Here is a 108,392-nt window from a genome sequence, read left to right on the forward strand (position 1 = left end):
CGGCTTCTCGCCGACGCAATTCGTGATCCTCGTCATCCTGGGAGCGTTGGCTCTCTGGATGGCGGCACTCGCCTTCTCCGGCCGCAGCGTCCGCCTCGCCGCCGTGGCCGAGGGCTACGGCATCGTCGTTGCCTTCGCGCTTGTCGGCATTCTCCAGACCGATCCGGGGTCGGGCGAGCACGCGGCTGCCGGCGCCTCGGGGACAGTGTTCATCACCGCCGCCGTGGTGCTGCTGGCGGCGTTGGGCGGTCTCGCCGCCATGCGCGACGGGTTGCCGGCACGTCATCTCGCGGGCGTCGCAGCAATGGCCGCGCTGGCGATCGCCTATCCCTTCCTCTCGGTGACGAACGCCGCGCTGGTGCCATGGGCCTACGCCGCCGCCATTCTGGCGCTCGCCGCATGGCTCGTCTCCTATGGCGCAGCGCGCGGCAGCCGATTCGCAGTCAATTTCGGCTTTGTCGTCTTCGCGGCCGAAGTCCTCTGGCTCTATTTCGAAACGCTGGGCACGCTACTCGACACCGCGATCTTCTTCGCGCTCGGCGGCGTGCTCCTGATCGTCGGCAGCGTCGTCTTCGAGCGCATGCGGCGGCGCATCGTCCGCACCACGGCCGAAGGGGGTGAGGCATGAACCCTCGTTTCGGCATGGCACTGATCGTGCTGGCGCTCGGACAGACGCTGTTTCTCGGCGCCTTGATCTGGGACCGCGTGTCGCTGTTGCGCTCGCCCGATGTCGTGACGCTGAAGACCGCGCCCGTCGACCCGCGCGACATCTTCCGCGGCGACTATGTCATTCTGAGCTACGAGATTTCGCAATTGCCGCTCGACAAACTTTCGGGCGACGACGAATTCACCGATGGCGATGCCATCCATGTCGAATTGGCGCCGGGCGGCGGAACCTGGAACGCCGTTGCCGCCTGGCGCGACCGCCCGGAGCCGGCGGACGGCAACAAGATCATCCGCGGGCGTATCGCTTATGTCTTCGAGAATAGGACAGTCACCCGCGCCTTGGACGACGGCACGGAAATGGAAACGGCGCCCGAAGCGCCCTGCCCCGGTTGCCGGACGGCCAACATTACTTACGGCATCGAGAGCTATTTCGTCCCCGAAGGCGAAGGCCGCGTGCTTGAGGACGAACGCAACGCGGGAACCCTGACTGTCGACGTCGCGCTCGGCCGCAGCGGGACCGCCGCCATCAAGGGCTTGCGCCTCGACGGCGAACCGATCTACGAGGAGCCGCTGTTCTAGACGGCTCCTCGCCAATTGCCGTGAAAACCGAACGGCACGCGCGCCGGCAACTCAACCCGCGCCAGCGGCCCCTTCGAAATATCGTCCGTATCTAGAACGATGAAGTCGCTGATATTCCGCGCCGTGTCGTAAACCAGCGACACAACGAAACCGTCGCCTTCCGCCGCGTCTTCCTTGCGCGGCACGAACACCGGCTCGTGAACATATTGCCCCACACCCGGCTCCCATTCGCGCCGCTTGCCGGACGCCAGATCGATATGCACCAGCGTGTCGTAGGATGAACCCGGCGCTTCCTTCGGCCGGTTCATCGCCGCGTAATAACCATGCCTGTACCCGTGCCCAGCAAAGCGTTCGTCGAAACGCGGGAACTCGCCGCCGAGATCGGTCAGCACTTCCTCCGAATAGGAATCCGAGTTGCTGTCGAGATCGAACGTCCAGCGCACCAGCGTCCCCTGTTCGTCGGCAAGGTCCGGCGGCGCTTTCGTTCCGTCTGCGCTCGGGAAAAGCGGCACGCGCGTATATTTCATCATGTCGGCGATGACGCGCGTGCGCCCGCCTTCATGCGACGTCCAGGCGTTCATCGGGTGATAGACGTAGCAGGGATCGCCCTTGAACCAGCGGATCGTATCGACGCTGGCGTTGCGCGCCATGATGCCGACATGCGTGCCGGCATCCGGATCCCACGCAATCACAGGGCCACCCTTCATGATGCGGTCGATGTCGATCGTCGCCGGAAAGATCGGGAAAACCACGTGTTCATCGGTCACAATGAAGTCATGCACCATGCTGGCGTAAGGTGCCTTGAACATGTCGCTGCGCGTCAGCGCGCCGTTGCTGTCGACAACCTGATAGGAAATGTCGGGCGACCCGGGCCCGGCCGCCATGTAACCGAAGAAAAGCATCTCGCCGGTTTTCGGATCGAATTTCGGATGCGCCGTCATCGGGCCGGAATACTTGCCCTCGAAGGTCCACGGTCCGCTCGTCTCCAGCGTGTCGCCGTCCATCGCCACCGGTGAGCTGCCCTCGTCCAGCGCCAGAAGCTTGCCCGCATGCCAGACGATATTGGTGTTGGCGACATTGCGTTTGACGTTTTCCGTGCCCGGCAGCGGTGCTTCGCCGAATGCCACGGAAACCCGGCGCTCGCCCGCTTCGCGCTGAAGCGCGTATTGCTCGGTCCGCACCCAGCGATTGCGATAGCGCGCTTTGCCACCCTCCACATGGATCGCGTGGATCATCCCCTCGCCGAGGAACCAGTGATATTTCTCCGTCAACGGCGGAAACATCGGGTTCGGTCCGTTGCGATAGAGCGTGCCCGCCAGCGCCGCCGGCAATTCCCCATGCACGACCAGGTCGGGCGCGTCGCATTCGGCCTGCACAGGCGCAAAATTATTCCGGAGGAACGGATTGTTCGGATAGGGCTTGGACATGGCGCGCGCCTCCCGGATGGCGATAAAACCATAACATAACAGTGTTATATCTGTGTTATAGTTACCGCTGGACAGCAGGTCAAGCCTGATTGATAGAGAAACACATGAGTGCCGAAGGAAAAACCAGCCCCGCCGAAACTCGCCGCAACGCACAGCGTGAGGGCCTGCTGGATGCCGCCAGCGAAATGTTGATGCATGGCGGCCCGGATGCAATCTCGCTGCGAAAACTGGCAACGAAGGTCGGCACCTCCACCATGGCGGTCTACACGGCCTTTGGCGGCAAGGAGGGCCTGATCACGGCCCTTTTCGAAGAGGCCTTCGACCGGTTGGCCGCGGCGCAGAACGCCGCCGTCCGCGATCCCGAGCCGCTTCTCTGGCTTGCCAATCTCTCGCGCGCCTATCGCGACTTCGCACTGAAGAACCCGTCCTATTATGCGTTGATGATCAGCGCCACCTTGCCAGTTCCGGCTGCGCTGCGTCACAACGAACCGGCAACGAGCGAACCGGCGGCGCGCAGCATTGCGCGCCACCCCTCCTATCAAAATCTGCTGGATGCGATCGAGTCCTGCATCGCCGAGGGCAGCATGCCCGCCGACGCGGACCCCGCCATTCTCGCCGATGCCCTGTGGGCAACCGTACACGGATTATGCAGCCTCGAGCTTGCCGGTTTCCACCTGAGCGCTGAGGACGCGGAGAAACGCTTCAGCGTCACGGCGGGCGCTATCATGCGCGGCCTGCTGACGCAGAAGGGCCTTGAAAAATACGAGAGCTTCAGTCGTCGGCGGTAACCGACGGAAACTTGCCGAGCGGAAACGGCTTGTCCTCGCGCGCAAAAATCACGAAGGCCAGACACTCCCATACATATTGAACGAGGTTGCGGCTGAAGGCGCGCAACTCTTCGTTCTTGCCACCGGTGACGAGAATGACGACAAACTGCACCGCACCGAGAAAGATCGCCACCGAGAAGGCGACATTGCCGAGAAACCAGAAGACGATCATATAGACCAGCCGCATCCACAGGTCGCGGCGCCCCGACGTGCCCGTCCCGCTATCCGCTGGCGACGCGTCCGGGCCCGAATGGGCAGATGTATCGCTCATGAGTTGTCTCCTCCTGAAAATCCGCGCCCGTCAAAGGCCGCCCTGCTGATGTGGTTACTGACAGGCGAGAGTCAACCGCCACAGCTATTTCTCGCGGTCCTTGCCGAGCCACTCGCCATAATCGACATTGCCAGGTCCCCCGGACGGCGAATAGCGAATCGGATCGAACAGACCGAAAAGCAGCAAGCCGGCCAGAAAACCACCGAGATGCGCCTCCCATGCAACCTGCGCGGTAACGCCAAGTGCGCCGGAAAGCGCCGTGGCGCCGAACAGATAATTGAGCCCGATCCAGACGCCGACAAAGATCAGCGTCCGCCGATCGGTAAGCGAGGCGAGAATGCCGGCACTGCGCCGCGGCGCACCGCCGGACCCCTGCCCGCCGCCAAGCGCGCCGAGCGGCCCGTCGCCAAGAAACACGAAACGCGCCGCGCCGCCCATCAGCCCCGAAATCGCCGCCGATGCGCCCACCACCGGCATCGGCGAAGCGGGATAGATCGTCACATGAAGAAAGGCGCCCGCGGCACCGCAGAGAAAATAGAAGAGAAAGAAGCGCAACGCGCCGAAACGCCGGGCGATCGGCGAACCGAAAGCAAGCAGCCAGACCGAGTTGACGATCAGATGCGTCCAGCCGCCATGCAGGAATGTGTAGGTGATCGGCGTCCAGAGTGCCGCCCCAAGACCGCCCGGCAGACCCTCGACCACGCCTTCATAGCGCAAGGGAAAGAGGGCGAAGAAGAACAGGACGTCCCGCTGCGCGGCGGCGGGCAGCCATTCGATCAGCAGATGCAGCCCGACAATGGCGACGAGCAGCGCCAGCACGGCACCCGGCACATTGAACGCCGGCGGTTCCCTGAAGGGCTGAACCTCGCCCGGTCGCGGATCATCCATGCGCGAGTGCCGCCTCAACCAGCGGCAACCGGTCATTGCCGAAATACATGTCGGTCTTGTTGACGAACATCGTCGGCGAACCGAAGCCGCCGCGCGCGATCAGCTCTTCGGTGTTGGCGCGCAGCCGGTCTTTGACATCGTCGTCCTTGATCCGGTGGCTGACGGTCTCCCAGTCGAGGCCGACGCCGGCGCAGATCTCGGCCAGCACGTCCGGCTGGCTGATATCCTTGAGATCACCCCAATAGCTGCGAAAGGTTGCCCAGGAAAACGCCGGCAGCTTGCCCTCGTCCTGCGCGACGATCGCCGCGCGCATCGCGTCGACCGAGCGCACCGGAAAGACGGGTGGCCGTCCGATCTCGATGCCGCAATAGCGAGCCCAGTCCTGCAGATCCTTGACGTAGTAGCGGCCCTTGACCGGATGCGGATTGGCACGCGCTTCGTAGACGCTCTCGTTAACCGCGTTGAAGACGCCGCCGACCAGGATCGGCCGCCAGTCGATGGCGACGCCCGCCCGCTCGGCCAGCGCCTCGATGCGGCTGAATGCGAGATAGGTCCATGGACTCGAACAGTCGAAGAAGAATTCCAGCGTCGCCAAACCGTCGGCTCCTTTGGTGAACATGGTTTACAGAATTGCGCGGAGTTTCACCCGCATGGCCCGTTCCCGCAACCGGCTTTCGGGCACCTTGCGACTGTGCCAATGCCGGACGGCGTTAACGTCCCGTTTAGGTCTTCGGGCGGAACCGGCTGCCCCGCCCGGCTGCTGCGTTCGCAGCTCCCGCCCCTCCGGTCATGAGAATCGCCCGAAAACCGGGCGTTTCCCGAAAGCCTTAACGAAACGTAACGGCTGGCACAGCGGTTGCAATCCCCTTGGCAACCGAACGGTCGGCGGCGCGCCGGCAGAATCAAAAAACAATGATCGCCAGCGCCAACCGGACGACCGATGACCTTCAGGAGGCCAACGTGTTTACAACCGCTCTGTCGATCGCGACGAACAAGGGACTGCCCAAGCGGACGCTTGGCGCTCTTGCCATGGCATTCGCTCTTACCGGCTGCGTCAGCGCAAACGCCGGTTCGGATGGCCGCTACGCGACGCCGATCGGCAACGCACCGGTCATCACCAACGAAACACCCTATTCGAACGCGCTGCGTTGCCTGGCCGGCCATGTGCCCGGCAGTGCGGCGGCGACGCGCATCGCGGTTGGCAACATCCGCGATTATACCGGCAAGCAGGAAGCCGACGGCACCGGCATGAAGATCACGCAGGGCGCCTCGCTGATGGCGATGTCGGCGCTGGGCAAGGCCGGCGTGCCGCTGGTCGAGCGCTACGACACGGCGATCACCGAGCTTGAACTCAAATACACCAACAACAAGCTGATCGGCGACGCTGCCGAGGGCGACTACCGCAAAATCTATGCGGGCGAGATCCGTGGCTCCGACTACTACCTTGTCGGCGGCATCACCGAGCTGAACTTCAACATCCACTCGGGCGGCCTCAATGCCGGTTTCGCCGAAGGCGGCGACATGGGCGCGGGCGCCAGCGCCTCGGCTTCGTCCTATGTGATGAATATCGGCCTCGACCTGCGCCTGGTGAACAGCCGCACGCTCGAAGTCGTCGACTATGTGTCGTACCAGAAGCAGATCGTCGGCCGCGAGATCCGCGCCGGTGTGTTCGACTTCTTCGGTGGCAACCTGTTCTCGATCGGCGCCGGCACCGGCGGCCAGGAGCCCATCCAGCTCGCGGTCCGCTCGGTTATCGAACGCGCCGTGCTGAAGCTTCTCGTGCCGCTCTACGCCGTCAACCCGAGCGATTGCGTCCGCTTCCCCGGCAACAAGGATCCGATGGGCCAGATCGATTATCGCCAGGCCAATCCGCAAGCCGTGCAGCCCGTCGCCAACCGCCAGCGCGTCGCCGAAGCACCGGCCGAGGCCCGCCCGGCCCGCGCCGCCAAGGTCGAAAACGATCCGTATGCCTACTACAGCGAACCGACCTTCAACGACGGTCTTCGCGGCGGCGTCAACTGAACCACCAACCAGATCGCCGATGATGCAAAGCCGAAAATCCAGCGACGCATCATCGGCCCCACCCCTCACCTTGTCTGAACCTGGTCGGCCTCCGGTCAGACAATGAGAGCCCGCGCGGAGCTTGTCCGCCAAACCGAAGCGGAACGCAGAGTTTCCGTTCCGTCTACGGAAGACCACTCGGGGAGGGCTTGGCCCTCCCCCTTTTTTTGACAGCGTTGGCACAGCGAAAACGACAGCAGACCCCCCCTCTGTCACAAAACTGTCATAAAACTGTCACAAACGGACTTATCCCCGCCCGGAGCCCCGGGGATAAGTGTCCCTTATCCCCGCTTTCAGGTCAGCGGCACTGACCCGTCTGCCGCCGCCGGCAAAACCGGCTTGGCAAGGCCGCCGACATCGCATATATTGGCACTCTCAATGTCATATTAATGACGCCATGAGGAGGATGCGATGAACGGATTGAGCAACAGGGCACGAGGCAGCGCGGTGCTGGCGCTTGCCATCGGCTTCCTGATCTCGGCGGCAGGCGCGGCGGCCGCCGACACGGCCTCGCCGGTCGGTCAGTGGCGTACCTTTCACCCCGACACCGGCGCCGCCAACACCATCGTCGAGATCGCCGAAACGGGCGGCACGCTCGAAGGCACGATCGTCGAACTGCTGGCGGGCGCCACCGAAACGAATTGTGCGAAATGCGACGGTACACGGAAGAACCAGCCGCTTGTCGGCATGGTGATCCTGTGGGACCTGAAGCCCGAAAGCGGCGGCTGGGGCGGCGGCACGATCCTGAGGCCGGCGACCGGCGGCACGGCGAACGCCAGCATCAAACTGGCGGATGGCGGCCAGAAGCTCGACGTCAAGGGTTCGCGCGGCATGATGAGCCGCACCCAGACCTGGGAACGGATCGCCGAATAGCAGAAGCGGGCCCGGCCTCCCTCCACGTCGCCTTGCCACCCCCTCGCATGCGAGGCGCGCGCCGACAATCCCGCCGACAGGAACGGGGAGAGCTTTCGCTCTCCCCGTTCCGCTTTCGATTGTTGCCAGTCAGAACTTGAAGCTGATATTGGCGCCGATACCGAAGCCTTCGGTGTCGTCGCGGCCAAAATTGTAGCTGACATCGACGCCGCCCGAGATGGGGCCTTCGCTGAAGAAGCTCAGACCGGCATTGGCGATGAACTCGTCGCGATCATCCGACGGCAGCGGCGCCGCGATGATGCGTTCGCGTTCCACATCATGCACATAGGTCAGGCCGACATAAGGCATCATGGTCCCGGTGTAGTAGCTGACGCGACCCGCCACCTGCAGCTGGCCGAGATCGGATTCGGTCTTGGCGACCGGCGTGGCCGTGCTGTCGACATAAGCATCGTTCTGGCTGTGCGAGTAGCTGTAGCCGACGCGGCCGGTCAGGCCGACATTGTTGTCCAGCCATTTGGTTGCCGAGAGATTGACCGCGCCGAACCAGGTCGAGGCATCCTGCTCGCCGGTGATGGTGGCGCCCAGGAATTTGCGACGGTTGTCGATCTTGCTGAAGGTATAGCCGACCGTCGCATCGACCGAGAAAATGTCGCTCAGCGCGACCGAGACATAGGGCCCGACCGAATATGAATCGGTATCCGAACCGCCACCATTGAAGGGCGTCGTGGTGTCGATATTCGAATAGGAAAGGAAGGCGCCGACATTGACCGTGTCGCTCGCCTTGTAGTCGAGGCCAACCGAGACGCCATAGGTGTCGGCATCATAGGCGATGCCCGGAAAATCGTTTTCGGCATTGTTGTAGCTGACCGCAAGCCAAGCGCTCAGCGCTTCGGTGAGCGCCGCGTCGCCGGCCGAAAGGCCCGTCATACCGATATCGGATGTGCTCATGGCGCCGCGCCCGCTTCGACGCAAATTCAACCGATCAAAATAGGCACGCAGTGTCTGGTCGCGCTGCTGCTGTTGCACGTCCTGCAGCTTCGACCCGACAGCATCCTGGGTCGGCGTGAATTCGTCGACGCCATGAGGCGGCGGCGGCAACGCGACCGCCGCCGTCCCGGCCAACAGAGAAACCGACACGACACCGGCACCAATCTTCAGAATCGTCTTCAACATTTCAGCCACTCCCAGCTCCCATAAATCGACATTTTCATCTTCGGCAAGACCCGGACGCGTTGTTTTCCACGCGCCGGCATTGCCGCCATCCTAAAAACGAAATTCCCGCTCGGCACTGGCCCCCGAGGCCGGCGGCCGCGGGCCGTAGCGAATCTTCAGTACCGATTGACCTTTCGCCGCCGGACGCGCCTCGCCGAAGAGTACCGGCCAGCCGGCAAAATCCTTCGATACGAATGTCATGGCGCGCCCGTCAAGCGTCGCCTGCGCCTGCCCGCCCGGCGGCAGGCGGTCGAGCGCGAAGAGCACGACCCAGCAGTCTTCTTTCCGGGCCTGCGCCGGCGCCACCGACAGCGCGCGCATCGCTTCCATTGCCTCGCCCCAGGTCTGGAACTTCTGCCAGTCAGCCATCGAAGCGCGCGACTTCGGCACGAGATAGAGCAGCCAACGCGGATTTTCGGGCATCACGGTGAAGAGCGAAACGCGGCGCATGCTCAGCGCGTCGGCCGTGAAGCCATAATCGACCGAGAAACCGGTCAGCGCCGTGCGGCCGGCATCTTCGACGAAGCGCAGCGTACCGACAAGCTTGCGCCCCTGCTTGCCGTCCCCGGGCGCCAGGATCGCCGAAAGGCCCAGACGGTCGGAACGGAAATCGGACAGCGTCGTCACCGGCTTTTCGAGCGATGCCATGACGCCACGGGCGAAAGTCACCGGGCGCAGCGCCGCCTCGTCGCGAACGCCGCGCGCCAACACCGCGACGGTGCGCACCGCGATACGGATGTCCGCCGGCAACGCCGCCTCATCGAGAACGGCGTCCGTCTCGATGCGTGCATTGCCGCCGAGCGGATCGCTCGCCGGCTGCGCGGCGGCATGAGCGCTCCAGAGCGACAGGATCACGATCGAAGCAGCAAGAATACGGTTCATTCAGGTGACAATCCAAATGGTCATGATGCGGGCCCGTCCTACCTTTCGAGATTATATTGCTGGCCGGGCGGGAACGGGTCTTCGTAGCGCCAGGCATCGGGCCTGGGTTCGCCGCCAGCAATCTCGCCAAGCGCATAGATGGCGTTTTCGGCGAAGTTGCCGAGCAGGTTCGACGCCGCATCGACATTGAGTGCAACGAGATTCTTGACGCGCTGCGTCAACGGACCGAGCGATTGCGCCAGCAGCGGATTGTTCTTGATCGCATCGGCAAGCTTGCCGCCGGTCAGATTGATGCTGACGTTGAGACCCGCCGCGCCGAAGCCGCGCATCATTGCCTCCGTCTCGGAGGCTCCCTCCTCAAGCGCCTTCAGATAGGCATTGGTAAAACCTCTGCTCCCGCCAATGATCGCACCGGCGACGGGAAAAACGGTCGAGGCGACAAAGATGCCGGCCTCCAGACCGATCTCGGCAATTTGATGCGCCAGTTTCTGCGTCTCGGCCGCGCGCTCGGCGTCGCGCTGGGCAAGCCCGCGCGACAGCTCGACTGCTGCCGGGTCATAGGCCGGCAGATTGAGGCCGAGCCCCTCGCGCAGGTCGTGTGGAATTTCGTCCGCCGGAATATGCGAATAGTCTTCCTGTTTCCGCACCGGTTCGGCCGGTTTCGGCAAGGTGCTTTCAAGCTTCACGTCGCCCGGACCAACACCGCCATGGCCGTGATCGTCATAGGGCCATGGCTGCTTGCCGCCGGGATTGCTCCACGAAGCAGACCAGCCCTCAGCATCGGCCGGAAAGGCGATTCCGAGGTCCGATGCGGGAACCCAGCTCTCCCATATCCAGCGATCACCGAGCGCGCCGGTATAGGTCTTGGTCACAATGAAGCCACCATTCCTGGCTGTGACCGAAAATTCTTCGATGGGGCGCCCCCCGGTCGGTTCCTGCTTCATCAGTTCGGTCAGTGCGTGAACGGCTGTTCCGCGCGGATGATACTTGTCGGGCCAGAGCGGCGGCATCAGGCTGGTCTGCGTTCCCGATTTGTCGGGTATCGCCACCGTCGGACGCGCAAAGCCGTCCGGCAGGTTCCGCTCGATCTGCTTCTGCTGCAGTTGCTGCTGAACCGGCGCTGTCGGTTGTTTCGGAACCGGCGGCGGCGGCGTCGGCCCGTGATGCTGTGCCATGGCGGCGCCGGAAAAGCACACCGTCAAGATCAGAAGAACCGCACCAAGCCTCGCCCGCATCTTCGATGCACCGTGAAAAAAGACACATATGCCATTTCATATGTCATTTGATGTGATTCCCTTTCCCTCGATCCGTCAATGCGCGCCGATGCCGCAGATGAGCGCGCAGGTGTCGTGGGTAAAACGGCGAGTGCAGACGAAAACGGGGAGAGCTTTCGCCCTCCCCGCTCCGAATACGGATCAAACCTGACGTGGCGTCAGTAGCCGACGCCGCCGGTGAAGAAGCCGCCGCCGCCATCGCTCGACGAGACCTGTTCGTGGCGCTCGCTCTTGCGGATCAGCACCTCGGCATAGGCCATGCGCGTCTGTTGCGGAATGCGCGTCATCGACGGCGCGCGCTGCGGCACGCAAGCCAGCATGCCGTTGGAGCCGTGATGCAGCGCTTCACCCGGACGGCATTCGATCACATAGCCGCCGCGATAGTCGGGCGTGTCGCCGCCGGCGCCGGCCATGCGGCCGATCGTGGTCACCAGCATGTCGCCGGCAACGCAATGGAAGAGTTCGACATCCTGGCCGGGCGTCACTTCGGTGACGGCCGAGCTCAGACGCGCCGCCTCTTCGAGACCCTTGGCACTGACGCAGATGCCCTTGACCGGCTTTGCCACATACTTCTCGCGCACGATGACATTGAGCGATCCCATCGGCGCGACCGGCGCCGCCGCCGCGAAGAAGCCGCCACCACCGCCGCCGCCGAAGCCGCCGCCGCTGCCATTGCCGACCGCAACCGCGCTGCCGCGATCCATCGCCTGCGAAGCGCTGTCGGCCGCCGCATTGGCATTGGCAATCGCCGTTGCCGTCGCGGTCGCCTGCGCGGCCGCATTGACCTGGATGTTGATGTCGATGTTGTTGGTGTTGGTGTTCGTGTTGGTGTTCGTATTGGTATTGGTATTGGTATTCGTATTGGTGTTCTGGTTGTAGTTCTTGTTGTAGTTCGCGTTGTAGTTCGAATTGTAATTCTTGTTGTAGGTGGAGCCGTAGTCGGGCTTGGGCGGCTTATAGCCACCACCGCCACAACCACTGTCACAACTGCCGGCAAGCGCGGGCGCCGCGCCCATCGATGCGAAAAGGAGGACGGCGGCCAGCGCCATGCCGCTCAGGGCCAGCCCACGGCTGGAAAAGGTAAACTTCATCATCTGCTTCATCCTGACACTCCCGGCCCTCGGGGGGGCTCGTTGGCCTGCGTCTTAACGGGTACTCGGGACCGTCGATGCAGAAGCCATGCCGGATGCCTCGGGACCGCGGCTTTGCGTGCCAAACCGTCGATGCAAGCGCCCGGCCCGCCGCCACCGGCGCAAATCCGGACAGGGAGTTAACCTTTCCGGCCCGGCGGCGGCCGGCCGCCATCCCCCTATCCCATTGTACTTATTCATGAAATCAGTGATGTGCGGCCGCCAGTGCGGCGCTCGCGCCGCCGTCATTAACGTCTGGCACGGTTTCTGCTCCCTCACCTCCGTCCGCTCCAGATGGCGCATCTTCCCGTACCGGATCGGTACGAAAGGCCAAAAAGGAACCGGACAGGGACGGCAACACCCGAAACGGGACGCGCCGTTTTGAATGGGCTAACATCCGGCCGGGCAACGGGGCATCCCCCAGCCGGCGGACGTGGCGCCAAGGCGAGGGATGAGGGCGATGAAGCACAAAACCACACAAGCGCTGTTCGACTACTGGAACGCGATCCGCGCCGGCCGTCCGGCGCCGCGACGCAGCGAGATCGAGCCCGGCGACATGCGCGCCGTCCTGCCTTACGTGTTCATTCTCGAACGCAAGGACCGCGACACCTATCGCTTCCGCCTGGCCGGGACCGGGTTGTGCAGCGTCTACGGCATGGAATTTCGCGGCCACAACATGCTTTCAATGTGGGGCGAGGATTGCGCCGAAAACATCAAGAGCGCACTCGACGACGTCACCGCCAATGCCGGCGTCGCGGTTGTCGAATATACCGCCGCGACCACCGACGGCCGCGAGGCAACGTTCGAAATGGTGCTGCTGCCGCTCCTGCATGAAGACGGTTCGCTGACGCGCGTGCTCGGCGCCGCCGTGCCGGTCGACCGGCAAGCCTGGGTCGGCGACCGCCTTCTGGCCCGCCAGTGGATCGACCGCCTGCGCCGCCTCGACCCCGAACACATGCCCAAGCGCGAGCCCGCCGCCAAGACGGCCGCCCGCCGCCTTGCGGCCGAGAAACCGCCCGTCGCGGTCGCCCATATCGGCAAGCGCGCGCCGCAGGGCGCGCCGCTCAGGGGCGAGCGCTCCTATCTCAGGCTGGTGAAAGATGCGCTGAGCAACAGCAACGAGGAACGCGGCTGACGCTCAACGCGCCGGCAGCCAGGCCCGCCAGCCCTGTGTCAGCAGGTAGCAGAACAACGTCACCACCGAGAGCGTGCTGTCGACGAAGATGGTGGGTTCAGGGTCGGCGGCCTCGAAGACGAACACCAGCAGCACGACCTTGCCCGCCTTGTGAAAGAAGACCAGTTCCCACAGGCCCGGCAACCGGCGCGGAAAAATCCCCAGCAGAACGAAGAGCCCGGCAAAAACCAGATAGCCGAGCATCCGCCATATCTCGACGCCGACGCGATCCGGCGCGAAATCGCCGATCGTCACGGCCGCGCCCACGAAGGCGCCGACGGCGGAAAGGCCGAGCAGGATCATCAATATTCTTGCAAGGCGGTCGCGGGCCGGCGTCATGCTGTTTTCTCCCGAGGGCAAACGATGTGCGCATTCTCGGCGCGCGCGCCATGCTCCGGAAGCGCCATTGGCGTTTGATCGCTATGCGGGAATGTATGGGTAACGCCTTGGGCCGGCATTGTGACCGGTAATGACGGCCGCATTCGCCTGTGCCTCACAAGGAAGGTTTGGCACGCAGAGGCGCAGAGACGCAGAGAAGATTTTCTGGCGCTTCGCGCCGAAGGCGTAATCCGACCTGCTTCCTCCGTGGCTCCGCGTCTCCGCGTGAAAAATTTCCTTCTTCTCCTGCTCCTTCTCTGCGTCTCTGCGCCTCTGCGTGCACAAAAGGGGGGAAGCGTCCTGCACGACTTTCGCCGGGCGGTATTTTTATTTTCCCCACAACAATACACATCAAAAAAAGCCGGTGTCTTTCGACACCGGCTTTCCTTGTCCGTCGGCGGAAGATCAGGCGGCGTGGCCGACCCGGTCTTCAGCGATGGTCACATTTTCGGGCGCCAGCGGCGCCTTGCCCAGCATGTCGTCGGAGATTTTCTCGGCGATCATGATGGTCGGCGCATTGGTGTTGCCGCCGACAAGCGTCGGCATAACGGACGCATCGACGACGCGCAGGCCCTGCAGCCCATGGACGCGGCACTTTGTGTCCACCACCGCCATCGGATCCGAACCCATTTTCGCCGTGCCGACCGGATGATAGATCGTCTCGGCGGTTTCGCGGATCCATGCGTCGATATCGGCATCGGTCTGCGTGCCGGCGCCGGGCCAGAATTCCGGGCCGCGATAGGGGTCCATCGCCCGCTGGGCAATGATGTTGCGCACCATCCTGACGCCGTCGCGCATCACCCGGCGATCATATTCGGCTTCGAGATAGTTGGGCTGGATCAGCGCGTGATCGGCGGGGTTGGTCGACTTCAAGGCCACATAGCCGCGGCTTTCGGGGCGGAGCTGGCAGATGTGAACGGTGAAGCCATGCCGGTCGGACTTCACCCGCGCATGGTCGCGCATCATCGCGGCGACGAAATGAAGCTGGATGTCCGGAACCTCGAGTTCCGGCCGCGTCTTCAGGAAGGCGCCGGACTCAAGACCGTTCGATGTCGCCAGACCCGACTTGAAGAAGGTGTATTGCATGCCGGTCATGATCTGCTTCAGCGGATTGCTGACCTGGCTGTGCAGCGTGATCGGCTGCGTGCATTCGTTGAGCACGACGCTGTCGAGATGATCCTGCAGGTTCCGGCCGACGCCCGGCAGGTCGGCGACGACATCGATGCCGAACTTGCGCAGATAGTCGCCCTTGCCGATGCCGGACAGCATCAGCACCTGCGGCGAATTGACGGCGCCGCCCGAAAGCACGATTTCGCGGCTCGCGCGGGCGGTTTTCGTCTCGCCCTTCTGGGTGTATTCGACGCCGACGGCCTTCTTGCCCTCGAAGAGAATGCGCGAGGTCAGCGCCTCGACTTCGACGGTGAGGTTCGGACGGTCGAGGACCGGGGTCAGATAGCCCTTGGCGGCGCTGCAACGCTGGCCGTTCTTGATGGTGAGCTGGTAGGGGCCGACGCCCTCCTGCTGCGGACCGTTGAAATCGTCCGTATAGGGATGGCCGGCCTGCTTGCCGGCTTCGACGAAGGCCTCGAAGAGCACATTGGTCTTGCGCGGATTGGAGACGCCGAGCGGACCGTCGCCGCCATGGAAGGCGCTGTTGCCGTTCTCGTTGCCTTCGGCGCGGCGGAAATAGGGCAGCACATCGGCAAAGCCCCAGCCTTCGAGGCCGAGCTGGCGCCACATGTCGTAGTCGCGCGCATGGCCGCGAATATAGATCATGCCGTTGATCGAGGAGGAACCGCCCAGCACCTTGCCGCGCGGCCAGAAGAGCTTGCGGTTGTTCAGGAAAGGCTGGCCCTCGGTGTAGTAATACCAGTTGGCCATGTCCGTGCCGATCAGCTTGCCGACGCCGGCCGGCATGTGGATCATGAAATTCTTGTCCTTCGACCCCGCCTCCAGCAGCAGCACCTTGTTGGCCGGATTTTCGGACAACCGGTTGGCCAGCACGCAGCCCGCGCTGCCGGCGCCGATGATGATGAAATCGAAATTGCTCATGAAACTGTTCCTGCCCGTTGGATTTGTATTGCCATATGCGCCGCCGCGCGGGACCGCGAGGTCCGCATGCCCGGCTCCGGCCGCCTCTGGCCCCGATTCCCTGATTGATCGGAATTTGCCGGTGATTGTCGGGAATCGCCGAAGCTGACGCAAGCGTCAATTTGGACCGCCCGGTGGCAAAGCCTTGCCGGAACGGGAAAAATAATCGTTTTCGGAAGCCGCCGCGGTAGAATTTCATTAACCGTGTCGGAGCTATCCTTGGCGTGGAAAGACCGGTGCAGCCTGCGCTTCGCCGAATCCGGGACAATCTGGGCCGAACAGATGCAATCCGACGACGTCGAGCACGAAGAACGCCGCAAACACAAGCGGGTCGCCTTTGAAGCCAAAGGCCGCTTTCTGGCGCCCGACGGCTCGGAGCATGAATGCTCGATCCGCGACATGTCGCTGGGCGGCCTCGCGCTGACAACCGACATCCCGGTCGGCATGGGCGAACAGGTCATCGTCTATCTCGACGAATTTGGCCGTTTCGAAGGCAAGGTCGTGCGCTTCTATGAGGGCGGCTTTGCCATCGAAACCGCCATCAGCGGCCCGCGCCGCGAACGCCTGGCGCAGCGCCTCGAAGCGCTGGCGCGCGGCGAAAAGATCGAGGTTTCGGCACGGCGCGCCTTCGCGCGATATGCGCCGGGCGAAGCCGGACTTGAGGAAACCTCGGTGCTGACGATGGATGACGGCACCTCCATCCCCTGCCGCCTCATCGACATGTCGCTGGGCGGCGCCCAGGTGGCGGTCGACGAACGCCCGCCCATCGGCACCGGCGTTTCGATCGGCAAGATGACCGGCCGCGTGGTCCGCCACACCGAGGAAGGCGTCGGCATCCAGTTCACCAACGTGCCGGAACGCGCCACCGCCCTTTCCCGCCCCTTCGGCTGATCTGGCGGCTGATCTGGCGGCCGATCGCCACTCGGCATTTCCGCCGCCATCGCGCTAGACTGCCCCTCAAATCAACAAGGGGGCCGCCTGTGAGCACGTCAATTCTCAATTATTCCATCGAAAACGACATCGCCACCCTCGCCATGGATGACGGCAAGGCCAATGCACTCGGCCACGCCATGATCGGCGAGATCAATGCGGCCCTCGACCGGGCGCAGAACGAGGCAAAGGCGGTGCTGATCGCCGGCCGCGACAAGCGCTTCTGCGCCGGCTTCGACCTCGAGGTGATGGCGTCGGGCCCCGACAATGTCCGCAAGCTGGTCGGCGCCGGCGCTGAACTGCTGATGCGGCTCTATGAATACCGGCTGCCCGTGGTGATGGCCTGCACCGGCCATGCGCTGGCGGCCGGCGGCTTGCTGCTGCTGGCGGCCGACGCCCGCATCGGCGCCGCGGGCGCCTTCAAGATCGGCCTGCCGGAAGTCGCCATCGGCATGACCCTGCCGATCTTCGGCATCGAACTGGCGCGCGACCGGCTGGCGCGCAACCGCTTCAGCGAGGCGGTCACGCAGGCGCGCATCTACGGCCCGGACGAGGCGGTTGCCGTCGGCTATCTCGACGAGACGGCGGCACCCGAAGCGCTGATCGAAACCGCGAGCGCCCGCGCCGCGACGCTGGCCGCGCTGGCCCAACCCGCCTTCGCCAATACCAAGCGCAAGGAGCGCGCCGCGACGATCGCCCATATCCGGGAAACGCTCGAGGCCGATTCCGGCAGTTTCGACGGCGCGAAAAAGGGCTGAGCGGCACATCGCAGGCTGTGTCCGGCCGGTCGGTGCTCAGCGACCTCCGCACGGAAATCGCCGCCGATCAGACCGGCAGCATCGACGCTTCGATGAAAAAATCGGACATCTCCTGCCGCCACGGTTGACCGGCGATCCCACACCGGCGCCTGGTACCCCGAACGGCATTAACGAAGCCTCGTGCCGACGCCCCGCCGCGGTCGAATTCGGGACATGAGACCGCGCAAATGCCAACCAAAACCCTCATGCGACGATTCGCCGAATTTTTTTCAGGAGTCCCGTATGAAGAATCGCGGCCGCATAACGCCGGCTGAATTCCGGGCGCCGTCCGCGCGGACACAAAAAAACCCTTGTTACACAAGCATTTTCTGCGCGTTTCAATATGTTCAATTTTATACAAATTGAGGTCCCTAAAATTTTAGGCAAAGGCTTTTTGAATTTGAACCGCATTTAGCTCGAATGTGATTCATATGCTTAAACGGACGCAAATCCCTCCCTGTCATCCTGTCCTCATGAGCCCACCAATCCGGGCTTGTGGTGATCTGGGTGGCGAAAATGTTGTGGCGTAAAAACATCCTTCTGACGACAGGCCTCGCGCTGGCACTTGCCAGCTGCCAGGCACCGGATCGCGTGGGAAGCATCGGCTTCTTCGAAAATGATGGCGCGCGCGAATATCGCGTGGCCGCGGCGATGCCGGTCGGCCAGCAGGCGCCGCCGCCTTACGGCTATATCGGCTTCTGCATCCGCAACCCGGATGAATGCGCTGGCGGCACCGACGCGCCGGAAAAGATGGAATTGACGCCCGCGCGCTGGGCCGAGCTTGAGAAGGTCAACGACTGGGTCAACAAGTCGGTCCCGCAGGTCGACGACATGACCCTCTTTCAGCGCGCCGAGTGGTGGGCCATTGCCGACGAACGCGGCGGCGACTGCGAAGACCTGGCCCTGCTGAAGCGCAAGAAACTGATCGAGCGCGGCTGGTCGCCGGACCAGCTTCTGCTGGCGGTGGTCCGCGAGTGGAACGGCGACGGCCATGCCGTGCTGCTGGTGAAGACCGACCGTGGCGAATTCGTCCTCGACAACAAGACCTGGGAGATCGTCGCCTGGCACGACGCGCCCTATCAATGGATCAAGCGGCAATCGCGCGAGCGGCCGTTCATCTGGGTCAATCTCGACCAGAAGACGTTCCGCACCATCGCACAGACCGACTTTCCGCCGCTCGGCGAGCAGGCTCCCTTTCTCGCCGCAATCGAACGAAACATGCCCGCCGATCTGCGGCCGGGTATTGCCGAAGGCCAGACGGCGAGCCGTAACGCGTTGAAGGAGGAACCTACCGCAGCGCTCGCTTTCAACTGACCTGCCGACCGGTCCCATTTGCCCCCCATTCGGGACTGGTCCTGTCGAGGCCGGCTCTGTTGCTCCCCCCGCAGCAGAGCCGGTACTTTTTGGGACCGCCTATTTGCCCTTCCAGTTCGGCTTGCGTTTTTCGGCAAAGGCGCGCGGGCCCTCGATCAGATCCTCGCTCTTGAAGAGCGCGTTGACCGCCGGATACTTGCCCGTCACCGCCTCGTTGAGATTGGCGATGTCGAGGCCCTTGTAGACCGCCTCCTTCGAGGCGCGGATCGACATCGGCGAACATTCCATGATCAGGCCCGCCCAACGCTTCGCCGCCGCCATCAGCTCGGCCGCCGGCACCACCTCGTTGACGAAGCCGAGTTCACGGCCCTCCGCCGCCGGCACCTGGCGGCCGGTCAGGATCATGCCCATCGCCCGCTTGACGCCGATCTGGCGCGGCAACCGGTGCAACCCGCCCGCCAGCGCCGCGAGACCGACCTTCGGCTCCGGCAGGGCAAAGACCGCATTCTCCGAAGCGACGATCAGGTCGCAGGCCAGCGCGATCTCGAAGCCGCCGCCCATGGCGACGCCGTTGACGGCGGCGATGACCGGCTTGGTGAGATCGAAGCGCGCGGTGAGGCCGGCAAAGCCGGTCGCCGGGACTTCGAGCTTGTTGCCCTCCGCCTGCCACCTGAGATCGTTGCCGGCGCTGAAGGCGCGCTCGCCGGCGCCGGTGATGATGGCGACCCAGAGATCGGGATCGGCGGCAAAATCGTTAAAAATTCCTTCCAGCTCGAAATTGGCCGGCGGATGAAGCGCATTCATACGCTCCGGGCGGTTGATGGTGACGATCAGCAGATGGCCGTCGCGCGCGGCGGTACAAAATTCGGTCATGGACGTTTCCCGGTGATTGAGATGTGCGTTTTCCGCACGCTGCCGCGACTTTGCCCCGCCCGATGCGGTGCGGCAAGCGCAGCTTGTTGACGCAACGGTAACCAAACCGCACTAAACATAGCCAGTGAACCGCGTTCAAAGCGCCCCAGTATCTGTGTGAAACAAGAGATAATGGCTCAATCCAACGAAGTCCTCGCGACACGGCCGGACGGCCAAACGGACGAACCGGCCCTGCGCTGGGTCCTGAAACATGGCGACCGCGTCTATGGGCCCTACAGCTTTGCGGCGATGAAGGCCTATGCCGCCGAAGGCCGCGTCGCGCCGCACAGCCTTGTCGCCCCGGAAGGCACGCCGGCCGGCGCCGGTACATGGCGCGCGGCGGGCGACCTGCCGCAGCTCGCCGTGCTCTTCGGGCACACGCCCGAAATCGAGCCCGAGCCGCAACACGATCCCGTTTCCACACCCGCCGACGAGCCCGACCTTGCGCCGGCAGCGGACGCACAGGCCGAAACGATTGCCGAAGCCCGGGCACAGCCCGCGCTCGAGCCCGCCACGCAACCGGAGCCGGACACCACCCCTCGCGCCGGCGACCCGCGCCGCCAGCCCTACGGCTCGGGCAAGGGTCAGATCGACCGCCGCGCGCAGCCGGAATCGGCGAACTTCTTGATCGTGCTCGACATCAAGGCGCGTTTCGCCGGGCCGCTCGAACAGGCGATCATGTCGCTGGGACCGGCTTACAAGCTGGCCGCCAATGTCTGGTGCGTCAACGCCGACGCCACCGCGCCGGGCCTTCTCAACGATCTCAGCGTGCATATCGGCAAGACCGATTCGATGTTCATTGCCGACACAACGCGCGACCGCACGGCCTGGAGTTCGATGGGACCCGAAGTCGACGCGAAGATCCGCCGCGTCTGGCGCCGCACTTACTGACATCGTTCCGATATCGTTCAGCCGACGCCGCGAGGCAGCGCCGCAAGGTGGCCAAATTCAACCACCGATGATAATGTTTCCGCCGTTGGGGCTTTCAAGCCGTTCGCTTGAGAGCCCTTTTTTATTTTCACCCTTCCGGCTCATCGAATCGAAAAGGCAGAACCATGGCAGCAGAAAGCGGCAACACGGTGCGCGTGCATTACACAGGAACGCTGAGCGACGGCACCGTGTTCGACAGCAGCCGCGGCGGCGAACCGCTGCAATTCGCGATCGGCGGGCGCATGGTCATTGCAGGCTTCGAGGAAGCCGTTCTCGGCATGGCGCCGGGCGACAGCAAGAAGCTGACAATTCCGGCGGGCGAAGCCTATGGCGACCACGATCCGCGCCTGGTGCAGGATGTGCCGCGTTCGGAGTTGCCGCAGGGCCTCGAACCGGCGCCCGGCATGCAACTGACCGCCAGCGGCGGCGACGGCCGCGAAATCGCGCTGGTCGTCACCGAGGTGACGAGCGACAGCGTGCGGCTCGACGCCAATCATCCGCTGGCCGGCCAGGACCTGACCTTCGAGATCCAGCTCGTCGACATCGCCTGAACCGCGTGCGCCGTCAGGGCGCCGGCCGGGCAAGCGGCAACGGCACCCGCTTCACGGCCGGGATCCCGCGCGTCGAAACATCGGGCTCGAAATCCGGAATGCCGGCGGCATCCGGCCGCGCCAGCGGCAGCGGCAGCGGCAGCGGTGCGGACGCATCCGGCAGCACGGGTTCGGCCGGTTCCACGACCGGCACTGGCGCGGCGTCGTCTTCCACCGGCTCGATCCGCACACCGCCGGCGCGCGCCGTATCGGTCATGATCGAACCGGCGCTGCGCCAGCGCAGGATCAGCGGCGCCCCGAGCGCGCTGACATCGGCGCATTTGGCCGCCGGCGTCTCGCCGCGATCGCACAAGGCCGTGGCGCGGACGATCTCGAACTGAAATTGCGCGCGGCGCAGGAATTCCGGAAAGACGCTGCTTTTCTGTGCCGCCTCGACAAGCGGCAGATAGCGCGCGCAGTCGCTTTGCTGGCGCTCCATCATCTCGGCAAGTCGCGCCGCGACGGGCGATCCTTCCGCCGGCGCGGCCATGCAGAGCCGCCACATCAACTCGGCCGTCGCATGATCGTAAAGCAGGATCAGCGCGCGGCTGCGATCGTTGAGCCCGGCATAGAGCCGCGCCGTGTCGCGCGGGTCCCAGCGGCGAAACCCGTCGATGAAAGCGGTGATGTCGACGGCATCGGCCGGCGCCGGCAGAAAGCGGCTTTCGGCCTGCGCCGGCACAGCCGGACGCACGCCGCGCTTCAGAAATGAAAATTCGCGCGACGCCGCCATGTCCGGTCCGGAGGGGCCGCCGGAGGGTATGAAAAGAAACTGCAGACCGAGCGGGCGCTCCTCGATGTGAAAGATTGCTGCATCGGACGCGGCACCGGAGAGGCGCACCACGCCTTGCGCATCGCCCGTGTCAACGCCGGTCCGCTCACCATTGATCGTGTAGACACCGCCGCCGGGCGTCGTCAGCCGTCCGACGACGCGGGTGCCGACCTGCTGCAGCGTCAGCGCCATGCCCGCCGCCTCGCCGATGCCGTCATAGCCGCCGGTGAATTCGGCGGCCGGCGCGCGCAACGGCATCAGCAGCATGCAGAGCGCCACCGCCGCCAGTCTCGCCACCGATGCCGCCCGCCGGACGGCAAGCCTCCGCATCTTCTGTCCTTGTGCCCTTTCCGGGTGCCGTGCCTATCGCCCCTTGAAGCGCGGCTCCCGCTTTTCGATGAAGGCCGTCATGCCTTCCTTGAGATCTTCGGTCCGCATCAGCGGCAACAATTGCAGATAGACGTGATGCACATGTTCCGGGAACGGTTCGTTGAGCCCCATGCGCATCATCCGCTTGGCCGCGCGCACGGCCAGCGGCGCGTTGCCGGCGATCTCGGCGGCAAGGGCGCGGGCACGCGGCATCAGATCGGCATCGGCGACGACTTCGGAGGCAAGCCCCCATTCGACGCTCTGCTCGGCCGACAAGGTGCGGCCGGTAAATATCAGTTCAGCCGCCTTCGACCAGCCGATCAGCCGCGGCAGGATCCATGTACCGCCCGATTCCGGCAGCAGGCCGCGCTTGCAGAAGGCGGCAGCGAACTTCGCCGACGTCGCCATCAGCCGGATGTCGCAGCCAAGCGCCGTGTCCATGCCGTAGCCGGCCGCGCCGCCATTGACGGCGCAGATGGTGGGCGTTTCCATCGCGTGAAGCACGGTCGGCGGTGTGTGATTGAGATCGAGCGTTGTCGAGGTGACGCCGCCGCTCTGCCCGATCGAAAGATTGCCCGATGCCTGCGGCCTGAGATCGAGACCGGCGCAGAAGGCCCGGCCGGCACCGGTCAGGATCACGCAGCGCACCTCCGGATCCCGGTCGGCTTGCAGCAGCCGCTCGGTGAGCTGGTTCAGCATGACGCCCGAAATCGTGTTCATCCGCTCTGGCGCATTGAGCGTGATGGTCGCAACATGATCGGCAACCGCATAAAGAACTTCGTCCGCCGCTTCGGGCGCCTGTTTGGCCTGGCTCATCGGTTTCTCCCTGTCCGAAATATCGTTGCGGCGAGCTTAGCCCATAAGCTCAACCGCAAACAGCCGGCCCGCCCGCATCGAAAAACGGGTGGCGCACATAGTCGCCCGGCTCGATACCCAGCGACGCGGCCCGGCCACCGGCGATTTCCAGCACCCCGTTGACGGGAACGCCCGATGTGTGGATGTCGAGCGACAGCGGCTCCGTCATTGCGGCGATGCGGGCAATACGGCCATCGGCTTCGATGAAGATCATGTCGAGCGGGATCAGCGTGTTCTTCATCCAGAAGCTGGCGATCCGGCATTGCGCATAGAAAAACAGCATGCCGGCGTCTTCGTCGAGGCGCTCGCGGAACATCAGCCCCTCCCGGATTTCCTCCGGGCTGACGGCAAGTTCGACCGTGAAGCGATGCATCGCGCCCGACGCCGTTTCGACGGTAACGACATTCTCCGCCGCGGTCGGCGGCGCGCAGGCACCGGCGGCCAGACCGAACAGCAGGGCGGCGGCGAGAGCGGCAGCACGCATCAGTCGAGGCGCTTCAGGCCGGCCGCGTAGCGTTTCCAGTTCTGGACATAGTGATCGGCGGAAAGCTTCAACGCCTCGGCCATTTCCTTGTCGAGCGTGCGGATGACCTTGCCCGGCGCGCCCAGCACCATCGAATAGTCGGGAATATCCTTGCCCTCGGCGATCAGCGTGTTGGCGCCGATCAGGCAGCCCTTCCCGATCCGCGTGTTGTTGAGGATGATGCTGCCGATGCCGACCAGACTGCCGGCACCGATGGTGCAGCCATGCAGCATCACCAGATGGCCGATGGTCACGTCGCACTCGATGGTCAGCGGCGAACCGGGATCGGTATGCAGCACCGAACCGTCCTGCACGTTCGAGTTCTCACCGATGGTAATGAGCTCGTTGTCGCCGCGCAGCACGGCGCCGAACCAGACGCTGGCATTCTTCTCCAGTTTCACATTGCCCATCACCTGCGCATTGGGCGCGATCCAGTAGTCGCCCTCCGGCGGCAGGATCGGCTTCGCATCGCCGATCGCGTAAATGGCCATGAATGCTCTCCCCGTCACTCGTTTGTTGTGGCGCGGACTATGCCATGGCTGGCGGCCGGAAACGAGACTTGCGGAACGCGCATCAAATAGGGTGTCATTCGCACGTCAAGGGCAGCGCCTAGTGTCGGCCCGGCAAACCGGGGCGAGGGGGATCGAAAAATGGCACGGCGGAGAACATCGGAGACGGGCAGCATCGGCGAAGCGATGGAAGCGACCGACGACCGGCCCGTGGCCCGCGCCATGGCGCCGACGCTGGGTGAGCTCTGGAACCGCCGCCTCGCCCGCCGCGACGTGCTGAAAGGCATCGGCAAGGCGGCATTGCTGGCTTCGGTCAGCGCATTGCCGTTGGCCGCCTGCAGCGATGCACAGCAAGGCTTCGCGCCTGACGATATTTTCGGTTTCGAGGAAGTGCCGCACGGCATCGACGAAACGCATCATGTCGCAAGCGGCCATACGGCCGACATCCTGATCCGCTGGGGCGACCCCATATTGCCCGGCGCACCCGAATTCGACCCGCTGAACCAGAGCGCCGAGCGGCAGTTGCAGCAATTCGGCTACAACAACGACTATGTCGGCTTCGTGCCCCTGCCCTGGGGATCGGGCGCCAGCGATCGCGGCCTTCTGTGCATTCATCACGAATACACCAATGACGACCTGATGCATCCGGGGCTCACGCTGGTGCCGGGTCAGGATCCGCGCGATCTCTTCACCCGCGAAATCGTCGAAATCTCCATGGCCGCGCATGGCGGCACCATCGTCGAGGTCGCCCGCGGCAATGACGGCAAATGGAGTGTCGTGCGCGACAGCGCCTTTAACCGCCGCATCACCCCGCTGGCGACGGCGATGACGATTTCCGGCCCGGCCGCCGGCCATCCGCGCCTGCAAACTTCGGAAGACCCCGAGGGCCGCACGGTAATGGGCACGTTCAACAATTGCGCCGGCGGCATCACCCCCTGGGGCACATGGCTGATGTCGGAAGAGAATTTCAATTTCTATTTCAGCGGCATCCCCGCCGACGCGGCCGAAGCGGCAAATCATGCGCGCATCGGCATTCCGGCCGGCTTTGCCTATCCCTGGGGCCGCTACCACAAACGCTTCGATGTCGCGGCCGAACCGCGCGAGCCCAACCGCTTCGGCTGGATCGTCGAGGTCGACCCGCTCGATCCGTCATCGACGCCGGTGAAGCGCACGGCGCTTGGGCGCTTCAAGCATGAAGGCTGCGAGAGCGCGCGGACAAGGGACGGCCGCCTGGCTGTCTATTCAGGCGACGATCAGCAGTTCGAATACATCTACAAATTCGTCAGCCGCGACAAGGTGAACCTCGACGACCGCGCCGCCAATGCAACGCTGCTCGACGAGGGTACACTCTATGTGGCGCGCTTCGAGGACGACGGCACCGGCCGCTGGCTGCCGCTGGTTCATGGGGCGAACGGTCTCGACGAGGCAAACGGCTTTGCCTCCCAGGCCGATGTGCTGATCGAGGCCCGCCGCGCCGGCGACATTCTCGGCGCAACACCACTCGACCGGCCGGAAGATGTCGAACCGCATCCGGTCACCGGCAAGGTCTATGCGGCGCTTACCAATGCGAAAGAGCGCACGCCCGACAAGGTGGACGCCGTCAATCCGCGTGCGAACAATTTCTGGGGCCAGATTGTCGAACTGGCGCCCGGCGATGACGATCACGCCTCGGAAACATTTGCATGGACATTGCTCGTCAAATGCGGCGATCCGGCCAATCCGGCGATCGACGCGGCATGGAACCCCGAAACATCGGAAAGCGGCTGGTTCGCCTGCCCCGACAATGTCGCGATCGACGCGAAGGGCCGTCTCTGGGTCGCCACCGATCAGGGCTCGGGCTGGCACAAGGCGTCGGGCACGGCGGACGGACTTTATGCGCTGGCGACCGGCGGCGACAAGCGCGGCATCGCCCGGCAACTCTTCCGCGCGCCGGTCGGCGCCGAGGTCTGCGGCCCGATCTTCACACCCGACGGCGCGGCGCTCTTTCTCGCCGTCCAGCACCCGGCAGCGGACGGAACGACTGATTTCGCGGGCTTCGAACGCCGTTCAAGCTTCGCCGATCCGGCCACGCGCTGGCCTGACTTCAACACCGATATGCCGCCCCGTCCCTCGCTTCTGGTCATCACGGCCGACAAGGGCGGCCCGGTCGGCGGCTGAGGCATGCCTGCGCCGGGTTGCGTCGGCAGGCGCAATGCCCCAAGCTTGGCCTGCGGCGTCATCGGCGAGCGCGCGCCGGCGCGAACGGCGAATGCAGTGAGGGCGTATCGGCATGCGATTCCTGTTCAGTCTGGTTCTCTTCCTGCTTGCCGTGCCGGTTCTCCTGATGCTGGCTTACGAGCGCGGATTGCTTGATGACTATGTGCCGGAAGATGCCATCGACCCCGAGCCCTTCATCCAGGCAGAACTTTCCAGCGTCACCGATGGACCCGATCTGAGCCGCCGCATCGACAGGGCGCTCGACGAAAAGCTGTATGACGACGCCGTCATGTATGCCGAGATCGCCGACTACATGAATGTCGAACTCGAAGCACCGACACGCGCGCGCCTGCTCGATGAGGACGCACCGGCCCGTCGCGCGGCGCGCGGCGCCGGCAGTTTCCTCGAAGGTTTTGTCACCGGTCATGGCAGCGACACGGCCGGCTTCATGGGCGCGATCGCCTCCGACCTCACAGTCGTCGGCGATGTACGCGACATCGGCGCCGAAGGCTCAAAGCTGGCGCGCGGCGAAGATTATTCGAAACTGATCCTCGGCCTCTCGGTCGTCGGCCTTGCCGCCACAACGGCAACCATCGCAACCGGCGGCGGCGGGTTGCCGGTAAAGGTCGGCGTCTCGTTGCTGAAAGTCGCCGAAAAGGCCGGCACCATCACCGCGCGCTTCGCACGCGACGTATCGAATGTGCTGCAGGAAGCCGTCAATTTCGAAAAACTGCGCGGCTTGCTGCGCACCACCGATCTTGCCGACAGTGCCGCGACGCGCCGCGCAATTCTCGAATATGCCGATGGTGTGTCGCTGGCGCGCGTGACACCGATCCTCACCGACATGGCGGCCCTCGAGCGCGCCGTCGGACCGGCCGAGGCGGTGCGGTTGATGCGGCATGTGGACAGCACCGGCGACCTCGCCCGGGTCGGTCGCATGGGCGAAAAGCTCGGCACCAAGACGCGCGGCGTGGTTGAACTGACCGGAAAGACCAGCCTGCGCGCCTTCAAGACTGCATGGAACCTGATCTTGCTTGCCCTGCAATGGGTGTGGGCGATTGTGGCCGGTCTCGGCGCATTGTTGCTGGGATCGCTGAGCCGGCGCGCCATGCGTCGCCGGAAAAGACCGGCCTAGGCCGACAGCAACACGCCGATCAGGAAAACGCCGGAGAGGAAGCTCCACATCACGGCAATACAGCTTGAGAGCAGCATCCAGACCGGCGGACGGTTCTCGAACACCTGGGCCCGCAGCGCATTGCGCAGGATCACCGTTGGGCCGGCAAAAACAAGAGTCAAGACGCCAACCAACTGCAGGATCATCGGTTCCGATGTGAGCTGAAAGCTCGGTGGTTTGTTGGTAACCAGCCGATAGAAGCTGCTGGCCAGTCCGGCCGCGACAAATCCGGTCGCGATCGAAAAGAAAAAAGCCCCGAATACTGACATATGCCCCGCCACGCCCCTGTTATCGTCCGACCGGGCCGCGCGCGGCGCGGTCGGTTTCGATTCCATCGATGAAATGAGATGCCGCGGCGGCCAGACGCATTTGCGCAAAAGCCACGGCTGAGTCCGGAATGGCCTGCCGGTCGAGCAGGCTTGTAAACTGTGGATCGGTCAGCGCGGCCCGCAGATCGGCGGCCGGATTGCCGCGCGCTTTAAGCGCAATCTCGGTCAACAGCGGTGAACGCGCACCGAGTTCGAATTCGGATCCGCCCAGCCGGCAAACCCCGAGATCGGCCTCGCAAACCAGCGACGGCAATGCGAGCGTCCGGTCGTCGCCCGGCAATGGCATGTAGCCGCCAAAGAACAGGAAGGCCCCGAGCACGATCAGCGATTTGAATGCGAACTGGATCATGCCCCCTTGTCCGCAAGCGCCATACCAGCCCGGCCCGGCGGGGCAGAGTTTTGAAATGATCTTTTAATTTCAGTGGGTTATAAGGGTGGAGGTGGCCTGATCGAGCGGCCGCCCAAAAGGCGGAACAGCCGCCTTCCGTGCCGGATTGCGCCGTCGCTGTGCCAACCCGGCACAGCATTACGGGGCCGGTTCTCGGGCGACAGCAGGAGGTGAATTTGGCGCGCGGCAGTCAATCGGACGACGAATATGTCCGCGAGCGCCCGGCATGGATTATTCCGGCGCTGATCCTGATTGGCGTACTGACCTTTTCGGGCGCGTTTCTCTATTACTATTTCGGGCCGACGCCGAGCGAGATTCTGGGGCTCGACCCGCGTGCCAGTTCGGCCGACCGAAAGATCGACACCATTATTGCCGACCGGCGCTTCCTGATCCCGGAAAACTACACACGTTATCCAAGCCAGCGTGGCGGCGGCCGGCGCACAAATGTCGACATGCACGCATTGCTGCCGCGGCTGACACCCTACGAGGCCGATCTGCAGGAACGTTTCATCGACAACTCGGCCGACTCCGACGTGATCTATTTCACGCTGGCCGAAACCGCGACGCCGCTCAGCTCGGCGCGCCGCCTGAAGGAAATCTATTCGAAATACCTGGCAGCCCCCGAACCCGAACAGGACCGGGCAGGATTGCAGCGTTTCACCTTCCGCGACGATTCGGGCTATGCCAATCAGGATTTGCTGGTCGGCACCGACGATGAAGGGCGCATGGTATTGTTGCTTTGCGACCGGCCGAGCAGGCTCGTCGACAGCCCGAACTGCGCACGTTCGCTGCTGTGGGGTCCGCGCCTCGAACTAAGCTATCGCTACAAGCGAAGCCATCTGGGCGACTGGCGCGAGATCGACGGCACGGTCATGAAGCTCGTCGGCGAATTCGAAACCCGTGAACAGATTGACGGATTGCAGGGCCCGATCTTCGACTAGAGCGTTTCCAGGCGAAGTGCCTCCTTTAAACAAAAAGGGGGCGGTTCGCCGTCCGGAAACGCGACAAAACAATAACAGAGAGCCGTTCATCATTTCCGTGAAACGGCGAACGGCTCTAACGGTCACTCAGGCAGATCGATGTCGAGGATCGCCATATTGAAGGCGTAGGAAACCTCGCCCTCTTCTTCGTCCTTGAAAATAACACCGATGAATTCATCGCCGATATTCACCTCGGCCGAATCGTCTTTCTGCGGCCGCGCCCTGACAGTGATCGACGGCAGCTTGAACTTCTCCCGCAAATAGCTCTCGATGCGCTTGATTTCGATCTTGTCCAAGAAGCTCTCCCGTCGTCGGCATTGCTGAATGGCCCCGCAAGAGGGCGTGTCCGGTCGTTTTAACCATTTGCCACCTCTGGCGCAAACCGGACCTGCGCCCGCTTGCCGCTGCGGCGCTTCGTCCAATTGGCCGCTGCAACCGTCCATGAGAGCCTGCCCTGTCGGAAATCCGGCTCGGAACGGGAAGCATGTCGGTACGCACACGAAAATGGCTGGCGGTCTTTACCGTGGTGCTGACGCTGGCAGCGCTGGCGGCACTTGTCGGCCCGGCGCACGACGCGACACCGGAAAGCAACGTGCAGGCCTTCGCCGTGGCGCCCGACCGCTAGCGCGCCGTGTAGCCGCCATCGATCACCAGTTCGGTGCCGGTCATGAAGGCCGCCTCTTCCGAAGCCAGAAAGACGATCCCGTTGCCGATGTCTTCGGGTGCCCCGAGCCGTCCGATCGGATGCAGCATGGTCAACATCTCGACCATCTCGTTGGAGCCGATCTGCACACCGCCCATTTCGCCTCTGTCGATGACCGCCTGCACCATCGGCGTGCGGATATAGCCCGGATGCACTGAATTGACGCGGATACGATAGCCGGCCATCGCGCATTCGAGCGCCGCCGACTTGGTGAGCAGACGCACGCCACCCTTGGCCGCATTGTAGTCGGACGCCCCGGGCTGGCCGACCAGGCCGAGGATCGACGACACATTGATGATCGAACCGCTCGGCCCGCCCTTCGCCGTCGTCTTCTTGATGGTGCGGATACCGTGCTTGCAACCGAGAAACACGCTGTCGAGATCGACGGCGATGGTATGCCGCCAGTCTTCAAGCGGCTTGTCCTCGATGGCACTCGGCTCGGGCGCGATGCCAGCATTGTTGACGAGAATGTGCAAGCCGCCGAATTTCTGCTCGGCGAGCGCCACTGCCTGCTCCCACTGCGCCTCGTCGACCACGTCGTGGCGCATGAAGATCGCCTCGCCGCCGGCCTGCGAAATAGCATCGACAACTTTCAGTCCGGTCTCTTCGTCAAGATCGGTGCAGAGCACCTTCGCGCCCTCTTGCGCCATCAGCCTGGCGCTGACCGCACCGATACCCTTCGCCGCGCCGGTCACGATCGCGACCCTGCCTTCAAGACGTCCCATTCGCTTCTTCCCTGTTTTGCGCCGGATTCCGCCTCCGGCTTTGCGGGCCATTCTGCCGCGCTGGCGCAAATACGCAAAGGGCGAAAGCGCCGCATCTCTGTGCTATAGAGCGAGACGCATGCCCGAACGTACAAGACCCGAAACAACCCGGAAAGAAAAATGCCCGTCGCCCTCGAAATCACCTTCGCAACCAAACAGGCCGATCATATTCTAACCCAGCTCCGCGCCTACAAGGAGCGTGAGTTCGACCGCAACCCGCCCCGCGGCTTTCTCGGCGCCACGATCGCGGACCATCCGGACAAGGGCACCGTCGTTTTCCGCAGCGAATGGGAAGACGACGACGCACTCGAATATACGCGCGACAGCGCCCCGTTCGAGGCCTGCCTCGATCTCTGCGACATCCATGCCGATGGGCGTGACGACCGGAAAATGGAAATCGGCTGACCCACATGACCGCTTCCGTCTATCCGCCCTCCTGGTATGCCGCGACGGCCAATGCGCTGCCGGCGCAGCCGCCGCTCGCGGGCGACACGAAAGCCGACATCTGCATCGTCGGTGGCGGCTATACCGGCCTGTCGGCGGCGCTGCATCTGGCCGAGCGCGGTTTCTCCGTCATCGTGCTGGAAGCCGAACGCATCGGCTGGGGCGCTTCGGGCCGCAATGGCGGTCAGCTCGGCACTTCGCAGCGCAAGGATCAACGCAGCCTCGAAAAAATGCTGGGCCCGGAATGGGCCCGCCGCCTCTGGGAGCTCGGCATCGAGAGCAATGCGCTGGTCAAACAGCTGATCGCAACCCATGCCATCGACTGCGACCTGAAACCGGGCCTGCTGCATGCCGCATGGAAACGCGGCGATGCGGCATGGCTGGAGGAAGATGCCGACTATCTCCGCACCCATTACGGCTACGGCAAGGCACGTTACGTGTCGCGCGACGAAATGCGCGAGATGGTGGCATCCGACCGCTATTGGGGCGGCGTTCTCGACGAGGACGGCGCGCACCTGCACCCGTTGAACTATGCGCTCGGCCTCGCCCGTGCCTGTCTCGCCAAAGGCGTCAGAATTCACGAAAACACCCGCGCACTCGACATCTCGCCGGCCGGCGTGAAGACCGCGCAGGGATCGGTCGGCGCCGCCCATGTCGTGCTGGCCTGCAACGGCTATCTCGGCCGCCTGGAGCCGCGCATCGCGCCCGCCATCATGCCGATCAACAACTTCATCATCGCGACCGAACCGCTGGGAACCCGGGCGCGCGAATTGATCCGCGACGATGTCTGCATCCAGGACACCAAATTCGTGATCGACTATTACCGGCTGTCGCCCGACGGGCGCCTGCTCTTCGGCGGCGGCGAGAATTATTCGCCGCGCTTCCCCGCCGACATTGCCGCCTTTGTCAGAAAGCCGATGCTGCGCGTCTTTCCGCAACTGAAGGATGTGCGTATCGACCATGCCTGGGGCGGCACGCTGGCGATCACACTGAAGCGCCTGCCGCATTTCGGCCGTCTCGCACCGAATGTGATCTTCGCGCATGGCTATTCCGGCCAGGGCATCAACATCGCGACGCTGGCCGGCAAGCTGATTGCCGAGGCCGTTGCGGGACAAGCCGAGCGCTTCGACTGGATGGCAAAAATCCCGGCGCCCGATTTCCCGGGCGGCACATGGCTGCGCTATCCGGGGCTTGTTGCCGGCATGATTTTCTATGCGATGAAAGACCGGCTGCCCTAGAGCGTTTTCAGCAAAAGTGGCCGCCGGTTTTGCGGTTCGAAAACGCGACAAAACAAATAACATCGATCCGTTTGTCGTCTCTTGAAACGGCGAATGGATCGAAGCAGCTAGATGTCGTCGCCTTCGTCCTTGATCATCTGATCCATGGCATGGGCCGGCTTGTCGCAGCCCGCACAGCCGACGATCTTGGCCGGCACACCGACAGCCGTGCAATGCGCCGGCACGTTATGCAGCACCACGCTGCCCGCGCCGATGCGGCTGTACTCGCCGATCTCGATATTGCCGAGCACCTTGGAACCGACCGAAATCAGCACGCCGCGCCGGACCTTCGGATGACGGTCGCCCTGCTCCTTGCCGGTGCCGCCCAGCGTCACGCCATGCAGCATCGACACATCGTCTTCGACCACAGCCGTCTCGCCGATGACGATGCCGGTCGCGTGGTCGATGAAGATGCCGCGGCCGATCCGCGCCGCCGGATGAATGTCGACGGCGAAAAGATCGGAAATACGGTTCTGGATATAAAGCGCCATCGCCTTGCGGCCCTGTCCCCACAGCCAATGCGCCACGCGGTAGGCCTGCAGCGAATGGAAGCCTTTGAAATAGAGCAGCGGCTGGATGTAGGAGTGGCAGGCGGGATCGCGCTCGTAATAGGCGACGATGTCGGCGCGGTAGGCCTCGCCGATTTCCGGCGCCTCGCGCAACGCCTCGTCGAACAACTCGCGAAGCTGCATCGGATGCACTTCCGCATTGCCGAGCTTCTGCGCCAGGTGATAGGCGACCGCGTCGTTGAACGCGCGATGATTGAGAATGGTCGAATAAAGGAAGCTGGCGAGAATAGGCTCGCCCGCCGTCATGTCCTCGGCTTCGCCGCGCACGCGCTCCCAGACGGGATCGCAAACGGCAAGCGGCTGGTTCCTCTCGACGGACTTTGGCATGGGTCCACTCCTCGCCCGTTGGATGCGGGGCAGCACGTCCTCCCACGGGACAGGCCCTCACATGGCGAAATGCCGGCGGTTTCCGCGAGCCTAACACATGGGCGGCATCGGAGCGAGTTCAATAGGGGAACCTGCTTTTCCCGGACCCCGTGTTAAGCTTTTTCGAAAGCCGTTTCAGGGAGCCCGCCCATGCCTTTCGCCACCGTCGGCGACATCGAGATTTACCACGAACGGATCGGCGCCGGCCCGCGCCTGCTGTTCATTTCCGGCACCGGCGGCGACCTGCGCGTCCACCCCAATGTGCTCGACGGCCCCTTCCCCAGGCATTTCGACATGCTGGCCTATGACCAGCGCGGCCTCGGCCAGACCTCGAAGCCGGACACCCCCTACAGCATGGCCGAATATGCCGAGGATGCCGTCGGCCTGATGACCGCCATCGGCTGGGGCTCGGCGCTTGTCGTCGGCGTCTCCTTCGGCGGCATGGTGGCGCAGGAGCTGGCGATCCGCCATCCGCATGTCGTCGAGGGCCTGGTGCTGGCCTGCACCTCGCCGGGCGGCGAAGGTGGCGCCTCATACCCGCTCCACACGCTGCAACACCTGGACCGCGATACCCGCGCCCGCCACATGATCGGCATATCCGACACGCGCCACGACGCCGCCTGGGCCAAAGCTAACGAAAAAGCTTACGAACAGATGGTCGCCTTCGCCGCCAATGATCCATATACGGACGAACCGGGCCACGCCATGGGCCAGCGCCGCCAGCTTGAGGCCCGCGCCGCCCACGACACCTGGGATCGCCTCGGCGACATCCGCTGCCCGGTGCTGATCGCGGCCGGCAAATATGACGGCATCGCCCTGCCCGAAACGCAGCAGAAGATGGCCTCGCGCATCAAGGGCGCCGAACTGCGCTTCTACGACGGCGGCCACCTCTTCATGCTGCAGGACCGCGCCGCGCTTCCGGCGATGATCGCCTTTCTGAAGGGAGAAGACTTGCCTCCGGCCACCGCCTGACCTAAAAGTTAATGCAGGACATTAGATCTGGGGAGCGCGGCGCCATGGGCCGGAAAATCCTTTTCATCACCACCGACCAGATGCGCTTCGACGCCATCGGCGCCAACGGCCAGAAGGTCGCGCGCACACCGGCCATCGACGCGCTGGCCAGCGCCGGCATCAACTACACCCGCGCCCACAACCAGAACGTCGTCTGCATGCCGGCCCGCTCGACCATGATCACCGGGCAATACGTGTCCACGCATGGCGTCTGGATGAACGGCGTCCCGCTGCCGGTCGATGCGCCCTCGGTCGCGCAATATCTCAACGAAAAGGGCGGCTACAAGACGGCGCTGATCGGCAAGGCGCATTTCGAGCCCTTCCTCGATCTCCACCAGCAATTCTACGAAAGCCAGATGGCGCGGCTGGGCGAGAACGGCCCGCATCGCGGCTTCGACCATATGGAGCTCGCCACGCATTCGCCGCTGATCCTCCACTACAATGAATGGATGAAGAAGAACGACCCGGAAGCGCTGGACTTCTTCTACCAGAACCTCAACGACAAGTTTCAGGTCAACGCCGCCGGCGGCGGCGACACCGGCGCCTGCCAGGTGCATTTCAACAAAATCGCCCGCGCGCATTACCACACCGACTGGGTCGCCGACCGCACCATCGACTGGCTTGCCTCGATCGGCACGCAGGACGACTGGTTCTGCTGGATGAGCTTCCCCGATCCGCACCATCCCTGGGACCCGCCGCAATCGGAACTCCACCGCCACCCCTGGCGCGAAACGCCGCTGCCGGATTTCTATCCGGGCTCGAAGGAAAAGATCGAGGAAGTACTGGCCGGCAAGCCGCGTCACTGGATGGAGTGGTACAAGGGCGAGCGCGTCACCAATTACGAAGCGCCGCCCGAATTCCGCGCCTGCGACATGACCGCCGATCAGGTGCGCGAGATCAACGCCTTCACCCATGTCGAGAACGAGTTGATCGACGAGGGCGTCGCGAAAGTGATGGCCTATGTCGAAAAGCGCGGCTGGGGCGACGATGTCGATGTCGTCTTCACCACCGATCACGGCGAATTCCAGGGCGAGTTCGGCCTGCTTTTCAAAGGCCCCTATCATGTCGACGCGCTGATGCGCCTGCCGATGATCTGGCGCCCGGCGAAATCGGCGAAGGTTGCGCCCGCTTCGGTCGAGAAACCGGTCGGCCAGGTCGATCTCGCCCCGACCTTCTGCGAAATCGCCGGCCTGCCCGTGCCTGAATGGATGCAAGGCAAGCCGATGCCGAAGACCGATGCCGAAGGCGACAAGCAGGGCCGCGAGCGCGTCTTCACCGAATGGGACTGCAAACATGTCGACGGCACCACCGTCGGCCTGCGCACCATCTATCGCGACGGCTACACCATCACCGCCTATCTCCCCGGCACCATCTATGACGGAACGGAAGGCGAGCTCTACGACCACAGGAACGACCCGCGCCAGTTCCGCAACCTCTGGAACGATCCGGCCCATGCAGCCATCAAGTCCGACCTCCTCACCGATCTTCTGGACAGCCTGCCCCCCGTCCGCGACCCGCAACTGGAATATGTCGCGCCGGTGTAAAGGCGCGGCGGTTGCCAGAAACGCATGCGCCCTGTATCCCGGAAGGCATTGACGCCATTCCGCAAGGACGCCCCATGCCCTCCCCCACCCCGCGCATGCTCGCCGAGAAAACCGGCGCCATCGGCTGGATGATTTTCAACAATCCCGAACGCCTCAACGCCGTCAGCCTCGATATGTGGCAGGCGGTGCCGGAAATCGTCGCCGCTTTCGACGCCGATCCCGAAATCCGCGTCATCGTCCTGAAGGGCGCGGGCGACAAGGCCTTCGTCGCCGGCGCCGACATTTCGCAATTCGGCGAAAGCCGTTCCTCGGCCGAGGGCATCGAAGCCTATGAAAATGCCACCACCCGCGCCTTCGACGCCATCGCCGAGGCGCACAAGCCGACCATCGCGATGATCAACGGCTACTGCATCGGCGGCGGCCTCGGCATCGCGCTTTCCTGCGACCTGCGCTTTGCCGCCGACCACTCGAGCTTCGGCATCCCGGCGGCAAAACTCGGCCTCGCCTATGCCGCATCGGGCACCGGCCGCCTGGTCCATGTCGTCGGCCCGGCCTTCGCCAAGGAAATCTTCTTCACCGCCCGCCGCTTCACCACCGACGAAGCGCTGGCCATGGGCCTTGTCAACCGCGTCACCGCGCCCGACGCGCTCGAAGCCTTGACCCGCGACACCTGCGCCACCATCGCCGAAAACGCCCCGCTGACGGTCGCCACCGCCAAGCAGGTGGTCGACGAATTCGCCAAGGCGCCGGGCAATTTCGACCATGAAAAATGCGAGGCGCTGATCGCCCGCTGCTTTGCCAGCGACGATTACAAGGAAGGCCGCGCCGCCTTCATGGAAAAGCGAAAGCCTCTATTCAAAGGCAAATAAGAACAACGAACCGAAAACAGGGAGCAACAAAAATGGGACGTCTCGACGGCAAGGTCGCCATCATCACTGGCGGCACCAGCGGCATCGGCCGCGGCACGGTCGATCTTTTTCTGAAGGAAGGCGCGAAAGTCGTCGCCGCCGACCTGCAGGACCACAAGGGCGAGGCGATGGAACGCGAACTGGGCGCGAACTTCTCTTATTGCCGCGCCAATGTCGCCCATGAAGACGAGATGAAAAATCTCGTCGCCCACACGGTGAAGAAATTCGGCCGCCTCGATGTGCTCTTCAACAACGCCGGTTATGGCGGCGTCGGCGGCGAGCTGCACGAAATCGACATGGCCGGCTTCGACGAAACTGTCGGCGTGCTGCTGAAAGGCGTCGTGCTCGGCTACAAATATGCGGTGCCGCACATGACGGCGCAACAATCGGGCTCGATCATCTCGACGGCCTCGGTCGCCGGCCTGCAGGCAGGCTACGGCCCGCTGGTCTATTCGGCCTGCAAGGCCGCCGTGCATCATTTCTCGCGATGCGCGGCGCTGCAGCTCGCGCCGCATTTCGTCCGCTCCAACGCGATCTGCCCCGGCGGCATCGCCACCTCGATCTTCGGCGCCGGATTGGGCCTCGGCACCCAGGTCGCCGACCAGTTCGCCGAAGTGATGAAGACCCATCTGGCGAAAATCCAGCCGACCCCGCGCTCGGGTCTCCCGGAAGACATCGCCAATGCCGCGCTCTTCCTCGCCAGCGACGAGTCGAGCTTCGTCACCGGCCAGACCATCGCGGTCGATGGCGGCCTCACCGCCGGCCCGATGGCGACCCTCGGCAAGCGCATCGATTTCGAAAAAGTCATCGGCGACTTCCTCGCCGAACTGCCCGAGGATGCGAAGAAGCCGGCCTGACCGGTATCTCGATACGTACTATAAGTATGTACGTCTGCTTGACATACGTACAATATTTAAGTACGCTTGGCCATGATCAGGAGCTTTCGCGACAAGCGCACGGCGGCGCTCGCTGAGGGGAGGCCTGCAAAGGGCATTCCTGCCGACGTTCTCCGCCGCGCCGTCGCGAAACTCTTCATGCTCGACACGGTGACCCGCGTTGAAGACCTGCGCGTACCGCCCGGCAACGAGCTCGAAAAGCTCCGGGGCGACAGGGCGGGCCAGTATTCGATCCGCGTCAATCGCCAGTGGCGCATCTGTTTCGTCTGGCGCGACGGCGATGCCCACGATGTCGAGTTCGTCGACTATCACAATTGAATTCGAGGAAGACGTCATGTCCCGCAAAGTTCCGCTCCCCCATCCCGGTTCGATCCTGAGGACCGAGTTTCTGGAGCCGATGGAAATGTCGGTCTATGCCCTGTCGAAGGCCATCGGCGTTCCGCGCAGCCGCATGAACGAAATCTGCAACGGAAGGCAGGGCATTTCCGCAAGCATCGCCCTCCGTCTCGGGCGCTTCTTCGATGTAGACCCGCAATGGTTCATGAACATGCAGGCGAAATACGACCTGCATGTCGCCAACAGGAAGCTCTCGGCCACCTTGTCGAAGATCGCCCCACACCGTCACGCGGCCTGACTACTCGCCGAGGCTCCGGCCCGGCTTGCCCACGCGCAAAACCGCGTCGGTCGCACAGTTGAACGAGGCCGCATGTTTGTCCGCCGCCGCGCGCGCCAGCGCGTTGGCGTCGGCATTCGCCCGCGCATCGACATAGGCGACATGGCAGGCCTCGGCGCCGATCTTCGACACCACCAGCACCTGCCCGTCGCTGAACCTGCCGTCGCCGCCATCACATTGCGTCAGGTAGCGCACAATGGTGGCAAAGGCCTTGCCGTCCGTGCCGAGCCGCCATTCAAGCATCTTGCCGAGCCGGTTGAACGGCGCCAGCGTCTGCCCGGAAAGCATCTTCTCGCGGTCCTGATCGTCGATGATCAGGAAAAAGCGCAGATCGCCCTCCATCACCGTCACGGTGTGCTCGCCGAAGGCCGGACAGGTAAACCACGCCGCGCTGGTGATTTCGTCTTCCACCATGAACACACAATCATTGGTATCGATGCTGGAATATTGCGACGTCGCCGCGCCGGCAGCCGACGCCAGAAACACGCCCGCCAGCAGCGCAAGAACCGCCTGAATTCGCCGCATGTCTCCCTCCCCGCCCGTGAAATCTCCAGTGAATTCCCCAGTGAAACCCCGAATGTAGCAGCGCCCCCGGCGGCGGCAACGGTTTGGCAATCTTGCCCGCCTAGCCTCGCCCCATGAGCAGCCCCGCCGAAAACCCTCCCGCCGCCCCGGCAGGCGCCGAACGCCGCCTGTTCCGCCGCATCGGCGCGCGCCTCGAGGGCCGTCTGGTCTTTGCCGGCGTCGATGCCGAATGCCTGGTCCACGACATGTCGGTGACCGGCGCCGTGGTCGAGGTCGCGCCGCTGCCGGCGCTGGGCGCCGAACTGGCGCTCGAGGTCCCGGGCGTCGGCTTCGCCCGCGGCCGCGCCCTGCGCTATCCGGATGAGGGTCTGGTCGGCATCGAACTCGACATACCCCCGGCACGCCGCGATCGCATCGCCGACCGTCTGATCCTCGCCGCCTTCCGTTCGCCGCCGCGCCGCGAAGACGGCTGACCGGCAGTCGGATCGTGACATTTCGCGCAATCTTCGGTTGGGCCGGGCGGCGACGCTCGCTAAACTCCGCGGCAACGTGAAACCGGGGAGATAAAAATGCCGCTCAAGAACAAGGTCGCCATCGTCACCGGCTCGGCCACCGGCCTTGGCGCCGCCGTCGCGCTGCGCCTGGCCGACCAGGGCTGCAACGTCGTCATCAACTACACCAAGAGCGAAGCCGAAGCGAAGGAAACGCTGGCCGCCTGTCAGGCAAAGGGTGTCGAGGCGATCCTCGGTCAGGGCGATGTCGGCGAAGACGCCGATTGCCGCCGCATCGTGCAAACCGCCGTCGACAAATGGGGCCGCGTCGATGTGCTGGTCAACAATGCCGGCGGCACGAAGTTCGCCGACCACGCCAAGCTCGACGAATTGAACGCCGAGGATTTTCTCTGGATCTACAAGGTCAATGTCGTCGGCGCCTATCAGATGATCCGCGCCTGCGAGCCGCACATGAAAAAAGCCGGCAAGGGCTCGGTCGTCAACATCTCCTCGATCGCCGGCGTCACCGGCATCGGCTCCTCGGTCGCCTACGCGGCCTCGAAGGGCGCGCTCAACACCATGACGCTGTCGCTGGCCCGTTCGCTGGCGCCGATCATCCGCGTCAACGCGGTCTGCCCCGGCTTCATCGGCACCCGCTGGTTCTCCGACCGCTTCGGCACGCAAACTTTTGAAGGCATCAAGCGCCAGCAGGAAGAAACGACGCCCTTGCGCCGCGCCGGCACGCCCGAAGACATCGCCGCCGCCGTCGTCTTCTTCTGCGGCGAAGGCTCCGACCACATCACCGGCGAAACCCTGATCACCGATGCCGGCCTCCATCTCGGCTACGCCCCGCTGACGGCGCGGTAGCCGAAACTCACCCCTCGAGAAACTTCAGCACCGCTTGCTTGTAGGCCGGATCGCCGACCGTCTTCATATGATCGCGCTTCGGCACCGTGACGGCCCGCGCATCGGGGATCAGCGCCGCCAGCGGACCGGGCGCGCCGGCCTGTTCGTCCGTCTCGCCGGCCACCACCAGCACCGGCCGCACGATCCCGGCAAGACCCGCCACCGGAAAGGGCCGCCGGATCGCCTCGAAACAGGCCGCCAGCGCCAGCCGGTCCTGGCCCATGCGCTCGGCGAACAACCGGAAGCCCAGCGCGTCCTTGTCGGCAATCCCGGCCGGATCTTCGGCCAGCAGCGCCGCCACCACCGGCCCCGGATCGCGGTCGTCGTCCATCAGCCGCGCCCCGACACCGGCCGCGATCACCCGGTCGAAACGCGTCGGATGCGCCATCGCGGCGACCAGCGCCACCATCGCCCCCATCGAATAGCCCATGATGTCGGCGCCCGCCGCGCCCAGATGATCGAGCAGCCCCACCAGGTCGCCGGCCATCGCCGGCAGCGTGTAATCATCGACCGCATAACAGGCCTCGCTGGCCCCGTGTCCGCGCATGTCGGGCAGGATGACGCGGAAGCCGGCATCGATCAGCGCGCGGCTCCAGCCGGTCTCGATCCAGTTGGCCCGATGCGTCGAGGCGAAACCATGCACCAGCAAGATCGGATCGCCCTCGCCCTCGACGCGAAAACCAAGCTTCAACCCGTCCGACTTGAAATATTCCACCTTGACCTCCGCTGACCGCCGCCCGCTCACAATATCGACCCGACCCCGCCAGCGCGAGCCGCAAGAAAGGGTTTTTGCACGCAGAGGCGCAGAGACGCAGAGGTGCTGCGATGCGGAGCAAGCGCATCAGGCTTCCACCGGCGCTGTTTTCTTTCTTGCCGGGCTTTGCCCGGCAAAAGCAGTCGCGGGTGAATGAAAACGGCGGCCGGCCGCGCATACAGGCACCTCTGCGTCTCTGCGCCTCTGCGTGAATCCCTTCTTTCTTCCCTTCTTCGCGCCTTCGCGTGCAAAAACCTCTTCTTCTCCGCGACTCCGCGTCTCCGCGTGCAAACCCTTTCTTTCCTTCCCTTTCCCCCCGGTGGAAATCGCCCGCCAATGCGGCTAGGCTCAACCCCCAAACGGGGAGAGAAAAATGACCGACGCCGCCACGCTGAAACGCGAAACCTGCGCCATGATCGACGCGATGTCGGCCGAGCTTCTCGCCGTCAGCCATGAAATCCATTCGAAACCCGAACTGGCCTTCCACGAACACGAGGCCGCCCGCATCCTGACCGCCGCGCTCGACCGCGCCGACCTGCCCGTCACCCGCGGCGCCTTCGGCCTCCCCACCGCCTATGCCTCGAGCTTCGGCACAAGCGGCCCCGAAGTCGCGATCCTGTCCGAATATGACGCGCTCCCCGGCATCGGCCATGCCTGCGGCCACAACATCATCGCCACCACCGGCCTTGGCGCATCGCTGGCGCTGGCGAAACTGAACACCCGCCTCCCCGGCCGCGTCCGCTATCTCGGCACCCCGGCCGAAGAACAGGGCGGCGGCAAGGAACTGATGGCGCAGGACGGCGCCTTCGACGGCGTCGACGCGGCGATGATGGTCCATCCGGCCGGCGTCGATCTCGTCACCATGCCCTGCATCTGCGTCTCGGAAGTCGCCGTCACCTATCGCGGCCGCTCGGCCCATGCCTCCGCCATGCCGCATATGGGATTGAACGCGCTCGACGCGCTGATCACCGCCTATCAGGCGATCGCGCAACTGCGCCAGCACATCCGCCCGACCGAGCGCATCCACGGCATCATCAAGAAGGGCGGCATGGCGCCCAACATCGTGCCGGACGAAACAGCCGGCGTCTTTTATGTCCGCGCCGCTTCGGCCGAAGACCTGGCGCCGCTGAAAGCCCGCGTCCAGGCCTGTTTCGAGGCCGGCGCGTTGGCGACCGGCTGCACGGCCGAAATCAAATGGGCGAAAGCCGACTATCTCGACCTGAAGACCAGCATGCCCCTTGCCGACGCCTATGAGGCCAACGCCCGTTCGCTCGGCCGCGACTTCTTCCCGCTCTCGAAAATGCCCTCGGGCTCGGCCGGCAGCACCGACATGGGCAATATCAGCCACCGCGTGCCCTCGATCCACCCGATGATCGCCTGCGCCCCGCCCCATGTCGTGATCCACAATCCGGAATTCGCCAAATGGGCGGCCTCGGATTTGGGCGACAAGGCCTGCCTCGACGGCGCCAAAGCGCTCGCCATGACCGCCATCGACTACATGACCGACGCCGCGATGCGCGAAAAAGCCAGATCGGATTTCGCCGCCACCGCCGACAGCTCGGCCCGCTCCGTCGCCGCCGCCTACGACCCCAACGGCGCCACCAACATCGGCGGCTGCGGCTGCAGCTAGATCCGCCACGCCCGCGCCACACGCCTTTGCAAGAAAGATTTTTCACGCAGAGGCGCAGAGACGCAGAGGTGCTGCGGCGTGGCGCCAACGCATGAGGCTTTCACAGGCGCTGTTTTTTCTTGCCGGGCTTTGCCCGGCAAAAAATAGCCGGGCGACAGGAAACGGGAGCCGGCCGCGCATACAGGCACCTCTGCGTCTCTGCGCCTCTGCGTGAACCCTTCTCTTCTCCGCGCCTCCGCGTCTCCGCGTGAACCCCTTCTTCCCTTCGCCTCACGGCAGATTGGGCGGCCGCTCGGTTTTTTCAATTTCCTTGACGCGCCCCGCTCTCGCGCTCACGCTCACTCAACCGGGGCGGAGGGTGCAGAAAATGAAGATGGCTTTTGGAGCAATCGCGATCGCCCTCGCACTCATCGGCTCGCCCGCCACCGCGCAGGCGGAAGAACCGGACGACGAGTCGCTGCGAGCGTTCCTCCTCGAATGCGACAGCCACCTCGACGATTGCCGCGCCTATCTGGACGACGCCGTCATGCTGGACATATCGGTAGGCATGAGGCTCTCGAACAAACCGGAACCGGCCTGCGTTCCGTCCGAGCCCGGCAGAGCGGCTGACATGTTGCTCGCTCACATGCGCGACCTCGCCCGCGATCCCGCATGGGCCGAGGGTCCGTACGAGGACGCCATGATGCAGGCGATGGACGATGCCTTTCCCTGCCTGGCGGGTTATTTTCGTTGAAATCCTTTCCCTTATGACAAGTTGGGCGCGCGCCGGTTTGCGCCAACTCCCCGACGAAACGCACCGCCGCCGCTTGACGCGCCCCGGCGACAAGCCCACGCTCTCCCAACCGGTATGGGCCGGTATGGGGGCGAGGAAAATGAAGACGGCCTGTAGGTCAATCTCGGTTGCGCTCGCATTCTTCGGGTTGCTCGCCACCGCGCAGGCGGAGGAACCGGTCGACGATTCGCTGCGGACATTTCTGCCCGAATGCGACGACTATCTCGACGATTGCCGCGACTATATGAACGAGTTCATTGTGTCGGGCATGAAGCTCTCGAACAATCCGGAGCCAACCTGCATTCCGCTCGAACACAACAAGGCGGCCGACATGATGATCGCGCGCCTGAGTGAACTCGAGCGCGATCCCTGGTGGGCGGAGGAGCCGTACGGAAACGCCATGATGCAGGCAATGACCGACGCCTTCCCCTGCCTGACGGACTACTGACCGCGGGCGCATGAACCCTTCGCTGCGAAAAAGGGTTTTTGCACGCAGAGGCGCAGAGACGCAGAGGGGAATGCATATGTGGCAGGCTCCCGTTTCCAATCGCCCGCGACTGCTATTGCCGGGCAAAGCCCGGCAAGAAAGAAAGCAGCGCCTGTGAAAGCCTGATGCGCTTGCGCCGCATCGCAGCACCTCTGCGTCTCTGCGTCTCTGCGTGAACCCCTTCCCTTCTTCGTGTCTTCGCGCCTTCGCGTGAACCCCTTCTTGCTTCTCTTCTCCGCGCCTTCCCCCTGCGCTGCTTCGCAGCTTCGGAGGACAGGCCGCGTCTCCGCGTGAACCCTTCTTCCCTTACGGCAAATTCGGCGGCCGTTCGGTCTGCTCGATTTCCTCGGTGAAGCGTTCGTCAAGCCGCCGGCGCAGTTCCGACTGTTCCTTCAGTCCGATCGGATAGAACCAGATGATCGCCGCCACCAGCGCGTTGCAGAGAACCGGCGCGGCGACAAACACATAGGAAAGCCCGGAAACCGCGCCCGGCGCATTCTCGCCCTGCGGGTTGAAGCCGATCAGCGCCAGCGTCCAGAAGACGACGCCGACGGCCACCGCCCCGCCCGTCTTCTGCGTCAGCGTCAGCAGCGCATAGAACAGCCCGGTCCGCTTCTGCCCGGTATCGAGTTCGTCGATATCGGCGACATCGGCCATCATCGAGCGGTAAAGCGTCGTCGTCGTGCCGACATTGACGCCGAGAAACACCAGCACCGCCGCCGCCGCCCAGACATTGCCATAGGGAATAAGGAAGATCACCGGCGCGAAGAAAACGTTGAACAGCGCCGCCAGCACCACGGTGCGGTGCTTGCCGATCCGGTAGCTGATCTTGAGGATCACCGGAATGAAGCCGATACCGCCGAAGAAATAGAGCAGCAGCAACAGGCTCGCCCAGCTTCCGACGCCCCACACCAGCGTCGCCTCGTAAATATACATCGAGGCGAGTGCGGCGCCGGCAAAGCCCGACAGGAAATCGGCCGCCAGCAGCCGCCGAAGCGGCACGTTGCGGAAGAGCGGCAGCACCTGCGCGACGAAACTCGCATGGGCCTGCGGTTTGGCCTTGCGCTCCGGCACCAGCCACAGATTGAGCGCGACCGCGAAGGGCAGCACGATGATGATGAACCAGCCCATCGAGGCGACGCGCGCCGCATCGACATTCTCCGGCGCCATCCACTCGATCGCCGCCGGCAGCAGCAGCACCAGCGGCACGCCGAGCAGCTGGAAGGCCTCGCGAAATCCCTGAATGCGCGAACGCTCATTGTAGTCGTCGGAAAGTTCCGCCGCCCAGGCCATGTGTGACAGCGTCAGCAGCGTCCAGCCGATATAGAGAAAGAACATCCAGGCGAGCAGATAGACGGGCCCGATGGGCGCCGTCGGCGAAAACACCATGAAGGCCGACAGCATCAGGATCGGCACCGACAGCACCAGCCAGTGCCGCCGCCGTCCCCAGCGCGAGGGAAACTTGTCGGAGAGAACCCCCATCGCCGGATCGGTGAACACGTCCCAGAAGCGCGCCAGCATGAAGATCGTGCCGACCGCGGCGAGCCCGAGCCCCATCGGCCCGGCATAGAAATGCGGCAGATAGACACCAATCGGCAGCCCCAGCGCGCCGATCGGAATGGCGGGTCCGGAGAAAGCCGCAAGACGCCAGGAAGAAAGACGATGGCCGTTCATGAAAAAATGCCTCGTATAGGGTCAAGTGTCGGGCGGCGTTTCGGCGTCGGAAATGGTCTGGAAAAACATCTCATCCTGGGATTTATTCCGGGGACTCAATCCACGCTGCGGCAAGCGGAGAAGTGAAGATTTTGCACGCGGAGACGCGGAGCCGCGGAAAAGAGAAGATTTTTTGCACGCGAAGACGCGAAGGAAGAAGATGGATTGCGCCTTCGGCGCGAAGCGCCAAAAATCTTCTCTTTCTTCCCTTCTTCGCGCCTTCGCGTCTTCGCGTGAACCCTTCCCTTCCTTCCTCTCTTCTCCGCGCCTCCGCGTCTCCGCGTGAACCCCTTCTTCCTTCCCTTCTTCGCGTCTTCGCGTGAACCCTTCTCTTCCTTCCCTTCTCCCGAAGCTGCAAGGCGGCACAGGGAGAAAGCCGGGTTCCATGGGCGGCTGCGGCAAGCGGAGAAGTGAAGACTTTGCACGCGGAGACGCGGAGCCGCGGAGAAGAGAGATTTCATTGCGCCTTCGGCGCGAAGAATTCTTCGGCGCGAAGCGCCTGAAATCTTCTCTTCTTCTTTCCTTTTCCGCGCCTCCGCGTCTCCGCGTGAGTCCTACTTCCTTCCCTTCTTCGCGCCTTCGCGTCTTCGCGTGAACCCCTTCTTTCTTCTCTTCTCCGCGCCTCCGCGTCTCCGCGTGAACCCCTTCTTTCTTCCCTTCTTCGCGTCTTCCTCCTGCGCTGCTACGCAGCTTCGGAGGACAGGCCGCGTCTCCGCGTGAGTCCTTTTTTCCTTCGCTCAGCTGATCCCGGCCAGGAAATCCATCACCGCGCCCTTGAACATCGGATTGGCCAGCGCGAACATATGATCTGTACCCGGAATGATTTCGGCCCGCGCATCCTTCATCCGCGCCGCGAAGGGCCCCGGATCGCCGGCCAGATCGTCCCGCGCCCCGGCGATCACCAGAACCTCGTTGCGAATGAGCCCGAGATCGGCGCCCCGGTCGCTCCCGCGCGGCGCCCGCGCACAGGCTGCCAGCGCCTTGAGGTCCTGCCCCAGCCCCTCGGCATAAAGCCGGAAGCCGCGCGCCAGCGGCTCGGTGATGCCCTCGGCGCTGTCGGCATCGAGCGCCGCCGCCACATCGCCGATGCCGGAAGAACCCGTCAGCGACTTTTCGCCGACCCCGCCCAGAATGACGATGCCGAAGCGGTCGCCATGATGCGCGGCCAGATGCGCGGCGATCCCCGCCCCCATCGAATAGCCCATCAGGCTGGCCCGCTCGAGCCCCAGATGATCGAGCAGCGCCAGCGCGTCGCCGGCCATCTTCTCGACTGTGTAATCGGCGGGATCGTAAAGCTTCGAACTGGCCCCGTGCCCGCGCAGGTCGAAGGTAATCGCCTGCCGCCGCGCTCTTGTGATTGCCTGCACCCAGCCGGTGCGGATCCAGTTGTCCTCGGCCGTCGCCGCGAAGCCATGCACCAGCAGCATCGGCTTGCCCTCGCCGGCCACCTGATAGGCGATCGAAACGCCTTGGGAAGAAAATTCCGGCATCGCCTCAATCCGCCGGCACGCCGGAGCTCTGCGCGTCGGAAGGATGCCCCGTCCGCGCCGCGATGGCGGTCGCCGCCGCTTCGAGCCCGCGCTTCTCCAGCACCTCGCGGTTCTCGCGCTGCTTCTTCTCGTCGATCGGATAGAACCAGAGAATGCCGGCAACGGCGATGCTGATGATGCAGGCCGGCCAGACATAGACCCCGCGCAAGGCGTTGAGCACTTCCGGCGTATTCTCGCCGCGCGGCGTGAAGCCGATCATGTCGAGCATCGTGTAGCCGCCGAAAATCGCCACCGCGACGCCGATCTTGTTGGTCATGGTCAGCATCGAATAGAAAAGCCCCGTGCGCTGCTGCCCGGTGCGCACCGTGTCGTGATCGGCGACATCGGCCATGATCGAGCGGAACAGGAACGGCCCGGCCGCCATGTTGACGCCGCAGAGCACCCACACCGCCAGCGCCGCCGGCGCATTGCCCACCGGCACCAGCAGGATCAGCGGCACCGACGCGGCGTTGAACAGCGCCGAATAAGCGGCGGTGCGGTGCTTGCCGAGCTTGCGGCTGAGCCACAACATCACCGGAATGAACGACACGCCGGAAATGAAATAGCCAAGCAGCATCAGGCTCGAATATTTGCCGAGCTGCAGCGCGTCTTCGGCCAGAAACAGGAACATCGAGGCGACAAGCCCGCCCGAAATGCCGGAAATCAGATCGGCCGCCAGCACATTCTGCAACGGCCGGCTCTGCACCAGCGCGGCAATCGCCTCCTTCATCGGCACATGGCCCGGCCGCGGCGTCGGGCGCTCCGGCACGAAACGCACCGCCAGGAACACGGCAATCGGCAGCAGGATCAACACGAACCAGCCCATCGAGGCGACGCGCGCCGCGGCCACGTCTTCGGGCCCGGTCATCTCGATCAGCACCGGCAGCGTCAGCACGAACACCATGCCGAGGATCAGCGCGATTTCGCGCGCGCCCTGCACGCGCGAGCGCTCGTGATAATCGGGCGTCAGCTCGGCGCCCCACGACATGTGTGAAATCGTCAGCAGCGTCCAGCCGACATAAAGCACGAACAGCCAGCCGACCAGATAGAGCGGCGTCACCGCGACCGGCGGCATGAAGATCATGAAGACCGACAGCATCATGATCGGCACCGAGATCACGATCCAGTGCCGCCGCCGCCCCCAGCGCGTTTCGTATTTGTCCGAGACGATGCCGAGCACCGGATCGGTGAAGACGTCCCAGAAGCGCGCGAACATGAAGATCGTGCCGACAACGGTCAGCCCCAGCCCCAGCGAGCCCGCATAGAAGGGCGGCAGATGCACGGCCAGCGGCAGCCCCATGGCCGAAATCGGCGCCGCCGGCAGCGCAAAGGCAAACAATGTCCAGCGCGAAAGCGGCTTTCGGCCCGTCTGGGTCGTCATGATAGGGGGTTCCTCCTGTTTCGCCTCCGGCGCCCTCGGGTCTTGATCGCCCGGTGTCCGCCACACTCCGCATTATCGCCGATGCCGCGCCCGAACCAAGACCCTTTCGCAGTCAGGGCCTCACATTCGCGTTAGCTCCTCCCGGCCTATAGCCGGGAGGAGCTAATCGCGCCGGCTTGTCCGCCGTAGCCCCTTGGCGAAGGCGGATAGCACCCCCAACGCCCCACCCCGGCAATTCCGTCGCACCGCCCGGCCGAAATTAGTCGCACAAGCGTCGCTCTCGGCCGCCCCCCTTCTTCCCACCCTCCCCTCGGGGAGGGTCAAATCGCCGAAGGCGATTTGGGGCGGGGGACTGCGCTCCCGGCAAATGGCGCGCTGTGTGTCGTTCCTCGCCACCCCATCCCTCGCTCTCCAATTCGTCTTTGCCGGACCGGACCGAAGGTCCGCGGCCCGGCAATCCAGAAGCCGCAAAGCGGCGTCAGGAACACGACTCATTTCCACACCTCTCCGGCAGGGTCGAAAATTCTGTCAGACCCGCGCATAACGGTCACGGGGTCATCCGACAGCTTCTTGCAATACCCGATACATGCCAATGTGGCCAAAGGCGCGAAACCGATTGCCGGTTTCGCCGCTGCACACGTCAGAAAGAAAAACAATGCGGAAGACGAGAATGCTCGCTGTGGCGGCAACACTCTTCTCTGTGGCAGTCGCCATATCCATTGCCGTCTATTTCTACAGCACCGGCCCCGATGCGGCGAAACGGGCTGTGGCAGAAGCGGACGCAAGGTTCGAAGCAGATCGTCGGCGCGAGGAAATCGCGACGATAGAACCTCTCAAGGTCCAACTTGACGCCGCAGACCGGCACTATGAGTTTATAAAAAATTCCAGGGCATCAATTGAAAACGACATCGTTGATGTCGCCAACAATGCCAGTCATTTGAAATCCGACCAGAGAGAATTGAACAATGTCACCAGCCATCTGGCTTCCCGATACCGGGGCCTCGGCGTTGATCTTGGGCCCACGTCGGAAAGTGTAGAGGAGCTGATCGGCAAGCTCCACGCGCTGAGGCTCCGGCAGCTCGAAGCAGGCAGTGCAGCGTTGGAGCTTTCAATTGCGGTGCGTGGTGCACTGGCTCAGGCACAGCTGACTGCCGTTCGGAACGCCACAGGTTCTGCCGCATTGGCGAGGGTGTTGCGATCAACGGACGGCGCCGCAGAGCGGATTGGCATCGAGATCGCGTCGGACCCCGCTGCAGACGCCGCCATTCAGTCGATGCGAGACATTGCATTCAGGAGATTGGCTATCGCCATTACCGGCCTGACGATCATGTTTCTCGGATTCTTGTATGTCCTCAGGTTTCACTGGAATCCGAAAACAGCATAGCACTCCCGACAGTCCCTCGCCCCGCTTCTCCCACACCAGCCCAAAATAAACGGAATGATCCCCGCGACGCAGGTATCGAATCGCTGAGTTGTGGCTGTCGCTTACCGACTCGCCACCATTTCCGCCACATATTAAGCCCGCGTAGGTTGCATTAGGCCACGCGGCCTACTTAATAACCCGTTGTTTTATATAGATATTTTTAATTTCAAACCAAAGCGCACTTAACACAGCGAAAGTCTATTGCTTTCATTCCACCGCGCCTGTAGTCGTTGGACATGGACAAGCTCGATCAAGCGATAGTGGCCAAGCGCCGCGAGGTGGAAAAACTCAAGATGCAGCATCACACTGCGTCCCTTGAGCTGAAGGCGCTTGAGCGTGCCGCCGCCCTGCGACCGGGGGCAACCCCCGTCACTGACCGCGTAGAAGACAGACCTCAGAACGCAGTGACTGCCGCGAAAGCAAGACCGCGAACGCGAGAACGCATTCGCAAAGGCGGTCGCAAAGTCGGCTCAATATCAAAGGATTGGCGCGAAGTTCTTCACATGATTTTTGTGATGGAAAACAAGCGTCAAACGTACCCGGATATTCACAGCATAGCCCAAATGATGGGACTCAATGTGAGTGAAGCAAGCACTCGTGACCGGGTTCGCAACATGGTGAAAACAGGGCTCCTTAGTGGGACGCCCGAAAGAGGATTCGCGGTGACGGATGAGGCAATCGCCAAATTCGGATTCGCTCAAAGCAATGAAGCGCCCGCCGGAAAATCCGGGAGCGCTTCAGAAGCCGGTGAGGCTGCAACCTCGCCAAACGAGAGCCGACCAAACGCGTGATCGGCTGAACATTCCTGTGCCGAACAGGCCAGAGCCGGGGCTGGTAGTCCCCGGCAACTGAAAGGAGTCAAAATGCTGAAACTTGTAACCGCAGCGGGTTGCAGAGCCGGTAAAGTGGACGGCTATACACTTCCACTAAAGTTGTTAGCGTTCTGACCGTGGGCGGGCGGCGCAAGCCGCTCGCTTATGGTTTTGCTACCATTCAAGGTAGAATCTGTCAAGGAATCCAACATGTTGACGCTTGCGGAAGCTACAAAAACTGTGCGGTTGCACGATTTTGTCACGCAAGAAGAAGCGCGGCATCAAGGCTGCGGATGCCAACGCATATGATCGCGCCTTGGGGGCGACAATCAAAGCGCCCCAATCAGAAGATCAAACTCGGAAACAAAAATAAAGGTGGCACCGCGGCGAACTCCGGAGCCCATGGGCCTATCGCCAACTAGCGACCCTCGCCGCGCCGGCTTGTCCGCCGAAGCGCCTCGGGAGGGAAGGTGGAATCTCTGGCGAAAGCGGGGCTTAGGGGGAATAGCGGCTACCGCGCGTCTCGCGCCGCCTTCATCTCTTCCACGATGGCCTGCGTCTCGACGCTCACCCGCGTCACCCGCTTCAGAAGATCGACAACCGTCTCCTTGTAGTCGGCGAACCTGTAGGTGTTGAACTTCTCGCGGATCGTCAGATCTTTCGGCTTCTTTTCTTTGTACTGGTCGAGAATCCATTCCAGCGCCGAGCGGTTGCCGAGCTTGTAGTCCCACGCTTCCGGCGGAATACCAGTCAATTGCGTCTCGCTGTCGAGCTGGATGTTCCCCGCATCCTTGTCCGCCTTCAGCATCGCCTTGGGCGCCAGCCCCGCCTTGGCGGATTTCTCGTCGGCCACATCGATCCGCTCTAACGGCCAGGGCTCGACGGCCTCATAACCGATATGAAGCGCCATCAGCGCCTCGCCCCACGCCGACCATTTCCAGAAATCGGCATAGAAGGGAATGCGCGGAAACTCGCGTTTCAAATTCTGTGCATATTTCTCGCGATAGACGGGATCGTGCAGCACACCATAGACGTAATGGAAGATCGCATCCTTGGTGATCGGATGCTTCGGCTTCTTCTCGCCCTTCTCGTAATGCGCGCGAAACTGCTTCAGCGCCCAATCGGTGATGTTGTCGACCAAACTCCCATTAGCTTCTAATCGAGACCTTGCGAAAGTTTGACTGCCTCCAGACGCTGGACTGACAAAATTCAAGTCTGGAATTCTATCGATTGCGAGAGAGAAATAGGGTTTTCCCGATGAATCCCCCATTATTGTTATGGCCCTATTAGCGACCGACCCATCATGGAAAAACTTCGCCGTGAGATTACCCATTTCATTTAAGTGCTCATCTCGGTAAAGCCACTCAGAAATAAAAGGTCTGTAGTTCGCTCTCACAATTTTGCGCTCATCGAAGACGTAGGCAATTTTCCGCGCAAGGTCGCGTTTTACAGCCCGGGTCCATTTGATCGAATAATTTAAGCTGTCGGCTATTTCTTTAGCGGATTTCAGATGTTCAAGACTCTTCAAATCATCGTTATATGTTTGAACTAGATAGCGAACTTTGGATGAAAGATGCGATCGATCAAAATCATAGACCCAGTCGTCCCGATTAGTTGCGACACCAAGAGAGTACAATTTGAAGATTGCTTTCTCTTTGGATGGCACACGAGCAGACTTTGTTTCTTTCGTACCGATTGGAATTAGCGAACCAAAGTCGTTATCAGAAAGGTTAATCCAGTCGTTCTTTTCACTCGGTTCAACTTCGTCGAAACGCAAAGCCCCAACCGTTGTGGCATCAAGAAAGGCTAGCTTCTCCTCCGCCGTCTCCATCTGCGGCCTGCGCACATAGCGGATGCGGCACCCCTTCGCCTTGTGCCGCTTCACCATGAAGCTGATGGCAACGCCCGTCTGAATGCCGAACACGTTATGCTTCGTGCCTGACAGCCTCGGGTCGGCCCGCACATCGCCGCCGAGATCGACCACATAGATATCATTGAATTCCTCCGCCACCATCTTGCGGAAGCCGTCAAAGGTCCGGCTCTCTATGAAGCTGCGATTGCTGATGAAGGCAACGATGCCGTCATCCGCCACCCGGTCGGACGCCCAGCGGAAGAAGCGCGCATACATGTCGTAGAGCTTCGTCTTCTGCGCCGTCGAGGCTTTGATGTAGCTCTCCTTGATGCGCCGGTCGATGTCGGGATAGTCGCGGTTCTTGTTGTTCTCGTTCTCGTTGAGTTGGTTCGCGTTATAGGGTGGGTTACCGATCACGACGCTGATCTTGCGCCGGTTCTGCCGCTTGATGCGCTCGACATTCTCTTCGCTCATCGCACCGAAAAGGTCTCCTACATGTTGGCCCTTCCTGGTGCCGAGAGCGGCCACATTGTCCAGCGTGTCAACGAAACAAAGGTTCTGGAATTCCTCATACTCACCGGTAATCGCCGCATAGCTCGCCTCGATATTGAGGTTCGCCACGTAATAGGGAAGGATCGCGACCTCGTTCGCGTGCAGCTCCTCCATATATTTGTGTTTCAGCTTCGCCGGCTGGCCGCGAAAATGTTCGATCAGCTCGGTGATAAACGTGCCGGTGCCCGCAGCCGGGTCGAGAATCTCGACATGCTTGTCGATCAGCCGTTTGCCGAAATGCTGCTGGCAGAGCCAGTCCGCGCTTTCGATCATGAAGCGAACGATCTCGTTCGGCGTATAGACGACGCCCAGCCGGTCGGCGGCCTTCTTGTTATAGACCTTGTAGAAATTCTCGTAGATGACCTTGAGGAAGGTCTGCTTCTCGTGATGGTTCGAGATTTGCGCCGCCGCCGCGCGGATCGCCGCATAGTAGGATTCGAGTCCCTTCAGCGTCGTCTTCTTCAAACCGCCCGTGAAGAACGTGCCTTCCAGCGCGTAAAGCTCGCGCGCCACATTGTTGTGCTGGTGGAATTCGCTCTCGTCAAACACCTTGGAGAAGATTTCTTCCGTCAGGATGTGCTGGATCAGCATTTCCCGCACATCGGCGTCCGTCAGGCTCGGATTGATCGTCTCCTGCGCGTGTTTCAGAAATTTAGCGGCGGCCTTCTTGAACTTCGGCTCCTCGCGATGCGCCTTGTCGATCATCTCGCGCAGCGCATCCAGCACGGCCGGAAGGTCGGTCTTGAACTGCTCCACCGCCTTGCGGAAATTCGAAATCTCCTTCCGCTCGTACCCGAAAAAGAGATTGAGCAGCTTTTCCAGTGCTTCCGGGTCCGTCACGTCGCAGCGGACAATCTCGTTGCGGTTCTGGATCAGCACCGCCGTTCGCGAATCCTCGAAGATGATGTTGTCCTGCGGATAGCCGCGCCGGAACTTGGTGGCGATCTCATCGTCGAGATCGTCCTTCTCGTCCTTCGCCTCCCAATAGCCGAACGGCACGCGCAACTCGTGCAGCAGCGCGCCGTCCGCATAGCGGCGGTCCTTGGCGCTCGTCTCGAACTTGTATTCGGGAATAAAAATTAGGTCTTTCGAGCGGCCCCAGTCCTTCAGCAGCGTCTTGAACGCCTCGCGGACGACGGACTCGCGCACCTCGCCCGAGGCCCGCCTGAGGTCCGAAAGGTCGTTCAGATATTTCTGGATCAGAATCTGGCTCACTGCGGCCCGCCCCCCGATTCGGTCGATTCAATACCGTATGGCGCTTTGACCTGGCGAGAAAGCAACGGTTGACGCTTCATCAGCCTCAACCGCACCGTAGTCGAGAAGCCAATGGGTCCCGCCTGCGCGGCCAAAGCCGCAGAGCGGCGCAGGCTTGGGATCGCACCTGTGGGTATGTTGACGGCTGCCCTTCTTCCTCGCGTCTTCGCGCCTTCGCGTGAAAAAATCTTCTCCGCGCCTCCGCGTCTCCGCGTGCAAACCTTCTTCTTCCCGCAATCCCGAATATGACAGTTTCGTGACAGAAGCGACTTATCCCGCAAAACGGCACTTATCCCCGCCCCTGCATCGCACAGCAACAAAAAGTGATCGGCACGACCGGAAGACACCTCCGAGTGAAAAATAACTCCGTCTACGGATCAACTGCCCCGCCGCCATGCCGCACCGCCCGAAGTGACCGCCGGTTCAGTAGCGGCGGCAGGGCCGGATCCGTTCCGGCAAATTTCCGTCAAGGGGGGATATCTCGTCCCCTCAGGGAAAAACCCACTTATCCCTCAACTTGTCCCCGGCCCCGGTGAAATGCGGCGAACAACAATCTGCCGCCGTGAAAAGGGTCCGGAGCGCCCCCGAACCCCGTTTGTGACAGTTTTATGACAGTTCCGTGACAGAGGGGGGGGTCGGCGCCGCCATCGCTGCTGCCCTTTCAGCCGGAAAACCGTTTTGGATCAATCGCTTGAGCGGCATTTCGGCAGCCGCGACAGCGCCTGCCACAGCGGCAGCCGCCGCGGCCGCCCTTTTGCGGCCAGATCATCCGTACACGGATTTATCGCGCGGCCCTTGCCGGAAGGCGCCAACCGCTCTAGTTTCGGCGCCGGATTCCTCGAAAAATGGAGCAGAGGCAATGGCGGGCGGCGCAGTTCCGAAATTTTCCAACCAGGCCGGCGCGCGCGAAATCGCCATCGGCGTCAAGGAGTTCACCTGCATCGGCGCCAACCCGCCCTTCGACCATCCGCATATCTATCTCGACATGGGATCCGAAGCGGAAATCGTCTGCCCCTATTGCTCGACGCTTTACCGCTTCGATGCCGGCCTGAAGCCCGGCGAGAGCCGGCCGGCCTCGGCGCTCTGGCACGAAAAGCTGAGTGCCTGAAAGCACTTGCGCATGACAGCCGCCGCCTGACCGGGTCATGGAACCGGGCCTCACCCTTGCCGGCGCCGCCGCGCTTTTCGGCGCCATGGCGCTCCTGGCTGCCGTCCCCTCCGTCAGTGTACTGATCGTTTCGGCGCGGGCGGCCACAGGCGGCCTGGCGCATGGCGCGCTTGCCGCCGCCGGCATCGTCGTGGCCGATATCCTATTGATATTGCTGGCTCTTTTCGGTCTGGCGCTGGCCGCCGACGCGCTCGGGCCGGCCTTCCACTGGCTGCGCTATGCCGCCGCCCTCTGGCTCCTCTGGCTCGCCATCGGCCTTGCCCGCGCTGCCCGCCCGCCCGCCGCCGCCACCCCGGCGGCCCCGTCGCGGCGTTCGAGCTTCATGGCGGGCTTCCTGCTAACCCTCGGCGATCAAAAGGCAATTCTCTTCTATCTCGGCTTCTTTCCGGCCTTTCTCGACCTTGCCACGCTGACCGCGGCCGACGCCGTCGCCATCGTCCTGATCGCCATTGTCGCGGTCGGCGGCGTCAAACTCGCCTGGGCCTTCGTTGCCGCGCGCACCGGCGGCATCGTCGGCGCAGCGGCCGGCCGCGCCCTCAACCTCGCCGCCGCGCTGGCCCTTCTCGCCGTCGCCGCCTGGCTGGTGCTGACGGCGTAAACTCTTCTGTCGATTGAGATTTCAGGCCCGCGAAGGCTGGCCCGCCGAGCCGAAGCTCGCAGAGCGGAGGCTGGTGGCCCCTGCGGGACTCGAACCCGCACTCCCTTTCGAGAAGCAGATTTTAAGTCTGTTCGGCAGTGGTGCGGGCGGCGGGGGTCGAACCCGCAAGCCGTTGATCGGCAAGGAATTTTAAGTCCCTCGTGTTTGCCAGTTTCACCACGCCCGCCTGCCCGGTGCTGCCGATCGGCAACATATCAGCAACAGGCGCCGCAACAAGCTTCACTTTCGCCGGCGCTGGCGCCGCGCGAGCAGCGCGTTGATGGCGGCTTCGCCCGCGTCTGCAAGGCGCATGTGATGTGCGCCAGCGGCGACGTGTTCCTCTAGGGACAGTTCCCGGCCGAGGTAGTCGAGATTGAACCACGCGCCCCTGTCGGTCTGCTCGGTGTAACCGCCGACGCCACCGTAGCAGTAGCAGTTCTTCTCCGAGTGATACCAGAAGCGCTGGCGGTTCGGCTGGCCCTCGTCGGGACCGTCGTCAAGCTCGCAGAGCCGGTCGAGCATCCGGTTCACCAGTGCGCAGGCTTCCTCGGCCTGCTCCGGGCTGGTGATCTTGTCGAGTTCGATCCACACACGGTGGCCGGGACGCTTGCTCTTGGTCGTCTTCGTCATGGTGTTCGTCTCCGTTAAGCGCGGGCGGTGGCCGGCGCGGGTGTGTCCAGAAGGGCGACCGCTTCAGCGAGGTTCTGCGGCGCAAGGTGGGCGTAGCGCATCGTCTGCGTGATCGTCTTGTGACCCATCAGTTGTTGGACCACGCGGATCGGGACGCTGCGCTGTACGAGGCGCGAGGCAAACGTGTGCCTGAGCGCGTGAATGACGAACTGATCGTCGTCAGCATGGCCGAGGTGAGCGCGTGCGGTGTCCCATGCGTGGCGCATCTCGGTGTACTTCACAGGCCAGAGGGCGCCGCCGTCACCTGTGGCAGCCAGCCGCCCTGCGATGATCTTGGCGGCACGGGCGGTGAGCGGTACGGTGCGCGGCAGGTCCGCCTTGTTCACCCACACGGTCACGCTCAGGGCAGCCTTGCCGTCAGCGCTCAGGCCAACGTCTCTCGGAACCATAGCGAGCAGTTCGGAAACGCGGAGGCCGGTGTCGGCGAGCACTGCGAACGCCTCGGCGAGGAGGTGCTGGCCGATGAACCGCAAGCGCGCCTGCATGGCGGCCTCCTCGGTGTCGGTGAGCCATCGGATGCGGCCGGTGCGTTCCTTGCGACGCGGGAAGCGCGGCTTGGACGACAGGCCGCCACGCTCGACCGCGACTGACAGCGCCTTGCTCAGTGACGCGAGCTTGCGGTTGATGGTGCCGTCTGAGTTGCCCTTAGCGATGCAAGCCGCGACGAAAGCGTCAAGCGCGGTGGTGTTGATGGCAGACAGGCGCAAGCCGGCGCCGAAGTGTGCCTCGACCTGTGCGGCGTTGATACTGTGCGAGCGGAACGATCTGCTCCCCCGCCAGTCCGTCGCCTTGGTGACGCTGAACGCGTGGCCGAGCGTCCATGTCTGCTGCACGTCCTGCGCGCCCTCGGCGATGATGTCAGCGCGCAGTGCAGCCTGCGCAGTGACCGCTGCGGCTATCGTATCGCACGTCGCGGTGCGGCGGTGGCCGTTGACGGTGACATCGACAAAGAACTTGTCACCGCGAACACGCACGCCGCGTGGAAGCGTGATCTTTTTCGCCATGTCATTCTCCCATGATCTTTTCGAGCGTCTGAGCAAGGCGCTTACCGCGCGCCGTGAGGTGGAGCAGGACGCGCCTCACCTCACTCGGGTCAGGCTCGGCCGAAAGAAGCCCAAGACCGTCCCGGCCGAGGCGGTGGCGGTCAGCGAGCGCCCGCATGTTGCGGCTCACGGCAGCCTGTGACTGTCCCGTGTAGTCGCAATAGTAGCGCACCGTCCGGCCGGGAAAGGCGACGACCACCATGAACAGGTGGACCGTTGTGAGCGAGATGGTGGGGTCGAGCTTCTGAAACTCCTCAAGAACTTTCGCGATGCGTGCCGCGTGTTTCATCTTTCTTTTCCTTCCGCCAACGCGCCGCTGCGCGTGTAGTTATGGAGACGATGGCCTCAAGCCGTCCCGCCCCGATGACGTAGTCAAACGGGCTGGTCCGCTCGTAGGATAGGAGAGGGTTCTCACCCCTGCAACGGTATAAGTGAACGTGAACGTCCAGTGGGAGGTATAGTGGCCTCATTTTGTTGATGCTTTCCGGGTTCTGTTGCCTTGGGGGGGCAGCGCTTAATACGCGGGTGAGTACATCGGTGCAAGCGCATAATGCGTGCCATTACGAGACGGTGAGCGACGGTGGTGTGAGTGCTCCGGGAGGGCACCACAAGCCGGCACTGCACGCCTTCCAGACCGCGACGCGCACGGCATGGAAGTAGTGGAACGCCCAGTCATCATAGGTCATGCCCGGTTCCTCCGTGTACGGTACTTCAGGACGGTCTTAGCCGCGAGGTGCAGCGGGCCGTGGTCGATCTCACGTAGCTCCCACGTCGGCAACATCCCGACAAGGGCAAGGGCTTGTTCATAGGCCACAGCACACCTCAAATTCAGGGGAGAGGACACTGCGCCCGTCCCGGTAAAGAATGACAATGTTCGCGCGCGCGGTGGCAGGGACATCGTCCAACAGTTCGACGGCGCAGCCGAGCGGGTACTGACCGACGACGGCCACACAGGCGTGCAGGGACGCGCTCAGGTCGCGCGCGTCACGCAGTGCGGTGATCTCGCTCTTATACGCGGCGGACATCGTAGCCTCCTGTATCAAGGGCGAACGGCGGGCAGTCAGTGCGCGTGTCGGTCCAGCGTCCGCCTGTTGTCTGGAACAAGCCGCCGCGCCTGCGCTTCAAAGGCGTGAAGGCGGTGCCGTACCAGCGCGGAGGATAGGCAGCGACAAGATCGTTACGCGCCCGCTCGACCGCGTCCCGAGACATCGACGTGAGCGAGTAGAGCCGGGCCGGGCGCCCCTCGCGGGACACTGGTGCGCTCGCCTGTGTGAGGGTGCTACGCAGCATGGCGAGCGCCCTTCCCTGTCAGCGTCGGGAGCACGCGGCGGCCAGCCTCGAAGTCGCGGTGCGTCTCGGCGATGATGGCAGCCAGTTCGGCCAGCCGCGCCTCATAGGCGCGCGTGCGGGCGGTGTCATAGGCAGGGTGACGGCGGCGTTCGTGGTACGTCATGGTGTGTTCTCCGGTGTGTTGAGGGTCAATAGAGGATGGCGCGGGCGCGGCGTGCAGCGGCGTCGGCGTCGGTCGTGAGTTCCTTCCGCATTGCGTCAAGTGCTGCGCGAGACACACGGCCCCGCACAGGCTTGAACGCGTCAACAGGCAGGTCGCAGACAATCGCCAGCGCCCGCCCGTCCTCGTAATTTTGTGCATCGCCTGCTGCGGCGTCCGCCCACTTCCTGTCAGGCGGCAAGCCGGCCTTCCTGTCCGCGTAGCCCGCACGAAACGCACGCGAGCGCATGACCGCGTTGAACGTGGTGAGGCCGTTGTCAGCGTTCGCCATCACTCGGCGCCGTTGATGTTCATGCACAGTTCGTCGATGTCATCGTCATCGAGAGCGGTGCAGGTGCCGTCATCGGTGGCAATCGGGCACTCATCGCGCGCGTCTTGCGGTACGTCCTGCTGCCACTTGCGCAGCGCGGCAAGGATTGTGGACAGTTCGCGGTGGCTCAGTTTCATGGTGCGGTTCTCCTTCTCACGGGTGATGGGTTCAAGACGCAAAAAGATCGCCGGTGTCCGGGCAGCGGGGCGCGGGCGCGACGTAGTCAGGATCATCGACGGACAGTGCGGCAACGCGGGCAGCGCGCGCAGCTTCAATCGCCGCGTCATAGTGCGGCCAGTCGATCGTCGCCTCGAAGGCGGTACTGATTGTGTTGCCGTCAGTGACGTAGTCATACAGGCCGTCACGCAACGTGCGTTGAAAGGCCGGGAGCTTGTCGCCAGCCGTGGCGGCGAGAGCCGCGACAATGAGCACGGCAACCTCGTTATGGTCCCAGTCATCGAGCGGCTTCTCAAGCCACGTCGCGAGCGCGTTCGGGTAGCCGGAAATGAACCCGTCATAGCTCGTGAACGTGTCCGCGATTAGCTCGGCGAGCAGGGCGTGCCCGTTCCAAGCCGACCGCGCAAACATCTCGGAGACGGACCAGCGGGAAGCGTGCGCGAAAAGCCGGTCAGTCTCGAAGTTATAGAAGCGCGGGCTTGTCATGCTCTCGAAAGCGAGAGGGAGCGCGACGCCGCAATGATCGTCGGCGAAGTGCGTGAAAGCCGCGACGTAGTCTTCAGCGATGATCTCGTAGCCGCTTGAAATGGCGTGGCGGGCGTTGCAAATCGCCGTGATGAACACATCAGCGTCAAGCCGCAATTCGTCGGGAAGTTCCCAAGCGTCAGTCTCCACAGCGTTTTCAATGTGCTGTTCCTCTTCAGCGTCGAGCGCTTCCGAGTATGCACTTTCGTAAAAGCCGGGAAACGGCAGGCACACAAGTACCTTGTCGGTTTCCATTGTGGTTCCTTTCTGGCGCGGGGCGCCTAGTCCTTCAGATACTCAGGGATCGAGACGCCAGCCGCCGTCGCCTCGGCCCACTCGCTACCGCTATCGTACTCGCGCATAACCTCCGGGCACGGGTCGTTCGTACCGTCACGCGGCGCGAAGCCGACCATGATCCGGCCGTCCTCTGCCGTCGCACGTTGGGAGATAGCCGCGCCAGTGCGCTTGCTAACGCGTGCAGCGGCCTTGTCAGCCGCGCGCACCAGCGCGTCAGCCGCGATGTGCTCGCCGAGTTCGTCTAGGACAGCCCAAAGTTCGTCAACGCTCAGAAAGTGTGACATTGCAGGTGCTCCGTTTTTGAATTGGCTTGCCATCATCAGGCGCGCGGTAGCCAGCCGCGTCACGACGCAGCGCTAGGTGCGCAGCGTTTCGGCATTGTCACTCGGCGCGCGGGCGCACTTCGCGAATGATCTTGGCGCGTTGTTCCCGCACGTAGTCGCGGAAGGCGGCGACAGCCTCGCGCTTGGTGTATCCGCTATAGCGTTGCTTTTCGTACTGGCCCGCGACGATGTCAGACACAAGCCAGTCACCCGACGGAAAAAGTTTTTCAACGGTCATTGCTTACGCCTTCGCGTCACAAGCCGTGAGAAACCGCTCGCGCTTAAACTCGGGGTTAGTGGACGCGAGCGCGTCCGCGAAGGCTTCCGCCGCTTCGCTGCGGGCGTTGTCGGGAAGCGCGGCGATGGTCCGCGCAATCAGCACGAAATGCGCGCGCGACATTGAAGCTTTTGCCATTGGGTCATTCTCCGATTTGTTGAGTGTGCTAGCTGGCATCATCAGGCGACAGGCACTCGCCCGCCGCGACGGCGCAAGGTGCGCGCCGTTTCGCCTTTGCACTGGTGACTAGATGCGGCCGTCAGAAATCAGACACAACGGCCGCAAGCGGATTGACCATGTAGTGAAGCGTAAACGCCCGCTGATTTGTCGGCGGATTTCCGTCATGGTAATGCGCGTAAAGCGTTTGCCCATGCACCTCTGCGGCGACAAGCGCCTGCATCGCTTCAGTGTGCGGCCCGGCGCCGTACACGGCCGCCAAGTCCGCCTGTTGCGCTTGCGCCGTTGCGAGTTCGCCGCGAAGCGTGAAATCGTGTTGGCCCTTCCAATGGTGAAAGTCATGCCAAGCGCGAAACGCCCAGTTAACTTGTTCGTCACCGAAAATGGTGGCGCGCGAGGCGCCGGACCAAACGAGCATGCGCCCCGTCTCGGCAATATGTGCGTTGAGGCGCGCGAGCGTGTCCGGCGCTTCTAATAAATCGGCCGTCACGTCAAAGCCGCATGGGAACAGGCGCGAGGCTATGTGCATCGTGGCGACGTTGAGCATGCGATTAAAGGCCTTCATTGGGTCATTCTCCGGTTTGTTGGCTGGCATCATCAGGCGCCGGGAACCGCCCCGACACGACGGCGCTAATGCGCGCCGTTTCGCCTAGTCACAGGTGCATTGTTTCAGGCAAGAAAAGACAGGCGCGTTGACGGCGCTCCGGCCGCATTACGCACAACGGCCGCCGCCGCCTCATCGGGTGACAGGTTCGGATAGCGCTTTTCAATCAACGCGCGCCACTGTTGCGCCGTGCCTACCGCGTCCGCACGATCATTAGTGAAATAGGCGTGGCCACGCTGTCCCGGCAAATAAACTTCATACTCGCCTAGTGCGACGTTCCAGTGAAGGCGCAAGCCCAGTGCGCGAACCGTTGCCTTAGCCTGTGCCAACGTCATCACAGGCACACAGCGAAAGAAATCGCGCCCTTTTGAACGTGAACCGTATAACCGCCGAGTGCGTCTGTACTCTCGGCGATATAGCCAGACGTTGCGCGCCCGCTTTCGATGTACGATGCCAGCACCTTTGCCGCCGCCGCCGCACTGTCAAACTGTGTCGCAATATGAAGCTTGTACTTCATAGGGCCTGCCTCTTTGTGTGAATGTTTCGGCACTGCTGGCGCCGTCATCAGCGGACGCGTAGCGGCGCCCGGACATTCTACCGGGTTCGCCGGTTCCAGTTATCCACAAGCGCATAGGTGCGCAGCGTCAACCTTGAGACTTATCGGCCGTACCATTGCGCCATTGCGCCCTAGGTGCCGTCCCAACCGCCTTTTGCGTGTTAGGATGTCGCGCGCTAGTCATGCCATAGAGGCGCGCAACATTCGCCAGAGTGTGATTTGCCCGTGCCCATATCTGGCTATGTTGGCTCACTTGCCCGTCACTCTTTGCGGGGCGCCGGAAAACGCTGAAGCGGTTCCGATAGGTCCGTTTATAGTCACGGGTGATTTTCTTGTCAAACGGATTTATCGGCAACAGGCGAATTAATTTCAGGCGCGGCGAAAATTGCAGGCAACGCGCCGCTAAATGCCCGAAAGGAAAAACGATAGATGCGCGCTAGGTGCATTGATCGGGCGCCCGGCGCGGCGCGTCTGGTGCGTCATAGGTGCATCGCTGGTGCGTCATAGGTGCGCGGCTTCAGGTGCGGCGCTGGTGCGTCATAGGTGGATTGAACGGGCGCGCGGCGGGCGCGTGATGGTGCATTTAGCGGGGCGTTAGGTTGATCCGTATGCGAAGTAATTGCAGGTACACGGTATGAGACAAGGACGGGCGCGGCGTTGGACGTGGACAGATGCGCGGCGCGGCCGGGACATGTGAGGCGCGTGGCCCGGCTGGTGAACCGCAAGGGATTTATAATCCACTGCAATGCGAGGCATAGCGCGGCTTTCCGGCGCGTTGTTGCGGCGCGTGTTGCGGGCGGGGCCGGAGAGGCATTGCTTGCGCCCCCGTGGGCATCTTTCCGCGCACGCGCGACCCGGCCACCCCTATGGGGGGAAACGCGATCCAGCCGTACTCGTTATACCCCAACGGATTTTTCCGTCAGACTTTCGCCGGCAATGTCAACAAATCTCTGTAGAGAATTGAGGCAGTAACTATGGGTTGCTCCCGAGGAAGGGTCTGTGCGTCAGCACAGCCCGACTGAGGGAGCGGGCAAGCGACCTGAAAGAGGCTGGTCAAGCGGTGTCGAGGAAGGGAACCCTCCACCACCCGTTAAATCCCCTCTCAGGTCGCGCCTAGTAGGCCCGTGGCGGGCGTGAGCGTGTGGGCCGCTACCCATGCACCCGTGAAACTGACGGGCACTGACGGGCTTCCTAGAGGGCCGCCTGTAGCGGAGCCTCAGGTGCCCTTAGCGGGGCATAGACACAGGAGGACTGAGAGGCGGTGACAGCGGGCCATCCGGGTGGCCGACGCACAGGGGCGCGGTGCGCGGGACGCTGTCATGCTTCTCAGTCCACCTCTATCTACGGTGGTCAGGTGTGAGCAGACGTGGCTCACCCTCAGGGCATCCTCAATAACTGAGGCAGCCTCCTAGGCTCACATAGCCTGCACCTTAGATGACCCTTAAGGGGACACCCTCACTACATCGCTATGTGAACCTTCGGAGGAATTGTACCAATAGTGCAACCTAAATGCCGGCTGCACCCTGCCCGGCCCTAGACGAGCGCGTTCAGGGCCGTGAAGAGGTTGACGGCTTCCGGGCTGCGGAGGCGCGTGACGTTGCCCTTCACGTCGGTGAAGCGGACAGCGCCGTCGCCCTGAAGGACGATCGACAGGGACGCGGTCGAGGCGCCCTTCTTGGCGGTGACGGTGGCGAGATCGGCGATAGCCATTGTTGTGGTCCTTTACCAGTCGTTGAAGATGGTGCCGCCGTCCTGATGGCCGTGGCCGGGAGCGGGGGCGTCGTTGTGGGACTGAAGGGCAAGAGTGGTCCAGCCCTTCAGGGTGTTGGTGAGGGTCTGCTCGACGTTGCGCTTGAGAGCTTCAAAGCGTTCGTCGGCGATCCCCTCGTCCTGCTCGCGGCCCATAGCCTCTGACCAGTAGGCGACAGCCATCGCGAGGACGTCGAGCCTGTCATCGTGCCGGAGCGCGCCCCGGTCGCGGGTGATGCGCGTCATCTGGTAGATGAGTTGGTAGGTCAACGCCTCCTCGGCGGGCAGGTCTTTGACGGAGCGGCTGTCCTCCTCGATCACGGAGCGGTCGATGACCAGCCTGTGCTGGTTCATCACAGGCTCTAGCGTGTCGATGATGCGCAGTTCCTTTTGCTTCGAGTGGCGCACCTCCTCGATCGTCACCGGGTAGGTGCGGGTGAGGAAGGGCTGAAGCAAGCGGCCGAACATGCCGTCGCCGAAGTTGCTCTCGATCAACACGACGTTGACCTTGTGGAGCTTGGCGAGATCGGCGATCGCCTGAAGGTTCTCGTCGGTGTAGCCACCTCGGAGGCCGGACAGGTGCGGGATGAAGATTTGAGAGTTCAGCACCTTGGCAACGCAGACGCCGGTTTCGTCGGTGCCTCGGCCGGAGGGATCGACCACGAGGACGCTGCCTGTGTAGGGGCGGCGCTCGCCGGAGTAGCCCATCGGGGACCAGAAATAGTCACCGTCGAAGGACACGTTGTACAGGTCCGAGAGAAGGTTCCTGTTGCCGTCGCGGCCCCACACAACCTTCTCAGGCGCCACGTCACCGTCCACGTCCATGACGAGCAGGTCAGCGACCTTGAGCGGGAAGCGGTCGGCGTCAGACAGGCTGGTGTCGAGCATGAACTGTAGGGCGAAGCCTGAACGGCCGTAGCTGGCCTCACGCTCCATCAGGTCCACGTCGGAGAACCGGGCGGGATCGACTGAGTGCTCCACCAGCATGGGGTTGCCAGAGAGCAGCGACAGGACGCGCGGGGCGAGGCGCCCGCCGTACTTGGCGACGCGTTCGGCTGTCGGGTAGCGGGCCGGCCACACGCGCATGGAGTAGCCACGCTGCGGCAGCTTGTTGTAGAGGCTCATCTCTGTCTGCGGCGTGCCGAGGTAGATGATACGGCCGTCCGGCTTCAGGATGGCGTCGAACTCCTTCACGGCCTCGGAGAGCTTCGTTCGCATGCCCTCTGTGGCCGAGTTGTTCGGGATTTCGATGTCGTCGGCGATGATGACGTCAGCGCGCGAGCCTGCAAGCTGGCCGGTGATGCCGACCGACTTGACGGACGGGGCGTGCGAGGCGCGGGCAGGGCCGACGTCGAAGGCTACCTTGGAGTTGCGCTGGCCGGAGCCGGGCATCAGGTGGCGCAGTTCCGGCATGTCGTTGATGAGCCGGAGGGTGAACGTGGTGAAGTCGTCGGCGCGGAGCTTGGAGGCCGACACGACGAGGATGTTCAGTTGCGGGTTGCAATAGAGCAGCCAGCAGACGAAGGCCGACGTCACCCACGACTTACCGACGCCCCGGAAGGCTTCGATGATGCAGCGCTTGGGACCGTGCTGAAGGTAGCGCGCGATGTCGTATTGTACGTCTGTCGGCCGTGGAAGGTTGAGGTGTTCCCAAACGCGGTAGAGGAACACCCTGAAGTCGGCCTTGAGGGGGTCCACCGGCGAAAGTGCCGTGGTGGACATCAGGTGGTCGGTCATAGTCCTCCTAGGACGGCCTGTACGCCCCGCTGAGTGGCCTCTCAAACTCACGGGTGATTGCACCTGTGCGGAAGAGAACGGCACTGGCGGGGCGCGCAGGCGTCTTGTGGTGGAGATCGGCCTAGTTGGCCGTCATGTCGCTGATGTCGTCGTCATCGAAGGACGGGAGGGCGGTGGTGGCTCGCCTCAGGTCATCATCCTTTGTGGGATCGACCGACACGACGCCGTTGTCCTTGAGGAACTGCCGGATGACCGACAGGAGCGGGGCGGCCGGCGTGACACGCGTTGCCTTCCCGGTTTCCTCGTCGAGGATAACAGCACCGTCTTCGAGGATGCTCACGAACTCCGTAGCGAGCAGCTTATGGAGCCTGTTCAGGACATCGGCCGGGAGCTTCGACATGCCCTAGCCTCCTCTGTAGAACTGAAGGCCGATGCCGGCGATCATCGCGGTCAGCAGTGTTGCCGTGACCATGCGGACGAGGGTTGTCCAGACGGCGTTCTTGGTGACGCGCCACCCGCTGAGGAGATCGCGAACGTCCCTGAAGTCGGCCCGCGTCAGGTCTTCAAGACCGAGTTCGCGGATCGCTTGTTTCGCGCCCTCACGGGCGGCGTCCTTTGTCAACGCGCGGAGCGCGTCAACAGTGATGGTGATGTGCCCGACGCTGTCGTCAGCGCGGGTTTCATGTTCCATTCTTGCTGTCCTGATTGTTGGTCACGCCCACGATAGCGCGCAGAAGGAATACGGACGGTTGGCAGCCCACGACGCCTCAATGCTCTGTCCTGTGGTGAGTGAGGTGTCTTCGGCATGGGCTGACGAGTTCACCTGTCGCGCCACAGTGCCTTCTTGGTTCTTCGTCGCAAACGTCCAGCCATGCGGCCCGCCGTCACTGTTGTACGTCATCCCACCTGCGATGGCGAAGCCACCTGTCGGGAGGTTGAGAGTGACGGACGCAGGTCCAGTACCGGTGCCACCCATCGACGCCGTGTGATGCGGCGCCGCGTTGACCAGTCCGGTGACAGCGTACACCCCGGCGACACCGCCGCTGTTGGCGGTAGCACTGAGCGTGAACGAAATAGTACCGCTCGTACCTGCCGGGACCAGCGCGGAGATGATCGCGGAACCAGCCTGAACGCGAGTTCTTTCGACGTGCAGAGTTGCGGCGACACCGCCGATGGTCGCGCTAACGAAATCGCGGGCGCTTGAGTTCTGCTCCCAAGAGAGCACCGCGATTATCACACGGTCGGCTGCGGCAGGGCCGAAGGGACGGCCAGTGAACGTGTAGGTGATCTGGTTCGTATTGTCCTGCGCCAGCGAAGAGGCTTGATATGTGACGATAGCCCTGCTCGCGTTGATGCCGACCATCGCTGTCAGTACACCGCTCATGCGAGGCCCGCCCCGGACACGTACCACGTATCGGTGTCATCCTTGCGGAGAGACACCTCACCATGCTGCGCGAGAGTGCGCGCGCCAGTGTTGGACGTTCCCGCTTGACGGAGAGTGACGCCAGCACCGGGCGTGATCGTCACGATACCTGTACCGACGTTGCGCATGTTGATGATGGTCCCGATGGCGAAGGCTACGCCAGAGTTCGGGGGGATTGTCCACGCCCGCGCCGTGGCGCCGCCCTGTCGAATGACCTTCCCGGCGTCGGCCGCGACAAGCGTGTAGGCGACGTCTTGGTTGTTCTGCGGAGCGCCGAGGTAGCCCAGTGACGCGGCGTTGGTGTGGACAGGAGCGATGGCTGCCGCTACGAACGCAGTTGTTGCAAGACGCGTGTTGTTAGACGCTGCTGCCTGTGTAGGCGCGGTCGGGTTTCCTGTCAGCGCAGGCGAGGCCAGCGCCGCCTTCGCGTCGAGCGCGGTCTGTAGACCTGTGACGTTCGCGATGGTGTGTGTGTGTGACGTCGCGGCCTTGTTAGCCAGTAGCGTGTCGGTGACAGTCTTCGTGTAATACGATGACGGGTCGAACAGTGCAGCGGCGACGGCGCTTGCAGCCGCTTCAACAGCGCTTGTAGCAGCGGCGTCCTTGTGTGTGGACGCAGTTGTCGCGTGCGCGCCTGCGGTCGTCGCGCTGGCAGCAGCTTCAGATGCCTTAGTAGTCGCCGCACCTGCGTGCCCTCCTGCGGTCGTCGCGCTGGCAGCGGCAGCATCCTTGTGCGTGCTCGCAGTCGTGGCGCTCGCGGCGGCGGCGTCCTTATGTGAACCGGCTGTCGTCGCGCTGGAAGCAGCTTCAGACGCCTTCGTCGTAGCTGTTGTGGCGTGTGTGGAGGCCGTGTTGCGATACGCCAGCGCATCCTGCGAGTAAGCGAGAGCAGCGACGGCGCTGGCAGCGGCGGCCACCATACTGTTGGACGACGACACCGCGCTTGCTGCGGAGCTATCCGCGCTGATGGCAGCAGCGGTGGCGGCGGCGGCGGTGCTGTTAACGGCGGTAGAGAACTGGCCGTAGGTGATGGCGTCATCCGGCGAAGTAGCGTCGCCAAGGTTCTTCAGACGTCGGCCGCCGACGTCATAGTGGCCTGTTGCGTCCTTACCGAGACGGTCAAGCGCCTCGTCGAGCGCTTCTTGCGTGACGAAGAGTGCCTGCGTGTTCGCAAGGTTGAGGTTCGAGGACACGAGGACCGAGCCGTCCGTGAACGTGACGAGCAAGGCCGCGCCGGGGGTCGTGCGGCGCACCTCGACAACAAGCCCGGCAGCAGGCGCCGGCGACACGTTGATCTGGTAGGCGTTCACCCACGTAAACGCGGTCGGCACGCCATCGACTTTGACGGTGATGTGCGCGGTAGCGAGGTAGTCGAACGCGAAGCCGAAGGCGGTTGTAACGCCGTCGCCCGGCACGCGAATGTAGGAAAGAGCCATGTGGTTCTCCAAAAGGAGCGGCCCCCAAGATCACTCAGGGGCCGCGTCACTTCTTGCTAGGTGGTGTTAGGGCTTGACGGAGTTCAGAAGTTCGATGCCCTTCTGCTGCGTCGCAGGCTTGGCCGACTTCGCAGCAGCGGCGCCGACCTTGGCCGCGCGCATCTTGGTGTTGAACACCGGGTCTTCAGCCATCATCCGCTTCACAGCAGCGCTGTGGTAAGCTTCAATGACCTTTCGCGTGGCACGCTGCCGCGCACCTTCGACGCCCTCAGGCGTGTCGGGAAGGCGGGCGCGAGCGCTGTCATACGCCGGGCTGTCGAACAGGCGCCGAAGCTTTGCCTGCACGTTCCGGCCGCCGCTATCTGTCACGGTAGCCATCGTCTTGTTCAGCGCCGAGTATTCAGCGCCGGTCAGTTCGACGCCGTAGAGCGTCTTCGACGGACTGTAGGCAACGCCGATGCGGATGAGTTCGTCGGCGATCTCGTTACCTTTGATCGGCATTGACGTGATCGGAGAGAGGAACGTGTCCGGCCGGACAGCAGGTTCGCCTGTGAGCCACGACACGCGCGCGGGAAGCGTCTCGCTCCACCCCGGAAGGCGGGACTTGAAGCGGTCCTGCACCGTCCGCACTTCGCGGATGATGTTGTCCATCTCGTGTGTCGTCTGGCCGAGCATCGCGGAGTACGGGAGCATCGACGTCGTCATCTGCTGTATCAGCGCGTTGGCCTTATCGGGGCGGTCGGGGCTGGAAACAGCGTCGATGAGATCGGTGATGCCTTGGAAGTAGAGCTTGTTCGAGAGCGTCTTACCGAGCGCAAGCGCTGTCACCAGCGTCATGTCCTCGTAGGTCTTGTCACTTCCCTCAAGCTGCCCGTAAATCTCCGAGCTATCCGCAAGCACGCCGATGATCGTTGCGAACGGGTCGAGGCGCTGATAGCTCACCCACCTGTCACCAATCCGAATGGAATACGGCTGCCACCCGGCTTCGATCCACATGGCGCGGAGAGCGTGGTCGCTCGGGCCGGCGCCGGTGACGTTTCCGTTGATGACTTCAGCGGTGATGGCACCAACGAGCGCGGTGCCGACAGCCATCTGACCAACGGCGCGGGCGCGAACTTCCTTCGAGACGCCTTCGCCCCAAAGAGCGTTGCGGTGTTCCTTCAGGATCATGTTCGCGCCGGGCGTGTAGGCAGCGGCGGTCTTCAGCAGGTTTGTCGGCGTGCGAATGAACGGCGCAATCAAACGGGCGGCGGGATGCCTGTTGACGAACCCCTGAACGCTGTTGCCGAGCGTCCCTGCCGGGAGTTCGTGCGTGAACGTGGCGTTACGTGCGGCGTTGATTGCGCGCGCGGCGTTAGCCGTCAACACTTCCTTACCGCTGACAGGGTCGATCACGGTGGCTGCGCCGCCTGCCGTGTTAAGCGCACGCTTCTCGAACTCATCCGTGACGTAGCGCTTTGCCCCTGCTCCCTTCAGGCCCATGTCAGACGCTTCCGAGAACAGTTGTCCGTAGAAGTTCGTCCTGTAGGCGATCTGTTTGAAGAACTCGTCTTCAGTCAGCAGGAGGCGCGTCGGGACATTCAGCGCGACGCCCATTGCGTCAACGGCTCGGCCGGCAGCGGTGGTGGCCCGCCCGGTCGTCCCGTCAACAGACATGCCTAGTGCTTCCGACGAAATAGCGTTGCGGAAGATGCGGTCGTCAACGGTCGAGTGCGTGTCGAGGACGTTGTCGCCAGTGCGGAAGGCAATCTTCGCCATCTCGTAGCTGTCCGCAACAGCCATGCGTGCCATAGCGAACCCTTGGTAAGCCTCGCGGGCGGTGCGCATGTCGCCCATGATGGCGGCGCCGGCAGCGGTTGTTAGCGGGTCCATTACCGTCATCGTAGCGTTCGACAACATGTTGACCATGTGCGTCTTCGGCCCTGACAGGATCGCGTTGATGAAGTTCTCGTTCATCACGTCGATGAACTTCCGACCGGCCGACCGTTTCATCACGGCGCGCACCTTGTACGGGCTGCCGCCAGTTGCGGCCAGACGTGCGGCCATCTTGGCGATGCCCTTCTCGCCACCGGCAACCGAGAGCGCCTTGAGGTGCCCTATCTGGTCCGGGGAAAGGTCTGCTCCGATGCGGATGCGGCCGGCGCTCGTGGCGCGGGCAGCGGCGGTGCGGACAACCTGCGTGGCGCCCATGACGTCTTCAAGCGCGCGGACCATGTGGACCAGTTGCGCCTTCTCGACGTCGGTTGCTTGGCCGAGGTTGATCTTCTTCGCGACGTCGGCAATGTCGCGCGACAGGGCTGCCGAGGTGATGCGCCCGAACGTGAGGAGCTTCGCCTGCTCGGCGGCGTCTTTCGAGAACCGCTCAAGCTGCGCGAGGGTGTCACCAAGCGTTTCGCCGGTGTCATCCGCCCACGCCTTCAAGGCTTGGTCGCGGACGCGTACATGGCTCTCGACGCTACCGCCGAGGGCGCGTGTGACGGCCGGCCCAATGGCATCGCCAGTCACCTGCATCACCTGCTGCATGTCAATAGAACCATTGACGCGGGCGAAGTTGATCGCGCGCGTGTCGGTGCTCGCCATACGGACGATGGTGTCGATCGTCAGTTCGCTGGTGGCGTCTGCCATGATGCGCGATGTGGTCGCGGCGATGGCTTCCGGGTTGACCGTCTGGAAGTTCGGTGCCGGGACGTCACGCTGCGGGGCGCGCGCGATCGACGCTGCAAGGTCTTCCGGGAACAGGTCGGCCTGCCGGTCGAACGTCTGCGGAGGCACGGCAGCTTCCACAGCGTCGGCGGCACTCTTCGCGGCTGCCTGCGCGGCTTCGGGGCTGTCGGCCTTGAACACGGCCTTGATGCCTCTGAAGGCGAGGAGGACGCCTTCGGACAGGACGCCAAGGGACATGCCTTCCAGCACGTTCTTGAGCCGACCCTCGGCATCACTATCGTCGTCGGACGCGGCGAGGTAGTTGATGATGTCGCTTTCCATGCCCGGAAACGTCTCCTGAAGCATGTTGGCGAAGCGCGGGTCGCGGGGGTCGAAGACAACAGCGTCCGCGATCCCACCCTCGACGGCAGCCTTCGTGAAGGCACCTGTCCGGGTTGCGGTCTTTGTGAACGCCGTGAGCTTACCAGCGCCGACAAACCCTGAGATGAACTGCGCAGCACCTTTCGGGAGCGCGTAGGAGATGTCGTCAGGACGTGTGCTGTCCTCAGACAGGATCGAGAGGTTGTCCTGCTGCTGGACAGCGGGCGTGCCCTCGCCGACATCACCGACGACGGCTGCGCCTGTCAGCGCCTCAGCCACGCCAGAGAGCGCCTTGGTAACGGGGAACCCCTCGGCCAGCGCCGGGAGGACGTACTTGTCAGCGAACTTCGTCGTCTCGCTGGCGGCGGCTAGAACACCGTCCACGACGCCGGCGCCGATGTTGACGAGGACGCTGTTGTCGCTGTCAGCGTCAGCACCGCCGCTGAGGCGGGTCGCCGCACCTTCGCCGAACCGCCTGTCGAAAGCAGGAGCAGCGTCGGGGTGTTGCTTGAGATATTCTACGTCTTTCGCTGTCGGCTCTGCCATTGTCAGTCAATCCAATCCGGCGTGTATGGGGGAGGTGTGGTAGGCGCTGCGTCTGGTAGCGGCGCGGGAGGCGCGGCGTCCGGTTTCATCAGCGTGCGTACCGTGTTCTGAAGGCGGAGGTACGTCTTCTCAGCGTGGTCGCGCGTTGACGACATCGTGTTCGTGAAGTCTTCGCCGCTGCTCTGTGACCAGTGCCGGGCAACCTCGTTGTCGAACTCGCGTATCAGGTTGGACGCCATGATCGCCCGATCAATGTCGAACTCGCTCATCTCGTCAGGCGCAACAAGCGGCTTAACGAGCGCTTCAAGACTGCGGCGCGTCTGAGACACGGTCCAGTCGTTCATCACAGTACCTTCGGAACGAGAGCGTTCGATTGTGCGGCGCGCGTCCTTCATAGAAGCTGTTGAGATACGGTTCTCGGACGCGAGGTGGTTGATGCGCTGTTCGGCTGCATCAGGGTCGCGGACGGCGAGGCCGTACAGGTCGCTGATCTCTCGCGGGTCTTCCGTTGTCTGGCCCGCGAGCAGCGCCTTGCGCGCGCTTTCAAGCTGCATAGCCTTCGCAGGGTCGATGTCGTTAAGCTCGGAGATGAAGCTGCGGACGTCGGCCTGCGGGTTGTTCAGTAGGACTTCCACGCCTTCCTTCATGGACTGGCGTGAGCGGTCTTCGCGGTCCTTGGTTACGCGCCACTCGTAGAACTGCGCGTCGGCGCGGTTCTCAGAACGGATGGCATCAGACACGTTGTCGGCTGCCTTCTTGAACGCAGACGTTCCAGACAGCTTGCCGGTGCCGAGCGTGACGCCATCAGCGACGCGCAGGATGTCGAGATCACCTGACTGCTGCGCCATCGCAATGATCGCGCCGGCGACGATGTCGTTCGCCTTGGACTTGTTCATCCCGCTTGCAATCATCGCGTCCACCTTCAACTGCACGGCAGAGGCGACGGAAGCGGCAGCGGCGGCAGGGGCACGCGTGAACAGGTCGTTGTCGAGCGCGTCCTGCATCGTGTTCTGCACACTGATGTCGAGTTCAGCCATCGCGTCCTGCTCAAGCTGCGCGACGTAGTCAGTCGTGTGGCGTGACAGAAGGTTCTCGCGCGACGACTGCATCATCGGCGTGAGCACGTCGTCCACGAGATGTCGCGGGTACGTGTCGATCCCGTTCTCCTGCATAAGGCGCGCGTAGGCGGACTGGTGAAAGCGGTCCACTGCCGTGACGTCATCGCTGCCGCGCAGGTCGCTGGCGGCGTACTCAGTACGTACCTTCGCGTCAATCTCGTGCGCGAGGTTGGAGAGATGGGCACGCTGAAACCCGCGCTTGAAATGCGGGGAGGCGCCGGCAGGAACAGCGCCGCTCTTGATGGCGTCGTTCCAGTTCTGTCGGTTCGCCTCAAGCTGCGCGGTGGCGCCCTCCTTCTCTTCACGGACACGGGCGTCGTCACTCAGCTTGTCAGCGATCGGCTTGAGAGAGCCAAGTGCAGTGAGCAGCGCAGCAGCGCCGCTTTCAGACGAGGCGCGCGCCGGGACTACGTATGTGTCGGTGAGGCTGATTGTCTGTCGGTTGGTCGGGTCAGGGAGGCGCGCTACGCGCTCGCGTTCAGTCATGTGATTGGCCTTTGTGCTGTCTACTTAGCGCCAGCGGTTTGATTGGCTGTGAACGCCTCGCCACCGAGCTTCATGGCAGCGCCGAAGTAATCCGGGGCAGTTCCTTTGGGCACGGAGTTTATGCGGTTCTGCATCGTCGTCTTAGCACCGTCTAGCTGAAGCACGGCGCCGGTGCGGTTCCACTGTGTCTGACGCTGCGAGGCACCGATTAGGCGGTTCTCAGCAGCGCTGAAGTCGTCCATCAGTGCCTTGACGGAGAGGCCGCCTGTGCCTGCTTCACCGGCTGAAGTCGCGACAGTGGCGCGGCGACGCGCGCCTTCGCGCTGCGTGGCAGTCGTGTTGTCGGCCTCCTGCTGGTCCTGTTGACCGAGCGCGGCGTTGGACTGGTTGATGTTATCGACGAACGCCTGCTGCGCGTTCAGTGTGTTCTGCTGCTGCTGCGCATCCTGCGCCTTCTGCGCGGCGCTCTGTGACACGATGCTGCCGATCGCCGACGCGGCACTCATCGCCAAGCTTATGTACATAGCGGTGGTTGTGGTGATCGTTACCGGCTCACACATTTCGGTGTCTTTCGTAGTGGATGAATGGGGTTCTAGCGCGGCCGTGCGCTGGTGACACGCCAACACGCTTGAAGCCGGCCCACGTTATTAGACGGGCGTGGAGCGTGTTTCGCGCATCAGCGGTGCATGTCAGGGTCGGGTATGCGATCTGCTGCGCGTCGAGCCACCCGCGAGAGCGGCGTAAGAAAGCGGAGGCGTGCGTTTCCAGTGCAGGCGTGCTCAGGAGCCACACAGCGCCCGAGCCTGTCACAGGAACGATGCCGAAGGCTGCCACAGGCACACCGTCAGCAGTTCCTACGAGACACGGCGCGCTGTCGGCTAGGCCACTCACCAGAACGGAGAGCGGTGTCCTTCCAGACGCGGCCGCAATCTCGGCAACGTCCGCCTCGCGGAGGCGCGGCGCGAGCCACAGAATGTCCTCAACCGTTGCGAGGCGGACGTTGTAATCCATCAGATGCTCTTACTCTTCGGCGTGAACTCTGCGGTCCACTCTGCCGAGATGAATGTGGAGGGGAGATAACTGTCGTTCACCAGATCAATGCGAACCTGATCGTTCTTGGACATGACCATCACGAGGACGTCGCCGCTATCCACAACGGGACTGCCGAGAATGGCGGCACCATCACCTAGCGTGTGTCCGGTGTAGAGCGTGCGGCTGACTTCTCTGAACGCAGGCTCTACCTCAACCGCGAACTGTGCGGTGTTGTCGAAGGTGACGCGCAGCGTCTTGACCTGCACACGACCGTCCTTAACAACGACTTCACCACCGCCGCTTGACGGCCTACGAACAACGAAGTCCGAGAACGTGTAGCGAAGCGTGTAGACCTTCCCGATGAAGACAGGCGTGGACGTGTAGTCGCCGAAGGCTGAGACAGTTGTCGAAGAGGGACGTGTGTGGGGAATAGAGGTGCCGGCTGGATCGGCAGAGGGCGCGCGAACAACAACCTGAACGGCGCCTGCCTCGACGAACGGAAGTGTCCATGTCGTCAGTCCGGTCCCGGCACTGTACGCAACAGAGGTGCATTGCGCCTCCGTGATGCGTCGGTCGAGGCGGACGATGAACGGGAGATGCGTGTCTGTAGCTTTCTCGGAAAGCTCGATGCTCTCAATGAACGTGCCAGACGCGCGCTGCACAAGAAGGTACAGAGATGACTGGAAGAACTTTACCGAGCGCACGACAACACCGTCGCCGAACTGCCACTTAGTCCAAGCGTTCTGAACACGGTCGTTGCCCTGCCAGAAATACTTGTAGACGAAAATTGTGTCAGGCGCGGCGGAAGAGAGCGTGGCGATCATGTCAACAGTCGTTGACGGTTCCAGAAGGAACACGCCGGACGGGATGTATGACGGGACGTGTGCTGTTAGCTCAACACTGCTCGTTGACTGCGCTTCGCTGTCGTCGGCGACGTAGAACTCCCTAACGGAAGCTGTCGCGCCGGCCTCTGACACGAAGTAGACGAACCGGCCGTTAGCGATAGGCCGTGCTGTTGAGACGTTCTCGTACTCTGTCACCGGCGTCACGGAAACTGTGGAGGCCGTCAGGGTGGCCGGCGATCCGAGGACAAACTGTGTCTGGTCGGAGAACAGCACTAGGTTCCTCTTCACGGGGATCGCTGCCGACAGTGTGGACGCCTTTACATGCGCCACGCTGACGTCGATGAAGTCAGTGTCAAGGGTTGTGGTGACTGTCGCACGCGTGAAACTGAAATACTCACCAGCCTCACTGAGGATCACGTTCTCTCCTGCGAGGAACCCGAGACGGTTGCGGTTGAAGTAGACGTCCTTGATCTTCTCGCCAATGAACGAGGGCAGCGGGTTGCTGTCGTCGTCGCCGACGTCGCGTGGTTTCCACGCTGCCTGCTTGAACGTGAACGTACCGTCACTCTCGCGAACGAGTTGGTGAGGCATCGTCGCGGGGTTGGTGCCGAGGACCATGTCGGGCGCGGGGCACTCTTTCCACCCGCCTTCGCCGAAGCTGGTTCCGTCCTTCGTGGCAAACTGCACCCAGTAGTCGCCGACGCTGGCGCCTTCCTTGGCGAGCACCTTCAAGCGCATGCTGTTGACGCACTTCGGCGGAAGGTCCGCAACCGTCTTGACGCTCCGGTAGATGAGACGCGTGTTCACGTCACCGTAACCGTCCGTAAAGTCGATCGAAGAGAACACGCCGGAGTTGCGCTTGATAGCGATGTAGTTGTCCGACCGGCTCTTTGTGTATGTGGCGCCGCTGAGAGCGTTCAGGCCACCAGTCATTCCAGTGTAGGCAGCCAGAGAACCAGCGCCGTCGTTGCCCTGCCACAGACGCTCTGCGATGTGATCCGTGGCAACATACGTGGACTGAAGGGTGTCGTTGTTTCGACACGTCAAGAACGTGGCGTTGGCACCGTCGATAGTGGCGATGTACTTCGTCGTGTAGTTGCCTGCCCGAAACCAGAACACAGCCTGCTCCTCAAGGAGCGCCGTCTTCGTGGTTCCTGCGAGAACAGTCACGGCCTTGTTAGCAATGAATGTGAAGTCCGACACGGTGACGGCTGCGAAGCCGTGGAGCGGATTGGCGTTGTTCAGGTACGCCTTGCCGTTCGGGAACGCGACTGTCTTCTCGTTACCCGCAAGGTCAAAGACCTTCAGGTCGCCGTTCGAGATGACGACGACGTAGCGCTCGGCGCTGTCGCGGTTTATCCAGTGCGTGTAGATGTTGCCGAGGGCGCCGGCTGAGACGCGGCCACGGTGCAACGTAGGCAGGCGCTTTGAAAGGCCGGACACGACAGACGTGTAGCCATTCACCACTGCGCGCGCCTGCGACGGGAGCTTCAGCGTGTCGGGCTGCTGGCTAACGCCGTTGACGAGGTTTGGCACGGAGCCAATTACTCGGGTCATGTCGGTGTCCTATGAAATGACACCACCGCCACCCGGACGCCTGCGAAGGACGTCGGCGACTGAGTATGTGTCGAAAATGGAAAAGTCGGCGCTGCGTGCCTCTGCGTTTTCAAACGCTGCACGCGCGGAGCGCTCATCGTCCTTGTCGAACATGTCGCTCGTGGTAGAGCCGATGATCTTCTGCTGGAAGCGGCGCACTGCAATCACGAGGACGTACCAGCGCGCAGCCTGCGGAAGTTCCATGAACGGAAGCGCGAGGATGACGTCAGCCAGCACGACTGAACTGAACGTGTACGAACGCGAGCGCTTGTCGTACAGGCGAGCGCCGCGCACGACAGGGTCGATGCCGCTGCCGCGCTTCAAGTCAGCGCTCAGGACGTTGTTAGGCACGGCAATGTGGCCGTCGATGTCGGGGGTCAGGGGGAAGTTGTATTCACTGTTGAAGTCCCACCCCGGCGTCTGAACCTGTAGGTTGGCCTCCGAGAGGTACTTCTTGGCGATCGCAACGTCCATCGGAAGGGCGCCGGAAAGCGTGTTGACGGGCGCCTCGGAGATCGACAGGAGCATTGAGTTGACTGCCTCAAGCTCGGTCGTCGGGACGGGTACGGGTAGTTCTGACATGCGGTCCTCGCGAAAAAATAGGGAGAGAGCAAGTGCTCTCCCCCTACTTGGTGTCGGTGGTTTTCGTTACGCGATCTTAACTTCGACCGCGCACTCGGGACGCAGCAGGCCGTGGCCCATCGCGTACTTCGCGACCATCAGGGTGCCCTGATACATCGTCGCAAAGTCGCCATCGTCGGCAGTCTTCTGAACCGCAAGGTCCATCAGCTTCACCGTGCCGACAGCGGACTTCTGGAACACGGCGGCTGCCACGTTCGTGAAGGTGCCCGAGTAGGTGTTGTTCTCACCGGAGGCGCCGGCAACCACGCCCTGCGGCAGGTTGTTCGACTTCACGATGACGATGTCGGAGATACGCGTGATCTTGCCGTCGCTGTACGAGCCGGCGCCATTCCAGTCCTTGTTCAGAACCTTCGTGGTCTGCGCGAGCAGGTAATACTGGGCCGGCTTGACGATCGCATAGCGGTCGTTCTCGGGCACGTCCTTCTCGTCGAGCACCTGCGCGGCATCGAAGATCGAGCCGGCAAGGCTTTCGCCGTTGGTGCGGGCGTCGGCATCCGTGATGGCCGAGCCGCCGAAGGCGCCGGTGACGACGGCCGAAGCGCGGGCGGCGAGGATCGCAACCTGAAGAAGCTTCGTGTCGTAGGCGCGCGCGAGGGCCGCGCCAAGCTGCGCCGAGTAGATCGAGCGCACGTCGTAGTGGTTCTTCGCCTCGTCGATGCTGGCGATGAACGTGTCGGCGACGAGCAGGTCGTCGATCGAGATGGTACGTTCGCCGTGGCGGATTTGGTTCGCGCCGAGGATTTGGTTGCCCGGCGTGTGGTAGGCGGCGTTCGCCTTCCACGTTGCGGGGAACTGGGCGCTCTTGCCGTGCTCGATGGTGCGGACGATGTGCTTGTCCGACATCACTTCGGTTTCGTTGAAGGCCGTGAGGACTTCACCGCCGAAGACCTTCAGGAAGAGAGCGTCCGACGCGCCGGCGAGGTTCGCCTGACCGAGCGGGGAGACAGTCATGTTCGACATAGTGTGGTATCCTTGGTGGGTGTATCGGGAATGGACTTGCCATCCGTCGAACGCTCACCGCGCACGCATGGTTGTCGCTCGCAAGCGGCCAAGGTTTGCATGTGGTAGTTCGGAGGGGCTTCTCCGTGAGCACCTAAAGAGGTGTCTGGTTTGGAGAACATTCCGACCAAGGAAGAAGAGGGGTTTCCACCCTCTGCTGCGCGGCGCTTTCGCCCGGCGCATCTGTAGACCGCCCGTCTACACAGGGCCACCCGCTGCTGCTACGTGAGATGCCTAGAAGGGCACCTAAACCGCGCAGACGTCGGTGGACTTATTTGCTCAACGCACCTTTGAAGCTCAGGTACATGCGCTCGCCGAAGATGAACCCGAACGGGTAGCCAGCAAGCTGGACGCCGAGGATAATCACTTCGTTGTTTGAGGCAGTGATGCCGGCCGCGAGAACAGCACTGCCAATGGCAATGATGGCGGCGGCGGCGACATAGCGGAAAGAGGCGCGGAGATCGACTACCCACTGGCTCGGAACGCCGTGCGGATTGTCGAGAACGGCAAGCGCCTTGAGGCGTTCGACGTGCGCGCTGTCCAGCTTTAGCTGGTCGTCTGTGGAGATGCCACCTACACGCCGCGCCACCGCACCGCCAAGACCTTTGAACAGGTCAATGGCGGCGGGGAGGACGACGGAGGCGATCAAGCCTTCGATCACCAATGGAGCGTTCCTTACCGGAGGTTGTGGGAGACGGCGAGACGCTTCTGAACGTCGGCGTGGTACGCCTTGTCACCGGACTTGTAGCGGGCGTCCGACATCGCGCGTGTCACTTCCTGCATCGAGCCGAAAGGCTGCACAGTTGGCGTGTTCGTGTCGGCACCGTGCACCAAGTTCGGCGTGTTGCTGTCCGAGTTCGCATGCTTGCTCGACAGCCACTCGACGGCCATGCGGGCGGTCTTGGCATTGCCACTTTCAATCATGGCATCATAAGCACTACGTTCGTCAGCGGTGAGGGTTTCGGAAGCCCACGCAAGTATCTCGGTGAACTTCTCCTGACCACCAGCGGCGGCGATGATCGACGCGCTCTCAGCGTCAGCGATCGTCTGCGCAGCGGCAGGGCCGGCAGTCATCGCGTTCTTGTACGCGTCAACCGTTGCCCGGTCGAAGCCTTTGGCCTCAAGCGCGGAGTACGTGGCGTCCGAGAGGGCGCCTGTCTCAGCGAACTCAGCGTTGTAGGCCGCGAGATCGAGGCCGACGTCGGCGAGGACGCGCGAGGCAGCGTCGTGAAGCTTCGCGGCGTCGTTCGGCGTCTCGACAGGCGGGACAGCGTCCGGCTTCGCGGGGTCGGTGTCCGGCTTCGCGGGATCAGCGTCCGGTGCCTTGCCATCCATCTTGGCGCGGAGCGCTGCGTAGGCGTCGGCAAGCGCTTCCGGCTTGTCGAACTGCTCAGGCAGCCACTCGGGGCGATCAACGGCAGGTGCGGCGACGGGCGCCTCAGACGTCGTGGGCGCGGCGCCGAACACAGCGGTCGTCATATCAGTAGTCCTCGCGGAGCGAACCGGAGGGCATCGTCACGCGGTTCTTGAGCGTCGTGACCACGCCTTCAACAACGCGCACGGCGCCGTCGTCGAGGATGACTTCCGGGGCGGTGACGGGCTGCGGCACGGCGGCGACGGCGGCTTCGGCGACGTACAGGCGCGCGACAGCCTCTTCGTCGGAGAGCACCGGCGACAGCGGCTCAGTGTGGTCGGTGGGGGTCGGCTCGACGACGGCGTCAGGCGCGGTGGCGGGCGTCGGCGCGGGCGTCGCGCCTTTGATCTTGCTCATTGCGGTGTAGTTCCCTTCGTTTGGTCAGCAGCCATGCCGCCGATTTGCTTCATTGCTTCAGGGCCGAGGCGATCGACCATCTGCGTCATCTGCGCTTGCTTCTGTTCTTCAGCGACTTGCTCGTCCGTCTTCAGGAGGCCAGTCACGTCCATGCTCAAGGCAGCGGCGCGGCGGCGTAGGTACTCGTCCATGTTAAGACGTGCAAGACCCTGCTCTCCTACCTTCGCGAGCAGATCGCCGACGAACAGGTCGAGCTTGCGCAAGTCCTGACCACGGCCGAGCGCTTCGATGCCCGTTATGATGACGGGGTTCACGACGTTCGCAGGCAGCTTTGGCAGGCCCTTAGCGAGGGCGATGCGGCGTTTGACGTAGGGCAGTTGAAACTCAGACGACATCAGCGAGTAGAGGCCACCAAGGGCGTCCTCAAGTTCGCTCGCGACGTACCGGATTTCTTCTGCGGTGACACGTTCAGCGGAGCGCTGCACGGTCGAGTTCAGTAGGAAAGCAAAGCTGAGACGCTGTTCAATCTCAGATGCGATTTCCTTGGCTACACGGAAGTCAGCGTACTTGTTCAGTTGAAGCACGGTGACATCTTGTGAGTTGCCAGAGCGGACAGCACCGTTCGGTGCCTCGGCGATAACGCGCTGTTGCGTGGTCCCGTTCGGGTTCACGAGGAACAGCACTTTCGCGGCGGCGGCGGCGCCCTCAACAATGGCGCGGGTCAGAGCTTCGAGCGACTTCAGGTCGCCGAAATACTCTTCGACATGGCCCCGACCGTAATCCTCGCCGTCAATGCGTGTCCAGCGGAGGGGAATGTAGGGGGACTTGTCGAGGGGAAACGTGCCGCGCGTCTCAGGGATCACGAGGCCGTTTGTTTCCTGATACACCTCCCACTTGTCGGGAAGGCGTTTGATGTGTGTGTACACCTCGACCGTCTCATCGTCCTTGCGGCCGTCGCGGGTGAGTTGATCCACAAGCGCCGCGTCGAAGCGGTGGTACTTGCGGAACACTTCAGGAGCGACGTCTTCGCGCGTGACGATCTCAATGGCGTTACCCATCGGGTCGCGTTTACAGACGTAGCGGTGCAGGTGAAACACGCGCAGGCCGTCCTTGCCTATGTAGAGGAGGACGTTGCCTGCGATAACGAGATGCTTGAAGCCCTCGAACACCGGGTTGCGGTCGCCGGCACTCTCGATCTCTTTCATCACACTGCGCTCGTATTTGGAGAGCGCAGTCTCAACCTCAGCGGTTGAGCCTTCCATCGCCATGATCTCCTCAAGCACGTCATCCGCGACCACCATGCGGAGGATCGGCGAATTGGGCGGGAGCAATGCGAGGATGAGCTTGTTCGCGAGGTTGTTGACGCCGCGCGCGCCGATGCTTTGGAAGGGCGTCGGGAGCGTGGCAGAGGACGAGTGGGACTGCGGCGGGACGATGGCGGGGATGGTGAGCTTGGAGCAGTCACGCGCGCGGGTCAGAAAAGGTTCGCGGGCGCTTTCGAGTTGGAGATACCGCTTCTGTGCGGCGCCCTTCGCCATCTTAGCGCGGGACGTTCAGGCTGGTGCCGGTGCTGCCGGGTGTGGACAGCGGGATGCGCAGTGACAGCGTTCCTGTGCGCCGTGCCTTCGCCGCAAGCTCGTCCTTGTTCGCACCCACGTCGGGGGCGTCGGCGGCTTTCTCGGCGGGCGGGGGCGCTTCAGCAGGCTTCTGCGGGGTCTTCGGAGAGGGCATGCACATGTCTAAAGGTCTTTCGGATTGTTCTGCTCCTCCCACGTCTGGCGGAGGAGGCGAATGACATTCCGCTCGCCGGCCGCGTACATGATCTCAGCGTGCGTCATCGAAGACGTCACAGCGAGTGGGGGAAACCGCCCTTCGAGGGCAGTCAGGAGGTGCTTGGGAATGGTCGGCAAGCGGTCAGTCATCTGAATTGCTGCATAGGTGCAACCTAAATGCCCTTTGAGGTGAACGGCTGCCCGCCCTTGAAGAACCCAATCGGGTGCTTCTTAGGCGCGCGGCGTGGTTTCGTATGCTCGATGAGTTGCATGACACTGCCCATCGCGGCGGTGGCGAGAGGAAGCGCGTCGTCCGCTTCCTCATCGTCGGCAACAGGCGGGCGCCCGTACCGGATCACAGGCGCCGCTCGATGGGGAACCCGGCACCGTCGAGGGCCGCGTCCACCTCAGCCCGGAGACACTTCAGGTCGAAGTTGTTCGGGATGACAATGTCAGCGAGATCGGGCGGGAGCGCTCCTTCCGAGGCGTGCGCCTGAACGAGGGCCTGCGGGCCGGCGCTGCGGTTGACCGTCCAGACTTGGCCGCCGATGGTGCGGACAGCGTGGTACTCGTTCATAAACCGCATGTCGTCGATGACGACGCGTCGGCCCTGACCAAGAAGGCGGGTCGCTTCACCGACTGCGCTGTTCAGCCAGAAGTCGTAGCCCATGATGGCGCGGCCCCACTCCGTGCCGAGCGTCTGCATCGCGCGGCGGGGCGAGGAACCGTCGAGGTAATCCGTCGGGACGTCCTTCAGGGTGCCTTCGAGGTACTGAGGAAGCAGGTCGATCGGACACCCACGCGCAATCATCAGAATACGGATCATGTCCTTCAGCGCACCGGCGAACTTCACGCGGGTGAACCCGTGTGTCGTGATGAGGTGGTTCGCTACTTCAGACTTACCGCTCCCTGCGGGCGCGTGGATTGCGATGAGGCGGTCGTAGCTCAGGCTGGCGGGTTCCACAGAATAGGTTCCTTCTTCTTGAAGTTGTAGTCTGCGGCGCGCAGGATGCGGGCGACGCGGGCGTTCTGAAGGGCGACGCCTTCGCTAAGGCCGGCGCGTCGGTACTGACTGACGACAGCCTCCCACGTCGAGCAGGCGCGCGTCGGTTCCCACACAGTCTGCGTGGTGCCCTTGTTCTTGCCGCGCGTGATCGTCTTCTCGAACGGCTCGTAGAGCAGCGGCTCGTCAAGGATTTCATTCGCAGCCTTGGGGCCGACACCGGGACACCCGGAGTAACCGTCAGTGGCATCGCCCGTGAGTGTCTGGAACAGGTGGAACCTGTCCGCGTCAGCTTCGGAGACGTCAGTGATGATCGCCTTGCCGTTCTCTGTGACGGAGCGGCAGAACAGTCCGGGGATTGTGTACATGTCCTTGTCGAGCGACCAGATGATCCGCTCACCCTTGCAGATGACACTGCTCGTGGAGACGATGCCGAGGATGTCGTCACCCTCAAGGCCGGGGCGTACCATCGCGGAGTAGTCGTCGATGAGCACCTGACGGAGCGTTGGAAGAAGCATGGGCTTGCGGACATCCTTGCGGTTGCCCTTGTACGTCGGGAGGATGCCGTACCTGAAGTTCTCCGTGTCTGTCAGCGCGACGATTGCAGCGTCGGCGTCACACGCGTTCACAATGAAGGCGATGTTGTCGTGCAGGCGCGCAATGGCCGGCTGTTCCTCGGCGTGAAGCGTCCACAGGTTGTCATTCCACTTCACTGCGCGCTCGGCGGCAACCGCAATGCGGAACGCCGCGATGTCGCCGTCGATTAGAACTGTCCTCATATTTCCTTCTGGCTTTCTACGCGGCGGCCTACACGGGTGATAACCCGCGCGGCGGCCTGCGCGTTCATTCGGAACCACTCGCCCCTACGCTCGTGAGCGCGGCGGGCAAGTTCAAGATGGCACTCAAACTCCCCTGCCCGGCTGTTCGTGAACGGAACAGACGCGACCAGTACGAAGTCGCGCATGGGAGAGTACGTCTGGTAACGTGCGAGGCGCTTGTCAGCGCTGATGGCGTGGCCGCACTTGACCCACTCAGGCCAAGCACGGTTCGTGATGACGTAGACGAAGCCGGCGCTAATGGGTCTGTTCCCAGTTGTCGCCGCACTTGTACGCGCCGTCGATTGGACACCGGAGGGCGAGGACTTCACCGGCCAGTTGGAAGGACTTAACGGCAATGGCGCCGACAGTCTCAGCGATCTCGTCACGGGCGAGCGTTTGAAACTCGTCGTGAACGTGAGCGACCATCGCGAAGTCGCGGGTCCACAGTAGTCCAGCCGCCGCGAGTGCGTCGTCGAACAGGACCGTCGCAAGCTTGACCACGACAGCGCCGGCGCCTTGCAGCAGGGCGTTGAGCGCCGCATGCTTGGAGCGTACCGGGATGCGTCGTCCGTCCAACCCAGTGAGGTATCCGCGAGCATCGACGGCTTTGTCGATCGCGTCCTTCAGGTACTTGAGGGCGGGCAAGGTCGCGAGGAACTTTGCCTTGAGCTTCTTGCCTGCTGCCGCACCACCGCCGACGATACTGCCGATCTTCGCGTCACCAGCGCCGTAGAGGTAGGCGTAGATGAAGCGCTTTGCGATGTTGTTACGGGCGCGCAGGTGATGCTCGTTGTGATCGTCGAACACCGTACCTGCGGGAACGAGGCCGAGCGCGATGGCGTTCACCCAGTGGATGTCACCGTGGAGGAGCGCGTCGCGGTAGGCGCCGTCATCGTAGCGGGCCATGTAATGCGCCAGCATGCGAAGCTCTAGGCCAGCAGCGTCGGCGCCTACAAGGCGGAACCCCTTGATGGCAGTGAACAGCGCGCGACATTCAGCGCCGTAAGGCTTGCCGACAGCAGGCACCTGCCCGATGTTCGGCTTACTGTGTGTGCAGCGTCCTGTGACAGCGCCGTTGGTGTTTACTTCGCCGTGGATGCGGCCGCCGCGCACTAGCTTGAGCCACGCACCGTTGCCCTCGGCAAGCTGGCCGATGCGCTTCTGAAGCATGAAGGCTTCCGCCAACAGCTTCGCTTCCGGGTATTCCAGTTCGCTCAGGATTTCGTCGTCGATGGTCGGCTTGCCGTCCTTCGTGAACTCCTCAGGTTCCCACCCGTGCAGGGCGATGAGCCTGTTCGATACGTGGTCGCGAGAGTTCACGTTGAATTGCGTGAGCGTGACGCGTGTGTAGTTGCAGCCTTCGACGGTACTGGCGCGCGTTACGTCCTTGTAGTTGAGCGTCTTCTTCGGGGAGACAAGCTCTAGGGCTGTCCACCACGGCGCGAACGCGACGAGGAGTTCCTTCTCAATCTCGTCGCGGCGTGACGCGAGGACATTGTACAGGCGCTCGCCGGCCGCGACATCGAACGGGAAGCCCGCGTTCTCCATCTTGAGAATGACGTGTTGAAACCTGTGCTCCAAGTCCAGAGCGCGTGGGTCATAGTTCTTTGAGAGACACACCTCGTGGAAGCGGGCGGTGACGGCGACGTCCTGCTCACAGTACGCCTGCATCATCGGGTTCCACTCAGCCCACGGATCAATACCAAGTTCCTTGCAGCGCGCCTTGTAGTCGTCTTTCGGAAAACCGAGACGCAGGCCCCACGCTTCCAGTGAGTGCCGGCCGTACATGTTGCCGGGGAAGTTTGGGCGGCGGCGGCGGTTGTTGATGTCGTCGTCGCGAAGCGCGGGCCAGATGACGCGGGACATGACAAGCGTGTCCACGATCTTGCAGTGAGCCGGCAGGCGCCAGTTCGGGTAGACCTTCGTGATCGCGGGAATGTCGTACTTGATGATGTTCTGCCCAACGACTTCGTCGGCGGCAGCTAGAAGTTCAAGTCCCTGTGCGATCGACATGTGAACAAGCACGCCTTCCTTGGCGCGCGGGTTGCCGTGTTCGGCATTGTCGTGGCACGAGAACACCACGTTGGTGTCAAGGTCACGCAGAACGAGTGAATGGATTTTGGTAAGGCTTTCAAGAAGCCCGTTGGTTTCGCTGTCGAAGTAATAGCGGCTCATACGCCCTCTCATTGGAGTAGCTGGTTAGACCGCTTGTCCCTCCCGCGAGGGCTGCGCGCGCACGGGCGCGCTTCCTCAGACACTCAGCCGAAGCGAATGTTCAGGGACGCAGCGAAAGCCAGCGCAGCGCGCCTACTCGCGGGAGGGTGTAGCGGTCAGAAGTCCGTGCTGTCGGTTTCGTTGCCGAAGGCCGGAGGTTCTTTTGACGGGTCGTCGGTTGGATAGAGACGGCCTGTGTCAACCTCGTAGCCGAGGAAGAAGCACTTGCCTGTTGCCTGTCCGGTGTAGCGGTCCTTCAGCACACGGAGTGTTGTCGTCTGCTGGATGCGCGGGTCTTCAGCCTGCTGGTCACGCTCAAGTCCGATCATGTAGTGCGACCAGAACCCGATAGCGCGGGAACCTTTGAAGTTCCTGATGGTGACACGGCCGCCCTCTTCGTGAGGGACGCCGTCCGCCGTCGTCAGATGACTGACGAAGATGAGGATGATGTTCAGTTCTTTGACCAGTGATCCTATCTCGGCCATGATCCGCTCAAGCTCGTCCTTCTCGCTGCCGACGTTCCCGCCTGTGGCGAGCGCGGTGAGATGGTCGAGGTAGTAGATGACGATGCCTTCGGTGTGGAACAGGAAGCGGATGCGATCGGCAATCTTGTCCCACTCGGCGGAACCGAAGTGGTCGTACATGTGCAGACGCGGCTCGGCGTCGATCAGGTCGAGCGCCGCGACAAGTTCCTCCTGCTCCCACCCGCCGAAGCGTGCAGGTATGTGGAAGCGCTTGCCCGCGAATTTTCCGCACACACGCTTCGCAGTCTCCTCCGGCTGCTGTTCGAGGAAGAACACGGCAACCTTCTGACCGAGCGTGTTGATGTCGTATTCAACCTGCTGCGTGATGAAGTCGGTCTTGCCGACGCCGGTGCCGGCGCCTAGCGCGTATGCCTCGCCGGGGCGGCGGCCGTATGTGACTTCGTTCAGCCCTTCGTGCCACCACGGGAAGCCCTCAACAGGCGCCGCGAGGACGCGGTCGCGGATGTCCGAGATCGTTACAATCCCGTCCGGGCGGAGCGTCTTGGCCTCGAAGATGGCGGCGCGCAGTTCGTCGGCGCGGCCCGCCTTCAGCATCTCGTTCGCGTCCTTCAGAGGAAGCTTCGCGACCTTGCACTGCCCCGGCTTGAAAAGCGTGAAGCAATCCATCGTGGCGGCGCGGCCGGCATCGTCCTCGTCAAACAGGAGGACGACTTCCTCGAAGCCTGACAGCCACTCAAGCTGCGCGGCGAGGGACTTGCGGGCGTTGTTAGCGCCCAGTGGTATGGAGACGACAGGCCACTTGTTGCCCTGCACCTGCGACACGGAGAGCGCGTCGATCTCGCCCTCAGTGATGACGACGCGTCGGCCGCCATCGCGCCACAGGTGTTGGCCGTACAGACCGGCAGCCTTTATGTCGCCACGTATGGCGAAGCTCTTGTCCTTGAAGCGCACCTTCTGCGCGACGAGGGTGCCGGACGTGTCGCGGTAGTTCGCGATCTGCACGCCCTGCCCCATGTGGTCGCCTTGGCGGTAGTCCCATTTGCGGCACGTCTCTTCGTCGATGCAGCGGGAGGCGAGACGCATAGCTGTCCCGCCTTGTATCAAGTCTTGCGACATCGGTGATCGTTCCTTGTGCGTGACTGGGCGTCCTCCCTCAGCGGGCTGATAGTGTCCGCATCCAAAGCACCAGCCGTGCCCGTCCGAGTAGCGCGCAAGGTTGTTGCGGCTACCGCACTCCGGGCACGGCTCTTTGTGGAGGTAGGTGGCCTCAGTGTCGTGATCGTGTGACACTGGCGAGGCCGTTGGAGGCGAACAGCGCCCACATGCCCCGGAGGCTGATGACGCCGGCGTCGGCTGTCAGCGCCTTGAAGCTGCGCATGCGGTTCCCCTTGGTTGGGTGAAGCTGTTCGAGGTGGTCGCGTTCGATCGCCGCATCGGCAAGGCGATCGTTGTGTGCGTCCAGTGCGCCGGGTGCGGCGTGACGCGCCTTGGACGCCGCAACGCGCCGGGTGCGGCGGTTGCCGTCCGGGTGCGGGCGGTTGCGAATGACAGGGGGCGGAAGCTGTACGAACAGTTCGTCCGTGATGATCTGCCCGCCCATCAGCGTGCCGCCACGGTCGGCGCGAGCTTGAACTCGCCGTACTTGTTCCCGGCCACGTCGCGGTGGATCGTGCAAACGACGTCGTAGCCTGCGTTGCGGAGTTCGCTGATGCGGGCGGTCAGGTTCATCACGCCATAGTGCATGGCGGTGACGCGTGTGGTGGCGCGGCCGGCCTCAAGCGAGCGGAGCACGAGGCGTGCCTGACGCGTGAGCTTTTCACGACGCTTCGCAGTGGCCTCAGCGGCGGCGGTGGCGGCGGCGTTGGCGGCACTCTTCGCAAGCGCCTGCGTGTAGCGGTAATCACAGGAGTGCGAGTGATGTTGGATCGACATGGCGGGTGTTCCTTCTGCGCAGTTGTCGCGCTCGTTGAAAAACGAAAAGGTGCCCCCGCCTGCCGGAGCAGGACGAGGGCGTTCAGGTGTTGTCTTGGTGCAACCTAAAGGTTGAGCGACGCGGCCCACGCCTTCACGTCGAAGGTCGGACAGGTCTTGGTGCGCGTGAGATCGTTGTGCCCCACGACGACAGCGTTCGGAAACTTGTCCTTGAGCGTGCGGACCACGATGGCGAGCGTCGTGTACTGCTCGGGCGTGAAGTTGGTTTCATCGACCGGGTGTGCGCCGGCAGTGCCTTCCTTCATGCCACCTACCAGACAGACACCGACCGACCTGTTGTTGTAACCGGAGACGTGCGCGCCAACCATGTTCAGTGGGCGGCCGTTCTCTGCTGTTCCGTCGCGGCGGATGACGAGGTGGTATCCCACCATCAGCCAGCCACGCACGCGGTGCCACCTGTCGATGGTGCGGACGTCAACGTCCATGCTCGGAGGTGTGTACGAGCAGTGAACGACAATGTGTGTGACGTTCTCAGGCTTCAGCACAATACTACCACTGCGCCTTCGTGAGGCCGACGACTTCACGCACGACAAGACGCGCGCGGCGGTGGTCACGGCGGACGCCTTCACCGACTTCGCGGAAGAAGAACACAGCTTCCGTGAAGATGGTCTTGGCAGCGTCAGCCAAGTACGCGGGCGGGAGGAGGAGAGCGAGCGCGGTCAGCCCAAGCGCAATGCGAAGGCGGCGGATGAAGGTGTTCATTTTGATTTTGCTTTCTCGATGGCGGCGAAGCGTCGCGGTTCAGGCGGTTCGGCCAGCCACTCAGGGGGAATACGTTTGCGCGCGAATTTGAAGCCGTGCTTCTGACACCACATTGCGTAAGTCGTCTTGCTCGTCTTGGAGATTTTCTCGGACGGGTTTGAGAACACGAAGCGAATGTCGATGTCGGGGTGCTGTTCCTTCAGGAGGATGTGCTTCTGCCGGTCGGCCGTAACGAACCGCCCCTTCGTCTCAACGATGATGCCGTTGAACAGGAGCAGGAAGTCTGGCGTGTATTTCGCACGGCGCTCAGGCACGGTGTAGGCGACCTTGAACGTCTCGAACTCGAAGGCAGCGCCGGAGGCGGTGAGGTCTTGAGCGGTGACTTCTTCAAGTCCGCTTCGATACCCCGCCGCCTTCGCACGTTGCCTTGGATCAGAAGTCCGTTTCGCCGGGCGCTGCACGCTGCTCGCCTGCCTGCTCGCCGTCACCGGACGCGTCGTCGGTGCTGTCGTCGGACGGGTCATACTCATACCCGCCGTCCTCTTCACCGAAGCCGTAGCTCGAAGCGGCGCGCGAACCCTTCGACACGAGGTCGATGATCTGCACAGCGTCGAGGTTCAGCTTGAGGCCGGCAGCGCCGGTCCCTGCGATGAAGTAGGGCGACGCCTTGTAGGACACCTTGGCGACAGTGCCGCCCCAAATGTCGGGCGCCTTCGCCATCGCGATACCCTTCGCGTCGAAGATCGCGACTTCACGGTTCCAGCGCTTGCCCGCCTTCGGGCCGTTCTTGTAGACGCCGGACGCGGTGGTGACGAACTTGAACTCGACATCGCCTGTCGGTTCTTCCGTTTCCTTGTCGTAGATCGCGGTGTAGAGCGCGTTGATCTGCACGCCCTTCTTGCCGTTCTTCGCTTCGAGCTTCTTGCGGACGTCAACCTTCAGTTCCTTGAAGGCTTGCTCGGCCAGCGAGACAGCCTCGTCATGGAGCGGCTGAAGCACCTTCAGGAGCGCGTCGCACTCCGGCGAGCCGAGACGGAGGACACCCTTGGTCGAGAACTCACCGTCCTCTTTCGGGTAATCCTTCGAGCCGTAGTCAGGCTCGTTCAGCTTCGGCCACTTCAGCGTCATGCGCGGCGACGTGAGCGTCGGCAGCTTTTTCTTTTCGGTCATGTCTGTTCTTTCGTTCAGGAGATGTTGGAGATGTCGATGCCCTCGTGCGCAAGCGCGGCGAGGACGTCGGCAGGGACACGCTCGCCGGCCGCAACAAGTTCGTCGGCTTCTTCGAGCATGTCGCGGAGGTGGCGCGGGAGGTGTGCTGCGTCATTCATTAGCGGCACCCACGCGGGCAGTGGCAGCGACCGTCGCGGCAGGTGACAGGCTCGAACTCACGAATACGCGCGAGATCGCCGAGAGGTGCTGACGTGTGGAGGATGCGTTCAGCGTTCCAGAAATCGTCCGGGTCAATGCGGACTGCCACCGCGAAGGAGACGCGCGTAATGTCGATCGAACGGGACGACATTGGGACGTCCCTGTGGGACACCGTCGCGTAGCACGGGTGCGCCACTGCGAGATCAAGGCGCGTGCCAGACAGCGACGCGACGGACTTGTTCACGGACCTCAGGAACCCCTTCGGGAAGTAGCCAAGAAGACGGTTCTGGTTGACGCTGTCGTAGACGGGGACGTGGTTCTTCATAGCTCACCTTCCATGTAGTCGCGGACGGCAGCGAACTCGGGGCGCTTGCCTTCGGCGTGATTGATGATGCGGTCGGTGATGCGGAGAGCGTCACGCGGGTCTGTGTTCCAGCGCTCGCAGAGGAGGAGGAACGTCGCAGCGAGGGCGACGATCTGCTCGTGCGGCTGGTAGTCCTGCACACCGTCAATGACCTGCATGGTGCGGGACGCGGCGGTGCGTGTCGGCGTGGAGAGGAGGAGATCGCGGTTCATTGTTCGACCTTCCTGTTCTCCAACAGGTCGTACAGGAAGTACGAGCGGTGGGACGAGCGGTTGGCGGCTATGAGGCGCCCGATGTGCGCCTCAGCGCCACGGCGGGAGATGAACATGGCCGAGACATTGCGATGCGTCTTCGCCATGAGGGTCGTCTTGATCTGCGCAATGACGGCGTAGCGCATGACGCACTTCACCTGCACATCGACAGCCTCTTCGACCACGCGGGACGTGGTTGTCTGGATCGTGATGCAGGGGATGTCGGCGCAGCGTGCTGCCTCAACACGAGCCGCACTGATGCGGGCCGCCTCGCGGGCGATGGCTGCGGCGCGCGGGCGGCGATCTTCGCAGGGAGTGCGGTGACAACAGGACATCTTCATTGGCGCTGCGCCTTTCTGAATGAGGGAAGGACGCCCTTGAGCGCCTTGAAGACGGCCTGCGACAGGCCACACACTGCTGCGAACACGAGCAGTGCTAGGAACGCGCCGACCTGAAGGACGACGAGTGCGACGTCACGGACGATCAGTGACAGGACGTAACCGCCCATGAAGAGAGCGAACACGGCCGGCAGAAACAGCAGGCCGGCAACGATTAAGAGCGGGAGAGCGTGCTGATACACGGGCGTTCCTTTCAGGATGGGCGGGGGATTTTCATGTGGCGGCGTGCGTGCCCCACTCGATTGCCTTGGCGGCAGTGACGAGGCGGGCCAGCTTGCGCTGCTCCGGGCGGGTCATGGTGCTACGGTCGAACACGACGCCGTCAACGGTGACGGAGTTGTGAGCGGCGCCCATGCGGATGACGACGGCGGACTTGCGGCTCATTGGCGGTCCCTTCGTGAGCGTTCTGTGCTTGTCTTGGTGCAACCTAAAGGCGTGTCTTGTCGCCGAAGGCATCGACCGAGGTGATGAGGAGAGCGTTGGACGCCTGCGGAATAATCGACAGGCACTCACCGAACGGCTCGATGATGGTTACGGACGCACAGCCCCGCCGCTCAGTGATTTGCAGCCGCATGCCAGCCACCTCAACGGTGACGGCGTCCACGTCAGGGAGGGTCACATGGCGCGCGCCTTCAGTTCTTACCTTCATCAGGTGTTCCTTCTGTGTCACGGGTGATTAGGTCAGGAGAAAAAAAACTCGGAGTGCTTCACCTGCTCCAAGTCGAGCAAGCCACGCGGCGGGACGGCGGCGATCTCAGCGCCGATGTCGAGCATCCGCCCCACCTCCTCGCGGAAGTTCTCAAGCACGTCGTTCTCGTCGTACATGTCCACGAAGGCTTCGCGGATACAGGCGGCGAACGTGTTGGTGTGCGCTGCATGTGTGCCGAAGCTATCGTGGATCATGGCGAAGTGCTTGACGCCGTTGTTGATGGCAAGGTCCACCGTGATGCAGAGGTGGGCCGCGTCGTTGGCGTGGACGAAGTTTGGGCTGATGCCGTTCGCCTGCCCGCGCACGTCCAGCTTCGATGTCTGTTCGAGGAGCGTCAGGTAGACCAGCGTGTCACCGAAGTGCGTCTTGACGCGGTTGGCCTTGCTCTCGAAGTAGGACTGAAGGACCGGGAACCCGGCAGGCGTAACCCACGACACGGGCCGGCCGTCCTTGGCCAGCACGCGTGCAGCACCTTGCAGCCAGTTCATCACCGACCGGGCGCCGATCACCACGTCGGAGATCGAGGACCAGATGTGCTTCGCCAGATAGATGGCAGCAGAGAACGAGCGTTCGTCTCCGAAGACATCCGCCCTGCCGTCTTCGTAAATCTTCTCGCGCATGTAATCCTCGACAAACGAGCGGGACGAGAACAGCGTGCCGCCGTATGGAAGGACCATGACGCTGCGCTTAGTCGCGCCGCGTGAGACGGTGCCGCCCTCGAACTCAAGCCACAAGGCAGCGAGGACATGCGCGGGAACGGGAGGCTTCTTCCCTGCCGCGACCGCCGCAACGGCAGCCTTGACATCCTCCTCGGTGACACCTTCCGCGATGTCTTGGTGCAGCTTCTCCAACACCTTGTTGGCTACCTGCTGATAGATGTCTTGACGACCGGCGCCGGGTATCAGGTTCACGGCCGCACCGCCGTGCTCGTCGCGGAGCATGGCAGAGAAATGCTGGATGCCGGAACAGGTGGCATCCATCGCGACCGGGAGGTGGCTGACGTATCCGTAGCCTGTGGTCTGTAGCGCTGCCCACTCGTAGCAGAACGCGAGGAAGCACCACGGGCTGTCTGCCTCTGTCCACCACAGATCGGCGAACGGGTCGGCGGCGATGGCTTCGATGCGATCCGAGTTGTCCGTCACCCACTGAACACGCTCGTCCAGTGTGACCTTGTCCTCTCCGAACGTGTTGGCACCATGAACCGCAAGCCAGCCGACCGCCACGTCGTCGGTGATGGCGGCGCCCTCGGCGAACGTGAGCAGCGCCTTGGACAGGTCGTTACCCTGCGGGTTGAGGTACGCCGGCACGGCATAGATGCGCGAGCGGAAGTCTAGCTGGTACGGGAAGAACAGCGCGACTTCGTCCGCATACCCCATAGCTGTCTGCAAGGTGCGGGCGGTTTGAACGCGGCGGGAACGCAGGCGGGCGTTCTCGTCGTGCAGCTTGGTAGCTGCACGCTTCCACTCGGCGAGCGTGGCGGCCTGCTCCTCGGTCATGTCCTCGCGAGCGAGCGTGCGCGGCAGCGGGCAAGGCGGGACCGTGTAGCTGTCGCGCGCGGGAAGCTTGCAGATGGTGAGGCCGCGCTCCCACGCCTCGTTGGCGGTGGCGAGGACATCAGCGTTGACCTTCCACGGCGTGCGCTGCATGGCGTTGACCGTGGTGTAGACCTTCTCCATCTCATCGACACGCTCGGAAAGTTCCTGAAGGTAGTTCCGATTGGTCGTCTTCACCAGCGACAGCGGGCGGAGGGCGGCGGTGTGGTAGGCGCCTGTGAACGGTGACGTCCAGTCCTTCGGAGGGATCAGGAACGGCAGCTTGACAGGCATCAGCAGTTCACACCGGCCGTGCATCTGTTCGATCCACTGGCACAACGCCTCTGTCGGTTCGAGATACAGGCGCGTGTCGTTCTTGCTCACCGTCTTACTGCGCACCTCGACCAGCCCGAGCGACTGCACCATCTCAATCAGCTTCATGCCGAGATGAACCTTGTCCGTCTTGGGCCAATCCTCCCACACAACGTCCGACTTGTTGAAGGCGTTGTTCATGGCAGTCCGTCGATGGCGGGTGTGCTTTGACGTTACCTTCTCCTGTACGAAGCGGAAGAAACGCGGCGACTGCGTGGCGAACTCGCGGAACCGCACCTCGTCTTCGAGGCGGTTGGCGACCGACGTGGCGACGCCTTGAACAAGCATAGTGCGTGTGCCCTGCCCGCCAAGCGTGACCTTGAGCGCGATGAAGGCCGCGACCTGCGGCTCGATCATGTTCAGGTACTTGGCCGCGACCGCGCGCCGGCCGCGCTTGGCCGCCATCGTGGTTGTGACGAAGTCCGCGATCATCACTGACAGCGGCTCGATGTACTTCTTCATCAGCATGACAACCGGAGGCGTGGTGCTCACGTCCTTCGACTGCTCGGCCTTGGCGATGGCGGAGCGATACGCCTCGACGCCTTGGCTCACCATGTTCTCTTCAAGCGCGACCTGTCGGTCGAACAGGACTTGATCCATGTTCGCAACCTTCCAATTAATTTTTCAGGGGAAACTTCGGAGGGCGGCTGTCAGTTGCCGAAATCGAACCCGAAGACAGGCTCTTTGAAGAGCGGGTAGGCGAGATAGGCGAGGCTGTGTCGGGAGAGGAGCGAGGCGTAGCGCGTCATCTTCTCGTCCATTCGCCGCTTGGCTTCGACGGTGTAGGCAGTCCGCCACTGGGTGACACGGTTGACCGCCTCGACGTACTCGGTGGCGATCCGGTGTGCCTCGGCGTCGGTGATCCGGCGCAGGGTCGATGCGGTGGCCTCGGCCTTCCTGTCGGCGGCGTTGGCGGCGGCGTTGGCGGCGGCGTTCTTCCTGTCGGCGGCAGCAGCGGCGGCGTCAGCGACGTGGCGGAGCATCGCGCGGATCGCCATGTTCGCCGGCGTGAGGCCGAGGTTGTCACCTTCCCGGCCGAGCACAGCGCCGGCGTCCGAGCGGAAGAACGCGACGAGCCGGCCGTGGTCGATGACGATGTCGCGTACCGGGCGCGCGAGGGCCGATAGCTCGGCGTCGCTGTAGAGGTGGTGCGCCTGTTCGGTCAGGCGGGCGGCGATTGGGACCGACTTGTTGTTCGACATTCGTTCTTCCCTTCGTTCTGATGACGTCTTGGTGCAACCTAAATCCGCAACAACACCGCAACATATGGCGGGCACTGCGTTATCCGCTGCACGGGTGAGTAGGTCAGGGCAAACAAAAACCCCCGGCGATAAGCCGAGGGTTCCTGCCGTTTTTGATGTCTTATGCACCTGTGGAAAGCGGCGCAGCAGATTTTAAGTCTGCTGCGTATACCAGTTTCGCCAAGGGGCCCCGCGGCGCGCGCCGCCGTTCAAGCTATGCCTTCTCGCGCGGCTTCGCGCAAAAGGAAAACGGCGGTCGCAAGGACCGCCGCTCCATAGAAATTCCGGTGTGCCGTGAAAGGCTTAGCCGGCAAGGCCCTGCCAGACGGGCCAGCAATTGTTGCCGGAGCTGGCGGCGAGCGTCGCCTGGGCTTCCTTGGCGTTGGCGCCGTCGGCGGTCTTGACGCTGTCCGCGCCGCCCGTGCACCACACATAGAACTGATGCGTTCCGGCCTTCGACTGCGCGTCGAAGCTGGAATCGAGCGCCGAAGCCGCGCCGGCCAGCATCAGTGCCGCGCCGGCAACCAGGCCCACAAATCCGATGGTCTTCTTCATAATTCTCTCTCCCTCCGGGTAACCTGACCCTAAAAACTCGTTCCCAGGCCTTTGTTTGGACGTCTGGCCTGTTTCCCCCGTTCCGCCGTTCTTCGCCCCGCGGACGAGCCCGGCAGACCCTTCATGGGGAAATTCTAGCCGGTTCGAATGCGATTGTATCGCGCCGAAACCCGCAGGAATGCTGAAACTTTTGTAATGTTGGCGGCCTGTTGCCGAGAAGCGACAAAAACCCTGCCATTCCGCGGCCTTGACCGCCTTCAGGCGGGATCGCCGGTCTGCGGTTCGACGCCGAATTCGCGCATCAGCGCCGCCACTTCCGCCGCCACGCCCTCCAGCGCGTTCGAATCGACGCCGCGCATGACGATGCTGGTGCCGAAGGTCCGGCCCCGGTAATAGGGATAGCTGCCGATGCCGATATCGGGGTGTTTGGCCTGCAATTCTCCCAGTTTTTCGGCGATCGTGCCCTCGCCGATCTGCCCCGTCACGGTCAGGCTGCGCATCGTCGCCCCGCCTTCCAGGCGGCCGGTCAGGCTGTCCAGCATCACCTGCATCACCATCGGCACCCCGGCCATCACGAAGACATTGCCGATCTGGAAACCGGGCGCCTTGCTGAGCGGATTGTCGATCATCGTCGCGCCTTCCGGAAGCCGCGCCATCCGCATGCGAGCGGCCGTAAACGCGCCGCCAGTGGCCTTGTAGTGCTCGCCGAGTATCTTCACCGCCTCCGGATGATGATCGATCCCCACGCCGAAAGCCTTGGCCACCGCGTCGGCCGTGATGTCGTCATGGGTCGGGCCGATGCCGCCGGTCGTGAACACATAGTCGTGGCGCGCCCGGACCTCGTTCAGCACCGCCACGATCGTTTCCTCGACATCGGGAATGACCCGCGCCTCGCGCACCTGAATGCCGATCTTGTTCAAATGGTTGGCGATATAGGCGAGATTGGAATCGCGCGTCCGCCCCGACAGGATCTCGTCGCCGATCAGCAGCACACAGGCGGTAACGGTTTTCGGCATGGGCCTTCCTCGAAATCGCGGAACCGCAGGATAGCGCCCCGCCCCGCCACCGATCAAATCGGCGCAAAGGCTAGGATCGGGCCCGCGCAACGGCTATGTTAGGCCATCAACCGCCGACACCGCGAGACCCGATGACCTATCAGGACGCCACCGAAAGCCCCGCCGCCAATAGCGGCCGCATCAAGATTCACGGTGCCGAAGACTTTGCCGGCATGCGCAAGGCCGGCCGGCTGGCCGCCGAATGTCTCGACATGCTGGCCGATGAAGTGAAGCCCGGCGTCACCACGCTGGCGCTCGACAGGCTGGTGTTCGAATTCGGCATGGATCACGGCGCCCTGCCGGCGACGCTGAACTATCGCGGCTACCGCCATTCCTGCTGCACCTCGATCAATCATGTCGTCTGCCACGGCATTCCGGGCGACCGCATTTTGCGCGAGGGCGACGCGGTCAATATCGACGTGACGCTGATCGTCGACGGCTGGCACGGCGACACCAACCGCATGTATTTCGCCGGCGAAGCGCCGCGCAAGGCGCAGCGTCTCGTTGAAGTCACCTATGAAGCGATGATGCGCGGCATCGCCGCGGTGAAGCCTGGCGCCACGCTGGGCGACATCGGCGCCGCGATCCAGGAATTCGCCGAGGGCCAGCGCTGCTCGGTGGTGCGCGAATTCTGCGGCCACGGCATCGGCCGCGTCTTCCACGACATGCCGAACGTGCTGCATTACGGCAAGCGCGGCCAGGGCGCGGCCTTGAAGCCCGGCATGTTCTTCACCGTCGAACCGATGATAAACGCCGGAAAACCGGGCGTTAAAATCCTCTCCGATGGCTGGACGGCGGTCACCCGCGACCGCTCGCTCTCGGCGCAGTTCGAACATTCGATCGGCGTCACCGAGACCGGCGTCGAGATCTTCACCAAATCGCCCGCGGGCCGCGATTGCCCGCCCTATGCCTGAGCTTCAGGCCGCATGGGGACGCGCGCCGAACAGAAGCCGAAACCCCATTATCACGGCCATCGCGACCGCCTGCGCCAACGCTTCCTGAAAGCGCCGGAGAGTCTCGCTGACTACGAAGTACTGGAGATGATCCTCTTCAACGCGGTGCCGCAAAAGGACACGAAGCCGCTTGCCAAGGAACTGATCGACAAATTCGGCGGATTGTCCGAAGTGCTGAACGCCGAGGAAGCGCGGTTGCGCGAAACCAGCGGCATCAAGGACCGCGCCGTCACCGAGCTGCGCCTTGCGCGCGAAGCGGGCCTGCGCCTCGCGCAAGCGAACATCAAGAAGAAGGATATCATCGGCTCCTGGTCGGCGCTACTCGATTATTGCGCCGCCGCCATGGCCCACAATCCGGTCGAACAATTCCGCATCCTCTTTCTCGACCGCAAGAACCATCTGATCGCCGACGAAGTACAGCAGAAGGGCACGGTCGACCACACGCCGGTCTATCCGCGCGAAGTCGTCAAACGCGCCCTCGACCTCAACGCCTCGGCGCTGATCCTGGTCCACAACCATCCGAGCGGCGATCCGACGCCGTCGAACGCCGATATCGAAATGACAAAACGGATCGTCGACACCGCCAAACCGCTCGGCATCGAGGTCCACGACCACCTCGTCGTCGGCAAGGGCCGGCACGCAAGTTTCCGCTCGCTCGGATTGATCTGAAGCGCGGACGAAGTTCAGCAGCGGGCCCCGAGGGCAAACTTGCTCGGTTGCGCGCCGTGCCCTACCCCGCAAAGACCGGCGCATATTTGTCCGCCCACGGACGGGCTTGTTCGAGCTCGAAGGCGAGTTCGAACAAGACCTTTTCGCCGCCCAATGGCGCGGCGAATTGCGAGCCGATGGGGAGGCCCTTGTCGTTCCACGACAGCGGCACCGACATGGCCGGCGTGCCGGCGACATTGTGGAGCGGCGTATAGGCCACATAGCGGATGGTGCGTTCGTAAAGCGTGTCGAAGGGCACGCGGGGGTCCTGCTGCCCGAGCTTCGGCGGCGCCGAGGCCAGCATCGGCGTCAGCCAGACATCGTAATCGGCCATGAAGGCATTGACCTGCGCCGTCGCCGCCGCGAACTGCGCCAGCGCCCTTTCCATCGCATCGCCGGGCATGGCATCGAAAAAGGCCGCAAGGCCGTTGGTCCAGGGCTCGAGCACCTCGTTGGGATCGAGGCCGTTTTCCTTCGCCAGCTTGACGAGATGCGAGGGACCGGACGCCCAGACGGTCAGGAAGGCGTCGATGAAGGGCTCGCCCTCGACCGGATTGCGGGCCGGGATGATTTCATGGCCGAGATCGGCGCAGAGCTTCGCCGTCTCTTCGAGCGCCGCCTTGACGTCGGCATCGGGCTCGGTGCCGTAATAGCTCATCGTGTCGAAGGCGATCTTGAGCCGCTTCTTGCCCGGCGCCGTGACGCGGCCGACCGGCGCGAAGGTGGCGCCCTCGCCTGTCATCTCGGTGACCGCAAAAAGCGTTGCGCTGTCGCGCACCGAGCGGCTGACGCAATGCTGGACGCCGATATCGCCCGGCAGGTTACGCTCGCCGGTAAAAATGCGGCCACGGCTCGGCTTCAACCCGAAGACGCCGCAGCACGATGCCGGAATGCGGATCGAACCGCCGCCATCGGTCGCATGCGCCAGCGGCACCATGCCCGCCGCAACCGCCGCCGCCGCGCCACCCGACGAACCGCCGGAGGAATGTTCGAGGTTCCACGGATTGTGGCAGGGCGCGAGAAGCAGCGATTCCGTGGTGCCGAGCAGGCCGAATTCCGGCGTGTTGGACTTGCCGACCATGACGAAGCCGGCCGCCTCATTGGCGGCGATCAGCGGGTCGGTCTCTTGCGAGATGTTTTTGGCGAAGAGATGCGAGCCAGAGGTGACGCGCGTGCCCTTGAGATTGTCGAGGTCCTTCACAAGATTGGGAACGCCGGTGAACGGACCCTTGGGCAGCGGACCCGCCGCCGCCGCGCGGGCGCGGTCGTAAAGCTCGGTGACGACCGCATTGACCTGTGGATTGACTTTTTCGATGCGGGCAATGGCGGCATCGACCAGTTCGAGCGCGCTCGTCTCGCCCTTGGCGACCAGATCGGCCTGTGCCAGCGCATCGAGCCGCGCCAGATCGGGCGCGGCCAGCGCCGGACGGAAGCCGGCGCCGTAAGCGCCTGCAACCACGGCCGTCGCCGCCGTCGATTTCAGAAAATGCCGGCGCGAAAGCTGCCTGCCCATGCCCAAATCCTCCCTTTATGTTCGCTGCCGCCTGTCGCGGCTTGAGAGGGAGGGTAGCGCGGCGAACGACGGAAATGAAAGAGATTCGGGCACTTTCCAGCCCATCCCGGCCTGCTATTGAGCGCCGGGTGTCCAAGTGCTACACCCTGCGCATTCCTGCAAGACCGGTTTTTCCAAGCCCGAGAGGCGCCGATGATCCCCCGCTATTCGCGGCCCGAAATGGTCGCCATCTGGGAACCCGAGACGAAGTTCCGCATCTGGTTCGAGATTGAGGCGCACGCCTGCGCGGCGCTGGCGGAACTGGGCGTGATCCCGAAGGAAGCGGCAAAGAATATCCGCGCACGCGGCGACAAGGCGGTCTTCGACGTCGCCAGGATCGACGAGATCGAGCGCGAGGTGAAGCACGACGTCATTGCCTTCCTGACGCATCTGGCCGAATTCATCGGCGAGGATTCGCGCTTCGTCCATCAGGGCATGACCTCGTCGGACGTGCTCGACACCTGCTTCAACGTGCAGCTCGTGCGCGCGACCGACATTCTGCTGGCCGACATGGACGCGCTGCTGGCCGCCCTCAAGCGCCGCGCCTTCGAGCACAAGGACACAGTCTGCATCGGCCGCAGCCACGGCATCCATGCCGAGCCCGTGACCTTCGGGCTGAAAATGGCGCAGGCCTATGCCGAGTTCGAACGCTGCCGCGAACGCCTGGTCGCGGCGCGCAAGGAAGTGGCAACCTGCGCGATTTCGGGCGCGGTCGGCACTTTCGCCAATATCGACCCGCGCGTCGAAGAACATGTCGCCAAAGCGCTCGGCCTCGAAGTCGAGCCCGTGTCGACACAGGTGATCCCGCGCGACCGCCACGCGATGTATTTCGCAACGCTCGGTGTCGTCGCCTCGTCGATCGAGCGGCTCGCCACCGAAATCCGTCATCTGCAGCGCACCGAAGTGCTCGAAGCCGAGGAGTTTTTCTCCGAAGGCCAGAAGGGCTCCTCGGCGATGCCGCACAAGCGCAATCCGGTGCTGACCGAAAATCTGACCGGGCTTGCCCGCCTCGTGCGCGGCATGGCGATCCCGGCGATGGAAAACGTGGCGCTCTGGCACGAGCGCGACATTTCGCATTCTTCGGTCGAACGCATGATCGGCCCGGACGCGACGGTGACGCTCGACTTCGCGCTCAACCGCCTGACCGGCGTCATCGACAAGCTGCTCGTATATCCTGAGCAGATGCAGAAGAACCTCGACAAGCTCGGCGGCCTGGTGCATTCGCAGCGCGTGCTGCTGGCGCTGACGCAGAAGGGCGTTGCCCGCGAGGACGCCTATCGCCTCGTGCAGCGCAACGCCATGCCGGTGTGGCGCGGCGAAGGCAACTTCCTCGAACTGCTGAAAGCCGACAAGGATGTGTCGGCGAAGCTGTCGGATGCCGACCTCGAGGCGCTGTTCGACCTCGGCTATCACACGCGCCAGGTCGACACGATCTTCGCCCGCGTCTTCGGCAAGGAAGCGATGGCGGCCGCCAAAAAGGGCAAGGCGGCGGAGTAAGGCTTCACCGCGCCGTCACAATCCGGCCTATACTGCGCGGATTGTCATTCCCCGGGGGTTCCCATGCTTCGTACCGCTTTCGACGGCGCGCGCCGCCGCCGCATCTATCTCTTTCGCCATGGCGACGTTTCCTATGTCGACGACAAGGGCAACCGGGTGGCCGACTCGACCGCCGTGCCGCTGACCGACTGGGGCCGCGAACAGGCGGCGCTGACCGGCAAGGCGCTCGCCGCCATCCCTTTCGACCGCGCGGTCGCCTCCGCCTTTCCGCGCTCGGTCGAAACGGCCGAGCTGATCCTTGCCGGCCGCGGGCTGGCGGTCGAACGCCATGCCGGTTTCGTCGAGTTCCAGGGCAATCCTCAATTCCGCGACAAGATCACCGATCTCAACGACATCGCCTATGCCTTCCGCAGCGCGCATGAACCGGGCGCGCGCTACAATGGCGGCGACAGCTTCGAGGAAGTGAACACGCGGGTGACGGCGGCGCTCGAAACGCTGATCGCCGAACCTGAATGGGAAACGCTGGCGCTGGTCGCGCATGGCGGCATCAACCGCCTCGTCATCGGCTGGGCCTTCGGCACCGGCCTGCAAACCTTCGCCGCCATCGACCAGAACACCTGCTGCCTCAACGTCATCGATTTCGACGAACATCCGGAAACGCGCGAGATCGTTCGGAAGTCGGTGCGCGCGATGAACATCGCCGTTTATGACGTGGTCAAGGAAGGCAACCACCTGCAATCGCTGGAACAGATCGCAACGCGGCTGAAACCGAAGACTGTCGTCTGAGCGCTACTTCTTGCCCTTCACAAACTTGTCGCTCTCTTCCTGCGCCGAGCGGAAATTGGTCGAAAGCTGGCTCTGGTCGGCATCGGCATAGCTCGCCACCTTGTGGAGCGCATAGGCGGTCGCGTTGACCGCTTCCTTGACCATGCGCACGGCGGGTGCCGGCATCGACGCGGCGGCGGCGGCAAGCGCCATCGCCTTTTCGACCACATGGCCGTCTTCGGCGACTTCCTCGACGAGCCCCCAGTCGAGCGCGTGCTCGGCACTCATGCGCTCGCAGAGAATGCAGATGCGCTTGGCACGCGCTGGGCCCACCAATGTGATCAGGCGCGGCAGCGCGCCCCATTGCAGGTTGATGCCGATCTTGACTTCCGGCACATAGAGAAAGGCGCCCTTGCCCATGACGCGCCAGTCGAGCGCCAGCGGCAGCGCGACGCCGGCGCCGACCGCCATGCCCTCGATGGCCGCGACCGTGATCTGCGGCATGTCTTCCCAGGCCTGGCAGAGCCGGACGCCGCGATAATAGGTCTGGCGCAGCTCGAGATCGGTGCCGGCCGTTACCGCGCGGGTCGCGCGCTCCTTGAGGTCGATGCCACCGGAGAAAGCCTCACGTGTGCCGGTGAGAACGACCGCCTGCGTGTCGAGATCGTCCTGGAAGCGGCGGGCGACATCGGTGAGTTCGAGGATCGTTTCCTGATTGAAGGCGTTACGCGCGCCCTTGCGGTCGAAGCGTACCAGCGCGACGGCGCCTTTTTTCTCGATGGTGACGTTGTTGTAAGCGGTCATGGCCCGCGCCTCCCCTTTGTTGTTCTTGTCGAACGATTGTGCGGGGAGGCGCGGGACGATGACAAGCGGAATGCGGGCTATTCCGGCAGCGCGAAGGCGACGACAGAATCGCCAAGCTTCGTCGTGGCGCGGGCGTGACCGCCGGCCGCGATGACGACATATTGGCGGCCCTGCCATTCATAGGTCATCGGCGTCGCCTGCCCGCCGGCGGGGAGACGGCCTTTCCAGAGTTCGGCGCCCGTCGCCGCATCGAAAGCGCGCAGATAATCATCCATCGCGGCGCCGATGAAGACGACGCCGCCCGCCGTGACGACGGGTCCGCCGAAATTGGGCGTGCCCCATTTCAGCGGCAGCGGCAACGGCGCGAGATCGCGCACCGTGCCGAGCACGCTTTCCCATTTGATCGTGCCATCGGAAAGATCGACCGCGGTCAGCATGCCCCAGGGCGGCGGATTGCAGGGAAGATCCAACGGCGACAGCACAAGCTCGCGCTTGACGGCCCAGCGCGTCGGCAATTGCGGCGAGATTTCCTCGTTCGGCTCGGCAGCCTTCGCGGCTTCGTAGTTTTCGGACGGAACCAGCGTGATCAGATGCGCGGCGCGGCTGGTGTTGATGTACATGAGCTGGCTTTCAGGATCGAACGCCATGCCGCCCCAGTTGGCGCCACCGCCGGTGAAGGGATACATGATCGTGCCCTGCGCCGAAGGCGGCGTGTAGAGGCCTTCCGAGCGCGCGGCGGCGATCTTTTCGCGGCACGCCTTGCGGTCCCAATATGTGAGGCCCCAAGCATCGTCCAGCGAGAGCGTCTGCGGCACCAGCGGTGGCGGCGCAACGGGAAACGGCTGCGTCGGCGACAGGAACTCGCCCGCCGCGCCGTCCTGCGGCACCGGACGCTCCTCGATTTCGAAAACCGGCTTGCCGGTGTCGCGGTCGAAAACGAAGACGAAGCCTTGCTTGGTCACCTGCACCACCGCGTCGAGCGGCTTGCCGTCGCGCGTCAGCGTGACGAGGCTCGGCTGCGCCGGCAGATCGTAGTCCCAGACGTCGTGATGCACGGTCTGGAAATGCCAGCGCACTTTGCCGGTCGCCGCTTCGAGCGCCACGACGGAATTCGAATAACGATTGTCGCCCGAACGCAAGCCGCCGAAGAAATCGGGCGAGGGCGAGGATGTCGGCAGAAAGAACATCCCGCGCGCCTCGTCGGCCGACATCGGCGCCCAGACATTGGCATGGCCGGTACGCGCCGCAACGCCGCGCGGCCAGTCTTCGGGATGATCCTTCGCGCCGCGCGTCACCGGATTGAAATCCCAGAGCGGCTTGCCGTTGCGCGCATCGAAAGCGCGAACGGTTCCTTTCGGCGCATCGACACGGCGGTTGTCGCTGATCGCCGAGCCGATGATGACGACGCCGCGCGCAACGGCGGGCGGCGAGGTGATGTGGAATTCGCCCGGCCAGATGAGATCCATACCCGGATCGATGCGCACTTCGCCGTCGGCGCCGAAACCGAGACAGGGCTGCCCCGTCGGCGCATCGAGCGCGATCAGGCGCGAGTCGACCGTGCCCATGAAAAGCCTTGTCGCGCAGAGATCGCCGGGCGCTGCCTCGGCATCCGTCCATGGCGTGACGCCGCGGCAGACGAACTGATTGGCCGGCCGGTAGCCGGTCGTCACTTTCGGGTCGTAGCGCCATTTTTCGGCGCCGGTGCCCGGATCAAGGGCAATGACCTCATTGAACGGCGAACAGAAGATCAGCGATCCGGCAACAAGGATCGGCGTCCCTTCGAAGGCCGAGTACTTCATGTCGTCGGCACGGGTCTCCATGTCGCCGGTCCGGTAGGTCCAGACGGGTTTCAGCTTGCCGACATTGACGGGCGTGATCTGCACCGCCGTCGAATGGCGCTGGCCGCCCGCATCGCCGCCGTAATGGCTCCAGCCCGCCGCCATTGCCGGGACGGCCAGGCACATAGAGATCAGGACGCCGAAGACAGAGTGCCGCGGGAACATCGGAAACCCCTTGTTAAATGAATGGTTCATTCATATAATACCCTTTCATGATGGATGCAAGCGGCTTGACGAAATCGGTCCCGCCCGGCCTTTTGGAGCCGCGGCACAAGGGGAGATAAATGAGACGCAAGGCCGGGAATCGACTGGAGGACATCGCCGAGGCCGCAGTGGCCTGTTTCACCGATATGGGCATCAAACGCACCCAGATGGCCGACGTGGCGCGGACGGCAGGCGTTTCGGCCGGCACGCTCTATCTCTATGTCGCCAGCAAGGAAGCACTGTTTCACCTCGCCATCCTGAGGGTCTGCGACCGGCCGCTCGACAAACTCGCCCTGCCCCTCACCGATCCCGGAATCGAGGAGACGGTGGCGGTCTATGCGGCGCGGGTGGCGGAAGTGGCCGAATGGCCCGCGCTGCGCGCGGCGCGGGCTCCCGGCGCCCGGCCCGGCCACGAAACGCTGGTCGCCATTGGCGGCGAACTCTACGACATGCTGCACGAGGCGCGTCGCGCCATCTGGCTGCTCGATCACTGCGCGCGCGAGATACCGGCGTTCGACTCCCTGCTCTCCACCGACATGCGCGGCCACTACCGCGACGACATTGCCGCCGTGGCGCTGAAGGCGGCCGGCCGGACCGGCACGCCGAATGCAGCGATACGGCTGGCGGCGCGCCTTGCCATCGAGATCATCGCCTGGGCGGCCATGCACCGAATGAAGGAGACGCCCGCCAACCTGATCGACGGGCTCGACGAGGCCGGGGCCCGGAAAACCGCCACAGAAAGCTTTGCCGCCGTCGTTCTGGCCGCCGCGGGTGGCAATTAGCGCCATTTTGGCCACAAGTCGAAGCGCTTTAAGGGCTTCTTATCGCTTTGGGGACGACATTATGAACTGAATTGCCGTCAGAACGGGCACCCCCAGCAATGTTTGCCAGCCTTCGAAAGCACAACGACCCGCAGTCCTTGCCGGCTGACGCTGTGCGCATCGAAACGGATGTGACGCCGATCGAGACGCCGCAGCATCCGCAATCTCAGGCTTTGCTCGATTTCTGGCGCCATCACCGGCAGGGCGACCGCCTGCTGAGCCGGGCCGATCTTCCCTGCCGCGCCATGAGCGCGTTGCTGCCCAGCGTCTTCGTGCTCGAGCCGCTGGATCCCGAAGGCGCCGACTGGCGGCTCAGGCTGATCGGCACGCAGTTGACGGGCTGGCTGGGCTTCGATCCGACCGGCATGGCGATTTCAGACCTCTATCAGCCGGATTGCGTGGCCGAGAATGCCGAGGTCTACCGGCAGGTCACACGCGAACGCATCGTCCATGCGACGCAAGGACGGCTCTGCGGCATCAACCGCGATTTCCTGAGCCTCGAAATCCTGCATCTGCCGATCGAAGGCGCAACGCCGCAGGACATGCTGCTGCTCGGCAGCATCTCGATTTTCCCGGATATGTAATGAGGGCGGCGACCGGCCTCAGCTCTGAAGCTGACGGATCGCTTCGTCCATCAGTTCGTCCATCGTGCGGCGAAGCTGGTGGTCGGATTGTTCGACGCCGGCTGCATCGAAATCGGCGCGGATCTTGTCGAACACATCCTGATCGCCCGCTTCCTTGAGGTCCGAGGTGACCACGTCCTGCGCATAGGCGTCGGCTTCCGCGCCGGACTTGCCGAGCAGACCCGCGGCCCACAGCCCCAGAAGCTTGTTGCGGCGCGCATTGGCCCTGAAACGCAGCTCCTCGTCATGGACGAACTTCTTTTCGAAACCGTCTTGGCGCTTGTCGAAGGTGGACATGGGACCGGGTCACTCCGTTCAAAGGTCAGGGGCCGGCGGGAAGGGCCGCAGCGGCGCAAAACTGGCTCTAGGCATAGCCGCCCGGCCCTTTCAAATCAACCGCGATCGGGGACGCGGCGGGGCGCTGCGACGAAATGGCTAAGATGCTGATTTTTCGGGCATTTCCCGAAACCTTGCAGCGCGGCAAAACGGCGCCAGAGGCGCATTGTATCGCCCCCGGCCTTGCGTTAACTTGCGCACGCCGAAGAGCCGATTCCGCAACCG

The 108,392-nt window shown here is 63.2% G+C and carries 121 protein-coding genes, 1 tRNA gene, 2 other RNA genes and 1 pseudogene (1 of these 125 running past the window's edge); 39 read left to right on the forward strand and 86 right to left on the reverse strand.

The features are described from left to right. Together Q7V31_RS11625 and Q7V31_RS11630 are read left to right on the forward strand one after the other, a co-directional pair. A protein-coding gene (locus Q7V31_RS11625; RefSeq protein ID WP_304734472.1) for a DUF2157 domain-containing protein crosses the window boundary here: on the forward strand, window positions 1-628 show its 3' portion. 671 nt of this gene lie to the left of the window's left edge; 628 of the gene's 1,299 nt are visible here — the last part of the coding sequence; its start codon lies beyond the left edge, outside the window; it ends in the stop codon at window positions 626-628. Further along, window positions 625-1,245: a GDYXXLXY domain-containing protein gene (locus Q7V31_RS11630; protein ID WP_304734474.1), complete on the forward strand. Its 621-nt coding sequence runs from the start codon at window positions 625-627 to the stop codon at window positions 1,243-1,245. Before Q7V31_RS11625 ends, Q7V31_RS11630 begins: the two co-directional genes overlap by 4 nt. Here Q7V31_RS11630 and Q7V31_RS11635 read toward each other — a convergent pair. Continuing rightward, window positions 1,242-2,672 carry a carotenoid oxygenase family protein gene (locus Q7V31_RS11635; RefSeq protein ID WP_304734476.1) on the reverse strand — a complete coding sequence of 477 codons (1,431 nt, stop codon included), beginning with the start codon at window positions 2,670-2,672 and terminating at the stop codon, window positions 1,242-1,244. The two genes, Q7V31_RS11630 and Q7V31_RS11635, sit on opposite strands and share 4 nt — an antisense overlap. Window positions 2,673-2,776: 104 nt before the next feature. Between Q7V31_RS11635 and Q7V31_RS11640 the strand changes: the two genes are divergently transcribed. Next, window positions 2,777-3,460 carry a TetR/AcrR family transcriptional regulator gene (locus Q7V31_RS11640; protein ID WP_304734478.1) on the forward strand — a complete coding sequence of 228 codons (684 nt, stop codon included), beginning with the start codon at window positions 2,777-2,779 and terminating at the stop codon, window positions 3,458-3,460. On the opposite strand, the gene Q7V31_RS11645 is transcribed toward Q7V31_RS11640, so the two are convergent. The 3 genes from Q7V31_RS11645 to Q7V31_RS11655 form a co-directional block, all read right to left on the reverse strand. Beyond that, window positions 3,444-3,770: a DUF4389 domain-containing protein gene (locus Q7V31_RS11645; RefSeq protein WP_304734480.1), complete on the reverse strand. Its 327-nt coding sequence runs from the start codon at window positions 3,768-3,770 to the stop codon at window positions 3,444-3,446. The genes Q7V31_RS11640 and Q7V31_RS11645 overlap by 17 nt on opposite strands. Before the next feature lie 84 nt (window positions 3,771-3,854). Next, window positions 3,855-4,658 (reverse strand): rhomboid family intramembrane serine protease, encoded by an 804-nt coding sequence (locus tag Q7V31_RS11650; protein ID WP_304734483.1) that lies wholly within the window; start codon window positions 4,656-4,658, stop codon window positions 3,855-3,857. Then, window positions 4,651-5,277 carry a 2-hydroxychromene-2-carboxylate isomerase gene (locus tag Q7V31_RS11655; RefSeq protein ID WP_370690657.1) on the reverse strand — a complete coding sequence of 209 codons (627 nt, stop codon included), beginning with the start codon at window positions 5,275-5,277 and terminating at the stop codon, window positions 4,651-4,653. The genes Q7V31_RS11650 and Q7V31_RS11655 overlap by 8 nt, the downstream gene beginning before the upstream one ends. A gap of 341 nt (window positions 5,278-5,618) precedes the next feature. Between Q7V31_RS11655 and hfaB the strand changes: the two genes are divergently transcribed. Continuing rightward, window positions 5,619-6,680: a holdfast anchoring protein HfaB gene (gene hfaB, locus Q7V31_RS11660; RefSeq protein ID WP_304734486.1), complete on the forward strand. Its 1,062-nt coding sequence runs from the start codon at window positions 5,619-5,621 to the stop codon at window positions 6,678-6,680. Window positions 6,681-7,130: 450 nt separating this feature from the next. Further along, on the forward strand, window positions 7,131-7,592 hold the full coding sequence (locus Q7V31_RS11665; RefSeq protein ID WP_304734487.1) for a DUF2147 domain-containing protein: 462 nt from the start codon (window positions 7,131-7,133) through the stop codon (window positions 7,590-7,592). 129 nt (window positions 7,593-7,721) lie between these two features. Here the strand turns inward: Q7V31_RS11665 and Q7V31_RS11670 are convergent, their stop codons facing one another. The 4 genes from Q7V31_RS11670 to Q7V31_RS11685 form a co-directional block, all read right to left on the reverse strand. Further along, entirely contained in the window at window positions 7,722-8,765 is a 1,044-nt protein-coding gene (locus Q7V31_RS11670; protein WP_304734490.1) for an autotransporter outer membrane beta-barrel domain-containing protein, read from the reverse strand. A 90-nt stretch (window positions 8,766-8,855) separates the two neighbouring features. Further along, complete coding sequence (locus tag Q7V31_RS11675) at window positions 8,856-9,686, reverse strand: hypothetical protein (protein ID WP_304734491.1); 831 nt, start codon at window positions 9,684-9,686, stop codon at window positions 8,856-8,858. A 38-nt stretch (window positions 9,687-9,724) separates the two neighbouring features. Continuing rightward, on the reverse strand, window positions 9,725-10,861 hold the full coding sequence (locus Q7V31_RS11680; protein ID WP_304734493.1) for a hypothetical protein: 1,137 nt from the start codon (window positions 10,859-10,861) through the stop codon (window positions 9,725-9,727). A gap of 257 nt (window positions 10,862-11,118) precedes the next feature. Continuing rightward, the gene (locus tag Q7V31_RS11685) at window positions 11,119-12,063 is read right to left on the reverse strand and encodes a hypothetical protein (protein WP_304734495.1); all 945 of its coding nucleotides are present in this window, start codon (window positions 12,061-12,063) and stop codon (window positions 11,119-11,121) included. A 487-nt stretch (window positions 12,064-12,550) separates the two neighbouring features. Here Q7V31_RS11685 and Q7V31_RS11690 point away from each other — a divergent pair, with 487 nt between their 5' ends. Next, window positions 12,551-13,225 carry a PAS domain-containing protein gene (locus Q7V31_RS11690; protein ID WP_304734497.1) on the forward strand — a complete coding sequence of 225 codons (675 nt, stop codon included), beginning with the start codon at window positions 12,551-12,553 and terminating at the stop codon, window positions 13,223-13,225. Window positions 13,226-13,228: 3 nt separating this feature from the next. Here the strand turns inward: Q7V31_RS11690 and Q7V31_RS11695 are convergent, their stop codons facing one another. Together Q7V31_RS11695 and Q7V31_RS11700 are read right to left on the reverse strand one after the other, a co-directional pair. Further along, the gene (locus tag Q7V31_RS11695) at window positions 13,229-13,603 is read right to left on the reverse strand and encodes a hypothetical protein (protein WP_304734500.1); all 375 of its coding nucleotides are present in this window, start codon (window positions 13,601-13,603) and stop codon (window positions 13,229-13,231) included. 444 nt (window positions 13,604-14,047) lie between these two features. Next, complete coding sequence (locus tag Q7V31_RS11700; protein WP_304734501.1) at window positions 14,048-15,694, reverse strand: choline dehydrogenase; 1,647 nt, start codon at window positions 15,692-15,694, stop codon at window positions 14,048-14,050. A gap of 258 nt (window positions 15,695-15,952) precedes the next feature. Here Q7V31_RS11700 and Q7V31_RS11705 point away from each other — a divergent pair, with 258 nt between their 5' ends. From Q7V31_RS11705 to Q7V31_RS11715, 3 genes are all read left to right on the forward strand, one after another. Continuing rightward, window positions 15,953-16,624, forward strand: coding sequence for a PilZ domain-containing protein (locus Q7V31_RS11705; RefSeq protein WP_304734503.1), 672 nt, complete (start codon window positions 15,953-15,955; stop codon window positions 16,622-16,624). 89 nt (window positions 16,625-16,713) lie between these two features. Continuing rightward, entirely contained in the window at window positions 16,714-17,421 is a 708-nt protein-coding gene (locus tag Q7V31_RS11710; RefSeq protein ID WP_304734505.1) for a crotonase/enoyl-CoA hydratase family protein, read from the forward strand. A 555-nt stretch (window positions 17,422-17,976) separates the two neighbouring features. Next, a complete protein-coding gene (locus Q7V31_RS11715; protein WP_304734507.1) occupies window positions 17,977-18,774 on the forward strand; it encodes a transglutaminase-like cysteine peptidase in 798 nt (265 codons plus the stop codon). A 99-nt stretch (window positions 18,775-18,873) separates the two neighbouring features. On the opposite strand, the gene Q7V31_RS11720 is transcribed toward Q7V31_RS11715, so the two are convergent. Continuing rightward, window positions 18,874-19,647, reverse strand: a complete 774-nt coding sequence (locus Q7V31_RS11720) for an enoyl-CoA hydratase-related protein (RefSeq protein ID WP_304734508.1) — start codon at window positions 19,645-19,647, stop codon at window positions 18,874-18,876. Window positions 19,648-19,818: 171 nt separating this feature from the next. Here Q7V31_RS11720 and Q7V31_RS11725 point away from each other — a divergent pair, with 171 nt between their 5' ends. Then, window positions 19,819-20,577 carry a GYF domain-containing protein gene (locus Q7V31_RS11725; RefSeq protein ID WP_304734510.1) on the forward strand — a complete coding sequence of 253 codons (759 nt, stop codon included), beginning with the start codon at window positions 19,819-19,821 and terminating at the stop codon, window positions 20,575-20,577. A gap of 164 nt (window positions 20,578-20,741) precedes the next feature. Beyond that, on the forward strand, window positions 20,742-21,167 hold the full coding sequence (locus Q7V31_RS11730; protein WP_304734512.1) for a peptidylprolyl isomerase: 426 nt from the start codon (window positions 20,742-20,744) through the stop codon (window positions 21,165-21,167). Window positions 21,168-21,180: 13 nt separating this feature from the next. Here the strand turns inward: Q7V31_RS11730 and Q7V31_RS11735 are convergent, their stop codons facing one another. From Q7V31_RS11735 to Q7V31_RS11750, 4 genes and pseudogenes are all read right to left on the reverse strand, one after another. Further along, window positions 21,181-22,308 (reverse strand): hypothetical protein, encoded by a 1,128-nt coding sequence (locus tag Q7V31_RS11735; protein WP_304734514.1) that lies wholly within the window; start codon window positions 22,306-22,308, stop codon window positions 21,181-21,183. A 33-nt stretch (window positions 22,309-22,341) separates the two neighbouring features. After that, a complete protein-coding gene (locus Q7V31_RS11740) occupies window positions 22,342-23,163 on the reverse strand; it encodes an enoyl-CoA hydratase/isomerase family protein (RefSeq protein ID WP_304734516.1) in 822 nt (273 codons plus the stop codon). A 49-nt stretch (window positions 23,164-23,212) separates the two neighbouring features. After that, window positions 23,213-23,686 carry a DUF192 domain-containing protein gene (locus Q7V31_RS11745; RefSeq protein WP_304734518.1) on the reverse strand — a complete coding sequence of 158 codons (474 nt, stop codon included), beginning with the start codon at window positions 23,684-23,686 and terminating at the stop codon, window positions 23,213-23,215. Window positions 23,687-23,856: 170 nt separating this feature from the next. Next, window positions 23,857-24,216: pseudogene (locus Q7V31_RS11750) on the reverse strand (gamma carbonic anhydrase family protein); the annotation flags it as partial. Between the two features lie 159 nt (window positions 24,217-24,375). On the opposite strand from Q7V31_RS11750, the gene Q7V31_RS11755 reads away from it, so the two are divergent. Together Q7V31_RS11755 and Q7V31_RS11760 are read left to right on the forward strand one after the other, a co-directional pair. After that, window positions 24,376-26,391: a PhoX family phosphatase gene (locus Q7V31_RS11755; protein ID WP_304734524.1), complete on the forward strand. Its 2,016-nt coding sequence runs from the start codon at window positions 24,376-24,378 to the stop codon at window positions 26,389-26,391. Between the two features lie 112 nt (window positions 26,392-26,503). After that, window positions 26,504-27,565: a hypothetical protein gene (locus Q7V31_RS11760; protein WP_304734526.1), complete on the forward strand. Its 1,062-nt coding sequence runs from the start codon at window positions 26,504-26,506 to the stop codon at window positions 27,563-27,565. Here Q7V31_RS11760 and Q7V31_RS11765 read toward each other — a convergent pair. After that, window positions 27,562-27,939 (reverse strand): hypothetical protein, encoded by a 378-nt coding sequence (locus Q7V31_RS11765; RefSeq protein ID WP_304734528.1) that lies wholly within the window; start codon window positions 27,937-27,939, stop codon window positions 27,562-27,564. The two genes, Q7V31_RS11760 and Q7V31_RS11765, sit on opposite strands and share 4 nt — an antisense overlap. Beyond that, on the reverse strand, window positions 27,893-28,282 hold the full coding sequence (locus Q7V31_RS11770; RefSeq protein WP_304734530.1) for a hypothetical protein: 390 nt from the start codon (window positions 28,280-28,282) through the stop codon (window positions 27,893-27,895). Before Q7V31_RS11770 ends, Q7V31_RS11765 begins: the two co-directional genes overlap by 47 nt. Before the next feature lie 215 nt (window positions 28,283-28,497). Between Q7V31_RS11770 and Q7V31_RS11775 the strand changes: the two genes are divergently transcribed. Beyond that, window positions 28,498-29,262, forward strand: coding sequence for a hypothetical protein (locus tag Q7V31_RS11775; protein ID WP_304734532.1), 765 nt, complete (start codon window positions 28,498-28,500; stop codon window positions 29,260-29,262). Between the two features lie 122 nt (window positions 29,263-29,384). Here Q7V31_RS11775 and Q7V31_RS11780 read toward each other — a convergent pair whose 3' ends face one another. Continuing rightward, window positions 29,385-29,597: a DUF3126 family protein gene (locus Q7V31_RS11780; protein ID WP_304734535.1), complete on the reverse strand. Its 213-nt coding sequence runs from the start codon at window positions 29,595-29,597 to the stop codon at window positions 29,385-29,387. Window positions 29,598-29,785: 188 nt separating this feature from the next. Here Q7V31_RS11780 and Q7V31_RS11785 point away from each other — a divergent pair, with 188 nt between their 5' ends. Then, window positions 29,786-29,926 carry a hypothetical protein gene (locus Q7V31_RS11785; RefSeq protein WP_304734537.1) on the forward strand — a complete coding sequence of 47 codons (141 nt, stop codon included), beginning with the start codon at window positions 29,786-29,788 and terminating at the stop codon, window positions 29,924-29,926. Here Q7V31_RS11785 and Q7V31_RS11790 read toward each other — a convergent pair. Beyond that, window positions 29,923-30,729, reverse strand: coding sequence for a glucose 1-dehydrogenase (locus Q7V31_RS11790; RefSeq protein ID WP_304734539.1), 807 nt, complete (start codon window positions 30,727-30,729; stop codon window positions 29,923-29,925). The two genes, Q7V31_RS11785 and Q7V31_RS11790, sit on opposite strands and share 4 nt — an antisense overlap. 159 nt (window positions 30,730-30,888) lie before the next feature. Here Q7V31_RS11790 and Q7V31_RS11795 point away from each other — a divergent pair, with 159 nt between their 5' ends. After that, window positions 30,889-31,173, forward strand: a complete 285-nt coding sequence (locus Q7V31_RS11795) for an antibiotic biosynthesis monooxygenase (RefSeq protein ID WP_304734541.1) — start codon at window positions 30,889-30,891, stop codon at window positions 31,171-31,173. Between the two features lie 5 nt (window positions 31,174-31,178). Continuing rightward, complete coding sequence (locus Q7V31_RS11800; RefSeq protein WP_304734543.1) at window positions 31,179-32,450, forward strand: FAD-binding oxidoreductase; 1,272 nt, start codon at window positions 31,179-31,181, stop codon at window positions 32,448-32,450. A 107-nt stretch (window positions 32,451-32,557) separates the two neighbouring features. Here Q7V31_RS11800 and cysE read toward each other — a convergent pair whose 3' ends face one another. Beyond that, window positions 32,558-33,385, reverse strand: a complete 828-nt coding sequence (gene cysE, locus Q7V31_RS11805; RefSeq protein WP_304734545.1) for a serine O-acetyltransferase — start codon at window positions 33,383-33,385, stop codon at window positions 32,558-32,560. Between the two features lie 189 nt (window positions 33,386-33,574). On the opposite strand from cysE, the gene Q7V31_RS11810 reads away from it, so the two are divergent. The 6 genes from Q7V31_RS11810 to Q7V31_RS11835 all read left to right on the forward strand — a co-directional run bounded on the left by Q7V31_RS11810 (window position 33,575) and on the right by Q7V31_RS11835 (window position 38,417). Beyond that, window positions 33,575-34,396 (forward strand): alpha/beta fold hydrolase, encoded by an 822-nt coding sequence (locus Q7V31_RS11810; protein ID WP_304734546.1) that lies wholly within the window; start codon window positions 33,575-33,577, stop codon window positions 34,394-34,396. A 44-nt stretch (window positions 34,397-34,440) separates the two neighbouring features. Beyond that, on the forward strand, window positions 34,441-35,979 hold the full coding sequence (locus Q7V31_RS11815; RefSeq protein WP_304734548.1) for a sulfatase: 1,539 nt from the start codon (window positions 34,441-34,443) through the stop codon (window positions 35,977-35,979). A 74-nt stretch (window positions 35,980-36,053) separates the two neighbouring features. Then, the gene (locus Q7V31_RS11820; protein WP_304734551.1) at window positions 36,054-36,848 is read left to right on the forward strand and encodes an enoyl-CoA hydratase; all 795 of its coding nucleotides are present in this window, start codon (window positions 36,054-36,056) and stop codon (window positions 36,846-36,848) included. A gap of 32 nt (window positions 36,849-36,880) precedes the next feature. After that, the gene (locus tag Q7V31_RS11825; RefSeq protein WP_304734552.1) at window positions 36,881-37,744 is read left to right on the forward strand and encodes an SDR family NAD(P)-dependent oxidoreductase; all 864 of its coding nucleotides are present in this window, start codon (window positions 36,881-36,883) and stop codon (window positions 37,742-37,744) included. A 72-nt stretch (window positions 37,745-37,816) separates the two neighbouring features. Next, the gene (locus tag Q7V31_RS11830; RefSeq protein WP_304734554.1) at window positions 37,817-38,101 is read left to right on the forward strand and encodes a type II toxin-antitoxin system RelE/ParE family toxin; all 285 of its coding nucleotides are present in this window, start codon (window positions 37,817-37,819) and stop codon (window positions 38,099-38,101) included. A 16-nt stretch (window positions 38,102-38,117) separates the two neighbouring features. Next, complete coding sequence (locus tag Q7V31_RS11835; RefSeq protein WP_304734556.1) at window positions 38,118-38,417, forward strand: HigA family addiction module antitoxin; 300 nt, start codon at window positions 38,118-38,120, stop codon at window positions 38,415-38,417. Here Q7V31_RS11835 and Q7V31_RS11840 read toward each other — a convergent pair whose 3' ends face one another. Next, window positions 38,418-38,981, reverse strand: coding sequence for a hypothetical protein (locus tag Q7V31_RS11840; protein WP_304734559.1), 564 nt, complete (start codon window positions 38,979-38,981; stop codon window positions 38,418-38,420). It lies immediately after the preceding gene. Between the two features lie 113 nt (window positions 38,982-39,094). Between Q7V31_RS11840 and Q7V31_RS11845 the strand changes: the two genes are divergently transcribed. Further along, window positions 39,095-39,454 carry a PilZ domain-containing protein gene (locus Q7V31_RS11845; RefSeq protein WP_304734561.1) on the forward strand — a complete coding sequence of 120 codons (360 nt, stop codon included), beginning with the start codon at window positions 39,095-39,097 and terminating at the stop codon, window positions 39,452-39,454. A 96-nt stretch (window positions 39,455-39,550) separates the two neighbouring features. Then, the gene (locus tag Q7V31_RS11850; protein ID WP_304734563.1) at window positions 39,551-40,339 is read left to right on the forward strand and encodes an SDR family NAD(P)-dependent oxidoreductase; all 789 of its coding nucleotides are present in this window, start codon (window positions 39,551-39,553) and stop codon (window positions 40,337-40,339) included. A 7-nt stretch (window positions 40,340-40,346) separates the two neighbouring features. On the opposite strand, the gene Q7V31_RS11855 is transcribed toward Q7V31_RS11850, so the two are convergent. After that, window positions 40,347-41,093 (reverse strand): alpha/beta fold hydrolase, encoded by a 747-nt coding sequence (locus tag Q7V31_RS11855; RefSeq protein WP_304734565.1) that lies wholly within the window; start codon window positions 41,091-41,093, stop codon window positions 40,347-40,349. Window positions 41,094-41,505: 412 nt separating this feature from the next. Here Q7V31_RS11855 and Q7V31_RS11860 point away from each other — a divergent pair, with 412 nt between their 5' ends. The 3 genes from Q7V31_RS11860 (at window position 41,506) to Q7V31_RS11870 (ending at window position 43,982) form a co-directional block, all read left to right on the forward strand. Then, complete coding sequence (locus tag Q7V31_RS11860; RefSeq protein WP_304734567.1) at window positions 41,506-42,762, forward strand: M20 family metallopeptidase; 1,257 nt, start codon at window positions 41,506-41,508, stop codon at window positions 42,760-42,762. A 373-nt stretch (window positions 42,763-43,135) separates the two neighbouring features. Continuing rightward, window positions 43,136-43,495 carry a hypothetical protein gene (locus tag Q7V31_RS11865; RefSeq protein WP_304734568.1) on the forward strand — a complete coding sequence of 120 codons (360 nt, stop codon included), beginning with the start codon at window positions 43,136-43,138 and terminating at the stop codon, window positions 43,493-43,495. Window positions 43,496-43,634: 139 nt separating this feature from the next. Beyond that, a complete protein-coding gene (locus Q7V31_RS11870; protein WP_304734570.1) occupies window positions 43,635-43,982 on the forward strand; it encodes a hypothetical protein in 348 nt (115 codons plus the stop codon). Between the two features lie 345 nt (window positions 43,983-44,327). Here the strand turns inward: Q7V31_RS11870 and Q7V31_RS11875 are convergent, their stop codons facing one another. Continuing rightward, window positions 44,328-45,695: an MFS transporter gene (locus Q7V31_RS11875; protein WP_304734572.1), complete on the reverse strand. Its 1,368-nt coding sequence runs from the start codon at window positions 45,693-45,695 to the stop codon at window positions 44,328-44,330. Between Q7V31_RS11875 and Q7V31_RS11880 the strand changes: the two genes are divergently transcribed. Beyond that, complete coding sequence (locus Q7V31_RS11880) at window positions 45,684-45,821, forward strand: hypothetical protein (protein ID WP_304734575.1); 138 nt, start codon at window positions 45,684-45,686, stop codon at window positions 45,819-45,821. The genes Q7V31_RS11875 and Q7V31_RS11880 overlap by 12 nt on opposite strands. Window positions 45,822-46,471: 650 nt before the next feature. Here the strand turns inward: Q7V31_RS11880 and Q7V31_RS11885 are convergent. Beyond that, complete coding sequence (locus Q7V31_RS11885) at window positions 46,472-47,224, reverse strand: alpha/beta fold hydrolase (protein WP_304734577.1); 753 nt, start codon at window positions 47,222-47,224, stop codon at window positions 46,472-46,474. A gap of 4 nt (window positions 47,225-47,228) precedes the next feature. After that, window positions 47,229-48,644: an MFS transporter gene (locus Q7V31_RS11890; RefSeq protein ID WP_304734579.1), complete on the reverse strand. Its 1,416-nt coding sequence runs from the start codon at window positions 48,642-48,644 to the stop codon at window positions 47,229-47,231. 670 nt (window positions 48,645-49,314) lie between these two features. Between Q7V31_RS11890 and Q7V31_RS11895 the strand changes: the two genes are divergently transcribed. Beyond that, window positions 49,315-50,028, forward strand: coding sequence for a hypothetical protein (locus tag Q7V31_RS11895; protein WP_304734581.1), 714 nt, complete (start codon window positions 49,315-49,317; stop codon window positions 50,026-50,028). Between the two features lie 275 nt (window positions 50,029-50,303). Next, complete coding sequence (locus tag Q7V31_RS11900) at window positions 50,304-50,858, forward strand: hypothetical protein (RefSeq protein ID WP_304734582.1); 555 nt, start codon at window positions 50,304-50,306, stop codon at window positions 50,856-50,858. 532 nt (window positions 50,859-51,390) lie between these two features. Here Q7V31_RS11900 and Q7V31_RS11905 read toward each other — a convergent pair. Continuing rightward, window positions 51,391-54,498 carry a type ISP restriction/modification enzyme gene (locus Q7V31_RS11905; RefSeq protein WP_304734584.1) on the reverse strand — a complete coding sequence of 1,036 codons (3,108 nt, stop codon included), beginning with the start codon at window positions 54,496-54,498 and terminating at the stop codon, window positions 51,391-51,393. A gap of 898 nt (window positions 54,499-55,396) precedes the next feature. On the opposite strand from Q7V31_RS11905, the gene Q7V31_RS11910 reads away from it, so the two are divergent. Both Q7V31_RS11910 and Q7V31_RS11915 read left to right on the forward strand, forming a co-directional pair. Next, entirely contained in the window at window positions 55,397-55,645 is a 249-nt protein-coding gene (locus tag Q7V31_RS11910) for a zinc-finger domain-containing protein (protein WP_304734587.1), read from the forward strand. Between the two features lie 37 nt (window positions 55,646-55,682). Then, window positions 55,683-56,303, forward strand: a complete 621-nt coding sequence (locus Q7V31_RS11915) for a LysE family transporter (RefSeq protein ID WP_304734589.1) — start codon at window positions 55,683-55,685, stop codon at window positions 56,301-56,303. A 138-nt stretch (window positions 56,304-56,441) separates the two neighbouring features. Here the strand turns inward: Q7V31_RS11915 and Q7V31_RS11920 are convergent. From Q7V31_RS11920 to Q7V31_RS12190, 56 genes are all read right to left on the reverse strand, one after another. Continuing rightward, a tRNA-Leu gene (locus Q7V31_RS11920) sits at window positions 56,442-56,529 on the reverse strand. Window positions 56,530-56,582: 53 nt separating this feature from the next. After that, window positions 56,583-56,972, reverse strand: a complete 390-nt coding sequence (locus Q7V31_RS11925) for a hypothetical protein (protein WP_304734591.1) — start codon at window positions 56,970-56,972, stop codon at window positions 56,583-56,585. 14 nt (window positions 56,973-56,986) lie between these two features. Then, a complete protein-coding gene (locus Q7V31_RS11930; protein ID WP_304734593.1) occupies window positions 56,987-58,036 on the reverse strand; it encodes a site-specific integrase in 1,050 nt (349 codons plus the stop codon). A 1-nt stretch (window position 58,037) separates the two neighbouring features. Next, window positions 58,038-58,364, reverse strand: coding sequence for a hypothetical protein (locus tag Q7V31_RS11935; protein WP_304734595.1), 327 nt, complete (start codon window positions 58,362-58,364; stop codon window positions 58,038-58,040). 514 nt (window positions 58,365-58,878) lie between these two features. Continuing rightward, a complete protein-coding gene (locus tag Q7V31_RS11940; RefSeq protein WP_304734598.1) occupies window positions 58,879-59,100 on the reverse strand; it encodes a hypothetical protein in 222 nt (73 codons plus the stop codon). Between the two features lie 254 nt (window positions 59,101-59,354). After that, complete coding sequence (locus tag Q7V31_RS11945) at window positions 59,355-59,528, reverse strand: hypothetical protein (RefSeq protein WP_304734600.1); 174 nt, start codon at window positions 59,526-59,528, stop codon at window positions 59,355-59,357. A 25-nt stretch (window positions 59,529-59,553) separates the two neighbouring features. Next, entirely contained in the window at window positions 59,554-59,856 is a 303-nt protein-coding gene (locus Q7V31_RS11950) for a hypothetical protein (protein ID WP_304734602.1), read from the reverse strand. Further along, the gene (locus tag Q7V31_RS11955; RefSeq protein ID WP_304734604.1) at window positions 59,856-60,032 is read right to left on the reverse strand and encodes a hypothetical protein; all 177 of its coding nucleotides are present in this window, start codon (window positions 60,030-60,032) and stop codon (window positions 59,856-59,858) included. Before Q7V31_RS11955 ends, Q7V31_RS11950 begins: the two co-directional genes overlap by 1 nt. A gap of 31 nt (window positions 60,033-60,063) precedes the next feature. Next, window positions 60,064-60,852 carry a hypothetical protein gene (locus tag Q7V31_RS11960; protein WP_304734606.1) on the reverse strand — a complete coding sequence of 263 codons (789 nt, stop codon included), beginning with the start codon at window positions 60,850-60,852 and terminating at the stop codon, window positions 60,064-60,066. A gap of 26 nt (window positions 60,853-60,878) precedes the next feature. Beyond that, on the reverse strand, window positions 60,879-61,178 hold the full coding sequence (locus tag Q7V31_RS11965) for a hypothetical protein (protein WP_304734608.1): 300 nt from the start codon (window positions 61,176-61,178) through the stop codon (window positions 60,879-60,881). Between the two features lie 97 nt (window positions 61,179-61,275). After that, the gene (locus Q7V31_RS11970) at window positions 61,276-61,455 is read right to left on the reverse strand and encodes a hypothetical protein (protein ID WP_304734610.1); all 180 of its coding nucleotides are present in this window, start codon (window positions 61,453-61,455) and stop codon (window positions 61,276-61,278) included. A gap of 3 nt (window positions 61,456-61,458) precedes the next feature. Continuing rightward, the gene (locus Q7V31_RS11975) at window positions 61,459-61,632 is read right to left on the reverse strand and encodes a hypothetical protein (RefSeq protein ID WP_304734612.1); all 174 of its coding nucleotides are present in this window, start codon (window positions 61,630-61,632) and stop codon (window positions 61,459-61,461) included. Between the two features lie 26 nt (window positions 61,633-61,658). Beyond that, window positions 61,659-61,728: hammerhead ribozyme type II (locus Q7V31_RS11980), an RNA gene on the reverse strand. A gap of 25 nt (window positions 61,729-61,753) precedes the next feature. Next, on the reverse strand, window positions 61,754-62,236 hold the full coding sequence (locus Q7V31_RS11985; RefSeq protein ID WP_304734615.1) for a hypothetical protein: 483 nt from the start codon (window positions 62,234-62,236) through the stop codon (window positions 61,754-61,756). A gap of 17 nt (window positions 62,237-62,253) precedes the next feature. After that, window positions 62,254-62,322, reverse strand: an RNA gene (locus Q7V31_RS11990) — hammerhead ribozyme type II. A gap of 18 nt (window positions 62,323-62,340) precedes the next feature. Then, entirely contained in the window at window positions 62,341-62,610 is a 270-nt protein-coding gene (locus Q7V31_RS11995) for a hypothetical protein (protein WP_304734618.1), read from the reverse strand. Further along, window positions 62,610-62,792 (reverse strand): hypothetical protein, encoded by a 183-nt coding sequence (locus tag Q7V31_RS12000; protein WP_304734620.1) that lies wholly within the window; start codon window positions 62,790-62,792, stop codon window positions 62,610-62,612. The genes Q7V31_RS11995 and Q7V31_RS12000 overlap by 1 nt, the downstream gene beginning before the upstream one ends. 1,572 nt (window positions 62,793-64,364) lie before the next feature. After that, window positions 64,365-64,541 (reverse strand): hypothetical protein, encoded by a 177-nt coding sequence (locus tag Q7V31_RS12005; protein WP_304734622.1) that lies wholly within the window; start codon window positions 64,539-64,541, stop codon window positions 64,365-64,367. Between the two features lie 12 nt (window positions 64,542-64,553). Beyond that, the gene (terL, locus tag Q7V31_RS12010; RefSeq protein ID WP_304734624.1) at window positions 64,554-66,317 is read right to left on the reverse strand and encodes a phage terminase large subunit; all 1,764 of its coding nucleotides are present in this window, start codon (window positions 66,315-66,317) and stop codon (window positions 64,554-64,556) included. A gap of 121 nt (window positions 66,318-66,438) precedes the next feature. Further along, on the reverse strand, window positions 66,439-66,717 hold the full coding sequence (locus Q7V31_RS12015) for a hypothetical protein (protein WP_304734627.1): 279 nt from the start codon (window positions 66,715-66,717) through the stop codon (window positions 66,439-66,441). Window positions 66,718-66,720: 3 nt separating this feature from the next. Beyond that, entirely contained in the window at window positions 66,721-67,008 is a 288-nt protein-coding gene (locus tag Q7V31_RS12020; protein ID WP_304734629.1) for a DUF6127 family protein, read from the reverse strand. A gap of 21 nt (window positions 67,009-67,029) precedes the next feature. After that, window positions 67,030-67,701, reverse strand: a complete 672-nt coding sequence (locus Q7V31_RS12025) for a hypothetical protein (protein WP_304734631.1) — start codon at window positions 67,699-67,701, stop codon at window positions 67,030-67,032. After that, window positions 67,698-69,176: a phage tail fiber protein gene (locus Q7V31_RS12030; RefSeq protein ID WP_304734633.1), complete on the reverse strand. Its 1,479-nt coding sequence runs from the start codon at window positions 69,174-69,176 to the stop codon at window positions 67,698-67,700. The genes Q7V31_RS12025 and Q7V31_RS12030 overlap by 4 nt, the downstream gene beginning before the upstream one ends. Before the next feature lie 66 nt (window positions 69,177-69,242). Next, window positions 69,243-72,746, reverse strand: coding sequence for a hypothetical protein (locus Q7V31_RS12035; RefSeq protein WP_304734636.1), 3,504 nt, complete (start codon window positions 72,744-72,746; stop codon window positions 69,243-69,245). Between the two features lie 2 nt (window positions 72,747-72,748). Further along, entirely contained in the window at window positions 72,749-74,350 is a 1,602-nt protein-coding gene (locus Q7V31_RS12040; protein ID WP_304734638.1) for a hypothetical protein, read from the reverse strand. A gap of 20 nt (window positions 74,351-74,370) precedes the next feature. Continuing rightward, window positions 74,371-74,856, reverse strand: a complete 486-nt coding sequence (locus tag Q7V31_RS12045) for a hypothetical protein (protein ID WP_304734640.1) — start codon at window positions 74,854-74,856, stop codon at window positions 74,371-74,373. A gap of 504 nt (window positions 74,857-75,360) precedes the next feature. Beyond that, complete coding sequence (locus Q7V31_RS12050) at window positions 75,361-77,784, reverse strand: hypothetical protein (RefSeq protein ID WP_304734642.1); 2,424 nt, start codon at window positions 77,782-77,784, stop codon at window positions 75,361-75,363. 9 nt (window positions 77,785-77,793) lie between these two features. Then, on the reverse strand, window positions 77,794-78,405 hold the full coding sequence (locus Q7V31_RS12055; RefSeq protein WP_304734644.1) for a hypothetical protein: 612 nt from the start codon (window positions 78,403-78,405) through the stop codon (window positions 77,794-77,796). 66 nt (window positions 78,406-78,471) lie between these two features. Further along, window positions 78,472-79,425: a phage capsid protein gene (locus Q7V31_RS12060; protein ID WP_304734646.1), complete on the reverse strand. Its 954-nt coding sequence runs from the start codon at window positions 79,423-79,425 to the stop codon at window positions 78,472-78,474. Window positions 79,426-79,735: 310 nt separating this feature from the next. Beyond that, the gene (locus Q7V31_RS12065) at window positions 79,736-80,128 is read right to left on the reverse strand and encodes a hypothetical protein (protein ID WP_304734649.1); all 393 of its coding nucleotides are present in this window, start codon (window positions 80,126-80,128) and stop codon (window positions 79,736-79,738) included. 11 nt (window positions 80,129-80,139) lie between these two features. After that, the gene (locus Q7V31_RS12070) at window positions 80,140-80,943 is read right to left on the reverse strand and encodes a hypothetical protein (protein WP_304734651.1); all 804 of its coding nucleotides are present in this window, start codon (window positions 80,941-80,943) and stop codon (window positions 80,140-80,142) included. A gap of 1 nt (window position 80,944) precedes the next feature. After that, a complete protein-coding gene (locus Q7V31_RS12075) occupies window positions 80,945-81,235 on the reverse strand; it encodes a hypothetical protein (RefSeq protein WP_304734654.1) in 291 nt (96 codons plus the stop codon). Further along, on the reverse strand, window positions 81,232-82,773 hold the full coding sequence (locus Q7V31_RS12080; RefSeq protein ID WP_304734656.1) for a portal protein: 1,542 nt from the start codon (window positions 82,771-82,773) through the stop codon (window positions 81,232-81,234). Before Q7V31_RS12080 ends, Q7V31_RS12075 begins: the two co-directional genes overlap by 4 nt. A gap of 1 nt (window position 82,774) precedes the next feature. Continuing rightward, window positions 82,775-82,966, reverse strand: a complete 192-nt coding sequence (locus Q7V31_RS12085) for a hypothetical protein (protein ID WP_304734658.1) — start codon at window positions 82,964-82,966, stop codon at window positions 82,775-82,777. A 396-nt stretch (window positions 82,967-83,362) separates the two neighbouring features. Then, the gene (locus Q7V31_RS12090; protein ID WP_304734661.1) at window positions 83,363-83,971 is read right to left on the reverse strand and encodes a deoxynucleotide monophosphate kinase; all 609 of its coding nucleotides are present in this window, start codon (window positions 83,969-83,971) and stop codon (window positions 83,363-83,365) included. Further along, entirely contained in the window at window positions 83,953-84,789 is an 837-nt protein-coding gene (locus Q7V31_RS12095; RefSeq protein ID WP_304734663.1) for a hypothetical protein, read from the reverse strand. Before Q7V31_RS12095 ends, Q7V31_RS12090 begins: the two co-directional genes overlap by 19 nt. After that, window positions 84,786-85,157 (reverse strand): GIY-YIG nuclease family protein, encoded by a 372-nt coding sequence (locus Q7V31_RS17365; RefSeq protein ID WP_370690658.1) that lies wholly within the window; start codon window positions 85,155-85,157, stop codon window positions 84,786-84,788. The genes Q7V31_RS12095 and Q7V31_RS17365 overlap by 4 nt, the downstream gene beginning before the upstream one ends. After that, the gene (locus Q7V31_RS12100) at window positions 85,084-87,003 is read right to left on the reverse strand and encodes a DNA polymerase (RefSeq protein WP_304734665.1); all 1,920 of its coding nucleotides are present in this window, start codon (window positions 87,001-87,003) and stop codon (window positions 85,084-85,086) included. The genes Q7V31_RS17365 and Q7V31_RS12100 overlap by 74 nt, the downstream gene beginning before the upstream one ends. Before the next feature lie 155 nt (window positions 87,004-87,158). Then, window positions 87,159-88,610, reverse strand: coding sequence for a DnaB-like helicase C-terminal domain-containing protein (locus Q7V31_RS12105; protein ID WP_304734667.1), 1,452 nt, complete (start codon window positions 88,608-88,610; stop codon window positions 87,159-87,161). A gap of 184 nt (window positions 88,611-88,794) precedes the next feature. After that, on the reverse strand, window positions 88,795-89,127 hold the full coding sequence (locus Q7V31_RS12110; RefSeq protein WP_304734669.1) for a hypothetical protein: 333 nt from the start codon (window positions 89,125-89,127) through the stop codon (window positions 88,795-88,797). Further along, window positions 89,127-89,459 carry a helix-turn-helix domain-containing protein gene (locus Q7V31_RS12115; protein WP_304734672.1) on the reverse strand — a complete coding sequence of 111 codons (333 nt, stop codon included), beginning with the start codon at window positions 89,457-89,459 and terminating at the stop codon, window positions 89,127-89,129. The genes Q7V31_RS12110 and Q7V31_RS12115 overlap by 1 nt, the downstream gene beginning before the upstream one ends. 104 nt (window positions 89,460-89,563) lie before the next feature. Beyond that, complete coding sequence (locus Q7V31_RS12120; RefSeq protein WP_370690659.1) at window positions 89,564-90,088, reverse strand: N-acetylmuramoyl-L-alanine amidase; 525 nt, start codon at window positions 90,086-90,088, stop codon at window positions 89,564-89,566. Next, window positions 90,009-90,221, reverse strand: a complete 213-nt coding sequence (locus Q7V31_RS12125; RefSeq protein WP_304734677.1) for a hypothetical protein — start codon at window positions 90,219-90,221, stop codon at window positions 90,009-90,011. Before Q7V31_RS12125 ends, Q7V31_RS12120 begins: the two co-directional genes overlap by 80 nt. Continuing rightward, entirely contained in the window at window positions 90,218-90,682 is a 465-nt protein-coding gene (locus tag Q7V31_RS12130; RefSeq protein ID WP_304734679.1) for a hypothetical protein, read from the reverse strand. Before Q7V31_RS12130 ends, Q7V31_RS12125 begins: the two co-directional genes overlap by 4 nt. After that, the gene (locus tag Q7V31_RS12135; protein ID WP_304734682.1) at window positions 90,654-91,391 is read right to left on the reverse strand and encodes a hypothetical protein; all 738 of its coding nucleotides are present in this window, start codon (window positions 91,389-91,391) and stop codon (window positions 90,654-90,656) included. Before Q7V31_RS12135 ends, Q7V31_RS12130 begins: the two co-directional genes overlap by 29 nt. A 14-nt stretch (window positions 91,392-91,405) precedes the next feature. Continuing rightward, window positions 91,406-91,549 (reverse strand): hypothetical protein, encoded by a 144-nt coding sequence (locus Q7V31_RS12140; protein ID WP_304734684.1) that lies wholly within the window; start codon window positions 91,547-91,549, stop codon window positions 91,406-91,408. Then, the gene (locus tag Q7V31_RS12145) at window positions 91,549-91,740 is read right to left on the reverse strand and encodes a hypothetical protein (RefSeq protein ID WP_304734685.1); all 192 of its coding nucleotides are present in this window, start codon (window positions 91,738-91,740) and stop codon (window positions 91,549-91,551) included. Before Q7V31_RS12145 ends, Q7V31_RS12140 begins: the two co-directional genes overlap by 1 nt. Before the next feature lie 170 nt (window positions 91,741-91,910). Continuing rightward, complete coding sequence (locus Q7V31_RS12150) at window positions 91,911-92,165, reverse strand: hypothetical protein (protein WP_304734687.1); 255 nt, start codon at window positions 92,163-92,165, stop codon at window positions 91,911-91,913. Continuing rightward, window positions 92,162-92,545: a hypothetical protein gene (locus tag Q7V31_RS12155; protein WP_304734690.1), complete on the reverse strand. Its 384-nt coding sequence runs from the start codon at window positions 92,543-92,545 to the stop codon at window positions 92,162-92,164. The genes Q7V31_RS12150 and Q7V31_RS12155 overlap by 4 nt, the downstream gene beginning before the upstream one ends. Then, window positions 92,542-92,784, reverse strand: coding sequence for a hypothetical protein (locus Q7V31_RS12160; RefSeq protein WP_304734693.1), 243 nt, complete (start codon window positions 92,782-92,784; stop codon window positions 92,542-92,544). The genes Q7V31_RS12155 and Q7V31_RS12160 overlap by 4 nt, the downstream gene beginning before the upstream one ends. A gap of 31 nt (window positions 92,785-92,815) precedes the next feature. Further along, window positions 92,816-92,986, reverse strand: a complete 171-nt coding sequence (locus tag Q7V31_RS12165) for a hypothetical protein (RefSeq protein WP_304734696.1) — start codon at window positions 92,984-92,986, stop codon at window positions 92,816-92,818. 43 nt (window positions 92,987-93,029) lie between these two features. Further along, window positions 93,030-93,251 carry a hypothetical protein gene (locus Q7V31_RS12170; protein ID WP_304734698.1) on the reverse strand — a complete coding sequence of 74 codons (222 nt, stop codon included), beginning with the start codon at window positions 93,249-93,251 and terminating at the stop codon, window positions 93,030-93,032. 32 nt (window positions 93,252-93,283) lie between these two features. Next, the gene (locus tag Q7V31_RS12175; RefSeq protein WP_304734700.1) at window positions 93,284-95,815 is read right to left on the reverse strand and encodes a DNA-directed RNA polymerase; all 2,532 of its coding nucleotides are present in this window, start codon (window positions 95,813-95,815) and stop codon (window positions 93,284-93,286) included. A gap of 50 nt (window positions 95,816-95,865) precedes the next feature. After that, entirely contained in the window at window positions 95,866-96,417 is a 552-nt protein-coding gene (locus Q7V31_RS12180) for a hypothetical protein (RefSeq protein ID WP_304734702.1), read from the reverse strand. A gap of 342 nt (window positions 96,418-96,759) precedes the next feature. Then, window positions 96,760-97,011: a hypothetical protein gene (locus Q7V31_RS12185; protein ID WP_304734704.1), complete on the reverse strand. Its 252-nt coding sequence runs from the start codon at window positions 97,009-97,011 to the stop codon at window positions 96,760-96,762. Between the two features lie 257 nt (window positions 97,012-97,268). After that, entirely contained in the window at window positions 97,269-98,027 is a 759-nt protein-coding gene (locus tag Q7V31_RS12190; protein ID WP_304734707.1) for a molybdopterin-binding protein, read from the reverse strand. Between the two features lie 131 nt (window positions 98,028-98,158). On the opposite strand from Q7V31_RS12190, the gene map reads away from it, so the two are divergent. Beyond that, window positions 98,159-98,980 (forward strand): type I methionyl aminopeptidase, encoded by an 822-nt coding sequence (gene map / locus Q7V31_RS12195; RefSeq protein WP_304734712.1) that lies wholly within the window; start codon window positions 98,159-98,161, stop codon window positions 98,978-98,980. A 12-nt stretch (window positions 98,981-98,992) separates the two neighbouring features. Next, on the forward strand, window positions 98,993-99,688 hold the full coding sequence (radC, locus tag Q7V31_RS12200) for a DNA repair protein RadC (protein WP_304734714.1): 696 nt from the start codon (window positions 98,993-98,995) through the stop codon (window positions 99,686-99,688). 61 nt (window positions 99,689-99,749) lie between these two features. On the opposite strand, the gene Q7V31_RS12205 is transcribed toward radC, so the two are convergent. Continuing rightward, a complete protein-coding gene (locus Q7V31_RS12205; RefSeq protein WP_304734717.1) occupies window positions 99,750-101,240 on the reverse strand; it encodes an amidase in 1,491 nt (496 codons plus the stop codon). Between the two features lie 192 nt (window positions 101,241-101,432). Between Q7V31_RS12205 and purB the strand changes: the two genes are divergently transcribed. Both purB and Q7V31_RS12215 read left to right on the forward strand, forming a co-directional pair. Next, entirely contained in the window at window positions 101,433-102,776 is a 1,344-nt protein-coding gene (gene purB / locus Q7V31_RS12210) for an adenylosuccinate lyase (protein ID WP_304734719.1), read from the forward strand. Window positions 102,777-102,839: 63 nt separating this feature from the next. Next, a complete protein-coding gene (locus Q7V31_RS12215) occupies window positions 102,840-103,562 on the forward strand; it encodes a histidine phosphatase family protein (RefSeq protein WP_304734722.1) in 723 nt (240 codons plus the stop codon). 3 nt (window positions 103,563-103,565) lie between these two features. Here Q7V31_RS12215 and Q7V31_RS12220 read toward each other — a convergent pair whose 3' ends face one another. Together Q7V31_RS12220 and Q7V31_RS12225 are read right to left on the reverse strand one after the other, a co-directional pair. Further along, window positions 103,566-104,345 carry an enoyl-CoA hydratase/isomerase family protein gene (locus Q7V31_RS12220; protein ID WP_304734724.1) on the reverse strand — a complete coding sequence of 260 codons (780 nt, stop codon included), beginning with the start codon at window positions 104,343-104,345 and terminating at the stop codon, window positions 103,566-103,568. A gap of 77 nt (window positions 104,346-104,422) precedes the next feature. Next, window positions 104,423-106,378, reverse strand: a complete 1,956-nt coding sequence (locus Q7V31_RS12225) for a pyrroloquinoline quinone-dependent dehydrogenase (RefSeq protein ID WP_304734726.1) — start codon at window positions 106,376-106,378, stop codon at window positions 104,423-104,425. An 89-nt stretch (window positions 106,379-106,467) separates the two neighbouring features. On the opposite strand from Q7V31_RS12225, the gene Q7V31_RS12230 reads away from it, so the two are divergent. Then, on the forward strand, window positions 106,468-107,169 hold the full coding sequence (locus tag Q7V31_RS12230; RefSeq protein WP_304734729.1) for a TetR/AcrR family transcriptional regulator: 702 nt from the start codon (window positions 106,468-106,470) through the stop codon (window positions 107,167-107,169). Between the two features lie 137 nt (window positions 107,170-107,306). Next, complete coding sequence (locus tag Q7V31_RS12235; RefSeq protein ID WP_304734730.1) at window positions 107,307-107,792, forward strand: PAS domain-containing protein; 486 nt, start codon at window positions 107,307-107,309, stop codon at window positions 107,790-107,792. An 18-nt stretch (window positions 107,793-107,810) separates the two neighbouring features. On the opposite strand, the gene Q7V31_RS12240 is transcribed toward Q7V31_RS12235, so the two are convergent. Continuing rightward, window positions 107,811-108,128 carry a DUF1476 domain-containing protein gene (locus tag Q7V31_RS12240; protein WP_304734733.1) on the reverse strand — a complete coding sequence of 106 codons (318 nt, stop codon included), beginning with the start codon at window positions 108,126-108,128 and terminating at the stop codon, window positions 107,811-107,813. Window positions 108,129-108,392 lie beyond the last annotated feature (264 nt).

It is taken from the genome of Parvibaculum sp., from assembly GCF_030651915.1.
Classification (GTDB): Bacteria; Pseudomonadota; Alphaproteobacteria; order Parvibaculales; family Parvibaculaceae; genus Parvibaculum.

What these genes read in the sequence shown, in the direction of transcription:
- Q7V31_RS11830 (WP_304734554.1), top strand. Translation starts at nt 37,817, where the DNA reads ATGATCAGGAGCTTTCGCGACAAGCGCACGGCGGCGCTCGCTGAGGGG.
- Q7V31_RS11770 (WP_304734530.1), bottom strand. Translation starts at nt 28,282, where the DNA reads ATGATCCAGTTCGCATTCAAATCGCTGATCGTGCTCGGGGCCTTCCTG.
- Q7V31_RS11645 (WP_304734480.1), bottom strand. Translation starts at nt 3,770, where the DNA reads ATGAGCGATACATCTGCCCATTCGGGCCCGGACGCGTCGCCAGCGGAT.
- Q7V31_RS12040 (WP_304734638.1), bottom strand. Translation starts at nt 74,350, where the DNA reads ATGACTGAACGCGAGCGCGTAGCGCGCCTCCCTGACCCGACCAACCGA.
- Q7V31_RS11755 (WP_304734524.1), top strand. Translation starts at nt 24,376, where the DNA reads ATGGCACGGCGGAGAACATCGGAGACGGGCAGCATCGGCGAAGCGATG.
- Q7V31_RS12070 (WP_304734651.1), bottom strand. Translation starts at nt 80,943, where the DNA reads ATGACGACCGCTGTGTTCGGCGCCGCGCCCACGACGTCTGAGGCGCCC.
- Q7V31_RS11970 (WP_304734610.1), bottom strand. Translation starts at nt 61,455, where the DNA reads ATGACCGTTGAAAAACTTTTTCCGTCGGGTGACTGGCTTGTGTCTGAC.
- Q7V31_RS12180 (WP_304734702.1), bottom strand. Translation starts at nt 96,417, where the DNA reads ATGTCGAACAACAAGTCGGTCCCAATCGCCGCCCGCCTGACCGAACAG.
- Q7V31_RS11815 (WP_304734548.1), top strand. Translation starts at nt 34,441, where the DNA reads ATGGGCCGGAAAATCCTTTTCATCACCACCGACCAGATGCGCTTCGAC.
- Q7V31_RS11785 (WP_304734537.1), top strand. Translation starts at nt 29,786, where the DNA reads ATGTCGGTACGCACACGAAAATGGCTGGCGGTCTTTACCGTGGTGCTG.
- Q7V31_RS11740 (WP_304734516.1), bottom strand. Translation starts at nt 23,163, where the DNA reads ATGAGCCAGGCCAAACAGGCGCCCGAAGCGGCGGACGAAGTTCTTTAT.
- Q7V31_RS12170 (WP_304734698.1), bottom strand. Translation starts at nt 93,251, where the DNA reads ATGAAGGTAAGAACTGAAGGCGCGCGCCATGTGACCCTCCCTGACGTG.
- Q7V31_RS11885 (WP_304734577.1), bottom strand. Translation starts at nt 47,224, where the DNA reads ATGCCGGAATTTTCTTCCCAAGGCGTTTCGATCGCCTATCAGGTGGCC.
- Q7V31_RS12100 (WP_304734665.1), bottom strand. Translation starts at nt 87,003, where the DNA reads ATGAGCCGCTATTACTTCGACAGCGAAACCAACGGGCTTCTTGAAAGC.
- Q7V31_RS12075 (WP_304734654.1), bottom strand. Translation starts at nt 81,235, where the DNA reads ATGAGCAAGATCAAAGGCGCGACGCCCGCGCCGACGCCCGCCACCGCG.
- Q7V31_RS11880 (WP_304734575.1), top strand. Translation starts at nt 45,684, where the DNA reads ATGGCCGTTCATGAAAAAATGCCTCGTATAGGGTCAAGTGTCGGGCGG.
- Q7V31_RS12185 (WP_304734704.1), bottom strand. Translation starts at nt 97,011, where the DNA reads ATGAAGAAGACCATCGGATTTGTGGGCCTGGTTGCCGGCGCGGCACTG.
- Q7V31_RS12175 (WP_304734700.1), bottom strand. Translation starts at nt 95,815, where the DNA reads ATGGATCAAGTCCTGTTCGACCGACAGGTCGCGCTTGAAGAGAACATG.
- Q7V31_RS11640 (WP_304734478.1), top strand. Translation starts at nt 2,777, where the DNA reads ATGAGTGCCGAAGGAAAAACCAGCCCCGCCGAAACTCGCCGCAACGCA.
- Q7V31_RS12030 (WP_304734633.1), bottom strand. Translation starts at nt 69,176, where the DNA reads ATGGCTCTTTCCTACATTCGCGTGCCGGGCGACGGCGTTACAACCGCC.
- Q7V31_RS11725 (WP_304734510.1), top strand. Translation starts at nt 19,819, where the DNA reads ATGGCTCAATCCAACGAAGTCCTCGCGACACGGCCGGACGGCCAAACG.
- Q7V31_RS12125 (WP_304734677.1), bottom strand. Translation starts at nt 90,221, where the DNA reads ATGAACACCTTCATCCGCCGCCTTCGCATTGCGCTTGGGCTGACCGCG.
- Q7V31_RS12060 (WP_304734646.1), bottom strand. Translation starts at nt 79,425, where the DNA reads ATGTCGAACATGACTGTCTCCCCGCTCGGTCAGGCGAACCTCGCCGGC.
- Q7V31_RS11695 (WP_304734500.1), bottom strand. Translation starts at nt 13,603, where the DNA reads ATGACGCCGGCCCGCGACCGCCTTGCAAGAATATTGATGATCCTGCTC.
- Q7V31_RS11915 (WP_304734589.1), top strand. Translation starts at nt 55,683, where the DNA reads ATGGAACCGGGCCTCACCCTTGCCGGCGCCGCCGCGCTTTTCGGCGCC.
- Q7V31_RS11895 (WP_304734581.1), top strand. Translation starts at nt 49,315, where the DNA reads ATGCTCGCTGTGGCGGCAACACTCTTCTCTGTGGCAGTCGCCATATCC.
- Q7V31_RS11960 (WP_304734606.1), bottom strand. Translation starts at nt 60,852, where the DNA reads ATGGAAACCGACAAGGTACTTGTGTGCCTGCCGTTTCCCGGCTTTTAC.
- Q7V31_RS11940 (WP_304734598.1), bottom strand. Translation starts at nt 59,100, where the DNA reads ATGTCCGCCGCGTATAAGAGCGAGATCACCGCACTGCGTGACGCGCGC.
- Q7V31_RS12150 (WP_304734687.1), bottom strand. Translation starts at nt 92,165, where the DNA reads ATGAACCGCGATCTCCTCCTCTCCACGCCGACACGCACCGCCGCGTCC.
- Q7V31_RS12240 (WP_304734733.1), bottom strand. Translation starts at nt 108,128, where the DNA reads ATGTCCACCTTCGACAAGCGCCAAGACGGTTTCGAAAAGAAGTTCGTC.
- Q7V31_RS11810 (WP_304734546.1), top strand. Translation starts at nt 33,575, where the DNA reads ATGCCTTTCGCCACCGTCGGCGACATCGAGATTTACCACGAACGGATC.
- Q7V31_RS11965 (WP_304734608.1), bottom strand. Translation starts at nt 61,178, where the DNA reads ATGTCACACTTTCTGAGCGTTGACGAACTTTGGGCTGTCCTAGACGAA.
- Q7V31_RS11630 (WP_304734474.1), top strand. Translation starts at nt 625, where the DNA reads ATGAACCCTCGTTTCGGCATGGCACTGATCGTGCTGGCGCTCGGACAG.
- Q7V31_RS11840 (WP_304734559.1), bottom strand. Translation starts at nt 38,981, where the DNA reads ATGCGGCGAATTCAGGCGGTTCTTGCGCTGCTGGCGGGCGTGTTTCTG.
- map (WP_304734712.1), top strand. Translation starts at nt 98,159, where the DNA reads ATGACCTATCAGGACGCCACCGAAAGCCCCGCCGCCAATAGCGGCCGC.
- Q7V31_RS11910 (WP_304734587.1), top strand. Translation starts at nt 55,397, where the DNA reads ATGGCGGGCGGCGCAGTTCCGAAATTTTCCAACCAGGCCGGCGCGCGC.
- Q7V31_RS11870 (WP_304734570.1), top strand. Translation starts at nt 43,635, where the DNA reads ATGAAGACGGCCTGTAGGTCAATCTCGGTTGCGCTCGCATTCTTCGGG.
- Q7V31_RS11655 (WP_370690657.1), bottom strand. Translation starts at nt 5,277, where the DNA reads ATGTTCACCAAAGGAGCCGACGGTTTGGCGACGCTGGAATTCTTCTTC.
- Q7V31_RS11765 (WP_304734528.1), bottom strand. Translation starts at nt 27,939, where the DNA reads ATGGAATCGAAACCGACCGCGCCGCGCGCGGCCCGGTCGGACGATAAC.
- Q7V31_RS11825 (WP_304734552.1), top strand. Translation starts at nt 36,881, where the DNA reads ATGGGACGTCTCGACGGCAAGGTCGCCATCATCACTGGCGGCACCAGC.
- Q7V31_RS11730 (WP_304734512.1), top strand. Translation starts at nt 20,742, where the DNA reads ATGGCAGCAGAAAGCGGCAACACGGTGCGCGTGCATTACACAGGAACG.
- Q7V31_RS11865 (WP_304734568.1), top strand. Translation starts at nt 43,136, where the DNA reads ATGGCTTTTGGAGCAATCGCGATCGCCCTCGCACTCATCGGCTCGCCC.
- Q7V31_RS11715 (WP_304734507.1), top strand. Translation starts at nt 17,977, where the DNA reads ATGTTGTGGCGTAAAAACATCCTTCTGACGACAGGCCTCGCGCTGGCA.
- Q7V31_RS12115 (WP_304734672.1), bottom strand. Translation starts at nt 89,459, where the DNA reads ATGTCGATCCAACATCACTCGCACTCCTGTGATTACCGCTACACGCAG.
- Q7V31_RS11875 (WP_304734572.1), bottom strand. Translation starts at nt 45,695, where the DNA reads ATGAACGGCCATCGTCTTTCTTCCTGGCGTCTTGCGGCTTTCTCCGGA.
- Q7V31_RS11690 (WP_304734497.1), top strand. Translation starts at nt 12,551, where the DNA reads ATGAAGCACAAAACCACACAAGCGCTGTTCGACTACTGGAACGCGATC.
- Q7V31_RS11850 (WP_304734563.1), top strand. Translation starts at nt 39,551, where the DNA reads ATGCCGCTCAAGAACAAGGTCGCCATCGTCACCGGCTCGGCCACCGGC.
- Q7V31_RS12215 (WP_304734722.1), top strand. Translation starts at nt 102,840, where the DNA reads ATGCTTCGTACCGCTTTCGACGGCGCGCGCCGCCGCCGCATCTATCTC.
- Q7V31_RS11680 (WP_304734493.1), bottom strand. Translation starts at nt 10,861, where the DNA reads ATGGCACAGCATCACGGGCCGACGCCGCCGCCGCCGGTTCCGAAACAA.
- radC (WP_304734714.1), top strand. Translation starts at nt 98,993, where the DNA reads ATGGGGACGCGCGCCGAACAGAAGCCGAAACCCCATTATCACGGCCAT.
- Q7V31_RS12110 (WP_304734669.1), bottom strand. Translation starts at nt 89,127, where the DNA reads ATGGGCGGGCAGATCATCACGGACGAACTGTTCGTACAGCTTCCGCCC.
- Q7V31_RS12005 (WP_304734622.1), bottom strand. Translation starts at nt 64,541, where the DNA reads ATGGCTATCGCCGATCTCGCCACCGTCACCGCCAAGAAGGGCGCCTCG.
- Q7V31_RS11820 (WP_304734551.1), top strand. Translation starts at nt 36,054, where the DNA reads ATGCCCTCCCCCACCCCGCGCATGCTCGCCGAGAAAACCGGCGCCATC.
- Q7V31_RS12080 (WP_304734656.1), bottom strand. Translation starts at nt 82,773, where the DNA reads ATGGCGAAGGGCGCCGCACAGAAGCGGTATCTCCAACTCGAAAGCGCC.
- Q7V31_RS11670 (WP_304734490.1), bottom strand. Translation starts at nt 8,765, where the DNA reads ATGTTGAAGACGATTCTGAAGATTGGTGCCGGTGTCGTGTCGGTTTCT.
- Q7V31_RS11675 (WP_304734491.1), bottom strand. Translation starts at nt 9,686, where the DNA reads ATGAACCGTATTCTTGCTGCTTCGATCGTGATCCTGTCGCTCTGGAGC.
- Q7V31_RS11975 (WP_304734612.1), bottom strand. Translation starts at nt 61,632, where the DNA reads ATGGCAAAAGCTTCAATGTCGCGCGCGCATTTCGTGCTGATTGCGCGG.
- Q7V31_RS11930 (WP_304734593.1), bottom strand. Translation starts at nt 58,036, where the DNA reads ATGGCGAAAAAGATCACGCTTCCACGCGGCGTGCGTGTTCGCGGTGAC.
- Q7V31_RS11790 (WP_304734539.1), bottom strand. Translation starts at nt 30,729, where the DNA reads ATGGGACGTCTTGAAGGCAGGGTCGCGATCGTGACCGGCGCGGCGAAG.
- Q7V31_RS11935 (WP_304734595.1), bottom strand. Translation starts at nt 58,364, where the DNA reads ATGAAACACGCGGCACGCATCGCGAAAGTTCTTGAGGAGTTTCAGAAG.
- Q7V31_RS11720 (WP_304734508.1), bottom strand. Translation starts at nt 19,647, where the DNA reads ATGACCGAATTTTGTACCGCCGCGCGCGACGGCCATCTGCTGATCGTC.
- Q7V31_RS12025 (WP_304734631.1), bottom strand. Translation starts at nt 67,701, where the DNA reads ATGAGCGGTGTACTGACAGCGATGGTCGGCATCAACGCGAGCAGGGCT.
- purB (WP_304734719.1), top strand. Translation starts at nt 101,433, where the DNA reads ATGATCCCCCGCTATTCGCGGCCCGAAATGGTCGCCATCTGGGAACCC.
- Q7V31_RS11900 (WP_304734582.1), top strand. Translation starts at nt 50,304, where the DNA reads ATGGACAAGCTCGATCAAGCGATAGTGGCCAAGCGCCGCGAGGTGGAA.
- Q7V31_RS12105 (WP_304734667.1), bottom strand. Translation starts at nt 88,610, where the DNA reads ATGCGTCTCGCCTCCCGCTGCATCGACGAAGAGACGTGCCGCAAATGG.
- Q7V31_RS12155 (WP_304734690.1), bottom strand. Translation starts at nt 92,545, where the DNA reads ATGAAGATGTCCTGTTGTCACCGCACTCCCTGCGAAGATCGCCGCCCG.
- Q7V31_RS11800 (WP_304734543.1), top strand. Translation starts at nt 31,179, where the DNA reads ATGACCGCTTCCGTCTATCCGCCCTCCTGGTATGCCGCGACGGCCAAT.
- Q7V31_RS11685 (WP_304734495.1), bottom strand. Translation starts at nt 12,063, where the DNA reads ATGAAGCAGATGATGAAGTTTACCTTTTCCAGCCGTGGGCTGGCCCTG.
- Q7V31_RS12050 (WP_304734642.1), bottom strand. Translation starts at nt 77,784, where the DNA reads ATGACCCGAGTAATTGGCTCCGTGCCAAACCTCGTCAACGGCGTTAGC.
- Q7V31_RS11955 (WP_304734604.1), bottom strand. Translation starts at nt 60,032, where the DNA reads ATGAAACTGAGCCACCGCGAACTGTCCACAATCCTTGCCGCGCTGCGC.
- Q7V31_RS12095 (WP_304734663.1), bottom strand. Translation starts at nt 84,789, where the DNA reads ATGAGGACAGTTCTAATCGACGGCGACATCGCGGCGTTCCGCATTGCG.
- Q7V31_RS11650 (WP_304734483.1), bottom strand. Translation starts at nt 4,658, where the DNA reads ATGGATGATCCGCGACCGGGCGAGGTTCAGCCCTTCAGGGAACCGCCG.
- Q7V31_RS11845 (WP_304734561.1), top strand. Translation starts at nt 39,095, where the DNA reads ATGAGCAGCCCCGCCGAAAACCCTCCCGCCGCCCCGGCAGGCGCCGAA.
- Q7V31_RS11950 (WP_304734602.1), bottom strand. Translation starts at nt 59,856, where the DNA reads ATGGCGAACGCTGACAACGGCCTCACCACGTTCAACGCGGTCATGCGC.
- Q7V31_RS11890 (WP_304734579.1), bottom strand. Translation starts at nt 48,644, where the DNA reads ATGACGACCCAGACGGGCCGAAAGCCGCTTTCGCGCTGGACATTGTTT.
- Q7V31_RS12190 (WP_304734707.1), bottom strand. Translation starts at nt 98,027, where the DNA reads ATGCCGAAAACCGTTACCGCCTGTGTGCTGCTGATCGGCGACGAGATC.
- Q7V31_RS11735 (WP_304734514.1), bottom strand. Translation starts at nt 22,308, where the DNA reads ATGCGGAGGCTTGCCGTCCGGCGGGCGGCATCGGTGGCGAGACTGGCG.
- Q7V31_RS12220 (WP_304734724.1), bottom strand. Translation starts at nt 104,345, where the DNA reads ATGACCGCTTACAACAACGTCACCATCGAGAAAAAAGGCGCCGTCGCG.
- Q7V31_RS12145 (WP_304734685.1), bottom strand. Translation starts at nt 91,740, where the DNA reads ATGTCGTCCCGTTCGATCGACATTACGCGCGTCTCCTTCGCGGTGGCA.
- Q7V31_RS12015 (WP_304734627.1), bottom strand. Translation starts at nt 66,717, where the DNA reads ATGTCGAAGCTCCCGGCCGATGTCCTGAACAGGCTCCATAAGCTGCTC.
- Q7V31_RS11985 (WP_304734615.1), bottom strand. Translation starts at nt 62,236, where the DNA reads ATGAAGGCCTTTAATCGCATGCTCAACGTCGCCACGATGCACATAGCC.
- Q7V31_RS12000 (WP_304734620.1), bottom strand. Translation starts at nt 62,792, where the DNA reads ATGAAGTACAAGCTTCATATTGCGACACAGTTTGACAGTGCGGCGGCG.
- Q7V31_RS12205 (WP_304734717.1), bottom strand. Translation starts at nt 101,240, where the DNA reads ATGGGCAGGCAGCTTTCGCGCCGGCATTTTCTGAAATCGACGGCGGCG.
- Q7V31_RS12230 (WP_304734729.1), top strand. Translation starts at nt 106,468, where the DNA reads ATGAGACGCAAGGCCGGGAATCGACTGGAGGACATCGCCGAGGCCGCA.
- Q7V31_RS11860 (WP_304734567.1), top strand. Translation starts at nt 41,506, where the DNA reads ATGACCGACGCCGCCACGCTGAAACGCGAAACCTGCGCCATGATCGAC.
- Q7V31_RS12135 (WP_304734682.1), bottom strand. Translation starts at nt 91,391, where the DNA reads ATGACCGAAAAGAAAAAGCTGCCGACGCTCACGTCGCCGCGCATGACG.
- Q7V31_RS11925 (WP_304734591.1), bottom strand. Translation starts at nt 56,972, where the DNA reads ATGACGAAGACGACCAAGAGCAAGCGTCCCGGCCACCGTGTGTGGATC.
- Q7V31_RS12020 (WP_304734629.1), bottom strand. Translation starts at nt 67,008, where the DNA reads ATGGAACATGAAACCCGCGCTGACGACAGCGTCGGGCACATCACCATC.
- Q7V31_RS11835 (WP_304734556.1), top strand. Translation starts at nt 38,118, where the DNA reads ATGTCCCGCAAAGTTCCGCTCCCCCATCCCGGTTCGATCCTGAGGACC.
- Q7V31_RS11945 (WP_304734600.1), bottom strand. Translation starts at nt 59,528, where the DNA reads ATGACGTACCACGAACGCCGCCGTCACCCTGCCTATGACACCGCCCGC.
- Q7V31_RS12165 (WP_304734696.1), bottom strand. Translation starts at nt 92,986, where the DNA reads ATGAGCCGCAAGTCCGCCGTCGTCATCCGCATGGGCGCCGCTCACAAC.
- Q7V31_RS12225 (WP_304734726.1), bottom strand. Translation starts at nt 106,378, where the DNA reads ATGAACCATTCATTTAACAAGGGGTTTCCGATGTTCCCGCGGCACTCT.
- Q7V31_RS12035 (WP_304734636.1), bottom strand. Translation starts at nt 72,746, where the DNA reads ATGGCAGAGCCGACAGCGAAAGACGTAGAATATCTCAAGCAACACCCC.
- Q7V31_RS12055 (WP_304734644.1), bottom strand. Translation starts at nt 78,405, where the DNA reads ATGTCAGAACTACCCGTACCCGTCCCGACGACCGAGCTTGAGGCAGTC.
- Q7V31_RS12085 (WP_304734658.1), bottom strand. Translation starts at nt 82,966, where the DNA reads ATGCCCTCTCCGAAGACCCCGCAGAAGCCTGCTGAAGCGCCCCCGCCC.
- Q7V31_RS11760 (WP_304734526.1), top strand. Translation starts at nt 26,504, where the DNA reads ATGCGATTCCTGTTCAGTCTGGTTCTCTTCCTGCTTGCCGTGCCGGTT.
- Q7V31_RS11995 (WP_304734618.1), bottom strand. Translation starts at nt 62,610, where the DNA reads ATGACGTTGGCACAGGCTAAGGCAACGGTTCGCGCACTGGGCTTGCGC.
- Q7V31_RS12045 (WP_304734640.1), bottom strand. Translation starts at nt 74,856, where the DNA reads ATGAGTGCCGCGTCGGCGATCGGCAGCATCGTGTCACAGAGCGCCGCG.
- Q7V31_RS11795 (WP_304734541.1), top strand. Translation starts at nt 30,889, where the DNA reads ATGCCCGTCGCCCTCGAAATCACCTTCGCAACCAAACAGGCCGATCAT.
- Q7V31_RS11700 (WP_304734501.1), bottom strand. Translation starts at nt 15,694, where the DNA reads ATGAGCAATTTCGATTTCATCATCATCGGCGCCGGCAGCGCGGGCTGC.
- Q7V31_RS11745 (WP_304734518.1), bottom strand. Translation starts at nt 23,686, where the DNA reads ATGCGTGCTGCCGCTCTCGCCGCCGCCCTGCTGTTCGGTCTGGCCGCC.
- Q7V31_RS11635 (WP_304734476.1), bottom strand. Translation starts at nt 2,672, where the DNA reads ATGTCCAAGCCCTATCCGAACAATCCGTTCCTCCGGAATAATTTTGCG.
- cysE (WP_304734545.1), bottom strand. Translation starts at nt 33,385, where the DNA reads ATGCCAAAGTCCGTCGAGAGGAACCAGCCGCTTGCCGTTTGCGATCCC.
- Q7V31_RS12140 (WP_304734684.1), bottom strand. Translation starts at nt 91,549, where the DNA reads ATGAATGACGCAGCACACCTCCCGCGCCACCTCCGCGACATGCTCGAA.
- Q7V31_RS11665 (WP_304734487.1), top strand. Translation starts at nt 7,131, where the DNA reads ATGAACGGATTGAGCAACAGGGCACGAGGCAGCGCGGTGCTGGCGCTT.
- terL (WP_304734624.1), bottom strand. Translation starts at nt 66,317, where the DNA reads ATGACCGACCACCTGATGTCCACCACGGCACTTTCGCCGGTGGACCCC.